This is a genomic window from Lelliottia sp. EB106-05-01-XG201 (genome assembly GCF_058791735.1).
Genome location: NZ_JBYTDV010000001.1, coordinates 3042922 through 3158264 on the forward strand (window position 1 = coordinate 3042922; position 115343 = coordinate 3158264).

Consider the following 115343-nt stretch of genomic DNA (forward strand, 5'->3'; position numbering starts at 1 on the left):
AGGGCGCTGGAAGAGGACGACGCGACTTGCTCAGAATCGTAGGTGATGCGTGACAGCAAGGTCCCGGTGGACTGCTTGTCAAAGAAGGAGACCGGCATGCCCATCATATGGCTGAACAGGCGGCGACGCATGGTCATGACCACTTTTCCCGATACCCAGGAAATGCAGTAGCTGGAGATATAGCTGGTGATGCCACGTAAGATCATCAGTCCGATAACCACCAGAGGCATCCATAGCAACACTGAGCGATCCGTTTTACCAAAACCGTCATCCAGTAACGGTTTGAGGAGCGACAGCATAAAGGTATCGCTTGCTGCGTTGAGGATTAACGCGACACCCGCCACGATCAGACCTGTTTTGAAGGGTGCAATCATCGGCCAGAGTCGGCGGAAGGTCTGCCACGTGGAGAGATCTTTGTCGTTATGCATTCATAAAACCAGCATTTGTTGAAATAGCCGCATATTCTACCCGTTATCTACGGGCGCGCCAAACCACTGATGGTACCAACGAGGTAAAATTTGATCTCGTAAGCGATGGATTTGCCAGCCTCGTGGCGAAAAACTGACTGAGATTTGCCCGGATTGCGGTGTATCGAACCAAGAATAGCCCTCCTTTTTATAGCGCCTGACGACTTTTACTGACGGAAAATGCCATGCGTTGTACCGCGCCGCAGAGGCTAAAGCGACCTTCCCTTCCACGCGCTGGACAAGCGGCAGTGAAGACGAGGTATTACTCCCATGATGCGGCACCTGGATAAGTGTAGACCTTAGCCACTGCCAGCGATGGCTTAACATCATTTGTTCCGCAGTCGCTTCGATATCCCCGGTGAGCAACACGCTGTGCTCGCCATCGTCAATTTTCACCACGCACGAATGGTTATTTCCCTGCGCCTGATATTCCTTTGGCGGCCAGTGGACCGTAAAGGTCAGGCCCTGCCACTGCCAGTGCTCGCCACGAAAACAGGGCTGATGCCCGGCCCAACCCAGCGGACTCCTTATCCACATCGCAGGCCAGGCATTAAGCAACGAGTTCAATCCGCCGATATGGTCCATGTGCTCGTGACTAATAATCACCCCTTCCGGCGTCAGATGATGCCAGCGCAGCCAGGGGATGATCTGCTGCTGCCCACTGTCGCCACCCGGCCAGGCTAACCCGGTATCGTATAAAATCGCCTTCCCCTGACGTTCAACGACCATCGCCAGGCCCTGTCCGATATCCAGCATATGAACCGTCCAGCCTTCTGTTTTGTGCGAGCGCCACAAAGGAAATGTCAGCAATACACTTCCCACGATGCACACGCCTGGGGCCGATCTCCAGGCACGTACACGCCAGACCATAATGGCAAGCCAGGGAAGAGAGGCCGCCGCCAGCCAGCGCTCATCAATATCGATCCAGCCATCCGGTAATGCCTTTAACAGTCGAAAGAGCAGATCCAGCGATTTGTTGGCCAGAAACCAGATCTTTGCTTCCAGCAAACCGAGTCCGCTCAGATGCAGCAGCATTCCGGCCAAAATCAGCGGCACGGAGATAAAGGTAACCAGTGGCACGGCAAAGAGATTGGCGACCAGAGAGGAAATGCTCATCCCGTGAAAAATACTGACCTGGAGCGGTAAGAGCAAAAACAGCATACCCAGTTGCAGATGCAGCAATGCCAGCAGCTGTTTTATCCACCGGGGTACCGGCCACTGAGGGAATGGCAGCCACTGATACCAGAAAATCAGCGCGGCGACGGCGAACGCTGACAGAGCCAGACTTTGCGAAAGCACGGCCAGCGGATCGATAAACAGAATTGCCGCCACACAGCACAGCCAGACCTGCCACGGCGACCACTGCCTTCCGCTCAGGCGCAGCGTAGCCAGCACCGCGATCGAGACGACCGTTCGCAATGCTGGCGGTTGCATCCCGGTGAGCCATGCATAAAACGCCGCGAAGCAAACGCCTGCCAGCAACGGCGTGCGCCAGTCTATCCACTGACACGGAAGTAAAAACTGGAGTCCACGCACGATAAGCCAGACGAGGGATGCCGCAAGAGCAATATGCAAACCTGAGATCGCCATCAGGTGCAATGTGCCGGTCTCACGCATTAGCTTTTTGACCTCTTGCGTGACCGCCAGTCGCTCGCCCATCCCCAACCCGAGAATAACGGCGCCCCACTGATAAGGTTTCAGCTCTACGGTGAGGGAGTTGAGATATCGTGCCCGCAAACTGCAGTTTGCCTCCAGCACTTCTGCGTGAGTGAATCTGCCGGTTAAAGGCTGATGTGAAGCTAGCGCGCTACGCTGCGAGTCGTATCCGCCGTCGTTGAGCTCACCGTGAACGGCGCGAAGGCGCAGTGTCATTGCCCACCGCTGTCCCGCACACGCGGGCTGCGGTAAGTAATTGCCGTATAGCATTACACCGGTCGTTGAACGCCAGGGCTTGCCGTTCAGGCGCTCAATCTGTCCCTGATGCGTGGTGGCCCCATCAGTGGCGGTAATCACCACTTCAGCCTGCTGTGACCCATCCGTTAGATGCTGCATCGGCCAGACGGCTTCCTGCGCCGCTAACACACCCCAGGCAAAAAACAGCAGCCATAAGCCGGTATAGCGCAGATAGATCAGACGCTGTGCAGCCAGCAGAATGCCAACGGCAATACATACCCAGATGACTGGCAGACCGGGCAGCGAAGGCAGCCACAGCAACGGTATTATCGCCATGATGAGACAAGCACTGATTGCAGGAACACCCATGAACACCTCCCTGTTTCGGGGCAGTGTGCATCAGGAATATCAGGGCGTCAGGGAGGAAAAAGTGAAATTACAGTCCTTGCCGAAGGGATTATTCCCGTTTGCAGCAATGATAAATATGAAATGCGTGGAGGCTTCCAGTTTGGGTTGTCGCCAATAAAAAAAGCACCCGAAGGTGCTTTCTTTAGATAACCCAGTTTCGCCCGCAGGCTAAACTCAGTTCCCGTAAATATTGGCGCGATCGCGCAGTTCTTTACCCGGCTTAAAGTGCGGAACGTATTTGCCTTCCAGGTCGACTTTATCGCCAGTCTTCGGGTTACGCCCGGTTCGTGGAGCACGATAATGCAGAGAGAAACTACCGAAACCGCGGATTTCAATGCGCTCGCCTTGTGCAAGAGTCGAGGCCATATGCTCTAGCATCTCTTTCACTGCATCTTCCACTGCTTTTGCGGGGATGTGCGATTGTTGACTGGCAAGTCTTTCAATCAATTCTGACTTGGTCATGATTCCTCCGGTTCCTTCAAACCAATTAGCTGAACAGCTTATTAAACAAGGGCGGCCGTAGCCGCCCTTTGTTATTGATTACAGAACGAATCCTGCAATCTGTCAAGTCTGCTCGTTATCCTTCGAGCGGTCACTACGTTAACTTCGCCTGCACACCCCAGTCACTTACTTAAGTAGGCTCCTGGGGTTCTCAGGCTCGTTGCCTTGTTACCGCTCAAATGACTTAGAGCTCTTGAATTACTCGCCTTTAGCTGCTTTGAAAGCTTCAGCCATTGCGTTGTTGGAGAAACCTGCATCTTCCTGTTTGTTAACAGTTGCGATGGCATCTTTCTCATCAGCTTCGTCTTTAGCACGAACAGACAGGCTGATTGCACGGTTCTTACGGTCAACGCCGGTGAATTTAGCTTCAACGTCATCGCCAACGCTCAGAACCAGAGTTGCATCTTCAACGCGGTCACGTGAAGCTTCAGAAGCGCGCAGGTAACCTTCAACGCCGTCAGCCAGTTCTACGGTTGCGCCTTTCGCGTCAACTGCAGTCACTTTACCGTTTACGATTGCGCCTTTCTTGTTCAGTGCAACCCAGTTGTTGAACGGATCTTCTGCGAGCTGTTTAACGCCCAGAGAGATACGCTCACGTTCTGCGTCAACCTGCAGAACAACTGCAGCGATTTCGTCGCCTTTTTTGTATTCACGTACTGCTTCTTCGCCTGCAACGTTCCAGGAGATGTCAGACAGGTGAACCAGGCCGTCGATGCCGCCGTCTAGGCCGATGAAGATACCGAAGTCAGTGATAGACTTGATTTTACCTTCAACACGGTCGCCCTTGTTGTGGGTTTCCGCGAACTGCTGCCATGGGTTGTTTTTGCACTGCTTCAGGCCCAGGGAGATACGACGACGTTCTTCGTCGATATCCAGAACCATCACTTCCACTACATCACCAACGTTAACAACTTTGGATGGGTGGATGTTTTTGTTGGTCCAGTCCATTTCGGAAACGTGCACCAGGCCTTCAACGCCTTCTTCGATTTCAACGAAGCAGCCGTAGTCGGTCAGGTTGGTAACGCGACCAGTCAGTTTAGTACCTTCTGGGTAACGTTTAGCGATAGCGACCCATGGATCTTCGCCCAGCTGTTTCAGGCCCAGAGATACACGAGTACGCTCGCGGTCGAACTTCAGCACTTTAACAGTGATTTCGTCGCCAACGTTCACGATTTCGCTTGGGTGTTTAACGCGTTTCCACGCCATGTCGGTGATGTGCAGCAGGCCATCAACGCCACCCAGATCAACGAATGCACCGTAGTCAGTGAGGTTCTTAACGATACCTTTAACTTCCATGCCTTCCTGCAGGTTTTCCAGCAGCTGATCGCGCTCTGCGCTGTTCTCGGATTCGATAACGGCACGACGGGAAACAACAACGTTGTTACGCTTCTGGTCAAGCTTGATAACTTTGAACTCAAGCTCTTTGCCTTCGAGGTGCAGAGTGTCGCGAACCGGACGAACGTCTACCAGAGAACCTGGCAGGAACGCGCGAATACCGTTCAGCTCAACAGTGAAGCCACCTTTAACTTTGCCGTTGATAACACCGACTACAGTTTCAGCTTCTTCGTAAGCTTTTTCCAGCGTGATCCAAGCTTCGTGACGTTTAGCTTTTTCACGGGACAGCAGAGTTTCACCGAAGCCGTCTTCTACTGCATCCAGTGCAACGTCAACTTCGTCACCTACCTGGATTTCCAGCTCGCCCTGGGCGTTTTTGAACTGCTCTGCCGGAATGGCAGACTCAGATTTCAGACCGGCGTCAACCAGTACGATATCTTTGTCGATAGCAACAACAACACCACGAACGATGGAACCCGGACGGGTTTCGATTGTTTTTAAGGATTCTTCAAATAGTTGAGCAAAAGATTCAGTCATGTTTAATCTTCAGGTTAATATAACGTCCACCTGGCTCCATGCCGGATGGGGTTGTTTCACATACCCGCCGTCAATCCATTGCAGCGGGGGTACTACAAATCTGTCGCGATTAAGCGAGTGCCAATTTCTGGCGCGCGTATTGTAACGCTTTTTCAATCACTTGCTCAATAGTTAAACGGGTAGAATCGAGCACTAAAGCATCGTCTGCCGGAACAAGTGGCGCTACAGCACGATTCCGATCGCGGTCATCGCGCTCTTTTATCTCGGATAAAAGGCGTTCAAAGTTAACACTAAAGCCATTTTCCTGCAACTGAAGCATACGACGTTGCGCGCGCTCTTCCGAAGAAGCGTCAAGGAAAATCTTCACAGGCGCATCAGGAAATACCACGGTTCCCATGTCACGACCGTCCGCTATCAGACCAGGCGCTTCTCGGAACGCACGCTGACGACGCAGCAGCGCCTCGCGAACGCGCGGGAACGCAGCCACCTGTGATGCAGCATTCGCCACTTCCTGGGTGCGGATCTCACCGCTGACGTCTTCCCCTTCAAGGATGACCTCAAGATTGCCATTCGTCGAGACGAAGCGGACGTCAAGATGTGCTGCCAGCGGGACTAGTGCTTCTTCAGAAGCCACATCCACATGATGATGCAGTGCCGCTAACGCCAGAACGCGATAGATTGCTCCTGAGTCTAAAAGATGCCATTGCAATGCTTCCGCCATCGCTTTGCACAAGGTGCCTTTACCTGCACCGCTTGGCCCATCAATGGTAATTACCGGGGCAATTGCTGTCATCGTTCTCTCCTTCATTAGAGGCGTCAGTTACATAAACGCCGCGCATTATACGCGCCATTGCCAGCAACCGTTAATGTTGCGTGTAAATAACGGAATGTTTGAAGGTGAGTGTAGAAGAAATAGACATTAAAGTACGGGCTGGTGTGAAACCAACCCGTAAGTCAAAGCGTTACTTCTTGTCTGCCGCAATACGATCGCGGATATGCTGGGCACGTTCAGCCGAAGGCGGATGTGAATCAAACAGGGATTTGGCATGAGCGCCGTCGAGCGCAGCCAGTTTGTCGAAGCTACTGGCTAAGCCCGCAGTACTGATTTTGCGTTTTTTGAGCAGATCATAAGAGAAATCATCGGCTTCTGATTCCTGACTACGCGAAAACGCAGAGTTTATTGCCCCTTCGGCAATATCACCTAACTGCGATTGCGTAAGCTGAGCCGCCACCCCGCTGGTTGCAGAGACGGCATCGCGAGCCGCTACGGTGGCATAAGCTGTCTGCATCGCTTTACGGGAATGACCTAACGCCACATGCCCTAGCTCATGACCCAGCACACCTTCAATTTCGTTGTCTGTCATCATATCCATCAGGCTGCTGTATACACGGACGCAACCATTTGCCATCGCCCAGGCATTGATATCGCTGGTCAAATACACCTTATAGTTGACGGGTGTGCCGTTAATATTATTGCCCAACGCCTTAGCTATTTTATTGATACGCTTAGTGTATTTGCTTGAAGCGCCAGCAATATCATTTTGGCTGTCCAGCTCCTTACAGCCGCCGTTGGCGATTGCTTTTGCATCAGCATCCGTGAGGGTAGCGGCCTGATAGGCGGACATCCCGGCGCTGGCGAGCCCATTTGCATCGACGCCGCCCATGTTTTTACAGCCAGAAAGCAGCGTGGCAGCAATCGCCAGCGATAAAAGCAGTTTACGATTATTCATATCTATCTTCCGTTGATTAACATATTGAAAAATTATGGGTTATCCCACAAAGTTCACGCGAAGATAGCACTCCTGTGGATCCTTAAAAAAGTTTGAAACGGGACCAAAAAAAAGCCGACTCATGGTCGGCTTTTTCATATCGGGCATGTGTACTCAGGCAAGCGTACTGATGCGCGCCAGCTGCTCGAAATAATCCGGGAAGGTTTTCGCGGTGCATTTCGGATCAAGAATAGTGACCGGTGTATCAGACAACGCCACCAGCGAGAAACACATCGCCATGCGGTGATCGTTGTAAGTACCAATTTCAGCGACCTGCAGGTTGGCCGGCGGTGTCACGCGAATATAGTCTTCGCCCTCTTCCACTTCGGCACCCACTTTACGCAGCTCCGTCGCCATCGCGAACAGGCGATCGGTCTCTTTCACACGCCAGTTGTAGATATTGCGCAGCGTAGTGGTGCCGTTGGCAAACAGCGCTGCCGTGGCAATAGTCATCGCCGCATCAGGGATATGGTTCATGTCCATATCGATCGCGTTCAGCTCACCGCGCGTGCAAGCGATAAAGTCATCACCCCAGGTGATTTCGGCACCCATTTTTTCCAGCACGTCGGCAAAGCGAATATCGCCCTGAACGCTGTTACGACCGATACCGGTGACTTTAACGGTGCCGCCCTTAATCGCGCCCGCCGCGAGGAAATAGGACGCAGATGACGCATCGCCTTCCACCAGGTAGTTGCCCGGCGACTGGTACTCCTGCCCACCGCGCACCACAAAGCGCTGATACGCCTGGTTTTCAACTTCAACGCCAAAGGTCTTCATCAGATGCAGGGTGATATCGATGTAAGGCTTAGAAACCAGCTCGCCTTTGATGGTAATCACCGTATCCTGCGGGGCCAGTGGAGCCGTCATCAGCAGCGCCGTCAGGAACTGGCTGGACACGCTACCATCCACAGCCACTTCACCGCCCGTAAATCCACCGCGCAGGCGCAGTGGCGGATAATTTTCCTGCTCCAGATAATCAATGTGCGCGCCGCCCTGACGCAGGGCATCCACCAGATGGCCAATCGGGCGCTCCTTCATGCGTGGCTCGCCGGTCAGCACAATATTGTTGCTACCCAGACACAGCGCGGCCGCCAGCGGACGCATCGCCGTACCTGCGTTACCGAGAAACAGCTCAAGTTCTTCGGTCGTTTGCAGCGCTCCGCCGTTGCCTGTCACTTCACAACGCGTACGATCGGCTGACAGTGTGTAGTGAACACCTAACGCTTTCAGCGCATTCAGCATGTGGCGAACGTCATCACTGTCCAGCAGATTGGTGAGGACGGTGGTGCCGTTTGCCAGAGCAGCCAGCAGCAGGGCGCGGTTCGAGACACTTTTTGAACCAGGCAGATTGATGGTGCCATCTACCCGCGCGATCGGTTGTAACGTCAGGGATTCCATGAAAACTTAACTCTCAAATCAACATAATAAAAACCCCGAAGTCGGGCTTCGGGGGTGAAAAACTCGCGCGATTAACCGTGGCGACGTTCGAAGTCGACCATAAAATCAGTCAGCGCTTTGACGCCTTCGAGCGGCATCGCGTTGTAGATGGAAGCACGCATGCCGCCCACCACGCGGTGGCCTTTCAGCGCGTGCAGACCCGCAGCGAAGGACTCTTCGAGGAACACTTTGTCGAGTTGGCTGTCGGCAAGCTGGAACGGCACGTTCATGCGGGAACGGTTCGCTTTGGCCACGTCATTGCGGTAGAAATCACTGCCGTCAATCACGCTGTACAGCAGAGTCGCTTTCTGCTGATTAATCTTGTCCATTTGCGCCACGCCGCCATTTTTCTTCAGCCATTTAAAGACCAGGCCAGAAAGATACCAGGCAAAGGTCGGCGGGGTGTTGAACATGGAGTCGTTATCGTTCAGGACGGTGTAGTCCAGAATCGATGGACAGGCCTGATGCGCTTTACCTAACAGGTCTTCACGAACGATGACCAGCGTCAGCCCGGCCGGGCCGATGTTTTTCTGCGCACCAGCATAAATCACGCCGTAGCGGCTGACATCCAGCGGGCCAGAGAGAATAGTGGAAGATAAATCAGCGGTCACGATGACGTTGTCGCCAAAGTTCGGCTCTTCGTGAATGGCGATCCCGTCGATGGTTTCGTTCGGGCAGTAGTGAAGGTACGCCGCATTGTCTGACAGCTGCCATTCACTCATCGGGGTGACGCCACGCAGACCATCGACGGTGATTTTCGCGTCGATAACATTCGGGGTGCAGTATTTTTTGGCTTCTTTCACCGCACTGGCGGCCCAATAACCGGCATCAACGTAATCCGCTGTCGTTTTATCACCCAGCAGGTTCAGTGGAATGCCCGCAAACTGACCGCGCCCGCCGCCGTGGCAGAACAATACTTTGTAGTTCGAGGGGATATTCAGCAGATCGCGAAAATCCTTTTCTGCCTCTTCAGCAACCTGGATAAACTCTTTTCCACGGTGGCTGATTTCCATCACCGATGTACCAAGACCCTGCCAGTCGCAAAGCTCCTGCTGAGCTTGTTTAAGCACATCCGCCGGTAGCATTGCCGGACCTGAACTGAAATTAAAGACCTGAGCCATTTACCCTCACCACGCTTAAATTCATAAGTTATTACTGTGGATATCGGTTTTATCATTCAGTGACACGCGCCGCAATGTCTAAAACCAAGACCTCAGAAAATGTGCCCCCGGTCACACAAAACAATCTGCCAGCACGTTGTCACAAAACCGACAAATTGGCTGTCAGGTGACGCGTTTCGCCCGACTCACCTTCGTCCATACTGGATTTGCACAGCGAGGGCAGAGTTGGTGATCGCCTGGCTGCATCGCAAGCACATGGCTGCAGCGTCGACAGGCATACTCTCCCGCTTCGGGAACGGTGGTAAATCGTTCAACGTATTCATCCGGCAAAATGCAGAGGCCTGGCTTGACGTCGGCGTCGTCGTAGTAATAGACACTGATCTGCCCGTTGGTTTCCATGATCGCCAGCCGCACCTGCCCCAGCTGATCCACGCTGTTTAAGCGCAGCTCCATGAAAAACTCAAATTCCGTCATATTCGCGCTGCGAACTTTCTCCCAAGCCAGTTGGCCCTCTTCGACAATCACCACCGGTTTCCCTTCCAGCAGATCCTCGATTTTTTCACTTTTCGACATCAGCCACATCACCAGGCGATAGAGCAAACCCAGAGTGACAAACACGATCAGCACCGGAATCATCGGCACGTCGTCATAAAAGGCCACGTCACCCGCCGCAGAACCGAGGGTGAGGATGATCAGCACCTCGAAGAGCGACATCTGCCGTACGCCGCGCCGTCCGGTGATTTTGAGAAACAGAAAGACCAGAATAAAGGTATAGAGACTGCGCAACGCCACTTCGCCTAAAAACTCCAGCGGCACTTTGTCGAACGCCATCCGGTGAAGATCGAACGCTTTCATTTTTATTTGCCTTAACAGTAAGTTACTGTTGATAAGCATAGCTGACTCTTTTATTTTCGCTGTTCTCCTCGCGAAGATAGCGCCTGTCACGCAAAACCCGTATCATTGCGCGCTTTACGTACGATAAAAGTGATCGCCATGACTCAAACATTTATCCCCGGCAAAGACGCCGCACTGGAAGATTCCATCGCTCGCTTCCAGCAAAAACTGACCGACCTGGGTTTTAATATCGAAGAAGCCTCCTGGCTCAACCCGGTTCCTCACGTCTGGTCTGTGCATATTCGCGACACCGACTGTGCGCTGTGCTTTACCAACGGTAAAGGCGCCACCAAAAAAGCGGCTCTCGCTTCTGCCCTGGGTGAGTATTTTGAGCGCCTGTCCACCAACTACTTCTTCGCCGATTTCTGGCTGGGCGATACCATCGCCAACGGCCCGTTCGTGCACTATCCGAACGAAAAATGGTTCCCGCTGACGGAAGATGACGAGCTGCCAGAAGGCATTCTCGACGCGCGTCTGCGCAAGTTCTACGATCCTGATAATGAACTGACCGCCGGCATGCTGGTGGATCTGCAGTCTGGCAACGACGAGCGTGGCATCTGCGCCCTGCCGTTCACCCGCCAGTCTGACGATCAGACCGTCTACATCCCGATGAACATCGTCGGCAACCTGTACGTCTCCAACGGCATGTCCGCCGGTAATACCCGCAACGAAGCCCGCGTGCAGGGTCTGTCCGAGGTGTTTGAGCGTCATATCAAAAACCGCATTATCGCTGAGTCCATCAGCCTGCCGGAGATCCCGAGCGAGGTGCTGGCGCGCTATCCGGGTGTGGTGGAATCCATCGCCAAACTGGAAGCAGAAGGTTTCCCAATCTTCGCCTACGACGGCTCTCTGGGCGGCAAATACCCGGTGATTTGTGTCGTTCTGTTTAACCCGGCGAATGGCACCTGCTTCGCGTCGTTTGGCGCACACCCGGACTTCGGCGTGGCGCTGGAACGTACCGTCACCGAGCTGCTGCAGGGCCGTAGCCTGAAAGATCTCGACGTCTTTACCCCGCCAACGTTTGATGACGAAGAAGTGGGCGAACACACCAACCTCGAAACCCACTTTATCGATTCCAGCGGTTTGATCTCCTGGGATATGTTCAAGCAGGACGCGGACTATCCGTTCGTGGACTGGAATTTCTCCGGCACCACAGAAGAAGAGTTCGCCACGCTGATGGCCATCTTCAAGGCGGAAGATAAAGAAGTGTACATCGCGGATTACGAGCACCTGAGCGTCTTCGCCTGCCGCATTATCGTTCCGGGCATGTCCGACATCTATCCGGCGGAAGATCTGTGGCTGGCGAACAACAGCATGGGCAGCCATCTGCGTGAAACGCTGCTGGCGCTGCCGGGTAGTGAGTGGGAAAAAGACGATTATCTGAACCTGATCGCCCAACTGGACGACGAAGGCCACGACGATCTCACCCGCGTACGTGAGCTGCTGGGTCTGGCAACCGGCAAAGACAACGGCTGGTACACCCTGCGTGTTGGCGAGCTGAAATCGATGCTGGCCCTGGCCGGTGGCGATCTGGATCAGGCCCTGGCCTGGACGGAATGGACTATCGAATACAACCAGTCGGTATTCAGCCCGGAGCGCGCCAATTATTACCGCTGCCTGCAAACGCTGCTGTTGCTCTCGCAGGAAGAAGATCGTCAGCCGCTGCAATATCTGAATGCCTTCGTGCGTATGTACGGCGCAGAGGCTGTCGAAGCGGCAAGCGCCGCGCTGAGCGGTGAAGCGCCGTTCTACGGCCTTCAGGCGGTTGATAAAGATCTGAAAGCCTTCCCGGCACATCAGTCGCTGCTGAAAGCTTATGAAAAACTGCAGCGTGCCAAAGCCGCTTACTGGTCAAAATAAGCGCATATAGTACTACTGGCAGTAGGCGTACTCACGCGTCTGGGCTATATTACGGGGCAATTTCATTGCCCCGTTTTTTTATTTCTTTTGCAATGAATATTGATTGTAATAATAAAGTTAAATACAGGTAAATATAATTATGTTTACCTGGGCTTTGCTGTTACTTTTTAGGGTAATTACTCCATTTTAATTAACTGCTTTGGGAGAGGTTTCAGGAAATTATTCAACTCTTTTCATAACTTTTAAAATTTATTTTTATACGGATAATCAACAACTTACTCCGCAATCGCTGCAAAACCATGCGCTTTGCGGGCCTATAAGCCAGGCGAGATATGATCTATATCAATTTCTCTTCTATAATGCTTTGTTAGTATCTCGTCGCCGACTTAATAAAGAGAGAGTTAGTGTGAAAGCTGACAACCCTTTTGATCTAATACTCCCAGCTGCGATGGCCAAAGTTGCCGAAGAAGCGGGTGTCTATAAAGCAACGAAGCACCCGATGACGACGTTCTATCTGGCGATCACCGCTGGTGTGTTCATCTCCATCGCTTTCGTCTTCTACATCACTGCTACCACCGGTACTGCTGCGATGCCTTTCGGTATTGCGAAACTGATTGGCGGTATCTGTTTCTCACTGGGCTTGATTCTGTGCGTCATCTGCGGCGCCGACCTCTTTACCTCAACGGTACTTATCGTGGTGGCTAAAGCGAGCGGAAGAATCACCTGGGGTCAGCTGGCGCGCAACTGGATTAATGTCTACGTTGGCAACCTGATTGGCTGTTTACTCTTTGTTCTGCTGATGTGGTTATCTGGCGAGTATATGACCGCCAACGGTGGCTGGGGACTGAACGTCCTGCAAACCGCTGACCACAAAATGCATCACACCTTTATCGAAGCCGTCGCTCTCGGCATCCTCGCAAACCTGATGGTCTGCCTGGCCGTCTGGATGAGCTACTCTGGCCGCAGCCTGATGGACAAAGCCATGATTATGGTTCTGCCGGTTGCGATGTTCGTTGCCAGCGGCTTTGAGCACAGTATCGCAAACATGTTTATGATCCCGATGGGTATTGTAATCCGTAACTTTGCGAGCCCGGAGTTCTGGACTGCTGTTGGTTCAACCCCGGAAAGTTTCTCTCACCTGACTATTATGAACTTCATCACAGATAACCTGATCCCTGTCACTATTGGGAACATTATCGGTGGGGGTCTGCTGGTTGGGTTGACATACTGGGTCATTTACCTGCGTGGCGACAATCATCATTGATGGTTTCTCAGGCAGTAAAGAAAAATCCACTTAAGAAGGTAGGTATCACATGTCCGAGCTTAATGAAAAGTTAGCCACAGCCTGGGAAGGTTTTGCGAAAGGTGACTGGCAGAAAGAAGTCAACGTACGCGACTTCATTCAGAAAAACTATACCCCATATGAAGGCGACGAGTCTTTCCTGGCTGGTGCAACTGACGCAACAACCAAGCTGTGGGACAATGTAATGGAAGGCGTCAAACTGGAAAACCGCACTCACGCGCCAGTTGACTTCGATACTTCCGTTGCTTCTACCATCACTTCTCACGACGCTGGCTACATCAACAAAGCGCTTGAGAAAATCGTTGGTCTGCAGACTGAAAAACCACTGAAACGTGCGATTATTCCGTTCGGTGGCATCAAAATGGTTGAAGGTTCCTGCAAAGCGTACGATCGCGAACTGGACCCAATGCTGAAAAAAATCTTCAGCGAATACCGCAAAACTCACAACCAGGGCGTGTTTGACGTTTACACCAAAGACATCCTGAACTGCCGTAAATCCGGTGTTCTGACCGGTCTGCCAGATGCGTATGGCCGTGGTCGTATCATCGGTGACTACCGTCGTGTTGCTCTGTACGGTATCGACTTCCTGCTGAAAGACAAATACGCACAGTTCCTGTCCCTGCAGTCTGACCTGGAAAACGGCGTAAACCTGGAAGCGACTATCCGTCTGCGCGAAGAGATCTCTGAACAGCACCGTGCGCTGGGTCAGATCAAAGAAATGGCCGCTAAATATGGCTGCGATATCTCTGGTCCGGCAACCAACGCTCAGGAAGCTATTCAGTGGACTTACTTCGGCTACCTGGCCGCGGTTAAATCTCAGAACGGCGCAGCAATGTCCTTCGGTCGCGTATCCACCTTCCTGGATGCTTACATCGAACGTGACATCAAAGCAGGCAAAATCACCGAGCAAGATGCACAGGAAATGATTGACCACCTGGTCATGAAACTGCGTATGGTTCGCTTCCTGCGTACCCCAGAATACGATGAGCTGTTCTCCGGTGACCCAATCTGGGCAACTGAATCTATCGGCGGTATGGGCGTTGACGGCCGTACTCTGGTAACCAAAAACAGCTTCCGTTTCCTGAACACCCTGTACACCATGGGCCCGTCTCCGGAACCGAACATCACTGTTCTGTGGTCTGAAAAACTGCCTCTGAACTTCAAGAAATTCGCGGCTAAAGTCTCCATCGATACCTCTTCTCTGCAGTACGAGAACGATGATCTGATGCGTCCTGACTTCAACAACGACGACTACGCTATCGCTTGCTGCGTAAGCCCAATGGTTGTTGGTAAGCAAATGCAGTTCTTCGGTGCGCGTGCTAACCTCGCGAAAACCATGCTGTATGCAATCAACGGCGGCGTGGACGAAAAACTGAAAATCCAGGTTGGTCCTAAATCTGAACCAATCAAAGGCGACGTTCTGAACTTCGACGAAGTCATGGACCGTATGGATCACTTCATGGACTGGCTGGCTAAGCAGTATGTCACCGCCCTGAACATCATCCACTACATGCACGACAAGTACAGCTACGAAGCGTCTCTGATGGCTCTGCACGACCGTGACGTGGTTCGCACCATGGCATGTGGTATCGCAGGTCTGTCCGTTGCAGCTGACTCCCTGTCTGCAATCAAATATGCGAAAGTTAAACCAATTCGTGACGAAGATGGTCTGGCGACTGACTTCGAAATCGAAGGCGAATACCCGCAGTTTGGTAACAACGACTCTCGCGTTGATGACATGGCCGTTGACCTGGTTGAACGTTTCATGAAGAAAATTCAGAAACTGACTACCTACCGCAACGCTATCCCGACTCAGTCTGTTCTGACCATCACTTCTAACGTTGTGTACGGTAAGAAAACCGGTAACACCCCAGACGGTCGTCGTGCTGGCGCGCCATTCGGTCCAGGTGCTAACCCAATGCACGGTCGTGACCAGAAAGGTGCTGTTGCCTCTCTGACCTCCGTTGCTAAACTGCCGTTTGCTTACGCGAAAGATGGTATCTCTTATACCTTCTCTATCGTTCCAAATGCGCTGGGTAAAGACGACGAAGTGCGTAAAACCAACCTGGCAGGTCTGATGGACGGTTACTTCCATCACGAATCTTCCATCGAAGGTGGTCAGCACTTGAACGTGAACGTGATGAACCGTGAAATGCTGCTCGACGCGATGGAAAACCCGGAAAAATATCCGCAGCTGACCATCCGCGTATCTGGCTACGCAGTACGTTTTAACTCCCTGACTAAAGAACAGCAGCAGGACGTTATCACCCGTACTTTCACTCAATCCATCTAACTGGAATTGACTGAAATCACGCAGTAAAAAGCGTACAATAAAGGCTCCACATCAGTGGGGCCTTTTTAACACCTTCTCCAAACCAGTCTCTTTTGGCCGCTGTCTATATACTTAATGGATAACAGCCAAAACAGACTCGACATAGCCGATGAGCTATGCACATAAACAGGCCCCGGACGGGCCGAATATGGAGATATCACCGCAATGTCAACTATTGGTCGCATTCACTCCTTTGAATCCTGTGGCACTGTCGATGGCCCAGGCATCCGCTTTATCACCTTCTTCCAGGGCTGCCTGATGCGCTGCCTGTACTGTCACAACCGCGACACCTGGGATACGCACGGCGGCAAAGAGGTCACCGTTGAAGAGCTCATGAAAGAAGTAGTGACCTATCGCCACTTTATGAATGCGTCCGGCGGCGGCGTCACGGCGTCAGGCGGCGAAGCCATCCTGCAGGCCGAGTTTGTCCGTGACTGGTTCCGCGCCTGTCGCAAAGAAGGTATCCACACCTGCCTCGATACCAACGGCTTTGTGCGTCGCTACGACCCGGTGATTGATGAACTGCTGGAAGTGACGGATCTGGTGATGCTCGATCTGAAACAGATGAACGACGAAATCCACCAGAACCTGGTCGGCGTATCGAACCATCGTACGCTGGAGTTTTGCCGCTACCTGGCCAACAAAAATATTAACGTCTGGATCCGCTATGTGGTTGTTCCGGGCTGGTCAGACGATGACGACTCTGCGCATCGCCTCGGTGAATTCACCCGCGACATGGGCAACGTCGAGAAAATCGAGCTCCTGCCCTACCACGAGCTGGGCAAACACAAATGGGTGGCGATGGGCGAAGAGTACAAGCTCGACGGCGTGAAGCCGCCGAAGAAAGAGACGATGGAACGCGTGAAAGGTATTCTCGAACAGTACGGTCACAAGGTGATGTACTAAAACAATAGCCCGGGCATCTGCACCGGGCTTTTTTGTATCAGGCGTGTGCCACTGGCGTCGGATGCTCGCCCGCTTTGCGCAGCAGCATCAGGAGATAGATAAACGACACGCTGGCGATCATGATAAACAGCAGATTATCGGAATAGCTTTGCATCAGCATCGCGGTAAACGTGGGGCCCAGCAGGCTGCCGATGGTGTAGCTCAGCAGCAGCGCCTGGTTCATCGCCACCAGCTGATGGTGCTCAACCTTCTCACAGGCCCAGGCCATCGCCACCGGATAGAGCGTAAAGCCCGCCGCACCGAGAATAAACAGCGCGGGCGCCATCGCCGCACTGCCAAGCATCGCCAGACAGCCCATGATTACCACAAAAACCTGCACGCGCAGCACCAGCAGACGGCCAAATTTATCGGCCAGCTTACCAATCGGCCACTGGCCCACAATACCCGCGCTGACCATCACCGCCATCCAGAAGCCAATGCTGGAATCACTCACCCCTTTATGGTTCAGATAGAGCGGCATCAGTCCGTACAGGGAACCCAACACAATCCCGGAGATGATGCAGCCGTTAATACCGAGGCGCGCATGGCGTAATCTGAGCATCGGCCAGACATGCGTCGCTTCCTGATGCTCACTGCTCTGGTTCACGATCCGGGTAAACAGCAGCGGCAGAATCGCTGCCAGCACCATGCCAGTCACCCACGGCAGGACGCTCATTAAATCGGTCGGCAGTTTGCTGATCATCAACTGACCCAGCACCGTCCCCACGTAATAGACCATCATGTACGCGGCCAGCAGGCGACCACGATTACGGGACGTGCCGCTGCACATCAGCGCGCTTTCCACCACCACCCAGATCATCGCGCAGCCAACGCCCGCGATAAAACGCCAGGTCATCCAGCTCCAGAACCCCATCATCACGCCCAGGCCAACACATCCGGCCGCAAAAATCAGCGAAGCCAGATAATAGCTGCGGTTGAAACCAAAGCGTTTGATTAATTTACCGGTCAGCAAAGTACCCAGCAGATTACCGGTAAAATAGGAGGAACTGACCATGCCCACTTGCCACGTCGGGAGGTTTTCATGGGCGAGCCAAAGCGGGACAAGGGTATTTAATACCGCTATCGCCAGGGTCAACAAAAGCAGGCCACAGAGCAAAAGGAGCACTGGGCGGGTATAGGTGGTCATGGGTAAAAACCGTGAGGAAGTAAAGATTTCGAGCGCATCATGCCACCGGCAAAAACAAAGTCAATCCATGCAGTTAGCGGCCTCGCACGATTTGTTCTCTCTCGATTTAAAAAATTCATCCTCCTTACGCATCCAATAGAATACGTAATAATTATCTGATTGTTTTTATTCATCTCTGAGGCAAATAAATACCTGCGCTCAGTAGAAAAATTTCATGATAGAAAATAAAAAAGCCGGAGCGTTTGCCCCGGCTCGATATAACGAAACGATTGATTAACTGGCGATAGCCATACCGACTGTCATATGCAGGCCGTAGAAGACACCGCGACCAATCAGCTCCCCTGCCAGCACCAGCACAAAGGCCAGTGACAGGAGCGGAACCGCAGGCTGATAACCTTTCACCTGCGGGATCACCCAGCAGGCCAGCGCCGCGACCAGCAGCCCGATACGCCAGGCCATCAGCGAACCGTAATCCGGTACCAGCGCAGAGGCTTGCTGAATAGAGCTATGGATAGCCGCCAGCTCAGCGCCCTGCATCAGCGCCACCATCGCACTGACCACCAGCGCCAGCAGCGATACCGCAGGCAGCAGGCGCATTGCCCAGCCATCAACGCCTGCCACACGCAACAGCAGGAAGCCCAGCAGCGGACCGCCAATGAACATGGTCAGGAAGAAGCTCATCGGCGTCCAGACGCTGTACCAGGTCGGAACGGTATCGATGGTGTTGTAAACGCGCACCATCATCCACACGAACACCACTCCGAGCACCATGGTCACAATCAACCACACACCGCGCAGCCCGGACGGCAGTTTCTTCAGTGCTGCCAGCAGCCAGCCAAGGCCACCGATAGCAAAGAAGATCGCCCCACTCGCGATTTCATTACTGAGCGAAGAGGCACCGATCCGGTTCAGGGAGTTAAAGGCGCGCAGCGGCGATCCCAGGTGCAGGGTCGAGGCGATAAAGCCAATCCCCATCAGCACCCACAACCCAAACATGCTCAGGATCAGACGCTGTTGCTGCTCAGCGCGTAAATCACCTTTGAGCAAAGCCAGCGCCAGGACGATAAACCCGCCCGCCACGCACTGTCCGAAGACGGTGAAAATCATTAACGGCCATTCATGCCATCCACTTCCCATCTCACACCTCCTTCGGATTAGCCAGGTAGCCGGTGGTATCACCCGTCGGACGGCTATTAGCATTCGGTTTAATGACGATACTTGGCTTGGTGAAGTGCGCAGACGGCAGCGGCGCGACAGCCGCGAGCTGACCGTGTTTCTGACGCAGTTCTTCAATAGGACCAAAATCGAGCGCACGCAGGGGACAGGACTCTACGCAGATCGGTTTTTTGCCATCCGCAACGCGCGTGTGGCAGCCGTCGCATTTGGTCATGTGACCTTTCGCCGCGTTGTACTGCGGCGCACCATAAGGACAGGCCATATGGCAGTAGCGACAGCCGATACAGACATCTTCGTCCACCACCACAAAACCGTCTTCACGCTTATGCATCGCGCCGCTCGGACAGACTTTGGTGCAGGCCGGATCTTCGCAGTGGTTACAGGCAATCGACAGGTAGTAGGCAAACACGTTCTGATTCCAGACGCCGTTGTCCTCCTGCCAGTCGCCGCCCGCGTATTCGTAAATACGACGGAAGCTGACGTCCGGGGTTAAGTCTTTGTAATCTTTACAAGCCAGCTCGCAGGTTTTGCAACCGGTGCAACGACTGGAATCAATGAAAAATCCATACTGGGTAGTCATCGGTTACTCCTTATACCTTTTCAACCTGAACGAGGTTCGTGTGGGACGGGTTACCTTTCGCCAGTGGCGACGGGCGCTGCGTGGTCAGCACGTTAATGCTGCCTGCCTGGTCGATGCGATTGGCATCCGGGTTGTACCAGGCCCCTTCCCCCAGCGCGACCACGCCAGGCATCATGCGAGGCGTCACTTTCGCTTCGATGTGCACTTCGCCGCGATCGTTGAAGATACGAATACGGTCACCGTTGGCGATGCCGCGCTTCTGCGCATCCATCGGGTTCATCCACATCTCCTGACGACAGGACGCTTTCAGAACGTCGACGTTACCGTAGGTGGAGTGAACGCGGGCTTTGTAGTGGAAACCGGTCAGCTGCAGCGGGTATTTCGCCGTCAGCGGATCGTTATAGTTTTCAAACCCTGGGGTGTAAATCGGCAGTGGATCGATCACGTCGCCTTCCGGCAATTCCCAGCTGGCGGCAATTTTTGCCAGCGCTTCGGAGTAGATCTCGATTTTGCCCGACGGGGTGGTCAGCGGGTTCGCCTGCGGATCTTCGCGGAAGGCTTTGTACGCCACATGGTGCCCTTCCGGATCGCGCTGCTTGAACATCCCCTGCTTGCGGAAGGTGTCAAAATCGGGCAGTTCTGGCATCGCCTTGCGGGAGAGTTCATGCAGATGACGCATCCACCCTTCCTGAGTGCGCCCTTCGGTGAACTGCTGCTCCACGCTAAGGCGTTTAGCCAGTTCCGTCGTCATCTCATAGATGGTTTTGCATTCGAAGCGCGGTTTGATCGCCTGGTCGGTGAAGATGACATAGGACATGTTTCCGCAGGAAGCATCCAGCGCGAAGTCCATCTGTTCGGAAGCGGTGCAGTCCGGCAGCAGGATATCGGCATATTTGGCCGAGGAGGTCATGTGGCAGTCGATCACCACAATCAGCTCGCATTTTTTGTCGTCCTGAAGGATGTCGTGGGTGCGGTTGATGTCCGAATGCTGGTTAATAATGCAGTTGCCCGCATAGTTCCAGATCATCTTGATCGGCACGTCCAGCTTGTCTTTCCCGCGCACACCGTCGCGCAGCGCCGTCATTTCCGGGCCGCGTTCAATCGCATCCGTCCACATAAACATGGAGATACTGGTCTGAACCGGGTTTTCCAGCGTCGGCATACGTTCGAACGGCACTTCATAAGAGCCTTCGCGCGCGCCGGAGTTGCCGCCGTGGATGCCGACGTTGCCGGTTAAAATGGAGAGCATCGAAATGGCGCGAGTGGCGATTTCACCGTTCGCGTGACGCTGCGGGCCCCAGCCCTGGCTGATGTAGGCCGGTTTCGCCGAGCCAATTTCTCGCGCCAGCTGCACGATGCGCTCGACAGGAATACCGGTGATAGTCGACGCCCATTGAGGGGTTTTCGCTACGCCATCACTGCCCTGTCCAAGGATGTATGCCTTGTAGTGACCATTGGCGGGTGCGCTGGCTGGCAGCGTTTTCTCGTCGTAACCGACGCAGTATTTATCGAGGAACGGCTGATCGACGAGGTTTTCGGTGATCATCACCCACGCCAGCGCATTCACCAGCGCGGCATCGGTCCCCGGACGAATCGGGATCCATTCGTCTTCACGTCCGGCACCAGTATCCGTGTAACGCGGATCGACGATGATCATTCGGGCGTTGGATTTTGCGCGCGCCTGTTCGAGGTAGTAGGTCACCCCGCCGCCGCTCATACGCGTTTCACCCGGGTTGTTACCAAACAGAACCACCAGTTTGCTGTTTTCGATATCTGACGGGCTGTTGCCGTCGGCCCAGCCGCCGTAGGTGTAGTTCAGACCCTCGGCAATCTGTGCGGAAGAGTAGTCACCGTAGTGATTGAGATAGCCGCCACAACAGTTCATCAGACGAGCGATCAGCGTTTTTCCCGGTGGCCATGAGCGCGTCATGGTGCCACCGAGGGTGCCGGTGCCGTAGTTCAGGTAGATGGACTCGTTGCCGTGCTCTTTGATCAGTCGCTGCATGTTCCCGGCGATGGTGTCAAAGGCCTCTTCCCAGCTGATTTTCTCAAACTTACCTTCACCCCGTTTACCCACGCGTTTCATTGGGTATTTAAGGCGGTCCGGGTTGTAAACGCGACGGCGCATCGAACGCCCGCGCAGGCAGGCGCGAACCTGATGTAACCCTTCGTAGTTATCATCCCCGGTGTTATCGGTTTCGACATATTTGATTTCGCCATCGACGACGTGCATACGCAGCGGGCAACGGCTACCACAGTTAACGGTACAGGCACTCCAGACCACTTTTTCCGGGGCGCTCATCGGCGCGATAGCTTCCGCCGCCGATGCCATACGTGAAAAAGGCAGAGAGAACGCGCTGCTGGCGACAGCGAGACCGCCAATCGCCGTGGTTTTCACTAACCCGCGACGACTCACCTCGGCAGCCAGTAGAGCATCAGGCGCTTTGATTTTCATAGAAACTCACTTTGGTTGCTCACAAAAAAATAAGATGCGGATGACACCGCTATATAGGTTTTTATATAACGAATTTCTTCGTTACTAGATTTTTATGCTAATAATAAGTGAGGTGAGTATTACTACTTTAGGGGGGTGAGTTATTGTCTGGCGTCAAAACGGAGGCATAAAAAAAGCGCCATCAGGCGCTTTTTTGTTTTACGGCAAATCAGCCGATGTACTGCTGGCCTTTCATGTAAGGGCGCAGCACTTCAGGGATCTCGATACGACCGTCGGCCTGCTGGTAGTTTTCCAGCACCGCAACCAGCGTACGACCCACAGCCAGACCAGAACCGTTCAGGGTATGAACCAGACGGGTTTTCTTGTCAGATTTGCTGCGGCAGCGAGCCTGCATACGGCGCGCCTGGAAATCCCAGACGTTAGAGCAGGAAGAGATCTCGCGGTAGGTATTCTGCGCCGGGACCCACACTTCCAGATCGTAGGTTTTGCATGCGCCGAAGCCCATATCACCAGAGCACAGCGCCATACGACGGTACGGCAGACCCAGCAGCTCCAGCACTTTCTCTGCATGGCCGGTCATCTCTTCCAGCGCATCCATTGATTCTTCCGGGCGAACAATCTGAACCATCTCGACTTTGTCGAACTGGTGCATACGGATCAGGCCACGGGTATCACGACCGTAGGAACCCGCTTCAGAGCGGAAGCACGGAGAGTGCGCGGTCAGTTTGATCGGCAGATCGTCTTCGTCGATGATTTCATCACGAACGAGGTTGGTCAGCGGCACTTCTGCAGTTGGGATCAACGCGTAGTTGCTGCTGTCTGCTTCTTCGTCCAGCGGACGGGTGTGGAACAGATCGCCGGCAAACTTCGGCAGCTGGCCTGTACCGTACAGCGTATCGTGGTTAACCAGATACGGAACGTAAGTTTCGCTGTAGCCGTGCTGTTCGGTGTGCAGATCCAGCATGAACTGTGCCAGCGCACGGTGCAGATGCGCGATCTGGCCTTTCATCACCACAAAGCGAGAACCGGTCAGCTTAACGGCGGCGGCAAAATCCAGGCCCGCATGCATCTCGCCCAGCGTGACGTGGTCGCGAACGTCGAAGTCGAATTCACGTGGGGTGCCCCAGCGCTTCACTTCCACGTTGTCGTTTTCGTCTTTACCGACAGGAACGCTATCGTCAGGAATGTTCGGGATCGCCAGGGCGATATCACGAATTTCGGTCTGAAGAACGTCGAGTTCAGCTTTCGCCTGATCCAGCTCTTCACCCAGTTTGTTCACTTCCAGACGCAATGGCTCAATGTCTTCCCCGCGTGCTTTCGCCTGGCCGATGGATTTCGATCGAGAGTTACGCTCAGCCTGCAGATTTTCAGTTTGTACCTGCAGAACTTTACGACGCTCTTCAAGAGCGCGCAGCTTATCTACATCCAGCTTAAAGCCCCGGCGTGCCAGTTTTTCAGCGACTGCGTCTGGCTCGTTACGCAGCAGATTGGGATCGAGCATGCTTATCCTGTGCTTATCGAATTAAAATGAGGAAAAGTGACCACAGCCTGCGGTCACAGGGATACATTGCCAACATTACCGCAACGATCGCGCTAACGGTAGCGTTTTATAGGGCTATTTTGATCCTGTCCGGTTAGCCAGGCGAGCTTTTCGCCAATCTTACCTTCAAGACCTCTGTTGGTCGGGCGATAATAGCGCGTTTGTGCCATTTCCTGCGGGAAATATTCCTCACCGGCGGCATAGGCATTCGGCTCATCGTGGGCGTAGCGATACTCCTGGCCGTAACCCATCTCTTTCATCAGTTTGGTCGGCGCATTGCGCAGGTGAACCGGCACGTCATAGTCAGGACGATCGCGCGCATCTGCCATCGCGGCTTTAAACGCGGTGTAGACGGCATTACTTTTCGGCGCGCAGGCCAGATAGACAATCGCCTGAGCAATCGCGCGCTCCCCTTCCGACGGCCCGACGCGGGTAAAACAGTCCCAGGCAGAGATCGCCACCTGCATCGCACGCGGATCGGCATTGCCGACATCTTCCGAGGCTATCGCCAGACAGCGCCGCGCGACGTACAGCGGATCGCCCCCGGCGGTAATAATGCGCGCATACCAGTAGAGCGCCGCATCAGGCGCACTGCCGCGAACGGATTTGTGGAACGCCGAAATGAGATCGTAAAAACGGTCGCCTTTGTTATCGAATCGCGCGCTGCGCTCACCGGCAATTTCAGTCAGCAGCTCCGCTTTCAATACGCGCTTGCCGGATCCGTCCAGCTCGGCCATATCAGCCATCATTTCCAGCGTGTTGAGTGCCCGGCGCGCATCGCCATTCACCAGCTCGGCAATCGCACGACGGGTGTCATCCGGCAGGACGATATCCTGCCCGCCGTAGCCGCGCGCGCTGTCTTCCATCGCCTGAGTGAGAACCTGCTCAATATCGTCGGTGGTGAGCGACTTCAGCAGATAGACACGGGCTCGCGAGAGCAACGCCGAGTTGAGTTCAAAAGAGGGGTTTTCGGTGGTGGCACCGATAAAGAAGATGGTCCCGTCTTCAATGTGCGGCAGGAACGCATCCTGCTGGCTCTTATTGAAACGATGGACTTCGTCAACAAAAAGAATGGTTCGACGACCGGCGTTGCGATTCTGACGGGCGCGCTCGATAGCTTCGCGGATCTCTTTCACGCCGGAGGTGACGGCAGAAAGTCGCTCGACGTCGGCATTAGCGTAGCGGGCTATCACTTCCGCCAGCGTGGTTTTGCCGGTACCCGGCGGTCCCCACAGGATCATCGAATGCAGATGCCCGGCTTCGATAGCGCGCGGCAAAGGTTTCCCGGCAGCCAGCAGATGCTGCTGACCAATGTACTGCGCTAAATTTTCTGGCCGCATACGGGCGGCCAGAGGTTGAAACGCATTATCAGAAAAATCGAGCGACAGGTTGCCCACTCACGCCTCTTACTTATTGCGTTGATCGTCCACCGTTACGCCCTGCGGCGGGGTAAAGGTGAACTTCGATGCGTCAATCGCGCCATTCTGCTGAGATTTGAGCTGGTAGCTGCTGCGCTGCTCATCTTGCTCAACGGCGCTGAACTGATTGATAGTCCCGTTGCTGCTCACATTAATAGTGAACTGCTTGAGGTTACCGTTAGTGCCTTTCGGCGTCAGCACAAAATCATCGCCATTCTGTTTGATGTTGTACTGCTGCCAGTCGCTGGACTGGTTGCGGGCAATCAGCATGAACGGCGTATTGCTGGTCGCGTCTTTCAGCAAGGTGGCGGTCGCCTGCTCCACAAACGGGTTGTAGAACCACAGGGTTTTCCCGTCAGAAACCAGAATGCTTTCATCCGGCTGCGTCATGTGCCAGTTGAACAGATTAGGACGTTTAACCCACAGATCGCCCTGACCTTCCTGCACCGCGTTGCCGCTGCCATCTGTCACTTTCTGCGTGAAGCTGGCGTGGAAGCTGCTGACTTTATCCAGGCGGCTTTTAAGGTCGCTTGCGGCATCGGCCCAGACGCTGCTGGCGACAAAGCTGGTCAGTAGTGCTCCGACAATGGCGATTTTTTTCATTATTGATCCTTAAAATTCGTCATCCCCAACCGGGGTCTGTCCTCTATTCTGGACCTGCCCGCAGGCAGGCGACAGAAGAAAATGCTTAATTTTTGCTGATTTACCCATCTTTGCAATCGGCGACAGATTACTCGAACGGCGGCGGTGCCAGCACTTCGCGGTTACCGTTATGCCCCTGCTCGCTCACAATGCCCTGCGCTTCCATCTGCTCGATGATACGCGCCGCGCGGTTGTAACCGATGCGGAACTGGCGCTGTACGCCAGAAATGGAAGCTTTGCGTTTTTCTGTGACGAAATTGACTGCCTGATCGAATAACGGATCCAGCTCTTCACCACCGTCAAAGCCACCACCGCCGCCCTCGCTTTCGCTTTCGGAGGTGATGCCGTCGACGTACTGCGGACGACCGCGCGCTTTCCAGTCCTGGACCACGGCGTGGACTTCCTGGTCACGAACAAAGGCACCGTGGACACGTACCGGCGTTGTGGAGTTAGGGCCAGAATAGAGCATATCCCCCATCCCCAGCAGCGACTCAGCGCCACCTTGATCGAGGATGGTACGGGAGTCGATTTTGCTCGATACGGTGAAGGCGATACGCGTCGGGATGTTCGCTTTAATCAGACCTGTGATGACATCCACGGACGGACGCTGCGTCGCCAGCACCAGGTGAATACCTGCCGCACGCGCTTTCTGCGCCAGTCGGGCGATCAGCTCTTCCACTTTCTTGCCAACGGTCATCATCAGGTCGGCGAATTCATCCACCAGCACCACGATATACGGCAGTTTTTCCAGCACCGGATGCTGGGCATCCATGCTGTCGCCCGGCTTCCAGTATGGGTCCGGAATCGGACGACCCATGCGCGCTGCTTCAGCAATTTTTTCGTTATAACCGGCAAGATTACGCACACCAAGAGCTGACATCAGCTTGTAACGGCGTTCCATCTCGTTGACGCTCCAGCGCAAGGCGTTGGCGGCGTCTTTCATGTCGGTCACCACTTCGGTGAGCAGATGCGGAATGCCTTCGTAGACCGACAGTTCCAGCATTTTCGGGTCGATCATGATGAAACGCACATCTTCCGGCTGCGCTTTGTAGAGCATGCTCAGGATCATGGCGTTCACACCGACGGATTTACCGGAACCGGTCGTACCGGCCACCAGCAGGTGCGGCATTTTCGCCAGATCGGCAACGACAGGCTCGCCCGCGATATCTTTGCCCAGCACCACGGTCAGCGGCGACGGGTTATCACGGAACTTGGCGTTATCCAGCACTTCGCGCAGATAAACGGTGTGGCGTTTCTTGTTCGGCAGTTCCAGGCCCACATATGGCTTGCCCGGAATCACCTCAACTACACGCACCGCGACGGTCGAAAGAGAACGCGCCAGGTCACGGGAGAGGTTAGAAATTCGCGCCGCTTTCACACCCGGCGCCAGGTTTAACTCAAAGCGAGTAATGACCGGGCCCGGAGAGTAGTTCACCACATCCGCTTTAATGCGGAAATCTGCCAGACGCGTTTCTACCAGGCGCGCCATTTGCTCGAGGGCAAAGGTATCGACCGGCTCAACTTCTGTTGGCGGAGAGGTTAAAAGATCAAGCGACGGCAGCGGCGTCGTCGGTCTTTGTACAGGACGGCTGTCGCCATTGCGCATCAGCAGCGGGTGAATCAAGCTTTCCTGCGGCTGTGCCACAGGCTGCTGCGGTTGTGCATACTGCGGTGGAGCTGCAACTGGCTGCTGTGGCTGCTGTGGCTGCGCATACTGCTGGGGAGCCACTGGCTGCGGCACATGCTGCGGTTGTGCAGGAGCATACTGCTGACGCGGTGGCTCCGCTTCTGGCATGACGCTCGGGGTAAATAGCGGCTCGCTCGGCGTGTCATCCACCAGATCTTTCATCGGTGAGAATTCGAAATCCGACAGGGAGAACGGATTCGCATTTTTTGGCTGTTCGCCAGAATAACGCTGTTCCTGCGAGGCGGCGAACTGACGCGCGAGCTCGGCTTCGGCGGCATCGTCTTCCTCTTCCTGCTGCTGATAAGCCTGCGTAGGATCCTGATACTCTTCGCCGTAGCGCTGATGCTGCTGGGCGGCAAACTGGCGAGCCAGCTCGTCCTGCTGCATTTCGTCGGCATCATCGAGGTCATCCGGATCGCGCGCTTTCTCCTCGGCCATACGCTGAGAAGGCAGTTTGATACCATAGGAAGCCAGCTCACGGCGGGTCGGGACGCGCACGCGGTTTGGTCGCGGTAATTGCGGGCCGATGCCCTCTTTCACCTGCGGACGCGGCGCGCCACCAGCGGCCAGGCTGAATACTGGCGCGGCTGCAGCAGCGGTCGCCGCCGCGGAGGCGGTCGCTTGCTTAATGCCAGCTGCAACAGGCGCCACGGCTGCCGTCGGGTCAGCATCCGGTGCGGTAAAGAACGGTGGCGTCACCGAAGGCGCGACAACGGGCTCGCTGACAGGTTCAGGCACGGGCTGATACCAGGCGGCAAGCTGCTCACGTTCGCGGGCGCGTTTCTCTTCCACTTCTTCGAAATAGTACATCGGTGGACGAGCAGGTTTGACCTCTTCCACCTCAATCTGCGGCTCTGGAACTGGCTCAGGGGTGTATTCCTGATACGGTTGTTCAGGCTCAGCGTACTGTGGTTCGTAAACCGGCTCAGGCTGATACGGCTGCTGCCATTGCTGATCCTGCGGCGGAACCGGCACATAGCTTTCAGGTTCTGGCGCAATCGTCGGTTCCGGCGTGTGAACGCCCGGCGCCGTTTGCCAGTCAACCACCGGCTGCTGCATCGCAGGCTCCGATGTCTGAACCGGAGCGGATGGCATCACGGCTTCTACAGGCGCGGCATACGCTTGCGCAGCCGTCGTCGCGATAGCGGCAGCGGCAACAGGTGCCGTGACGGAATGGCCGTTTAACAGCGGATCGTATTCGTCGAAATCGCCCGGCGTCGCGCGGCTGCCGGAGAACAGCACGTCGTCCGGATCGGCGGCAACACCGCCTGCGGTATAGGTCACATCCTCTTCATCATCCATGCGTTTGCCGGAGAAGAGTGCAGCATCGGTTTTACGCGCCAGAGGATTGGTGAATTTTTCAGCGACGCGTTTACGACGCGCCAGCGCCCCGCGCATAATGCGCGTGCGGCGAGATTCGGTTCGGTTGGCGGACGACGACTCTTCTTCATAGTCATCATCTTCGTATTCGTCTTCATCCACCCAGGTATCATCACGACGGGTGCGGTTGCTGGCGAAAGTCAGAATATTAAGGATAAAGCCGCCAAGTTTTTCGGCGATGCTGACCCACGACCAGCCGGTAAAGAGGGTCAACCCCGCGGCCCAGATGCAGAGCAGCGTGATAGTGCCGCCGCTGCTGTGAAGCATCGGCTTCAGCGCGGTGCTGAGCAGGCTGCCAATCACGCCACCGGAGGCAAAATACCAGATATCATCAGCGTTGATCGCCGCCAGCCCGCAGGAGGTCAGGATCAGCGCCAGCGCGCCAATCAGGCGGAGCGAAACGGCAAAGTAATCGATGTACTCTTCGTTCTGACGATGACGCCAGGCAAACCAGCATCCGCCGACAATAATGATCGGGATGGTGTAAGCCATTACGCCAAAGACGAAAAAGAGCGTGTCCGCCAGCCATGCGCCAGGCACCCCACCCAAATTATGGATAGGTTCATGCCATGCCGTTTGCGACCAGCTGGGATCGGAAGGATTGAAACTGAGTAAGGCGGCCATCAACCAGACGGCAAAAAGGGCAACAAGAATCAGTAACGCCTCAAGGAGTCGGCGCCCGCTGCTTAACTTCGTTAAAGTGACTTCTTTGTCTTCAGTATATTCCTGGCTCAAAAAAGGCTCTCCAGGTACCAGGCATTTCCTGCCTGTTTGCTAAAACGGACAACAGCGCCGGGATACCCGGCACTGTTGCTGTATGGATTAACAGGAGTGTAATCAAATTACGCTGATTTTGCACCTGTTCCGTATTAGCGCGTCTTAATAACCAGACGATTGCTCTGTTTGACCTCTTCCATCACCACGTAAGTACGGGTGTCATTCACGCCAGGCAGTCGCAGCAGGGTTTCACCCAGCAGTTTACGATAGGCTGACATGTCCGGTACGCGGGTCTTCAACAGGTAGTCGAAATCACCAGAGACCAGATGACATTCTTGAATTTCTTCAAGTTTTTGTACTGCGGTATTGAATTGCTCAAACACATCCGGTGCGCCACGATTCAGAGTAATCTCAACAAAAACCAGAAGTGAGGCATCCAGATAATGCGGGTTCAGCAGAGCCGTATAGCCCTGAATGAAACCCTGTCTTTCCAGTCGGCGCACACGCTCAAGGCATGGCGTCGGAGAAAGTCCCACACGTTTTGAAAGCTCGACGTTGGAAATACGCCCATCCTTTTGCAATTCATTCAGAATGTTACGATCGATACGGTCGAGATCTTTGCCAGGGCGCTTCTTGCTATCTACCATTATTATTGTCTCTCTGTATTCCTTCCCTACTCCTGCCTGGACCCTGTGCACATCACTGTTCAGAGCCTATACCCGGATCGTCACATCGCCTTTTATAGTGTGTATGCGATGCAGATTCGGGTTCTACGGTGAGAAGACCGTTGCCAAAAGGCTGTCACCGACATCACGCATGGCATCTGTCCACACCATGCGTAGATTTCACTGACCCGGTAAAAATGGCGTTTCCGTGCATGTCTATGCGACACACCGTTCGCGCGGCTTTTTTTTCTTCCTTCAATGTTTTCGCAAAAGCGCAGGGGATTGTCAAAGCAAAACATCGTTTTTTAGTACAACGTGCCAGTTATTCATGGCGGCCGGGTATTAATCCTCATTTTGTCGCCGTATAAACGACCGTTTTTAACGGATAGCCCCCTGTTATCGCCCCAGAATCCGGCCTCCCATCACCGCCGTCTATTGCACAAATCGTTTACAAAATTGCTGCGCTCTTTTTTTACGGCAACAAATTCCCTACAATCCGAGCAAATGTCTGCCAACAACAATGGGGATCTCATGGGCACGGCTAAACACAGTAAGCTGCTAATCCTTGGTTCTGGACCTGCGGGCTACACCGCAGCGGTCTATGCTGCACGCGCTAACCTGCACCCGGTATTAATCACCGGCATGGAAAAAGGCGGTCAGTTGACCACCACAACTGAAGTGGAAAACTGGCCAGGCGATCCAAACGACCTGACCGGGCCGCTGCTGATGGAGCGTATGCATGAGCATGCGGCCAAGTTCGAAACCGAAATTCTGTTCGACCACATCAACAAGGTTGATCTGCAGAACCGTCCGTTCCGTCTGACCGGCGACAGCGGGGAATACACCTGTGACGCGCTGATTATCGCAACCGGCGCTTCTGCACGTTATCTCGGTCTGCCGTCTGAAGAGGCGTTCAAAGGCCGCGGTGTGTCCGCCTGCGCAACCTGCGACGGTTTCTTCTACCGCAACCAGAAAGTCGCGGTGATCGGTGGCGGTAACACGGCGGTTGAAGAAGCGCTTTACCTGGCCAACATTGCCTCCGAAGTGCACCTGATCCACCGTCGCGACACCTTCCGCGCGGAAAAAATCCTCATCAAGCGTCTGATGGATAAAGTGGAAAGCGGCAACATCGTGCTGCACACCCACCGCACGCTGGAAGAAGTCACGGGCGATCAGATGGGCGTTTCCGGTCTGCGTCTGCGTGATACGCAGAACAGCGACAACATCGAATCGCTGGAAGTGGCAGGTCTGTTTGTCGCCATCGGCCACAGCCCGAACACCGCCATCTTCGACGGTCAGCTGGAGCTGGAAAACGGCTACATCAAAGTGCAATCCGGCATCCACGGCAACGCTACACAGACCAGCATCCCTGGCGTCTTCGCGGCGGGCGATGTGATGGACCATATTTACCGTCAGGCGATCACCTCTGCGGGCACCGGCTGTATGGCCGCGCTGGACGCTGAACGTTACCTCGACGGACTGGCTGAATTAAGTCAATAATCGTTACAAGTCAGTAACAAACGTAAATAAAGGCGGCCACAGGTCGCCTTTATTTTTTCCCACGTGTAACATGCGGTTGTCTAATTTCTTATAACTCACCTGCAAAGCGCGTAATGGAAAAAACCCGTCAACAAGAGTTAACTCGCTGGCTGAAACAGCAAAGCGTTATTTCCCGCCGCTGGCTGACTATTTCCCGTCTTTTGGGTCTTATCAGCGGTTTGTTGATTGTTGCCCAGGCATGGCTGCTGGCCCGCATTCTTAACCATATGATCATGGAGAACATTCCGCGCGAGGCAATATTATTGCCCTTTATCGTGCTGGTGTTGATCTTTGTGCTGCGCGCCTGGGTGGTCTGGCTGCGCGAACGCGTGGGCTTTTACGCCGGACAGCAGATTCGCTATGAAATCCGCCGTCAGGTCATGGACAGGCTCCAGGAAGCCGGTCCCGCCTGGATTCAGGGCAAACCTGCCGGAAGCTGGGCGACCCTGATCCTTGAGCAAATCGACGATATGCACGACTACTACGCCCGCTATCTGCCGCAGATGGCGCTGGCGGTCTGCGTTCCGTTGCTGATCGTACTGGCGATTTTCCCGTCTAACTGGGTAGCGGCGCTAATTCTGCTCGGCACCGCGCCGCTGATCCCGATGTTCATGGCGATGGTCGGCATGGGTGCGGCGGATGCAAACCGACGTAACTTCCTCGCGCTGGGCCGTCTGAGTGGGCATTTCCTCGACCGCCTGCGCGGCATGGAAACCCTGCGCGTCTTTGGTCGCGGCGAAGCGGAAATCGATAATATTCGCGTCGCGTCACAGGATTTCCGCCAGCGCACCATGGAAGTACTGCGCCTGGCGTTCCTCTCCTCCGGCGTGCTGGAGTTCTTCACCTCCCTGTCGATTGCGCTCGTCGCGGTTTACTTTGGATTCTCCTATCTTGGCGCGCTGGATTTCGGTCATTACGGCACAGCCGTAACGCTTTCCGCCGGTTTCCTGGCGCTGATCCTGGCCCCTGAATTTTTCCAGCCGCTGCGCGATCTGGGGACGTTCTATCACGCCAAAGCGCAGGCCGTGGGTGCTGCCGACAGCCTGAAAACCTTCCTCGAAACGCCGCTGGCAAACCCGGAGCGGGGTGATATCACGCTCAACAGCAAAGAGCCAATCGCCGTTCATGCGCAAGATTTCTCTGTGCTCTCGCCGGAAGGCAAAGTGCTGGCCGGGCCGCTCAACTTTACCCTCTCTGCGGGCCTGCGCGTGGTATTGGTCGGGATCAGCGGCTCGGGCAAAAGCTCGCTGCTGAATGCCTTATCCGGATTTATGGCGTACACCGGCTCGCTACAGATCAACGGCACCGAACTGCGCTCGCTGGAGCCTGACGCCTGGCGCAGACAACTCAGTTGGGTCGGGCAAAACCCTCAGCTACCGGCTGCCACGCTGCGCGAGAACGTGCTGCTGGCGCGCCCTGACGCCCGCGAAGACGAACTGCAATCAGTGCTGGACCGCGCCTGGGTCAGCGAGTTTCTGCCGATGCTGCCGAACGGCGTTGATACCGTCGTGGGCGATCAGGCGGCAGGATTGTCCGTCGGGCAGGCCCAGCGTATCGCTGTGGCGCGCGCATTGCTCAACCCCAGCCAGCTCATGCTGCTCGACGAACCCGCCGCCAGCCTGGACGCACACAGCGAACAACGTGTGATGCAGGCGCTGAACGAAGCTTCACGCCAGCAGACTACCCTGATGGTCACGCACCAGCTCGAAGGCATTGCCGACTGGGATCAGATCTGGGTGATGGAAAACGGACATATCGTCGAACAAGGCGATTACGCGACGCTCGCGGCCGCGCAGGGGCCGTTCGCCGCCCTGCTGGCTAACCGTCAGGAGGATATTTAATGCGCGCCTTACTGCCGTATCTCGCCCTGTATAAACGCCATAAATGGATGCTGACGCTGGGGATTGTGCTGGCGATTGTCACTCTGCTGGCCAGTATCGGCCTGCTGACGCTCTCCGGCTGGTTCCTCTCGGCCTCCGCCGTCGCAGGCGTTGCCGGGCTCTACAGTTTTAACTACATGCTGCCCGCTGCGGGCGTGCGTGGCACCGCGATTGCCCGTACCGCCGGGCGCTATTTCGAGCGTCTGGTCAGCCACGATGCAACCTTCCGCGTCCTGCAACATCTGCGCGTTTCCACCTTCAGCAAACTGCTGCCGCTCTCCCCTGCCGGGCTGGCGCGTTTTCGCCAGGGCGAACTGCTGAACCGCGTGGTGGCCGATGTCGATACGCTGGATCACCTCTATCTGCGCGTGATTTCCCCGCTGGTCGGGGCCTTTGTGGTGATTGTGACCGTCACGCTCGGCCTGTGCGTGCTCGACGTGCCTATCGCCCTGACGCTCGGCGGCATCATGCTGCTCACCCTTCTCCTGCTGCCACCGCTGTTTTATCGCGCGGGGAAATCGACCGGGGAAAGCCTGACGCGTCTGCGCGGTGACTATCGCCAGCAGCTGACCTCCTGGCTGCAGGGTCAGGCAGAGCTGACGATTTTCGGGGCCAGCCGCCGCTATCGCGCTCGCATGGAAAGCACCGAACTGAGCTGGCACGAAGCCCAGCGCCGACAGTCTGAGCTGACGGCCCTCTCCCAGGCGGTGATGATGCTGATCGGTGGGATTGCGGTGATCGCAATGCTGTGGATGGCATCCGGCGGCGTGGGTGATAACACCCAACCTGGCGCGCTGATTGCGCTGTTTGTCTTCTGTGCGCTGGCGGCATTTGAAGCTCTCGCCCCGGTCACCGGTGCTTTCCAGCATCTCGGCCAGGTGATTGCGTCTGCCGTGCGTATTACCCAGATTACCGAGCAACAACCGGAAGTGCAGTTCACCACGAAAGACGACACCGTTCCTGAGTCTGTGGCGGTGCATCTTCATAACGTGACCTTTGCCTACGACGGGCAGGCGCAAAACGCGCTGGATGGTATCAGACTGACCATTCCGGCAGGCAAACACGTCGCCGTTCTCGGCAGAACCGGCTGTGGCAAATCGACTCTGCTGCAACTGCTGACCCGCGCCTGGGACCCGCGCCAGGGTGAGATCCGCTTTAACGACACGCCGCTCGTGGAGTTTAGCGAGTCGACCCTGCGCAAATCCGTGAGCGTGGTGCCTCAGCGCGTGCATTTGTTCAGCGCCACCCTGCGCGACAACCTGCTGCTGGCGTCACCGAACGCCTCGGACAGCGAACTGAGCGCCGTGCTGGAGCAGGTCGGCCTGCAAAAACTGCTCGAAGGCGATGGCTTAAACGAGTGGCTCGGCGAAGGCGGTCGTCAACTTTCGGGCGGCGAGTTGCGTCGTCTGGCGGTCGCGCGTGCGCTGCTGCACGATGCACCGCTGATGTTGCTCGACGAACCGACGGAAGGGCTGGACGCGACCACCGAAAGCCAAATCCTTGATTTACTGGCGCAAGTGATGAAAAACAAAACCGTGCTGATGGTGACGCATCGCCTGCGCGGACTGGCGAATTTCGACCAAATAATTGTAATGGACAACGGACAAATTATTGAGCAAGGTAATCACGCAGAGCTGTTAGCAAAACAGGGTCGCTACTACCAGTTTAAACAACGTCTGTAGACTATATTTGAACCGATCCTAACTCGCGTATTGGAGTTTCGCAGTCATGCGCCTGGTCCAGCTTTCTCGTCATAATATTGCGTTCCCTTCGCCAGAGGGAGCGCTACGTGAACCCAATGGGCTGCTGGCGCTCGGGGGCGATTTAAGCCCCGCGCGACTGCTGATGGCCTATCATCGCGGTATTTTCCCCTGGTTTTCCCCCGGTGATCCCATTCTGTGGTGGTCGCCCGATCCTCGCGCGGTGCTGTTACCAGCAGAGTTTCATCTCAGCCGCAGCATGAAACGCTTCCATGCTAAATCGCCTTATCGCGTCACCCTCAATCATGCTTTCGGCGAGGTGATCGAAGGCTGCGCCAGCGATCGTCATGAAGGCACCTGGATCACCCATGATATCGTCAGGGCCTACCACCGATTGCATGAGCTGGGCCACGCCCACTCTATCGAAGTGTGGGAGAACGACGAGCTGGTTGGCGGCATGTACGGCGTGGCGCAAGGCACGCTGTTTTGCGGTGAGTCGATGTTCAGCCGCGCCGTGAATGCCTCTAAAACAGCTCTGCTGGTGTTCTGCCAGCAGTTCGCTCTGAGCGGTGGTCAACTGGTGGATTGCCAGGTGCTGAACGAACACACCGCGTCGCTCGGCGCCGTTGAAATATCGCGTCGTCACTACCTGGAAAAGCTGGATGCTATGCGTTTGCAGAAGCTGCCGCAGAACTTTTGGGTGCCCAGAACACTGTTTGTGCCTCAGCTCTAAATGTTTTCCGCCCATTTCTGATGAGGAGTGTTATAATTGGTGCCGCAGAGTAGGTTCAGCCTGTTGCCCCGCCGCCGTTTGGGAATCCTTCGCACCAGATAACGTCCTAGCGTTTATCCTGTCGCCTCCCCTTTACGAATGCGCTTCTCGTACGGTTATACCGTGACGACTGGGCAATACGCCGAAACTGTTTTGTTGCGTTTTAAACGCACAATTCTTTACTTAATTGATGAATTTCGGCATTATCTTGCCGGTTCAAAACTTGGTAGTGATACCCCAGAGGATTAGATGGCCAAAGAAGACAATATTGAAATGCAGGGTACCGTACTTGATACGTTGCCTAACACCATGTTCCGCGTAGAACTGGAAAACGGTCACGTGGTAACCGCGCACATCTCCGGTAAAATGCGCAAAAACTACATCCGTATCCTGACGGGCGACAAAGTGACTGTTGAGCTGACCCCGTACGACCTGAGCAAAGGCCGCATTGTCTTCCGTAGTCGCTAATTGTTATCGCCACTCAAAGGCGTAGAGATATTTAAAAGGTCGGGGAATCCCCGGCCTTTTTTATTTCCGCTATAAACCGGGCTGAGCGGGAAAATGTATTACCACCTGAGGCTGGAACGGCGCGACTAAATCCTCCGTCATCGCATGCGTTATATCGTGAAGCAGCCCCGTCAGATGCGGGAGCATATCGTGGTCAAAGTGTGAAACCAGCAAAACATGGTTTAACGCACGACAGTAATCGCATTTCATCTCCGTATCTTCCAGCAACCACTCTCTTTTTTTCGGCTCTTCCGCTTCTTCCTCCAAATCAACGACGTAAAAATCGCTCATCGATTCAGCCAGTTCTTGTTTTACGACACTAAGATAAGCGTCAAGACAGCGGCAGATAGGCTGTAGTTGCGGAAGTAAGTTGCAGCCGATAAGGATTTCGGTCAGGAGATTGCAGCGCTCGGCAAGCGCACGAAGATCTGGTTTGCAAGCCAGTTCGGTATAGAGGCTGGAGTTATTGCTTTCGATAGTCATCATTCATCCTTAATGTACGTGAAGTTATCCGCACACATTTTTCAGGACGCCAATCCTGGCACCTGATTTTGCAGGTGCGCCGCCATTTTATTACTGTGATTTTATCCAGCAATAACCCGATTTAAATTCTGGAAAACGCCTCGCAAAATTTCAGCGGCTCAAGATATTCATCTTGTGAAGGTATCGCTGCGAGGGCGGCGTCAGCACCAGAGCCGCATGTTCCCCCTCACCCTAACCCTCTCCCTCAAGGGAGAGGGGACCGATTGAGCAAACACTTTCACCCTGGAGATCATCCACACAGGCGGGGGACCGATTGAGCAAACACTTTCACCCTGGAGATCACCCACACAGACGGGGGACCGATCGAGCAAACACTTTCACCCTGGAGATCACCCACACAGACGGGGGACCGATTGAGCAAACACTTTCCCCCTGGAAATCACCCACACAGACAAGGGATCGATCGGGCCGAAAACAGGCATAAAAAAACCGGGCTTTCGCCCGGCTTTTACCAAAACAATCAAACTCAGTGAGCCGCTTCCGGCTTATGCTTCTGCGCACTCTGGAAGTCGTACGTCAACTCCCCTTTCGCCTGATCCAGCGCCACTGTCACCTGGCCGCCGTCTACCAGTGAACCGAACAGCAGCTCGTTGGCCAGCGGTTTTTTCAGGTTGTCCTGAATGGCTCGCGCCATCGGACGGGCACCCATTGCGCGGTCGTAGCCTTTCTCGGCCAGCCAGTTGCGGGCCTCCTGGCTCACTTCCAGCGACACGCCTTTCTGATCCAGCTGAACCTGCAGCTCGACAATGAACTTGTCCACCACCTGATGGATCACCTCGGTCGACAAGTGATCGAACCAGATAATGTTGTCCAGACGGTTGCGGAACTCTGGCGTAAAGATCTTCTTGATCTCTTCCATCGCGTCGGTGCTGTTATCCTGGTGGATCAGGCCGATCGATTTACGTTCCGTTTCACGCACACCGGCGTTGGTGGTCATCACCAGCACCACGTTGCGGAAGTCCGCTTTGCGCCCGTTGTTGTCGGTCAGCGTCCCGTTGTCCATCACCTGCAAGAGGATGTTGAACACGTCAGGGTGCGCTTTCTCGATTTCATCGAGCAGCAGTACCGCGTGCGGATGCTTGATCACCGCGTCGGTGAGCAGGCCGCCCTGGTCAAAGCCCACGTATCCCGGAGGCGCACCAATCAGACGACTGACGGTGTGGCGTTCCATGTACTCGGACATATCAAAACGCAGCAGCTCAATACCCAGCGCTTTCGACAGCTGCACCGTCACCTCAGTTTTCCCGACACCGGTTGGACCGGCGAACAGGAAGGAACCGACCGGCTTGTGCTCGTGTCCCAGCCCTGCACGGGCCATTTTGATGGCTTCGGTTAAGGCCTCAATGGCTTTATCCTGACCAAACACCAGCATTTTCAGGCGATCGCCGAGGTTTCTCAGGGTATCGCGGTCGCTCTGAGAAACACTCTTCTCAGGGATACGCGCGATGCGAGCCACGACAGATTCGATATCCGCCACGTTGACGGTTTTCTTGCGTTTGCTGACCGGCATCAGACGCGCACGCGCACCCGCTTCGTCGATCACGTCAATCGCTTTATCCGGCAGGTGACGGTCGTTGATGTATTTCACCGCCAGCTCCACCGCCGCACGCACCGCTTTGGCGGTGTAACGCACGTCGTGGTGCGCTTCGTACTTCGGTTTCAGGCCGTTGATGATCTGCACCGTTTCTTCAACGGATGGCTCAGTAATATCAATTTTCTGGAAGCGGCGCGCCAGCGCACGGTCTTTCTCGAAAATATTGCTGAACTCCTGATAGGTGGTCGAGCCCATCACCCGGATCTTGCCGCTGGAGAGCAGCGGTTTGATCAGGTTTGCCGCATCCACCTGGCCGCCAGACGCCGCGCCTGCCCCGATGATGGTATGAATCTCATCGATAAACAGGATGCTGCTGGTGTCTTGTTCCAGCTGTTTCAGCAGAGCTTTAAAGCGTTTTTCGAAATCGCCGCGGTATTTGGTGCCCGCCAGCAGAGAACCGATATCCAGCGAGTAGATGGTGCAATCGGCCATAATTTCCGGGACATCGCCCTGCACAATACGCCAGGCCAGCCCTTCGGCAATCGCGGTTTTACCGACGCCCGATTCCCCCACCAGCAGCGGGTTGTTCTTACGGCGGCGGCACAGCACCTGAATCGCGCGTTCCAGCTCTTTATCGCGGCCAATCAGCGGGTCGATTCCGCCGACGCGAGCAAGCTGGTTAAGATTGGTGGTGAAGTTTTCCATACGATCCTCCCCGCCTGCTTGCTCTTCATTATTATTGACCTGATTGCTGGAGTCCGAGGCCTGATTCGGCTCGTCTTTTCGCGTTCCGTGAGAGATAAAGTTCACCACGTCGAGTCGGCTGACTTCGTGTTTGCGCAGCAGGTACGCAGCTTGCGACTCCTGCTCGCTGAAGATGGCAACCAGCACATTCGCGCCGGTCACTTCGCTACGGCCAGAGGACTGGACGTGGAACACCGCACGCTGCAGAACACGCTGGAAGCTGAGCGTCGGCTGAGTGTCGCGCTCCTCTTCGCTGACGGGCAGCACCGGGGTGGTTTGTTCGATGAAGGCTTCGAGTTCCTGACGTAACGCCACCAGGTCCACGGAGCAGGCTTCCAGCGCTTCGCGGGCAGATGGGTTGCTGAGCAGTGCAAGCAGCAGGTGCTCAACGGTCATAAACTCATGACGGTGCTCACGCGCTCTGGCGAAAGCCATGTTTAAACTGAGTTCCAGTTCTTGATTGAGCATAGGCACCTCCCCCAATTTTATGCCTTTTCAGGCTTTTTCCAGCGTACACAGCAACGGATGCTCGTTCTCCCTTGCATACTCGTTCACCATCGCCACTTTCGTTTCGGCCACTTCGGCAGTAAAAATGCCGCAGATAGCTTTGCCTCGATAGTGAACGGTGAGCATCAGTTGCGTTGCACGTTCAACATCATAAGAAAAGAACTTTTGTAGCACGTCAATAACAAATTCCATCGGCGTGTAATCATCGTTCATTAACATCACTTTATACATAGATGGCGGTTTTAGCGCGTCGCGCACTTTGTCTTCCGCCAGCTGGTCAAAATCCAGCCAGTCGTTGCTCTTACCCATTGTCAGTCGTCATCATCGGTTACGTTTTCCGGCAGAACATTTTCGCTGACAGGCATTGATACCTATTCTGAATCTACCTCAGATATCAGATAACAAACATCTATTACTGCCATCCGCGATGTCTGTCACATTCCCGTCAATAGCGTTAACTGCTTCAAATTTTGGTTGATTATTGTCCCAACTCCAGCGCCTGACACTTGACGATAAGGCTGGTTTATCTAAATTGTACAGGCGTGAGTTGGCGAGGTTTTGAACAGCCCCCACTCCACCACCGGTTCATTCCATCTTACTTAATAAGATATACGAAGGATGTCGAAGCATGGAAATGGGTACTGTTAAGTGGTTCAACAACGCCAAAGGGTTCGGGTTCATCTGCCCTGAAGGCGGCGGCGAAGATATCTTCGCTCACTACTCCACCATTCAGATGGATGGTTACAGAACACTAAAAGCCGGACAGTCGGTTCGGTTTGATGTTCACCAGGGGCCAAAAGGCAATCATGCCAGCGTCATTGTGCCCATCGAAGCAGAAGCTGTCGCATAGCCCTCTGATTCATTGTGTACATCCTGTCGTCAAAATGCCAGCCCGATCGGCTGGCATTTTTATTTCCAGCGCGCGATGCCCGGCGGCGCTACGCTTGCACGGGCCTACAAAACCAATCACTTACTCGCGGGCCAGCGCATCCACCGGATCCAGCCGCGCCGCATTGCGCGCCGGTAACCAGCCAAACAATACGCCCGTTGCCGTCGAACACAAAAACGCCGTCAGCAGCGCAAAGGGTGAGAAACCAATTTCCCAGCCCGGTAAGAATAGCTGCAACGTAAAGGCAATCAGCATCGACAGCGTGATGCCAAACGCACCGCCCACCAGACAGACCAGCACCGCTTCAATCAAAAACTGTTGCAGCACATCGCTGGCGCGCGCGCCGACCGCCATGCGGATGCCGATCTCACGCGTGCGCTCCGTCACCGACACCAGCATGATATTCATCACCCCAATCCCGCCGACGACCAGCGAAATCACCGCCACCAGAGTCAGGAACATCTGAAGAGTACGTGTGGTCTTTTCCGCCGTTTTCAAGACGCCGTCCATATTCCAGGTGAAGAAATCTTTCTTCCCGTGGCGCAGGGTGAGAAGTCGCTCGATCTGCTGTTCGGCCTGGGTGCTGTCGTAGCCCTCCTTCACCCGCACGGTGATGGAGTTTAGCCACGACTGCCCCATAATGCGCCCGGAGATGGTGGTGTATGGCAGCCAGACGCGCAGGATTTTACTGCTGCCGAACATCGACTGTTTCTCTTCCGCCACGCCGATCACCGTCGCGGGCATGTTGCCCACCAGAATCACTTCCCCGACGACGTTAGTTTTATTGGGGAACAGCTGACGACGCGAATTATCATCCAGCACCACCACCTGCGCGCGGCCCGCGAGCTGCTCGGCGTTGAAAGTCGCGCCCTGGCTGAAGGTCATGCCGTAGACGTTAAAATAGTCCCCGCTCACGCCGTTGGCGCTGGCCGCGACGTCGATATTCCCGTAGCGCAGGCGCAGATTTTGCGACACCGCAGGGGTGGCAGAGTTAACCCACGGCTGTTTTTGCAGCGCCACCAGATCGTCATACTTCAGCGCCTGCTGGTTTTGCGGCTCGTCGTCACCGAAATCTTTCCCGGGATAAATATCAATGGTGTTGGTCCCGATGGCACGGATATCCGCCAGCACCAGCTGTTTCGCCGCATCGCCCACCACTACAATCGACACCACCGAGGCGATGCCGATGATGATGCCGAGCATCGTCAGTAAGGTGCGCATTTTGTTTGCCACCATTGCCAGCCAGGCCATGGTCAGCGCCTCGCGAAATCCGCTGACGAACTGTCCCCAGCCCGTTGATGGCGGCATGACTTCTCTCTGTACACCGACGTGGCTTTTCCTGGCGGGGGGATTGCTAACCAACTCCCCGTCGTGGATCTCGATGATCCTTTCCGCCTGCGCCGCCACCTGCGGATCGTGGGTGACGATAATCACCGTATGGCCCTGATCGCGCAGCTGGTGCAGGATCGCCATCACCTCTTCGCCGGAATAGCTGTCCAGCGCCCCGGTTGGTTCATCGGCCAGAATCACCTGTCCGCCGTTCATCAGGGCGCGGGCGATGCTCACACGCTGCTGCTGCCCGCCGGAAAGCTGCGACGGCTGATAATCCACGCGCTCGGCCAGACCCAGCCGCGTCAGCAGCGCCTGGGCGCGCTCAAGGCGCTTCTTGCGCTCAATCCCTGCGTACACCGCCGGGACTTCGACGTTTTGCGCCGCCGTCAGATGCGAAAGCAGATGGTAGCGCTGGAAGATAAACCCGAAGTGCTCCCGGCGCAGTTTCGCCAGCGCGTCGCTGTCGAGGGTAGAAATATCCGTTCCCGCCACGCGATAGGTGCCGCTGGTCGGTTTATCCAGACAGCCGAGAATGTTCATCAGGGTGGATTTCCCGGAGCCCGACGCCCCGACAATCGCCACCATCTCCCCGGCTTCGACGCGCAGGGTGATGCCCTTCAGCACCTCCACCGCGCCGTCCCCGGAAGGATAGCTGCGGCGGATATCGTTTAGCTCAAGCAGTGCCGTCATTGCGCGGCTCCGGGCAGGGTTTCGCTGGTCACCACCTCGTCGCCCTCTTCCAGACCTTTGACGATCACCACGTCCGTATCATTACGCTCGCCAATCTCGACTTCGCGTTCGCGGGTTTCGCCGTTGCGCAGGACTTTCACTTTATAGCGATTGTTGCCTGCCGGTTCGCCCAGCGCCGCCAGCGGAACGGTTAAGACATCTTTCACGCCCGTGAGCTGAATGTGGACCTGCGCGGTCATGTCCAGGCGCAGCACGCCTTTCGGGTTAGGCACTTCGAAGCGGGCATAGTAGAAAATGGCGTCGTTAACTTTTTCCGGCGTCGGCAGGATATCTTTCAGCACACCTTCATAACGCGTATTGGGATCGCCGAGCACCGTAAACCAGGCCTTCTGGCCGGGTTTCAGATGGATCACGTCGGCCTCGGAAACCTGGGCTTTCACCAGCATGGTGCCCATATCCGCCAGCGTCAGAATGTTCGGCGCCTGCTGCGCGGCGATCACCGTCTGGCCCTGCAGGGTGGTGATTTGCGTCACTTCCCCGGCCATGGGGGCCACGATGCGGGTGTAATCGAGGTTGGTTTTGGCCGTGTCGAGAGAGGCCTGATTGCGTTTGATTTGCGCATCAATGGTGCCAATCTGCGCCTGTTTCACCGCCAGTTCGGTAGTAGCCGTATCCAGGTCCTGACGAGAAACGGCCTGAGTTTTCGCCAGCGCCTGCTGACGCCCAAGCGTCACCTGCGCAAGCTTGCGTTCCGCTTCCGCCTGGCTGCGCTGAGCGCGTAATTCCATTAGCGTCGCTTCTACTTCGCGGATCTGGTTTTCCGCCTGCTCGGGGTCGATCACCCCCAGAAGCTGACCTTTTTTCACTTTGTCGCCAATCTCAACCGACAGCGTCTTTAACTGACCGCTGACCTGCGCGCCGACGTCAACTTTACGCAGGGCGTCCAGTTTGCCTGTCGCCAGCACGTTTTGCTGCAGCTCACCCGGACGCACAATCAGCGTCTGGTAGTGTGGCACAGGCGCGTTGAGGACCTGCCACAGCCAGAACCCGCCCACTAGCAGGACGACGGCTAACAGCAAAAACAGCTTCCTGCGTTTTCCCTTGAGATTCATAAATGTTCCAAATAAATGTTCTGGCAATTATAAACGTTGATTCTAACTAAACTGTTCCTCAACGAAACCCCCGTTTTTTGTCTCTCACCCCATTTGTTGACGAGATGTTGATTAAACCCCTGCTGAAATAGCGATCTCATCCAGAAGCCAGGAATAATCATGTCTTCCATCGCCGATATACCTTCTTCCCAACGTTCTCAGCCAAAATCGGGCTGGCAGCTTTTCCAGAGCCTTGCGTCCGGCGAATTAACGCCAGGGCTTGCGTGGCAAAACCCCGCTTATCGGCGTAAATTCATGCTGCGGACACTTGCGGCACCGTTCAGCACCGCGCGCCTGCTGGCAAGCCTGGCAAAACAGCCGCGGTTAATGCAAATGTTGAAAGTGCAGCCAGGACTGCCGTGCCGTCTGCATCGTCCCTGGCTTTCGGTGGACATGAGCCGTCAGAAAGCCCTCGAGGCGCTGAACTGGCACTACCAGACCATGAGCAAAACCCTTCCGGCAGCGCTGATGAACGGGTATTTATCAAAACAAGGTGTCACCTTGTTGACACTGACCGGCAAAGACGAACAGCAGTTTAGGATCCGTCTGTGCGCCGACGCATTCCTCGATAAAGAGGGCGAAGCGACGCTGGCGTTTTGCGATCATCAGAATACGGTGCTGGCTGAGATGACCTTCACCCTGTGTCAGCACGAAGGGAAAACCACCCTCTTTATCGGTGGCCTGCAAGGGGCGAAATCTTTTGTGCCGCACGAACTGATCCAGGGCGCAACCAAAGCCTGCCACGGCCTGTTCCCGAAACGTCTGCTGGTGGAAGCGGCGATGACGCTGGGCGCGGCGTTCCCGGTCGAGCAGATTATGGCGGTCAGCAACCATACGCATATCTATCGCAGCTGGCGCTACCGCAAGAAAAAAGAGGGCAAACTGCTGGCGGATTACGACAGCTTCTGGCTCTCGTTAGGTGGCGAAGCGCAGAAGAGCGGCCACTTCCAGCTGCCGCTGGCGATGGCGCGCAAACCAATGGAAGAGATCGCGAGCAAGAAACGCTCCGAGTATCGCCGCCGCTACGAACTGCTGGACAGCCTGATCGCTCAGGTCAATCAGGCAGCCCGCAGCTAATCGGCTTTCCCGCGTGCCAGCCACAGCACGCGGGAGAACATTTTTCGCAGCAACGTCGGCACCGCGTCCACTCCTCTTCTTCCCGCTTCCGCCGCCACTTCAATGGCCAGATCTGGCTTCGATGAACGATGAATCGCTTTGGCGATGACCCGTCGCATATTCATCGGCACGTCCGGCGAAATCATGGCGACGCGATGAAAGACATCGCTGAACCCCTGGCGATACATAAAGTGTTCCATATCCATCGCCGGTAATTCCGTGAGGTGCTCGCGCTCCTCTTCCCGGTTGTTGTTCAGCAAACCGCGCACGGTGCTAGCGTATTTTTTCCCGGCCTCGTCGCCATCCACCAGCACATGCCATTCGATGCCCATCCGGCGGGCAAATTTGATCAGCGGTTTTAATCCCGACTGGGCAAACTCAATGACTTTAATTCCTTCGGCGTCGAAATGGTGACCGCACTGGCGCGCCAGTTCGTTGATCACCCAGGTTTCAGTCTCCCCTTCGACCAGCAGCCAGCAGCGGGCAAACAGCGACGACGCGCGATTAAAGCGGATGTGAAACGCGATCCGCCGACCGTCTTCCGGGCTTAACCCCCCCGGTCCAAGACGAAACGCGGTAACGCGCGACGATTCGCGCACCAGGCGGCAGACATGTTCCACCGGCGTGAGGGAGAGCAGTTCGCCGGAATTGGTGGTGGTAATGCGCTGGAGCGGCAGCAGATTCAGGAGGTGCCACGCAACAGAGAGCATGATGGGATGCAGCCGCGTCTCCGGGTCTTCCACCAGCAGCAGCGGACGCGCATCGCGGTCCAGACGCACCGAGCCTTTCGCCTGCAGCAGCGTGGAGAACAGGCCCAGCAGGATCACCCGATGCGCCCGCCCGCCGGGCCGGTCGATCATGCGGTTGATGATATCCAGATAGCGCCAGCTGCGCTGCTCATCGTGGGAACGACGGCGCATCAGACGATTATGAGTTTGCGAAATACCTTGCTCAGAGAAGTAGTGCTCCAGCAGCTGAACCATCGCCGACAGCCCCTGGCGTATCTGCCCGTCGGTCAGATTTTGCGGTCGCGCCACCAGTTCGCGCGCCAGGTAATCCAGCTCGCGGGCGGTGACTTCCACTTCAGGCAGATTCGGCACCGCCCCGTTGCGGATCCTGCGCATAAAGCGCGCATCCCGCAGGCGCAGCACCGGCATCAGGCGCACAAGATGTCCGGCCAGGGCGTCGATGTCATCGAGAATAATTGGCTGCCCGCGGGCATCCATAAACCCGCGCAGGGTCAGGACGCTGTTGTCTTCCGCCAGCTCGCCTTCCAGACGGTAAAAAATGCGCTGATAGCCATCATCCGAGGGCGTCCAGCAGGGGGAAAGCGGTCGGTAACGGCGCACGCGATGGCGGCCAGGTTCAAGCTCGCGAAAGGTCAGAATGATATGCAGGTGGTGCTCGCGCCCGAGAATATCCCCCGGCGGAAACCAAAAGTCCTCCCGAACGAAGCTGTAAAGCTCAGCGCCAGGCGAAAGCAGCAGGGTTAAGGCATCCAGCAGGCTGGATTTACCCCAGGCGTTTTCGCCGATCAGCACGTTGTTCTGTTCCAGCATCAGCGATATGCGATTAATGCCGCGAAACCCGACGATCTCCACACGTTCGAGAAACATACATCCCCCTTGAAACGCTCACTTTTTCCTTCAAGTTATCAGCAGTATAGCGGGAGGTGTGGCGACAGGACACATTAACCTTTACCGAATATGTCGGGGCTGGCGGTAAAAATCAGAATTTGCTTCTCGACTTTCGTTTGAAACATATTAGCCCGCATAAGATACTTCGCATTCCGAATTGGACTATGCTTTAAATCCATCCAGTTCGAACAAGGATTAACATCACATTGCCATAAATCAAATTAAGCAGATTTATTTAACTGGCGAAGGGGTGTTGTTGGTTTTTAAAATAATGGCTCTTTGAGTCGTCATCCCTTTAGGCGATTTAGTAGCCCGCGCGCAGGACAGCACGCGGAAATTAACGAGGTGGTTATGTTTAGAAAATTAGCGGCAGAATGCTTTGGTACATTCTGGCTGGTGTTTGGTGGTTGCGGTAGCGCCGTTCTGGCCGCTGCATTCCCGGAATTAGGTATTGGTTTCGCGGGCGTGGCATTAGCCTTTGGCTTAACCGTATTAACGATGGCATTTGCTGTCGGCCATATTTCCGGCGGCCATTTTAACCCGGCGGTGACATTAGGTCTGTGGGCCGGCGGTCGTTTCCCGGCGAAAGACGTGATTGGCTATATTATTGCGCAGGTGGTTGGCGGCATTATTGCGGCAGCGGTTCTGTACGTGGTGGCCAGCGGTAAAGCGGGCTTCGACGCAGCAGCCAGCGGCTTTGCCTCTAACGGCTACGGCGAGCACTCGCCGGGCGGCTTCTCTATGCTCTCTGCGATTGTAATTGAAATCGTGCTGACCGCAGGCTTCCTGCTGGTAATCCACGGTGCCACTGACAAACACGCTCCCGCCGGTTTCGCACCGATTGCGATCGGCCTGGCGCTGACCCTGATTCACCTGATCAGCATTCCCGTGACCAACACCTCCGTGAACCCTGCGCGCAGCACCGCAGTGGCGATCTTCCAGGGTGGCTGGGCGCTGCAGCAGCTGTGGTTGTTCTGGGTGATGCCGATTGTCGGCGGTATCCTCGGCGGACTGCTGTACCGTACTCTGCTGGAAAAACGCGACTGATAGATTGTGTACGCTGTGGTGTCGGGTGGCGGCTTACGCCTTACCCGACCTACAAGAGCGTGATCGAGTCAAAAAGTAGGCCGGGTAAGGCGTAAGCCGCCACCCGGCTTTTCTTTTGCACTTTGACTGCGCAGCCGGAATTGGGTAGTGTCACAGGCGCTCTTCGGACATTCAAAAAAGGACCCGGCTGTTCATGTTTTCAGGACTCTTAATCATTCTGCTGCCGCTGGTAGTGGGCTACCTTATTCCCCTTCGTCATGAGTCGGCATTAAAACTCATTAATCGCTTTCTCAGCTGGATTGTCTACGTCATCCTGTTTTTCATGGGAATAAGCCTTGCGTTCCTGGATAACCTGGCCGCCAATTTACTCTCTATTCTCCATTATTCTGTTGTGACGATTGTGGTTATTCTGGCGTGCAATATTGCCGCGCTATTCTGGCTTGAGCGCTCGCTGCCATGGATTAATCACCACCAGCAGGAAAAATTACCCTCGCGAATTGCGATGGCGCTGGAATCATTAAAATTATGCGGCGTGGTCGTTCTCGGCTTTTTACTTGGCCTGACCGGTTTAGCCTTTTTACAACACGCCACCGAAGCCAGCGAATATACCCTGATTTTCCTTTTATTCCTGATCGGCATTCAGTTACGCAATAACGGCATGACGCTAAAACAGATTGTGCTTAATCGACGCGGAATGATCGTTGCGGTTGTGGTTGTCGGCAGCTCGCTTGTCGGCGGCGTCATTAATGCCTTTATTCTCGACCTGCCGCTGAAAACCGGGCTGGCGATGGCCTCCGGTTTTGGCTGGTATTCTCTGTCCGGTATTCTGATGACAGAATCCTTTGGCCCGGTGATTGGCAGCGCCTCCTTCTTTAACGATCTGGGCCGCGAGCTTATCGCCATCATGCTCATTCCTGGCCTGGTGCGAAAAAGCCGCTCTACGGCGCTCGGCCTGTGCGGTGCGACCTCAATGGACTTTACCCTGCCCGTCCTGCAGCGCTCCGGTGGCCTGGAGCTGGTCCCGGCGGCCATCGTCCACGGTTTTATCCTGAGCCTGCTGGTGCCGATTCTGATGGCTCTCTTCTCCGCATAATACCTCTCTGGCGGTAGGTCTCTGCCGCCAAAATTGCGTTAAATCAATCTCCCTTTACTTTGTAGCAGAAAGACCTTTTCTCCGTCCGACCACAGGCATAACCTTAAACATGTATATCAAATATAACTTTAACAGGTGTGATTATGTTTTGTGTGCAATGTGAACAAACCATCCGTACCCCAGCCGGCAACGGCTGCTCCTACGCGCAGGGCATGTGCGGGAAAACCGCCGAAACGTCTGACCTGCAAGATCTGCTGATTGCCGCCCTGCAAGGCCTCTCCGCCTGGGCGGCAAAAGCGCGTGAATACGGCATTGTCGATCACTACATCGACAACTTCGCCCCGCGCGCCTTCTTCTCGACTCTCACTAACGTTAACTTCGACTCCCCACGCATCGTGGGCTACGCGCGTGAAGCCATCGCCCTGCGCGAAGCGCTGAAAGCGCAAAGCCTGCAAGCCGACGCCAGCGCTGCGGTCGACAACCCAATGGCCGGCCTGCAACTGGTCAGCGACGATCTGGGCGAGCTGCAGCGTCAGGCAGCGGAATTCACCCCGAATAAAGACAAAGCGGCGATTGGCGAGAACATTCTCGGCCTGCGCCTGCTGTGCCTGTACGGCCTAAAAGGGGCGGCAGCCTACATGGAACACGCCCACGTTCTCGGCCAGTACGACAACGATATCTACGCCCAGTACCACAAAATCATGGCGTGGCTCGGCACCTGGCCTTCCGATATGAACGCTCTGCTGGAGTGCTCTATGGAAATCGGGCAGATGAACTTCAAAGTAATGAGCATTCTGGACGCGGGCGAAACCAGCACCTACGGTCACCCGACGCCCACTCAGGTCAACGTCAAAGCCACCGCCGGGAAATGTATTCTGATTTCCGGTCACGACCTGAAAGATCTCTACAACCTGCTGCAACAGACCGAAGGCACGGGTGTGAACGTCTACACCCACGGCGAAATGCTGCCTGCCCACGGCTACCCGGAGCTGCGTAAATTCAAACATCTGGTCGGGAACTACGGCAGCGGCTGGCAGAACCAGCAGGTGGAGTTCGCCCGCTTCCCTGGCCCAATCGTCATGACCTCCAACTGCATCATCGATCCAACCGTCGGCTCCTATGACGATCGCATCTGGACCCGCAGCATCGTCGGCTGGCCGGGCGTGAGCCACCTTGAGGGCGATGATTTCGGCCCAGTGATCACCCAGTCGCAGCAGATGGCGGGCTTCCCGTTCAGCGAAATCGAACACCTGATCACCGTCGGCTTTGGCCGTGAAACCCTGCTCGGTGCGGCAGATTCTCTGATCGACCTGGTGAGCCGTGAAAAACTGCGCCACATCTTCCTGGTCGGCGGCTGCGACGGCGCGCGCGGGGAACGTAACTACTTCACCGATTTTGCAACCAGCGTTCCGCAGGACTGCCTGATCCTGACCCTGGCGTGCGGCAAATACCGTTTCAACAAACTGGACTTCGGCGATATCGAAGGCCTGCCGCGCCTGATCGATGCCGGTCAGTGTAACGACGCCTACTCGGCGATCATTCTGGCGGTGACGCTGGCCGAGAAACTGGGCTGCGGCGTGAACGATCTGCCGCTGTCGCTGGTGCTTTCGTGGTTCGAGCAGAAAGCGATTGTGATCCTGCTGACCCTGCTGTCGCTCGGCGTGACCAACATCGTGACGGGCCCGACGGCTCCAGGCTTCCTGACCCCGGATCTGCTGGCGGTGCTGAACGAGAAATTTGGTCTGCGTTCTGTGACCACCGTTGAAGAAGACATGCAGCAACTGCTGAGCGCGTAAGGAGTTTTTCATGACGATGCCAACCTCACAATGCCCGTGGCGGATGCAGGTTCATCACATCCATCAGGAGACGCCGGATGTGTGGACGCTGTCGCTGCTGTGCCATGATTTTTACCCGTATCGCGCCGGTCAGTATGCGCTGGTGAGTGTCCGCAACTCGGCGGATACTCTGCGCGCCTACACTCTCTCCTCGACGCCGGGCGTGAGTGAGTACATCACGCTCACCGTGCGGCGGATCGATGACGGGGCGGGTTCCCAATGGCTGACCAACGAAGTGAAGCGCGGGGATTATCTGTGGCTTTCCGACGCGCAGGGGGATTTCGTCTGCGACGACAAAGCCGACGATAAATTCCTGATGCTGGCGGCAGGCTGCGGCGTAACGCCGGTGATGTCGATGCGTCGCTGGCTGGCGAAAAACCGTCCGCAGGCTGACGTGCAGGTGATCTTCAGCGTGCGCTCGCCGGAGGATGTGATTTTCGCCAACGAGTGGCGCAATTATCCGGTGACGCTGGTGGCAGAAAACAACGCCACCCACGGTTTTGTTGCGGGTCGCCTGAGCCGCGAACTGCTGCAAAGCGTGCCGGATATCGCCTCACGTACCGTGATGACCTGCGGCCCCGCGCCCTATATGGAGATCGTGGAGAAAGAGGTGAAAGCGCTCGGCGTGACTCGCTTCTTCAAGGAGCAGTTCTTTACGCCCGTCGCCGACGCGGCTACCAGCGGGGTGAAATTCACCAAACTGCAGCCAGCCCAGACCTTCTTCGGACGCGTCGGCACCACGCTGCTGGAAGCGCTGGAAAGCAACAAGGTTCCGGTGGTCGCCGCCTGTCGTGCGGGCGTGTGCGGGTGTTGTAAAACGAAAGTGGTTTCCGGTGAGTATTCTGTCAGCAGCACCATGACGCTGACGGATGCGGAAATCGCCGAGGGTTACGTGCTGGCGTGCTCCTGTCATCCGCAGGGTGATTTGGTTCTGGCGTAATTCTTTTCGAACTGCGCCGGGTGGCGCTGACGCTTACCCGGCCTACGATATCCTATACACCTGTAGGCCGGGTAAGGCGTAGCCACCACCCGGCTTTTTTTATCTCAACGCCACGCCGGATCCCGCGCCAGCGCATACCGCCCTGCCCCCATAAACGCCACGGCCAGCGCGCCAATGAAGAAATAGACCAGGCTTTCAATCGCCCAGGCCCCGACAGCATCCAGCGCGAAAGTTTTGCCCGTGCCGACCATCAGCCACGCGACGATCATGGTAAACGCCAGCACCAGCGCCGCCGGACGCGTCAGGATCCCGAGCACAATCAGAACCGGTGCCACCACTTCACCAATCAACACGCCATAGGCGATAAACCCCGGCAGCCCTTTTGCCACCAGCATGCCACTGATAAAGCCCACGCCGCCAAACAGCTTGTGCAGACCGTGAAACAGCATCAGCCCGCCGACCGCCAGACGTAATAACAGCTTGCCAAAATCGTCGTGCGTTAGCGTTCTATTAACAGCAATTAACAATGATTTAACCATCTGAAATGATTCCTGTTTTCACCCTGCGTCCCAGCAGAATATGACGAAATGTTGCACAAAGAAAGTCACTATTAATCGGGGGCATTAAACGGGCATAACGCTCAGTTTCTTCTAAGCTTGTAAGCGTTATCACAAAACGGAGAAGGACAACCATGAAACAGACCGTAGCGGCCTACGTAGCAAAAACCCTGGAACAGGCGGGCGTCAAACGCATCTGGGGCGTCACCGGCGATTCCCTCAACGGCTTAAGCGACAGCCTCAACCGAATGGGCACCATCGACTGGATGCCGACGCGTCACGAAGAGGTGGCGGCCTTTGCCGCAGGCGCAGAAGCGCAGCTGACAGGCGAGCTGGCGGTGTGCGCAGGATCGTGCGGGCCGGGCAACCTGCATCTGATTAACGGTCTCTTCGACTGTCATCGCAACCACGTTCCGGTACTGGCGATAGCGGCGCATATTCCGTCGAGCGAAATCGGCAGCGGCTATTTTCAGGAGACGCATCCCCAGGAGCTGTTCCGTGAATGTAGCCACTACTGCGAGCTGGTCTCCACGCCGGAGCAGATCCCGCAGGTGATGGCGATCGCCATGCGCAAAGCGATCCTCAACCGCGGCGTATCGGTGGTGGTCCTGCCGGGCGACGTGGCGCTCAAAGCCGCGCCAGAAGGGGCGAGTACGCACTGGTATCAGGCTCCGCAGCCGGTCGTCACACCGGCGGAAGAGGAGCTGAAAAAACTGGCGCAACTCCTGCGCTACTCCAGCAATATCGCCCTGCTGTGCGGCAGCGGCTGTGCGGGGGCGCATAAAGAGTTAGTCGAATTTGCCGGAAAAATTAAAGCGCCGATTGTTCACGCCCTGCGTGGCAAAGAGCATGTGGAATACGACAATCCTTACGATGTCGGCATGACCGGCCTGATTGGCTTCTCGTCCGGGTTCCACACCATGATGAACGCCGACACCCTGGTGCTGCTCGGCACTCAGTTCCCCTATCGCGCGTTCTATCCAAATGATGCCAAAATCATCCAAATCGATATCAATCCCGGCAGCATCGGCGCGCACAGCAAGGTCGATATGGCGCTGATCGGGGACATCAAATCGACGCTGGCCGCCCTGCTCCCGCATCTGGAGGAGAAAACCGATCGCAAGTTCCTCGACAAAGCCCTCAGCGACTATCGAGACGCGCGCAAAGGGCTGGACGATCTCGCCAAACCGAGCGAAAAAGCCATTCACCCGCAGTACCTTGCGCAGCAGATCAGCCATTTCGCCTCTGAGGACGCCATCTTTACCTGCGATGTCGGTACGCCGACCGTCTGGGCGGCGCGCTATCTGAAAATGAACGGCAAACGCCGCCTGATTGGCTCCTTCAACCACGGCTCGATGGCCAACGCCATGCCGCAGGCGCTGGGTGCGCAAGCCACCGCGCCGGAGCGTCAGGTGGTGGCGATGTGTGGTGACGGCGGGTTCAGCATGCTGATGGGCGATTTCCTGTCGGTAGTGCAGATGAAACTCCCGCTCAAAATCGTGGTGTTTAACAACAGCGTGTTAGGTTTTGTGGCGATGGAGATGAAAGCCGGGGGCTATCTGACGGACGGCACCGAACTGCACGACACCAACTTTGCGAAGATCGCCGAAGCCTGCGGGATCACCGGTATCCGTGTGGAAAAAGCCTCTGAGGTCGACGAAGCGCTGCAGCGCGCCTTCTCCATCGACGGCCCGGTGCTGGTGGACGTGGTGGTCGCCAAAGAGGAGCTGGCTATTCCGCCGCAGATCAAACTGGAGCAGGCGAAAGGCTTTAGCCTGTATATGCTGCGCGCCATTATCAGCGGGCGCGGCGACGAGGTTATCGATCTGGCAAAAACCAACTGGCTCAGGTAAAACAGTCGGCATTGCCTTTTAAAACACAGGGAAATGCCATGATTGATTTACGCAGTGATACCGTTACCCGTCCGAGTCGCGCCATGCTCGAAGAGATGATGGCCGCCCCGGTCGGGGATGACGTTTACGGTGACGATCCCACCGTCAATGAACTTCAGCGCTACGCCGCCGAATTAAGCGGCAAAGAGGCGGCGCTGTTCCTGCCGACCGGCACTCAGGCTAACCTGGTGGCGCTGCTCAGCCACTGCGAGCGCGGCGAAGAGTATATCGTCGGCCAGGGCGCGCATAACTATTTGTACGAAGCCGGTGGCGCGGCGGTGCTCGGCAGCATTCAGCCGCAGCCTATCGACGCCGCCGCTGACGGCTCCCTGCCGCTCGATAAAGTGGCGGCCAAAATCAAAGCCGACGATATCCACTTTGCCCGCACCAAACTCCTGAGTCTGGAAAATACCCACAACGGCAAAGTGCTGCCGCGCGAGTATCTCAAAGCCGCGTGGGAATTCACCCGCGAGCGCAAACTGGGCCTGCACGTCGACGGCGCGCGCATCTTTAACGCCGTGGTGGAGTATGGCTGCGAGCTGAAAGATATCACTCAGTACTGCGACTCGTTCACCATCTGCCTGTCGAAAGGGCTGGGGACGCCGGTCGGCTCCCTGCTGGTCGGGAACGCGGATTACATCAAGCGCGCCAACCGCTGGCGTAAAATGACCGGCGGCGGAATGCGTCAGGCCGGGATTCTGGCGGCGGCCGGGCTGTACGCCCTGAAAAATAACGTTGCTCGTCTGAAAGAAGATCACGACAACGCCGCCTGGATGGCGACCCAGCTGCGCGAGATCGGCGCGGATGTGATGCGTCACGACACCAATATGCTGTTCGTTCGCGTCGGCGAAGAAAATGCAGCGGCGCTGGGCAAGTATATGAAAGCCCACGGCGTGCTGATGAACGCCTCACCGATTGTGCGTCTGGTAATGCACCTCGACGTGAGCCGCGAGCAGCTGGCGGAAGTGGTCAAACACTGGCAGGCCTTTTTACAGCGTTAAGGAGCATGACGTGTCGCAACGAATTCTGGTGCTCGGCGCCAGCGGGTATATCGGTCAACATCTGACGACGGCGCTCAGCCAGCACGGTCATCAGGTGCTGGCGGCGGCACGTAATGTGGAACGCCTGCAAAAACTCAATCTGCCCAACGTCACCTGCCACGCGGTGGATCTCAACTGGCCGAAGGAGCTGCCCGCGCTGCTGGAAGGCGTCGATACGCTCTATTATCTGGTGCACAGCATGGGCGAAGGCGGAGACTTTATCGCCCATGAGCGCCAGGTGGCGCTGAACGTGCGCGATGCGCTGCTCCAGACGCCGGTGAAGCAGATTATTTTCCTCAGCTCACTCCAGGCGCCAGAAAACGAACAGTCCGACCATCTGCGCGCCCGTCAGCTGACGGGCGAAATGCTGCGCAGCGCGGAGATCCCGTTGACGGAACTGCGGGCGGGCATTATCGTCGGCGCCGGTTCCGCGGCCTTCGAAGTGATGCGCGATATGGTCTACAACCTGCCGGTGCTCACGCCGCCGCGCTGGGTGCGCTCGCGCACCACGCCGATTGCGCTGGAAAACCTGCTGCACTATCTGGTCGAGCTGCTAAATCATCCCACACAAACCCATCGTGTGCTGGAAGCGGCCGGGCCGGAAGTTCTCAGCTATCAGGAGCAGTTCGAACACTTCATGACCGTCAGCGGCCGTCGTCGCTGGCTGGTACCGATCCCCTTCCCCACCAGCTGGATTTCGGTGTGGTTCCTGAACGTGATCACTTCGGTTCCGCCGACCACCGCCAAGGCGCTGATCCAGGGGCTGAAACACGATCTGCTGGCCGACGACCGCGAACTGCGGGCGCTGATCCCGCAGGATCTGATCCGCTTTGACGACGCGGTACGCCACACCCTCAAAGAGGAAGAGGAGCTGATGAACTCCAGCGACTGGGGGTACGACGCCCAGGCCTTTGCCCGCTGGCGACCGGAGTATGGCTACTACCCGAAGCAGGCCGGTTGCACGGTGAAAACCACCGCCAGCCTCGCCGCGCTGTGGGAAGTCATTAACCAGATCGGCGGCAAAGAGCGCTATTTCTTCGGCAACATTCTCTGGGACACGCGCGGAATGATGGATCTGCTGGTCGGGCATAAGCTGGCAAAAGGCCGCCCTGCGCACCCGTATTTACAGACCGGTGACGCCGTCGACAGCTGGAAGGTGATCATCGTCGAGCCGGAAAAACAGCTGGCGCTGCTGTTCGGCATGAAAGCCCCCGGCCTGGGTCGTCTATGCTTTACGTTGAAGGACAAAGGCGATCACCGCGAGCTGGACGTTCGCGCCTGGTGGCACCCGCACGGCATGCCGGGGCTGTTCTACTGGCTGTTTATGATCCCGGCGCATCTGTTCATCTTCCGGGGTATGGCGAAGCGTATTGCGCATCTTGCAGAAGGAATGACGGAAAAAGTCTGATTAATCCTCTGATTCTTTCACCTTTCCCATTGCAACATGACGTAATTCACGGAAGAATGCGCACGAAATTCTTTTCAACACAGTGGATAGATATGAAGGTACTGGTTACCGGCGCCACCAGCGGCTTAGGTCGAAATGCGGTCGAGTTTTTGCGTCAGAAAGGCATTAGCGTCAGAGCTACCGGTCGTAACGAAGCGATGGGTAAACTCCTGCAAAAAATGGGCGCGGAATTTATCCACGCCGATCTGACGGAGCTGGTTTCCTCGCAAGCCAAAGCCATGCTCGCCGGTATCGACACACTGTGGCACTGCTCCAGTTTTACCTCGCCGTGGGGAACGCAGCAGGCGTTCGACCTGGCTAACGTTCGCGCTACCCGCCGTCTCGGCGAATGGGCCGTGGCCTGGGGCGTGCGCAACTTCGTGCATATCTCCTCCCCGTCGCTCTATTTTGACTATCACCACCATCGCGATATTCAGGAAGATTTCCGCCCGGCGCGTTTCGCCTGTGAGTTCGCGCGCAGCAAAGCGGCCAGCGAAGAGGTGATCGATCTGCTCGCGCAGTCCAACCCGCACACCCGCTTTACCGTTCTGCGTCCGCAGAGCCTGTTTGGGCCACACGACAAAGTGTTTATCCCGCGCCTGGCGCAGATGATGCACCACTACGGCAGCGTGCTGTTGCCGCGCGGCGGCGATGCGCTGGTGGATATGACCTACTACGAAAACGCGGTGCACGCGATGTGGCTGGCGAGCCAGACCGAGTGCGATCACCTGGTCTCCGGTCGCGCCTACAACATCACCAACGGCGAACCGCAAACGTTGCGCAGTATCGTCCAGCGCCTGATTGATGAGCTGAACATCCACTGCCGCATTCGTTCTGTGCCCTACCCGATGCTGGATATGATCGCCCGCAGCATGGAACGTTTTGGCAATAAATCGGCGAAAGAACCGGCCCTGACGCACTACGGCGTGTCAAAGCTGAACTTCGATTTTACGCTGGACACCACGCGCGCCGAGACCGAGCTGGGCTATCAGCCGATCGTTACTCTCGATGAAGGGATCGTGCGCACGGCGGCGTGGCTGCGGGATCACGGCAAACTGCACCGCTAATTACCCCTGCCCGTACTTCTCTAATAATGCTTCGGCAATCGCCAGCGTTTCAGCATCGGCAATACCGTTCCAGAGCTCGGGACGGTAGTGCATCTGGAAGACCATAATCACCCGCTTTTGCTGCGCCGCGGTGCTGTTATCCGGCACTTCGTAGCCGTAGCGCGTCAGCAGATCGAGCAGCGCTGCCGTGTCGACGGGCTCATACTTCGACTTTCCATTGAGATAAAAGGTCACGCGCGCGGGATCGGGCCAGGCACCGATGCCCTGCTGGGCCAGCCTCTGCCACGGGAACAGCGGGCCGGGATCGTCTTTGCGCTGGGGGGCGATATCCGAATGGGCCACCACGTTCTCGGGCTTGATGTTGTAGCGGGCGATAATGTCTTTGGCGAGAGGGATCAGCGCCGCGATTTGCGCCGGTTCAAAGGGCGTAAAGGTTTTCTCGCCGTTCGATTTTTGCCAGCCGCGGTTTTCCAGCTCAATGCCAATCGAGGTATCGTTGATGCGGTTGGTCCCGCGCCAGAAACTGATCCCCGCATGCCAGGCTAACTCTTTCTCCGGCACCAGCTGCCAGATGCGCGGTTTGCCCGATGGCTGAGGGGGATTCGCGGGGATGAGATAGTGGGAGCTGACGTTTTTGTCCGTGAGCGTCGCCAGCGAGCTGTCAAAATCATCGGCGGTGTAGTGGATCACCAGCACTTTGATACGCGGATACGCGGCCTGCGCCTGATGGCGGGTGTCCAGCTCATAGGCCCCTTTATCGATAATCCCTTTCTCCGCACAGCCTGCCAGCAACAGCGCCAGCAGGAGTGTCGATAATACGCGTTTCATCGGCGCGTTTTCACCGCCGTCCCGCTGACGCTCACCATCAGCATGCTGGCGTCTTTCCCGACGGTTTCGTAATCGATATCAATGCCAACGACCGCATCCGCGCCCAGCGCTTTGGCCTGCTCGCCCAGCTCTTTAAAAGCGATTTCACGCGCCTTGCGCAACTCTTTCTCATAGGCACCGGAACGACCGCCGACGATATCGCGGATCCCGGCGAAAAAGTCGCGGAAAATATTCGCGCCAAGAATGGCTTCACCGGTCACGACGCCGCAATACTCGACAATCGGTTGTCCTTCCAGCGTCGGGGTTGTGGAAAATTGCATCATTTATCTCCCTCTTTAGCGTTCAATGCCTTAGGCGGCTAACTCAACAGCATTATCGGTTCGTTACGCTATTATTGAAAGGATAGTTAATCATTAAGGAAATCAACATGCGCTATTCTGCTTTGACGCTTTTAGTGCCGTGCGCGCTGCTGCTCAGCGCCTGCACCACCACGGTTACCCCTGCTTTTAAGGATATCGGGACACGCAGCGGTCCGTGCATTGACGGCGGCCCGGACACCGTGGCTCAACAGTTCTACGATTACCGTATTTCCCACAAGAGCAGCGATCTCACCGCCCTGCGCCCGTACCTGAGTGACAATCTGGCGAAACTGCTGAACGACGCTGCACGCGATCCGCAGCACAACGCCCTGCTCAAATCCGATCCGTTCTCCAGCCGTACCACGCTGCCTGACAGCGCCGAGGTTTCCAGCGCTTCCACCATCCCGAACACCGACGCACGCAACATTCCGCTGCGGGTCAAACTGACTCAGGGCAGCCAGACCTGGCAGGATGAAGTGCTGATGATCCGCGAGGGCCAGTGCTGGGCCATCGACGACGTGCGTTACATCGGCGGCAGCGTCCACGCCCCGGCCGGAACGCTTCGCCAGTCGATCGAGAATCGTTAGTTCAGAATGGTTTCCCCCGTAAAATGTGCGGCATTTCGTGAGGAATGCCGACATTTATACTCGCGCCCATAGCCGTACGCGATTTTGTGCTATGTTTAAACCTGAATACGGTTTATATTTAACTTTTAACGCATAAATATTGCATAACTATTCTGTCAACGGTACTATCTGCGGCCTCAATTGCTATAGATTGCCTGGATGAGTAAAGACTGCCCCGATGAGTATTCAACTAAACGGCATTAACTGCTTCTACGGCGCACACCAGGCGCTGTTCGACATCACGCTGAACTGCCCAGAGGGCGAAACGCTGGTTTTGCTTGGCCCAAGCGGCGCAGGTAAAAGCTCACTGCTGCGCGTCCTCAATCTGCTTGAAATGCCACGTTCCGGCCAGCTCGATATTGCCGGGAATCATTTCGATTTCACCAAAGCCCCTTCCGATAAAGCGATTCGCTCTCTTCGTCAGAACGTCGGCATGGTGTTTCAGCAATACAATCTCTGGCCGCACCTCACCGTGCAGCAAAACCTGATCGAAGCGCCCTGCCGCGTGCTGGGGTTAAGCAAAGAAAGGGCCTTCGCCCGTGCGGAAAAACTGCTCGAACGTCTGCGCTTAAAACCCTACAGCGATCGCTATCCGCTGCACCTCTCCGGCGGTCAGCAGCAGCGTGTTGCCATTGCCCGCGCGCTGATGATGGAGCCGCAGGTACTGCTGTTCGATGAGCCGACCGCCGCGCTGGACCCGGAAATTACCGCCCAGATCGTCAGCATCATCCGCGAGCTGGCCGAAACCAATATCACCCAGGTGATCGTCACCCATGAAGTGGAAGTGGCGCGCAAAACCGCCAGCCGCGTGGTGTACATGGAAAACGGTCATATTGTTGAACAAGGTGATGCGAGCTGCTTTACCGCCCCGCAAACCGACGCCTTTAAAAACTATTTATCTCACTGATGTGTTAGGGAAAATGACAATGAAAAAAGTACTGATAGCCGCCCTGCTTGCTAGCGTCAGCCTTTCCGCTACCGCCGCACAGACCATTCGTTTCGCCATGGAAGCCTCGTATCCTCCGTTTGAATCCATGGACGCCAGCAATAAGATCGTCGGCTTCGACGTGGATCTGGCCAACGCCCTGTGTAAAGAGATCGACGCCACCTGCACCTTCACCAACCAGGCGTTCGACAGCCTGATCCCAAGCCTGAAGTTCCGTCGTTTCGACGCGGTGATTTCCGGTATGGACATCACCCCTGAGCGTGAAAAGCAGGTTCTGTTCACCCAGCCATACTATGAAAACTCTGCCCTGTTCGTCGGCCAGAAAGGCAAAATTGCCGATATCGCCGCGTTGAAAGGCAAAAAAGTCGGGATGCAGAACGGCTCCACGCACCAGAAATTCATCACCGATAAGCACCCGGAAATCACCGTTGTGCCTTACGACAGCTACATGAACGCCAAGCTGGATATGCAGAATGGCCGTATTGATGCCGTATTCGGTGACACTGCCGTGGTGACCGAGTGGCTGAAAGCGGAGCCGAAACTGGCCGCTATCGGCGATAAAGTGACGGACAAAGATTACTTCGGTACGGGTCTTGGCATCGCCGTTCGTCAGGGCAACACCGACCTGCAGCAGAAACTCAATACTGCGCTGGATAAAGTGAAAAAAGACGGTACTTACCAGACCATCTATTCCAAATGGTTCCAGAAGTAAGATCTGATGAACGAACTTTTTCCATTAGCAAGCGCCGCCGGGATGACCGTCGGCCTTGCCGTTTGCGCACTCATTATCGGCCTGGTGCTGGCGATGTTCTTTGCGGTGTGGGAGTCAGCCAAATGGCGCCCGGTCGCATGGGCGGGCTCAGGGCTGGTGACCATTCTGCGCGGGCTGCCGGAAATCCTGGTGGTCCTGTTTATCTATTTCGGCTCCTCACAGCTGCTGCTGATGCTGTCGGATGGCTTCACGATTAATCTCGGCTTTGCGCAGATCCCGGTGCAGATGCAGATCGAGAACTTCGACGTCAGCCCGTTCCTGTGCGGCGTGATCGCCCTTTCCCTGCTCTATTCCGCCTATGCGTCCCAGACGCTGCGCGGCGCGCTGAAAGCGGTGCCGGTCGGTCAGTGGGAATCCGGCCAGGCGCTGGGGTTATCGAAAGCGGCGATTTTCTTCCGCCTGGTGATGCCGCAGATGTGGCGTCATGCCCTGCCAGGGCTGGGCAATCAGTGGCTGGTGCTGCTGAAAGATACCGCGCTGGTCAGCCTGATTAGCGTCAACGATTTAATGCTGCAAACCAAAAGCATCGCCACCCGCACCCAGGAGCCTTTCACCTGGTATATCGTTGCGGCGGCTATCTACCTGGTGATCACGTTGCTGAGCCAGTACGTTCTTAAACGTATTGACTTGCGCGCAACGCGTTTTGAACGGAGACCTGGCTGATGCTTGAGTATTTACCGGAGCTGATGAAAGGGCTGCACACCAGCCTGACGCTGACTGTGGCGTCCATCGTGGTGGCTCTGATTCTGGCACTCTTTTTCACCATCGTTCTGACGCTGAAAACGCCGGTGCTGGTATGGGTGGTTCGCGCCTATATCACCCTGTTTACCGGCACGCCGCTGCTGGTGCAGATCTTCCTGATTTACTACGGACCGGGCCAGTTCCCGTCGCTGCAGGAGTATCCGGTCATCTGGCATTTGCTGTCTGAGCCGTGGCTGTGCGCCCTGATTGCGCTCTCCCTGAACAGCGCCGCGTATACCACTCAGCTGTTCTATGGTGCGATTCGCGCCATTCCGGAAGGACAATGGCAGTCCTGCGGTGCGCTGGGGATGAGCAAGAAAGACACTCTGGCGATCCTGCTGCCGTATGCGTTCAAACGCGCGCTCTCTTCGTATTCCAACGAAGTGGTGCTGGTGTTTAAAAGTACCTCTCTGGCCTACACCATCACGCTGATGGAAGTGATGGGCCACGGGCAGCTGCTCTACGGACGCACCTATGACGTGATGGTCTTTGGCGCCGCGGGTCTGGTTTATCTGGTGGTGAACGGCTTGCTGACCCTGCTGATGCGCCTCATTGAGAGCAAAGCGCTGGCCTTCGAACGTCGTAACTAACTGCATAATAACTGCATCACGAAAACGGGTAAGTCTAACGACTGCCCGTTTTTTTTATCTTAATAAAAATACTTAATCATATTTATTGCATACAAATTCATTAACTGGCATTGTACGTCCATGCCGCAGACACGGCGCATAATGACAAGATTGACAGACGGGAGCATTAAAATGAAAAAGTTAGTTCTGGCTGCATTACTGGCAACCTTCGCCGCAGGCGCATCGGCCGCTGATAAAATCAATTTCGGCGTTTCAGCCACTTATCCACCGTTCGAATCGCTGGATGCCAGCAACCAGATCGTCGGTTTTGATATCGATCTCGCCAAAGCGCTGTGCAAACAGATGCAGGCCGACTGTACCTTCACCAACCACGCGTTCGACAGCCTGATCCCGTCTCTGAAATTCAAAAAATACGACGCGGTGATTTCCGGAATGGACATCACGCCGGAGCGTAGCAAGCAGGTCTCCTTTACCGACCCGTACTACGCCAACTCGGCGGTGGTGATTGCGAAGAAAGGGGCGTTCACCTCTTTTGACCAGTTGAAAGGCAAACGCATCGGGATGGAAAACGGCACGACGCACCAGAAATACCTGCAGGACAAGCATCCGGAAGTGAAAACCGTGGCGTATGACAGCTACCAGAACGCGATCATCGACCTGAAAAATGGCCGTATCGATGGCGTGTTTGGCGACACGGCGGTGGTGAACGAGTGGCTGAAAACCAATCCGCAGCTGGGTACCGCGACGGAGAAAGTGACCGATGCACAATATTTCGGCACCGGTCTGGGCATCGCGGTTCGTCCGGATAATAAAGTGTTGCTGGAAAAACTGAACGGCGCGCTGAAAGCGATTAAAACTGACGGGACGTATCAGAAAATTAGCGACCAGTGGTTCCCGCAGTAATTGTGCGAGTTTTTGCCGGGTGGCGGCTACGCCTTACCCGGCCTACGGGATCGGGGGTTTTTGTAGGCCGGGTAAGCGTAAGCGCCACCCGGCATTTCATACAACGGCACATAAAACCGTCATTGAGGTTTATGTAGGCCGGGTAAGGCGCAGCCGCCATCCGGCATTTCATACAACGGCACATAAACCGTCATTGAGGTTTTTGTAGGCCGGGTAAGGCGCAGCCGCCACCCGGCACCTCTTACAGCGGAACGTAGAATCTAAACTTCGCCCCCGGTTCAAAATCCTGCAAAGCTATCCCGCCCCCATGCAGCTCCAGCATCCGTTTCACAATCAACAACCCCAGCCCGCCGCGATTCTCACGCGATGCCTGCGGGTTTAACGCCGATGGCCGCTGGAACAGATCCTCTCGTAACGACTCGTCAATCCCCGGCCCGCTGTCGGTCACTTCCACCTGCAGTTGCTCATTCTCCTGCCACACAGACAGCCTGATATCCCCGCCCGACGGTGTATGACGCACCGCGTTATCCAGCAGATTGGTCACCACCCGCTCGATCATCGACACATCAGCAAACACCAGCGGCAGCGGCCCCGGCACGTCGATATGCAGCCGCAGCTGGCGCGTCTGGGCGGTCAGCTCGAATTTCTGCGCCACGTCGGAGATCAGCTCCGCCATCGCAAAACGCTCGCGCTGCGGCTTGATGCCGCCGTGCTCCAGCCGGGCCAGCTCAAACAGCTGCTGCGAAAGATGACGCACTTTCTGCCCCTGGCGCAGGGCCGTCGCCAGATACTGCTGATGCTGCTCCGCGCTCAGGGTGGCGGATTTCAGCGACAGAGTTTCCAGATAGCCCAGCAATGACGTCAGCGGCGTGCGTAAATCGTGAGAGATATTGGCGATAAACTCCCGGCGCTGGCGGTCGCTGTCGGCCAGTTTGTCCCACTGAGCGGTGATCTGCCGCGCCAGCTCGATAAAGGTATTGCGCAGCTGCGTGACCTCATCCGCCGTACCCGGTTCCGGCGTTTGCGCTGCGAGCTGTTTAATGGCGCTGATGCTGTCCTGCTCCAGCCCGGAAACCTCCGCCGTCAGCCGCTTCACCGGCCGCGTCACCCAGAACCAGACCAGCCCTCCCGCCAGCAGGGAAAACATCGCCGCCACCAGCAGGGACCACATCGCCGTACTCCACAGCGTCTTGTGCCACGCCATGTCCGCCAGGGCGTTAAACTCCTCGCCCTGCAGGATGATATACAGATACCCGCGCAGCTCCCCGCCCTGCCTCAGCGGCGTCACGCTGAACACTTTCTGTTTATCGAGGCTCCTGGGATCGTCGCCATACACCGGCCAACTGGTGCCGCTGAGAAACGTTTGCACCGGTGCCATCGCGATTTTTTGGCGCTGGATATGCCCCGGCGGCGCGGCGTCCGCCAGCAGATCGCCGTCGGGAGAGATCACGTACAGCTCCACGCTCGGGTTAAAGGTCATCAGCCGATCAAACAGCGGTTTCAGGCGGCTGCGATCGACCTGCCCCTGCGCGTCCAGCACCGGCTCGCGCTGGACAATCTGCTGCGCCAGGCCGCTGGACAGGCGCTGCACCATCGCGTTGCCGTACTGCATGCTGGCGTAAAGTTGCACCACGCAGGCGACGGAAGCGCAGAGGATCAGCAGCAGGATAAACAGCAGCGTCAGCCGCTGGCTGAGGCTAAGACGTCGCATCATGGTTCAGTTCCGCAAATTTGTAGCCTTTGCCCCAGACGGTGCGAATGATTTCCGGCTCGGCGGCGTCTTTTTCGATTTTGATCCGCAGGCGGTTGATGTGGGTGTTAACGGTGTGCTCGTAGCCTTCGTGCTGATAGCCCCAGACCTGCTCCAGCAGCGCGAGGCGCGAGAAGACTTCGCCCGGATGACGGGCAAAAAACCAGAGCAGTTCGAATTCGCGCGGGGTGAGATCCACCTCTTTGCCGTGCAGGCGCACGCTGCGCGAGAGCGGATCGAGGGTCAGGCCGTGGGCTGAAATGGTGTCATTGGCCTGCGCCTGCCCCATCGCCTGCTGGCGGCGGAACAGGGCTTTGATGCGCGCGATCAGCTCCTGCACGGAGAAGGGTTTTGCCAGGTAGTCGTCGGCACCGGTTTCGAGGCCGGTGATGCGGTCGGTTTCACTGCTGCGGGCGCTGATGATGATGATTGGCAGATAGCGGGTGAGCTGGCGAATGCGGCGGCAGATCTCCAGTCCGTCGACGTTCGGGAGCATCAGATCGAGGATCACCGCGTCCCAGTGGGCCTGGTCGATTCGTTCCAGCGCCCGCGCGCCGTCCGCTTCGTGCGTGATCGCATAGCCTTCGTCTTCGAGATTTAATCGCAAAAGAGATGCGATATCGCTGTCGTCTTCCACCAGCAGGATCTGCTTCATCGGTAAGCCTTAATTCATCTTGAATAGCTAAAGCTTACCTGATTTTGGGCGGCGAAAGAGTTCACATTTTGTTGAAGATTGTGCGGGGGGGTTGTGTCGGGTGGCGCTGCGCTTACCCGACCTACAAAAACCATTGGACCTGTAGGCCGGGTAAGGCGCAGCCGCCACCCGGCATTAACTACAAACGCACCAGCAGCGTCAACACTTCATAGTGCGCCGTATGCGGGAACATATCGAAAAGCTGCACCCGCTCGACGCGATAGCCCGAAAGCATCGCGATATCTTTCGCCATGGTCTGGGCATTACAGCTGGAGTAGATAATCGTCTTCGGTGCCATCTGGCTCAGATATTCGCAGAGGGCTTTGCCGATGCCGCGACGCGGCGGGTTGACCAGCACCAGGTCAGGAACGCTGCCCTGGCCGGTGGCAAACTGTGTCGAATCCAGCGCCTGAAAATGCAGATCCTTCAGACCCAGTTCGGCGGCAGACTGCTTCGCGCAGGCGATGGCCTCGGAGGAGATCTCGATCCCGGTCAGCTTCATGTTCGGCGTGGCGCAGTGCAGGCCAAAGCCCCCCACTCCGCAGAACAGATCCCACATATGATCGATATCTAGCGCCCGCACCCAGTCGCGCGCCGTGGCGTACAGCCGACTGGCGACCACCGGGTTGGTCTGGAAGAAACTTTGCGGGCGGATCCACAGCGGCACGCCGTTGAAATTCTCGGCCAGCGCCTGCTGTTCGGTGAGGAAAATCTCTTTCTCCCCCTCCATGATCGCCATATGCACCGGCTGAATATTGGCAGTGATCAGCTTCAACTGCGGCAACTGCTGTTGCAGCCATGGCAGGGCCGCGCGCAGCTGTTCGAGCTTGGTTTCAGAGCGCAGCACGAAGCGCAGCATCATTCCGCCGTCGAGCTGGCTTTCGGTCAGGAGGAGATATTTCAGCTCACCACGCTGGCGGGCGACGTTGTAAGGCGTCAGACCGGCGCGAGCGATAAAGGGTTTCAGCGCGGCGAAGACCGGCTCAAAGGACGCGGGATAGAGCGGGCAATCCGTGAGATCTTCCGGCATGCCGTCGCGATGCAGCATGCCGAGCAGCGGTCGTTCGACGCTGCCGCTGACCACCATTTTGGCTTTATTACGAAAGCCCTGCTCCGGACCGCTGACAGGCGCGCACCACTCCGCCACCGGATGCTCCGCCAATAGCTGCTGGAGATCGGCCATTTTGGCGGCGAGTTGTTGGGAAACCGGCTGTTCTATCCACTGACAGGAGCGGCAGCGACCGGCGTCATAGAGTGCGCACTGCATAGGAAAACCTCATTGTTCGCGAGGGCAGCGATTATACACATTATTGCAGGCGGAAGAACCTCCGGCTGGACGCCGGAACAAACAGCAGGAACAGCACCAGCAGGTCCGGCAATTTCTGCATCACCAGCGAGCGGAAAATCTCCCGCTTCGACTCCCCGGCAATGCTGAACAGTTCAGGATAGCCGTAACCAATCGAGGCGGCCCACAGATAGCCCGTGGCAATCACCTGCGTCAGGAGATAGACCCAGCGCGCCCAGTTGCGCCCTTTCGCCAGGGAAAACGCGCAGTAAATCTCGACGAACACCAGCACCAGGCTCGCGAAAAAGACCAGCGTCAGATTCCATGTCTGCACGCTGCGATGGATAAACTCGCCCACGCCTTTCACGCCGAGCATGTTAAACACCATCAGCAGATCAAGGCAGCGAATCAGAATAATGGCGAGCGCAGCCACCTGCACCAGAGCAGGAACGTTGAGGCGCGCATGCGAATGTCGTGATTTGCTAAAAAATCCCAATGTTTTTACTTCCCTGAAAAACAGTGCCGCGACAGGCGCGGCACTTCACTGAGAATTTTAAATGCTTCAGCCGCGTCTTGCACGCTGGATATCACGTACACGCTGTTTTTCAGCCCGCGCCATCAGATACCAGGCGATAAAACCGACAACCCCGACCACGCCGAGGATGATCGACGCCAGGGCGTTGATCTCCGGGTTCACGCCCATGCGTACGCTGGAGAAGACCAGCATCGGCAGCGTAGTCGCTCCTGGTCCGGAGACGAAGCTGGCGATCACCAGATCGTCGAGCGACAGGGTAAACGCCAGCAGCCAGCCGGAGATCACCGCAGGCATGATCATCGGCAGCGTGATGATGAAGAAGACCTTCAGCGGCGTGGCACCGAGATCCATCGCCGCCTCTTCAATGGAGTGATCCAGTTCGCGCAGGCGCGACGAAATCACCACCGCCACGTAGGCGGTACAAAACGTCACGTGCGCCAGCCAGATGGTCAGCATCCCGCGATCCGCCGGCCAGCCGATGGCGTGCGCCAGGGCGACAAACAGCAGCAGCAGCGACAGACCGGTGATCACATCGGGCATCACCAGCGGCGCGGTGATCATAAAGGCAAAACCGTTCGAACCGCGGAAACGGCCAAAACGCACCATCACCATCGCCGCAATAGTGCCGAGCACCGACGCCATGGTGGCCGCACAGGCGGCAATCGTCAGGCTCAGTCCCACGGCGCTCATCATCGCGTCGTCGCGGAACAGCTCGCCGTACCAGCGCGTCGACCAGCCCGCCCAGACCGTCACCAGTTTTGAGCTGTTAAACGAGTAAATGACCAACATCAGCATCGGCGCATAGAGGAAGGTAAAGCCGAGCACCAGAATCAGGATTCGCCACGGGGAGCGCACGACCGGTAAGTTGTTCATCCGTGATCTCCCATCTGTTTTTGCTGATGTTTATGGAACCACATGATCGGCACGATCAGCAGGAGCAGCATCACAATCGCCACCGCCGACGCCACTGGCCAGTCACGGTTATTGAAGAACTCCTGCCACAGCACGCGACCAATCATGATGCTGTCCGGGCCGCCGAGCAGTTCCGGGATCACGAACTCGCCCACCGCCGGGATAAAGACCAGCATCGAACCGGCAATAATCCCGCCCTTGGTCAGCGGCACGATCACCTGGAAAAAGGTTTTCAGCGGGCGCGCGCCGAGATCCAACGAAGCTTCCACCAGCGAGTAGTCAATCCGCGTCAGGGCCGTGTAAATCGGCAGCACCATAAACGGCAGATAGGCGTACACAATCCCGATATAAACCGCCAGGTTGGTGTGCAAAATCGTCAGCGGCTGATCGATAACGCCGAGCCACATCAGGAAATTATTCAGCACGCCGTTGTTTTTTAATATTCCCATCCAGGCGTAAACGCGGATCAGGAATGAGGTCCACGACGGCAAAATCACCAGCAGCAGCAGAATGTTGCGTGTCGAAGGTTTGCTGTGCGCCACCGCCCAGGCGAGCGGATAGCCCATCGCCAGGCAGCAGATCGTCGAGATCGCCGCCACCTGCAAAGACTGCAGATACGCTTCGAAATAGAGCGGATCGTCCGTGAGCTGCAGGAAATTGCCGAGATTAAGCGTGATCGACAGCTGCCCGTCGGCCCACTCCATCAGATTGGTGTACGGCGGGATCGCTCGCGCCATCTCCGCGAGGCTGATTTTGAAGACGATCAAAAACGGCAGCAGGAACAGCAGGATCAGCCACACGTACGGCATGGCAATCACCAGCTTGCGCCCATGCGCCATCTGCATGCGCGTCAGCCACTGCGCAAAACCGCCCGGTTTTTGCACGCGGGCCGGTGGTTCAAGTGTATTCATGGCCACTCCTTATACCGTCAGCACGACGCAACTGTCCGCATCCCAGCACAGGCGCACTTCGTCGCCCCAGGTCGGCAGTCCCTTCCGATAGCGGTGTTCGTTCTGCAGCTGGGCGCTGATCATCTGCCCGCTTTTGAGGCGCACGTGATAGATCGAGAGATCGCCGAGATAGGCAATATGGACCACTTCGCCGACGGCAAAGTTATAGCCATCGGCTGGCGGCTCGTCGCAGAGCATGATTTTTTCCGGGCGCAGCGCCACGTAAACCGGAACGTTATCGACTATCGACGCATCCGGATCGACCTTGAGCGGATGCACCAGCCCCGGCGAGTCAATCACCAGGCCGTCCTCCTGTCGGTCTTTCAGCAGCCCTTCGAAGACGTTCACCGAGCCGATAAACTCGGCGCTGTAGCGTGTGGTCGGATGCTCATAAATCTCTTCCGGCTCGCCGATTTGCACGAACTTGCCGCGATTCATGATCGCGATACGCCCGGCCATGGTCATCGCCTCTTCCTGGTCGTGAGTCACCATCACGCAGGTCGCGCCGACGCGCTCGAGGATATCCACCACTTCGAGCTGCATCCGGTCGCGCAGTTTTTTATCCAGCGCCCCCATCGGCTCGTCGAGCAGCAAAAGTTTTGGCCGTTTTGCCAGGCTTCGCGCCAGTGCCACACGCTGACGCTGGCCGCCGGAGAGCTGATGCGGTTTACGTTTCGCAAACTCCTGCATGTGGACCAGGCTCAGCATTTCCGCGACGCGGGCGGCGATTTCTGCTTTTGGCAGCTTGTCCTGCTTGAGACCAAAGGCAATGTTCTGCTCCACCGTCATATGGGGAAAAAGCGCGTAGGACTGGAACATCATATTGATCGGGCGCTCGTACGGCGGAACGCGGGAGAGATCGACCCCATCCAGCATAATTTGTCCGGCCGTAGGCGGTTCAAACCCGGCCAGCATGCGCAGCAGCGTGGATTTTCCACAGCCGGAAGCGCCCAGCAGCGCAAAAATTTCGCCTTTATAGATCGTCAGGCTGACGTCATCCACGGCGTGCTGGCCGTCGAAGGATTTGGTCAGATTACGGACTTCGAGGAGCGGAGTCAGCGCTTTACGGGTTTTCGCCTGCGGGCGTGGGAGGGTTTCGTTCACGGGGTGCTCTCCGGCAGAAATCTAAACGGGTGCAGGCGCACCGAAAAGGTGCGCCTGTTGCCGGGCGATGTCGCGCATGCCCGGCCTGGATAACGGTTTATTTACCGCTTTTCACCTTCGTCCACGCGCGAGTACGGACGCGGTCGATTTTCGGATCCTGAACTTTCAGGGTAAACATTTTGGCGCGCACGTCAGCCGGCGGGTAGATACCCGGATTGTCGCGCACTTCCGCGCTCACCAGCGGCGTCGCTTCTTTGTTGGCGTTAGCGTAGAAGACGTGGTCAGAGATGTGCGCAATCACGTCCGGACGCAGGAGATAGTTCAGGAACTGATAGGCTTCGTCTTTGTTTTTCGCATCCGCAGGCATCGCAAAGACGTCGAAGAACGCCATCGCTCCCTCTTTCGGAATCGAATAGGAGATATTCACGCCGTTTTTGGCTTCTTTCGCACGGTTAGCGGCCTGCCAGACGTCACCCGCCCAGCCGATGGCTACGCAGATGTCGCCGTTCGCCAGATCGTTGATGTACTGGGAGGAGTGGAAGTAGCGAATATTCGGACGCAGCTTCAGCAGCAGATCCGTCGCCGGGCCGGTGTAGTCGTCGGCTTTGGTGCTGTTCGGATCTTTGCCGAGGTAGTTCAGCACGGTGGCAAATACCTCTTCCGGCGCATCAAGGAAGGAGACGCCGCAGCTTTTCAGTTTTTCGAGGTTTTCCGGTTTCAGCACCAGATCCCAGCTGTTCACCGGCGCGTCTGCACCCAGCGCTTTTTTCACTTTATCGACGTTATAGCCGATACCCGTGGTCGCCCACATGTACGGCATGGCGAATTTGTTTTCCGGGTCGTGTTTGGAGATGAGCTTCAGCAGCTCAGGATCGAGGTTTTTCCAGTTCGGCAGTTTGCTTTTATCCAGCGGCTGGAACACACCGGCGGTGAGCTGGCGCTCAAGGAAGCTGGCTGACGGCACAACCAGGTCGAAACCGGTGCTGCCCGCCATCAGTTTGCCTTCCAGCACTTCGTTGGAGTCGAAGACGTCGTAGACCACTTTAATCCCGGTCTCTTTTTCGAAATTCGCGACCGTGTCCGGGGCGATATAGTCAGACCAGTTATAGATGTGCAGCGTTTTTTGTTCCGCAGCGAGCGTACCGGCAGAGACAGCCATCAGAGCACCCGCAACCAGACCCGATAACCATTTTTTATGTAAGGCGATCATAGCGTTATTCCTTATGAAAGCTCGTTAACAGTTGTTAACAAACGAACTCAAACCATGCAATTGGTGATATGCAAGAATCGTGCATATTTTGTCGCTGTGCCTGACGCAAAAGAAAAAATCTTTTGGCAGTTTCTGCTCGCTTTTTTAAGCTCCGCAAGAATAACTGTAGCCCGTGCCCCAGGCTATAGCCCAGATTAAAAAACGCCTTTTATCAATTTTTTATGCAGGATCTGTCTATGGGATAAGCCGAAATGGCCTGCGGGTAAGTGAATAATTCTTTAAAGAAAGATTACAGCCAGAGGAAAATTTTGTGATACGCAGCCGCCATGGAAGCGACTGCGTGAGGTCTGGAAGGCTTAGTGCAGGAACGAGTCCCGTGAATCGTTATTTTCCATATCCTCTTCGGTGGTAAAGAGTAAATGGTGCGCGCTGGCTTCCAGCATCACCATGGAGATCTGCTCTTCGCTCTGGCGCATAAACCAGGCAAACTGCTTAAACGACACACCGGGTCCGGCGAATAAAGACTGGCAAACCACCAGTTTCGGCAGATTATCATCCTGTATGTCGAGAAATGCTTTCACCGTCAAAGAACCAGCATTTATGGCCGATAAATCAGACGCCAGGGCCAGCAATGCCGAGGGCTTGACCTCCGCCAGCGCCGAGAAAAGCACCACGTCGTTGATCAGATCGATTTTGGCATCAAACACGCCGTCGAAATTTTGCATATGCGGCAGGTGCAACGCCTGACAGGAATCACACTCAAAATAGGTGATGCCTGCATCGTCGAGCCATTGACGTAACGTATCCAGTGTTGGAACGACCTGTAAATCCATAGCAGTGCAGCCTCTTAAGTAAAAACTTCGCCTAGATTACGCAAAAAATGCAGCCCTAACCACCCGTTTTCAGGCAAAAGCCCGGCGTGGCGTGGCGCTCGATCCATGAGATCATTTTCCCTGCGATATCGATCCCGGTGGTTTTTTCAATGCCTTCAAGGCCGGGTGACGCATTCACTTCCATCACCAGCGGACCACGGTTCGCGCGCAGAATATCGACGCCCGCGATATCCAGCCCCAGAGTTTGCGCCGCCTTGATGGCAATTTCGCGTTCGCGGTCGCTGATCGTGGCGATGCGCGCCACGCCGCCGCGATGCAGGTTCGATCGGAAATCGCCGTCTTTGGCCTGACGCTCAATGGCGGCCACCACTTCGTCGCCGACGACCAGGCAGCGGATGTCGCGCCCCTTCGCCTCTTCGATATACTCCTGCACCAGAATGTGCGCATTCAGACCGCGGAAAGCATCGATGACGCTTTCAGCCGCCTGGCGCGTTTCGGCCAGCACCACGCCAATGCCCTGCGTGCCTTCCACCAGTTTCACCACCAGCGGCGCGCCGCCGACCATGTCAATCAGATCGCTGGTGTCATCCGGGGAGTGAGCGATGCCGGTAATCGGCAGATCGATCCCCTGACGGGCAAGCAGCTGCAGGGAGCGCAGCTTGTCGCGCGCACGGGTAATGGCGACGGATTCATTCAGGGGATAGCTGCCAAGCATCTCAAACTGGCGCAGCGCGGCGGTGCCGTAGAAGGTAATTTGCGAGCCGATGCGAGGGATCACCGCATCAAAGTGCGGCAGATGGCGGCCTTTATAGTGAATCGAGGACGCCGCCGGGCTGATGTTCATATAGCACGACAGCGGATCGAGGATCTCAACCAGATGACCACGCTTATTGGCTGCCTCAAGCAGACGTTTACACGAATAGAGCGTTCCATCCCGGGACAAAATGGCAATTTTCACCCTGCACCTCTCTAAAGACTCGATAAAAGCCTGCGTATCATACACGCAGGCTGGCACAGGATGAATGGACTTATCGCACAGCCCAGCCCTGTTTATGCAAATAGTCGAGAATAAACGGACGGTTTTCTTTGATGATGGTGCGACGGATGTGATCGCTCCAGGTATCGCGGCGATTATTGCTTCCGCGTGACAGATAGTAGCTGGCGAGCTCTTCGTCGTATTGGGCGAGAACCTGCGCATCCACCGGTTGGTAGTGATTCTCGTGCATGATCATTGCCGCAGGCAGGCGCGGCTTGAGATCCGGATTATCCGCCGGCCAGCCGAGGCACAGGCCAAACAGCGGTAACACGTGTTTTGGCAACTTCAGCAGTTCGGTCACGGCTTCAATATTGTTGCGCAGGCCGCCGATGTAAACGCCGCCTAATCCAAGGGATTCCGCCGCCGTCAGCGCGTTCTGTGCCATCATCGCTGTATCCACGACGCCGAGCAGAAGCTGTTCCGCCAGGCCCAGTTGCGCGTCAGGGCAGATTTGCAGATGACGGTTGAAGTCGGCGCAAAACACCCAGAACTCCGCCGCCTGCGCCACGTGCGGTTGCCCGCCGGTGAGCGTCACCAGCTGTTCACGCATCGCGCGGTCGGTGATGCGAATAATCGACGTACATTGCAAAAAGCTGGAGCTGGAGGTCGCGCGCGCGCTGTCCACAATCGCCTCACGCTCGGCGTCGCTAATCGGCTTATCGGTAAAATGGCGGATGGAACGGTGGGCGCGAATCACATCAATCGTCGGCGTCATGAGGTCTCTCTTTTCTCTGTCTGTACGCGGAATGACAGCCAGTATAGGCAAAGAAAAGTGTGATGTAATTGGCGAAACATAGCCTGTAAGTATTAAAGCGACAGGTAAAACCTGCTTTCCATGAGCAACGGTTGTCGGGCACACTAAGCGCATTCGCCGTTGGGCTTACGTTTTGAGGAGAGAGATATGTTTGCAGTGATTTTTGGACGTCCGGGATGCCCTTACTGCGTCCGCGCTAAAGAACTGGCAGAAAAACTGACCGCTGAGCGCGATGACTTTAACTTCCGCTACGTGGACATCCACGCGGAAGGCATCAGCAAAGCCGATCTGGAAAAAACCGTGGGTAAACCTGTTGAGACTGTACCGCAGATTTTCCTCGACCAGACGCACATCGGCGGCTTTACCGATTTCGAAGCCTACGCGAAAGAAAATCTGGGGCTGTTTGCCGCCCAGTAACGCGTTAACGCCCTCTCAGGAGGGCGTTTTTATTTGTGTCGCCAGCGATGAACGAGGCTGCGCGCAAACATAAAACAGAGCGCGCCCAGCGCACACCAGAATATCCCGCTCATCAGCCACGCCAGCTCCTGCCACAGCGAACGCGGCGAGGCAAAAACGAGGCGTAACAGCACCAGACACAGCGGTGCCGCCAGCATCGCGCCGATCAGCGGTTTCACCACTTCTCCCCCGCGGGAAATAAAGCTTGCGATCACGCCGGGTAAAATGAAAAAGAGCAAACCCAGCTCAGGATGGCCTGAGGCTCTGAATGCGCCTTTGACGTGGAATGCTAAAGAGAGGCAAACCGCGATAAACAGTAGAAAGCAGCAGACGACGCCTGCCCAGTTCCGCTTGATGTTCAAAAATCCTCCTGACTCCATCACTATCGAATACACAATCGTCCAACGGACGCCCAGTCAGATAATGCAATGTGGCATTCCTTGCCAAAGCTCATACATTGTTACGCGATCTTTTCTGGCCCTGGATATCTAATACGATTAGACTATCGGCCAGTTATTGTTCTGTGGGATATATTCTGTGTGGGCGAAAGGGAAAATCCCTGCACTCACATGGGATAAAACAGTAGCCTAAATCCCCCATCCTTTCAACAGCTTAACGGTAAACAAGAAGTTAGCCTCCGTGAATATAAACGTCGCAGATTTGTTAAATGGGAATTACATCCTGTTATTATTTGTTGTACTGGCACTGGGACTGTGTCTGGGTAAATTACGCCTGGGTTCAGTTCAACTTGGTAATTCCATTGGCGTTTTAGTGGTCTCATTATTATTAGGCCAGCAGCATTTCAGCATTAACACGGATGCACTGAATCTCGGTTTTATGCTGTTTATTTTTTGCGTGGGTGTGGAAGCCGGGCCGAACTTTTTTTCAATTTTCTTCCGCGACGGCAAAAATTATCTGATGCTGGCGCTGGTGATGGTCGGCAGCGCGCTGGTGATCGCGTTAGGGCTGGGTAAACTGTTTGGCTGGGATATCGGGTTGACCGCGGGGATGCTCGCCGGTTCGATGACCTCAACGCCGGTGCTGGTCGGTGCGGGTGATACGCTGCGCCACTCCGGCATGGCGGGAAGTCAGCTCTCGCTGGCACTCGATCATCTGAGTCTGGGCTATGCCCTGACCTACCTGATTGGTCTGGTGAGCCTGATTGTCGCCGCCCGGTATCTGCCGAAACTCCAGCACCAGGATCTCCAGACCAGCGCCCAGCAGATTGCTCGCGAGCGTGGCCTGGACACCGACACCAAACGCAAAGTCTATCTGCCCGTCATTCGCGCCTATCGCGTCGGGCCGGAGCTGGTCGCCTGGGCCGACGGTAAAAACCTGCGCGAGCTGGGCATCTATCGCCAGACCGGCTGTTACATCGAACGTATCCGCCGCAACGGCATACTGGCGAACCCGGACGGGGATGCCGTACTGCAGATGGGCGATGATATCGCGCTGGTCGGCTACCCGGACGCGCACGCGCGACTCGACCCGAGCTTCCGTAACGGTAAAGAGGTCTTCGACCGCGACCTGCTCGACATGCGCATCGTCACGGAAGAGATTGTGGTGAAAAACCACAACGCCGTTGGCCGCCGTCTGGCGCAGCTCAAGCTGACCGACCACGGCTGCTTCCTGAACCGCGTGATCCGCAGCCAGATCGAAATGCCGATTGACGATAACGTTGTGCTAAACAAAGGCGACGTTCTGCAGGTGAGCGGCGACGCACGCCGCGTCAAAACCGTCGCCGACCGCATCGGCTTTATCTCCATCCACAGCCAGGTGACCGACCTGCTGGCCTTCTGCGCCTTCTTTATTGTCGGCCTGATGATTGGGATGATCACCTTCCAGTTCAGCAACTTTAGCTTCGGCGTGGGTAACGCCGCCGGTCTGCTGTTCGCCGGGATCATGCTCGGCTTCCTGCGAGCCAACCACCCGACCTTCGGCTATATCCCGCAGGGCGCGCTGAACATGGTGAAAGAGTTCGGTCTGATGGTGTTTATGGCGGGCGTGGGTTTGAGCGCAGGCAGCGGCATTGGCCACAGCCTGGGCGCTGTCGGCTGGCAGATGCTGGTCGCCGGTTTGATCGTCAGCCTGCTGCCGGTGGTGATCTGCTTCCTGTTCGGCGCCTACGTCCTGCGCATGAACCGCGCAATGCTGTTTGGCGCAATGATGGGCGCGCGCACCTGCGCCCCGGCGATGGAAATCATCAGCGACACCGCGCGCAGCAACATCCCGGCGCTGGGCTACGCAGGCACATACGCCATCGCCAACGTCCTGCTGACCCTCGCCGGTACGCTGATCATCGTCATCTGGCCCGCGCTCGGATAACTCTGAAGAATGCGCATCGCGCAAATTTTTTTGCGATGCGCAGAACTTTTCGTATATGAGGCAGTCATAACTATTGCCACTGCTTTTCTTTGATGTCCCCCAATTTGTGGAGCCCATCAACCCCGCCACTTTGGTTCAAGGTTGATGGGTTTTTTGTTGCCTGGAATTTGGCACTTATCAAATCAACCACTTACATAACCACTTTCCCATGCATGGCGACAAAGTGGCGACAGCGCTTTTGCTATGGCGACAACATGCAATAAAAAACCCGCAAGCAGCGAGTCAAGTTGTTCCATCATTCCTTTCTAATGCGGCGGTGCGGCGCTGAATATTTGCGGACGGCATACGGGCCTCACAAGAGTTTTGTGCGTCACGAACGTATGCCTGCATCCGTTGCTGAACCAACAGGCATTCTGCTTCAGGAGCCGTCGCTGAGTGCGACTTGGCTTTGGATGCTAACTGGTTTGTGCAGTACAGGATGACCACGCAGCCGTATGAGTTGACCAAAGGCAGCATTTTTCTCCTGATGGAGCCGGATTTGAACTAGGAGGACATGAACAACACCCCCAGGCGATGAAAAGCGCTAAGGAGCCGGGCAATTTCCACAACCTGTTTATGTATTCCCCCAACGGTAAAAAGGACGTTATGCAGACCCCCCCTGTCAGAGGCGGCGGCAAAAGATGAATTTTTTAATATTAAGAACGTGAGCCTAGATGACATGATGGCAGCTCACCGCGTTCCGCCGCAGGTGATGGGGATTATGCCGAGTAGTGTTGGGGGTATGGGGATTTGGAGAAGGCCAGTAGTGTATTTGTTCGTAATGAATTAATACCTTTTTAAAAAAATTCAATGAATTGAATGAGTGGTTAGAGAAGATGTTAAAAGTTTTGAAAATTACGAAATAAAAGAGAAAAACACAATACATTACCAACGCTATTAAAAAAGGGGAGTACCCTCCCCTTCTTTGAAAACTAATTAAACATTATCGTAAAGCTCTTGTATTTTATTTGGGTTCGCAAAAAATCGTGCTGGGTAAGCATTTGGGTATTCCCTCTCAATATACTCCTCCGTGCGTTCCACGATACTTAGTAACTGCTCTCGAATAAATCGTTCATCAGGAGACATAATTTCTGTTATACGTTCAAGCCCCTGAACATTGCCAAGCACAACAGATGAAAAAAACCTATTACCATGAGTCGCTATTAAATACTTGCGACTTTGACTTGCTTTATCAATATTACCCATAATATCGCTTATCAAGCGTTCAATCACTCTAAAGTGAGTCACAGTATTTATTACCCTCACCCCACTCACTCTTGGGTTAAATACTGCACGGTAAAGTGATCCTTCAAAGTTGTCAAAAAACCTGCCTCGATTAGATTTTAAAGTTGCAATAATTGAATTGTTTTTTGTTGCACACGCCAAAGCATTCAATGCTTCATCTAAATCTATAACTTTAGAGTTACTTTGCGTGAAATCTTCGTCTGTTCGTAGTAACTGATAACTATACCCTTCAAGTATCATTTCACGAGATAAACGGTGCTGATCTGGCTGCTGTGAAGCGAAATCACGCCCTAAGACTCTATTTTGGAAGTTATTAGCTTTAGTTATCGAATTAGCAATAACATCATCATTATCATTATCCAATGCAATGAAGCGAGCAGAGACCTTTAATGTTGATATATTATCCCCGAGTGCATCTACTATCGCCCCTATACTACTTACAGTCTGTGCCCCATTGATAATGCTAACATCGTTAAAATCAAAAACACCTCTTTCCTGTCCTAAGGCTGCATTTCTCCTGTGGGGAACAATTTCTTTGACCAAAAGAGTTATGCCATTATTGTAGAACCAAAACATATTTGGGTTTTGCAACGCACTCTTCTTAATCTCTTCATTAACATCTGTTTTCCCGAGAATATTTCTAATGTTTTTAGTAAAAAGTCTTTGACTGTAAGAACGCCACCACTCAGCAATTTGATCACCACTAACAATGCCATAGAATGCTTTATGAGGCGTATCAATAAAACCATACCGTTCAATTTCGACAGATTTCAAGTCTACTTGATTTCTAGAACCAGCCTGAAGCCAATGCAGCAAATCCTCTGACGATACCAAATGGACCTGAAAAGCCCACTCCTCTTTAGGGGTATCTGCAGGAGTAAAAGCAGCTGCATTTAACTGTTCTTGCCACTCTTGCATATCTCGGAGGACAATTTCTGAAGCACCTTTTTTACCCGTATGAGTCATGGAAAAAATAAACTTATAATCAAATGAGTTTATTGCCCTATTGATATCTACACTTTTATTTTGAAGAATTTCATCAAAAAGTTCATATCTTTCCTCTTGTAATTTTTCACAAGAATCTTTGAAGGCAAGAAAGTCATTCCTTGTCCAGGTTCCATTTCCTGCTTGATTAAATTTAGATTGAACAACAACAACTGTTTTGTCATTGTGATTTACACATATTCCGTCTATTCCACCGTCATGGCTACTGTCACAAACGGACTCTGCTGCATCTTTATCGTCGATCCCGCCAAGCTGAAACATTGTGAAGGCAGCTAAAGCTCGGCTAGCCATTTTTACATCATAATCTGCTTGTCCTGGCTGGCATTCACGCTTATGGATATCGCCTTCGTATCTAGCTCTCAATGCACTGCCCAATCTCTGGGAAATAACTTGAGCTGTTGCCGGTGCTGCAGAGGCGTTATCTTCCACCCTTAAATCGCTTACAAAAGCCATATAGTTTCCTTAATATATCTTCTAATACATGGTCCTAGAGGCTTACATTGCCAATTTTCAGCTAAAAATTCTACCTGTTGATTTGTATATACTGCGCGCGCTCTTATCCACGTCACGCCTGCCCGCTTTGTGTAGTGGTTTTCATGCACGTGCATAACGGGCCGGAAAGCGCGCCAGTTCGGAGGCACCTACCCGTTGCGATCCTTTTTGGATCATGCGAATCCATGCACCATAGACATGCGGGCGGGAGTTTCCCACAATGCGAAATCACTAATGCGTACTCTCATCCTGCCCTATTCAGTATTCATTTAGCCTGGTAACCAAGTAGCTCGTCAGCTGTGACTGCCACGAGATCGCAACCTCCTTGTCGTTATCGCTACAATCTGAGCTGGCGACCAACCGGGATATAAGTTCTATCCGCTGCAGTGCAAGTGACTCAATGAATAATTCGTTCACAACTTACTCCCCACATCACTGATTATATATACAGTTCATCAGGTGTAATTAAAGCTGAAATACTTTTACTCAGCTAACCATTTGATTACTAGATAACCTCATTTCTGACTTTTTCAGTACCACTGACGCAATTTGTCTTCCTCCTGTAGCCGCTGGTTTCGATAGAACAGGCGCAGCTCAGCTCCAGGTGTCAGACTGCCGCTACGAAGAAGTAGATCCGCTTCCGTTTCACTGGCGTCACCCCCCCCTGAACCTCAACTCCGCATCGTGCTGCAGGCGATGGTGACCCGAAATTTCCTGTTTGTACCCTTTTCGGCGCTTCGGATTGACCAGCCGCAGCCTTGCGGTCAGCTCCAGTCCTTTCACACAGGCCATCATTTCATTGCGACGGTGCGCTGGGTTGCTGCTGCTGGCGTTCACCACGTCTTTCCTATCCAGCGTGTCACCGTCGGTATTGATCAGCTCGTGCGACTGGAAACACTCCAGCGATTTGCGGCGCAATTATCGAAAGTCAGGCGGAATAACATTAAGACGCATGGGTCTTTTGTTCCCTGAAATTATCTCCCCCGTCATATCGCCCCCTTACCTGCATCCCCAACAAACTCTGATAGAATAATCCCCCACGCTCAACCGGAGGCACCTCTCATCATGGCAACAAAACGATTAAAAAAAGAAGAACGCAGGCAGCAGCTTCTGGACGTGGCCCGGGCGATTATTCGTGATGAGGGAACCGAAATGTTGACACTGGGCTACCTCGCAGAGAAAGCCGGGGTGACAAAGCCCATCACCTACGATCATTTTGGCGACCGGAAGGGTCTACTGATAACCCTGTATGAGTCATTTAATGAGCAGCAAATTGCCAATTTCCAACATGCCCTCACGAGTGCCACCACCAGCCTTGAGCAGGCCGTCCGACTCTACAGCACCGCTTATGTCAACTGCGTCATCAGCACCGGAACCGAGATTACTCAGATCATTGCCGCACTTTCGGGCTCTGAAGCGCTAATGGACTCTCTCGATAAAGGACGCAAAGCCTGCGCGGACAGCCTTATCGAGGCGCTGCAACCTTATATCAACTTGCAGAGCCCTCTCGGTGAAAGTGTGATTGCCACGCAACTCGGGGCTGCAGACGCCATATCCGCTCTGGCAAGCCGGGGGACTATTTCTGCCGAGGACGCCATCAGGATTTTGACAGGGACAATGCTTGGGAGTCTTAAAGCGTACCAGGAAATCTAGAAAGCACAATTTGGCTTGCCTTACCTAAGTTACCAACAGTAACATGCTGTGAAATTCACAGGAGGCTGCTATGTCTAATCCCCAGGTTATTAAAAAAGTTCTTATTATTACCGCTCATCCGGTTGAGGATTCGCTGACGCGTTCCCTTGCCGTTAGAATTGCAGAACAATATTCCCGCCAGGGAATCAGTGTTGATATGAATAATCTCGACAGTGATTCTTTTCAACCCGATATGACGAATGCCGATCTGGCCGTTTACCACGGTAAACAAGCCTTACCGGACGATATTCAGGCAGAGCAAGCGCGCGTGGAAAATGCTGATATGCTGGTCTTTGTTTTCCCTGTTTACTGGTGGTCCGTGCCGGCGATTCTTAAAGGCTGGTTTGATCGTGTGCTGACCATTGGCTGGGCCTATAAAACGGCAGAGGATGGCCGTATCGTCGGGATCATGAAAAATATCCCGGTTCGTCTGGTCGCTGTCGCCGGAAGTGATAAAAGCGGATTTGATCGCCACGGATATACCACCGCAATTAACACGCAGATTGTCGAGGGTGTATTTGGATTCTGCGGACTCAAGGATATTACACTTGATTATCTCTATGAAGCCGATACCGCTAATAGCGACCAAATTGATGATTTCCTGAAAAATGCCGGTCATTCTTTAAAGCTTAACGCTCAATGAAATAACGAGACAAACGGGAAATTAAACTCATTTTAATTTCCCGCTCCTCACTCGCTTGCTCCCGCCCCATTTTCAACCATAATTATCATCGCCCCCTTAAACCGGGAGAGGATGATGAAAAACAAAACCGCCGTCATTTTCGGTGGCAGTGGTGCCATCGGCAGCGAAACCGCCAGAACTCTGGCACGCGAAGGGGCGCATGTTTACCTTGCCGCGCGGCATCAGGACAAGCTCGATCGCATCGCGAATGAAATCCGCGCAGCCGGTGGGACAGTAGATACCTGGGTCATCGATGCCCTCGATGAGCAATCCATCCATGAGCAAACCGCAAAGCTGGCCCAACAAGCTGGCGGCATTGATATTGTCGTTAACGCGACGGGGTTTATGCACAATCAGGGCAAATCGCTTGCTGAACTTTCTCTAGCCGAGTTCAAACAAGGAATCGATCCGTTTCTCACCGCCCTCTTCAACATCTCAAAAGCCATCTCCCCTTACATGGGCGGCGATCGTGCGGGTGTGATGATTACGGTCGTTGCCCCAGCGGCGACGATGGCGATGCCAAACCATCTGGGTCATATCATCGGCTGCGCGGGTATTGAGGCGTTCGTCCGGGCGCTCGCCAGTGAACTGGGGCCGAAGAATATTCGTGTCGTCGGCGTGCGGTCTCATGCCATTACCGGCGCGGTTGAGGCGGGTTCGTATACCGGGGAGTTGTTTACGATAAAAGCGCAGTCGATGGGGTTAACGGTTGATCAGTTTCTGGAGGGCGCCGCGCAGAGCACGATGCTGAAGCGGCTGCCGACGCTCGCACAAGTGGCCGAGCTGGTGACTTTCCTCGCCTCCGAACATGCCGGGGCGATGACCGGAACAGTAGTCAACGTGACCGCCGGGGCGACGCATTAAAGCCCCGCGATCCGCCCCACCATCGCCCGGATCTCTTCCCGGGATAGCGGTTCGCGATCGGTGACAAAATGCAGCGTCATGCCCTCAATAAAAGCATCCAGCGCACGGGTGGTCACCGGATCAAACCACTGCTCAAGGGTGCTCTGGCTGGTCTGCATCCAGTCCTGCATCACTTTTTTCAGCGCCGGTTTACGGTTCATCAGCGCATAGAGCTGGTACATCAGCTCCATATTGTGCGGCGTGGTGACCTCTGAGCTGTGGATCAGCGTAGTGATAGCTTCACAGGCCATCTCCGGTCCGGTTACACCGGCAAAAAACTCTCGGTATTGTCGGGACATATCGCGGGTAAATCCGGTGAATGCCTCTTCGAGCAGCGAGTCGATACCGTCGAAATAATAGGTCATCGACCCCAGCGGCACGCCCGCGCAGGTGGCGATTTTACGGTGCGTGACCGCGTTAATCCCATGCTCTGCGATGGACTCCAGCGTGGCCTGCAGGATGCGCTCCCGCCGCTGCGGATCGTTTGGTCTTCTGCTCATATTTTCCCCTTTCGGTTTGTGTACAAATGTACACAAACTTGCTAGTGTTGTCGCTATTGTTGTACTTCCGGTGCTCCTCAATGACGTTGATTTCTCCTCGTAAAGCCCTGCAGCGACGCCTGTGGGCTCTGTTTATGTTCTTCTTTATTCCCGGACTCCTGATGGCGTCCTGGGCGACGCGTACCCCTGCGATCCGCGATATTTTGTCGGTGTCGACGGCAGAAATGGGCATCGTACTGTTCGGTCTGTCGATCGGATCGATGAGCGGCATTCTCTGTTCGGCATGGCTGGTGAAGCGTTTTGGCACGCGGAAAGTGATCCGCACCACCATGTGCAGCGCCGTGGTTGGCATGTTTTTCCTGAGCGCCGCCCTGTGGTTCGCGTCGCCGGTGATGTTTGCCTTTGGTCTGATGGTCTTTGGCGGGAGCTTTGGCGCGGCGGAAGTGGCGATTAACGTCGAAGGCGCAGCGGTTGAGCGCGAGCTGAACAAGACCGTTTTGCCAATGATGCACGGCTTTTACAGCCTCGGTACGCTCGCTGGCGCCGGTGTCGGCATGGCGCTGACGGCCTTTGGCACCGCCGCCAGTCTGCATATTTTGCTGGCCGCGCTGGTGTGCATTCTGCCGATCCTGACCGGCATCACCTTTATTCCTGACGGCACCAGCAAAAACAGCGCGGAAGAGCAAAAAACGACCGAGAAAGGGTTACCTTTCTATCGCGATATGCAGCTGATGCTGATCGGCGTGGTGGTCCTGGCGATGGCGTTTGCCGAAGGCTCCGCCAACGACTGGCTGCCGCTACTGATGGTCGACGGTCACGGGTTTAGCCCGACCTCCGGCTCGCTGATTTACGCCGGGTTTACCCTCGGAATGACCGTCGGGCGTTTCACCGGCGGCTGGTTTATCGACCGCTACAGCCGTGTCGCGGTGGTGCGCGCCAGTGCAATGATGGGCGCGCTGGGTATCGCGCTGATTATTTTTGTCGACGTGGACTGGATCGCCGGTGTCTCGGTTATCCTGTGGGGTGCGGGCGCATCGCTCGGTTTCCCGCTGACCATTTCGGCGGCCAGCGATACAGGCCCGGACGCCCCGACGCGCGTCAGCGTGGTTGCGACCACCGGCTATCTCGCCTTCCTGGTCGGCCCGCCGCTGCTTGGTTTCCTCGGCGAACATTACGGGCTGCGCAGCGCGATGCTGGTGGTGTTAGCCCTGGTCATTGTCGCCGCGCTGGTCGCAAAAGCCGTGGCAAAACCTGTTATGCAACATTCAGCAATGGAGAAGGGATATGAGCGTTAAGTTAATCGCTGTCGACATGGATGGAACCTTCCTGAGCGACGCCAAGACCTACAACCGCGAGCGCTTTCTGGCGCAGTATGCACGCATGAAGGAGCAGGATATTCGCTTCGTGGTCGCCAGCGGGAATCAGTATTACCAGCTGATCTCCTTCTTCCCGGAGATTGCCGATGAGATCGCCTTTGTCGCGGAAAACGGCGGCTGGGTGGTGAATGCCCGCGAAGATGTGTTTAACGGTGAGCTGACCAAAGCCCAGTTTGATACGGTGGCACGTTTTCTCTGCGCACTGCCGGAAGTGGAAGTGATTGCCTGCGGGAAAAGCAGCGCCTATACCCTGAAAGCCTATGACGACAGCCTGAAAGAGATGGCGGCGAAGTATTACCATCGCCTGGAAATGGTCGATAACTTTGACCATCTGGATGACATCTTCTTTAAATTCGGGCTGAATCTGCCGGACAGCGATATTCCGCGCGTGCAGGAGATGATCCACGCCGAGCTGAGCGACATCATGGTTCCGGTGACTACCGGGCATGGCAATATCGATCTGATCATTCCAGGCGTGCACAAGGCGAACGGTCTGCGGATTTTGCAGCAGCACTGGGGCATTGCCGATAGCGAAGTCTTGGCGTTTGGTGACAGCGGGAATGACGTGGAGATGCTGCGCCAGGCGGGCTTTAGTTTCGCGATGGCCAACGCCAAACCGCACATCAAAGCGGTCGCACGTTTTGAAGCGCCGCATAACAACGATGAAGGCGTGCTGGATGTGATTGAGAAAGCGTTGAACGGGGAAGCACCGTTTAACTAGTGCCCGGTGACACTACGCTTACCGGGCCTACAAAAGCGACAAACACGAGATGTAGGCCGGGTAAGGCGCAGCCGCCACCCGGCAAAACTTACTGCAACGCGCTGCCGACGCGCTTATCTTTCAGGAACACCACCATCAGTCCCAGCCACAGCACGCCATTGGCGAGGTTAAACAGGCTGAACAGCCCGTTACCGCCAAAGCTGTAGGCGTGTTTGCTGACTTCGATTCCGACGGTGAAAATCAGCATCTGCAGCATCCCCATCGCGGCGGAGACCGTGCCTTTACTCATTTCACTGGCGAACAGCGTCAGCCGCACCAGACCAGCGTTTGCCAGGCCGATACCGAAGGCATAAATACTCAGCCCGGCCGTCATCCACAGGTAAGCATGTGAAGAGGCGACGGTGGCCACAGCCGCGACCACCAGCCCGGCGACAATCGGCCAGCCGCCCATGATGATCAGCGACCGCACGGAACGACGCGACGTGAGGCGCGCCAGCACCAGGTTGCCGATAATCAGCGCGCCAAAAATCGGCACCTGGAGCAGACCATATTCGTAGCTGCTGAGCTTCTCGCCGCTGATGATGATCACCGGCGACTGGGCAATCCATGCCAGCAGTGGCAGGCTCACAAAACCGGTCGCCAGCGCGCCCGCCACAAAGCGGCCATTTCTCAGCACTTCTTTATAGTCGCGCCCCAGCTCTTTCAGGGACAGCTTTTCGCCCAGACGGGTGGCGGTCTCCGGCATCGCGCGATGCAAACCGAAGAATGAGATTGCCGCCAGGAGCGCGAACAGCACAAACATCCCCTCCCACGGCGCAACGTGTACCCAGGCCGCGCCCACCAGCGGGCCGAGCAGCGGCGCAATCAGCGCCACGTTCGCCATCAGGGCGGTGATTTTGATACACACCGCCTCCTCAAAGGACTCCTGAATGGCGGCATACCCCACCGCGCCGATAAAGCACAGGCTCACCCCCTGCAAAAAGCGCAGGATCGTAAATTGTTCAATGGTTTGCGCCAGCAGAATGGCGAGGCAGGTGACGATAAACCACACCACGCCGGTGAGCATGACCGGGCGACGGCCAATACGGTCTGACAGCGGCCCGAGCAGCCACTGTAAAAACATGCCGCCAGCCAGATAGGCGGTCATGGAGGTTGGAACCCACTCGATCCCGGCGTTGAACTGCTCCACCACCGCCAGCATACCCGGCTGGATCATATCGTTGCCGATATAGGTAGAGAATTCGTAAAGCACCAGACACAGAGGGAAAAGTAACGCCTGACGACCCAGACGATTACCGGAAGAAGAACGGTTTAACATGCGGTCTCTTTTTGATGTAAAAATCGCGATGAGTGTAATGAAATGACGGGTCGCGAGATAGTAAATTATCGAAGATAAACAGAAATAAAGCACATATCGTCGCCGTTTAAGGTTTCCTTAAGTTGACACCTTTATGATGCTCCTATTTCCCGTCAACGAACGTCATTTATGGCCCACAATACTGCCCCATCAGATTTATCTAAGTCGCCGACAACTAAGACAAAACCCCTTTACCGTTTACCGGCCCGCTTTTATGGTTATCAGCTTTTCGTGCTGATTGTTCTGGCGGTGCTGTTTACCTGGCTTTCGCGCGATGAAACGCTGGATCGGTGGATAACGGGTTTCTGGTATGACGCCGCCACTCACCATTTCCCGCTCCAGCAAAATCATCTGCTGGATCTGCTGAACCACCGGCTGGCGAAGTACATCGCCATTGCGCTGGCGGCAGTCGCGCTGATTTATGGCGCATTCCGCCGCAATATGCCGCTGGTGACGGGCGCACTGTTGATGGGGCTCGGAACGCTGGTGGTGGGCGTGCTGAAAAGCATCAGCCACCACAGCTGCCCGTGGGATCTGCTGGAGTACGGCGGCAAGGCGGTGTCGTATCCGCTGTTTGGCAGCGCGCCTGAGGGTAGCGGTCCCGGTCGCTGTTTCCCCGGTGGGCACGCTTCGAGCGGCTTTATGATCATGGGGCTGTTTTTCGCCTTCTGGCGTGAGCGTCCTCGTCTGGCGTGGTGCTTCGTCGCCCTGGGCGCAGCGGTCGGGCTGGCGATGGGCTTCGGTCAGGTGATGCGCGGTGCGCATTTCTTCTCTCACAACCTGTGGGCAGGTTGGTGGGTGTGGTTTTCTCAGGTCGTGGCTTACGGCCTTGTATCTGCCTGGTTTGCAAAAGAGTGATGATGGAATGTTAGAGAATCTCAATTACGGACTGTTTTATCTGATTAATGCCACCCCGGCGTCACCGGAGTGGATGATTATCTTTGCCAAATTTGTCGCCAAAGATCTGATTAACATCGTGCCCCTGCTCATCGCGATCCTCTGGCTGTGGGGTCCGCGCACGCAGGTCAGCGCCCAGCGCCAGCTGGTGATTAAGATTGCGATGGCCCTGGCGGTGAGCATGACCGCCTCCTGGACGCTGGGACATCTGTTCCCGCACGACCGTCCGTTTGTCGACCATATCGGTTCAAACTTCCTGCACCACGCGGCAGATGACTCCTTCCCAAGCGATCACGGCACGGTGATTTTCACCTTCGCGCTGGCGTTCCTGTTCTGGCATCGCGTCTGGTCGGGCGTGGTGTTGATGGTTATCGCCCTTGGCATCGCCTGGTCGCGCGTTTACCTCGGCGTCCACTGGCCGCTGGATATGCTGGGCGGATTGCTGGTTGGTTTTATGGGCTGTCTGACGGCGCAAATCCTGTGGAATATCATGGGCCAGCAGATTTATCGCGGGCTGCAGCGGGTTTACCGCGTCTGCTTCGCCCTGCCCATCCGCAAGGGCTGGATACGTGACTAATCCCGGTCCGACAGGTTACACTTGAACCCCCACATTGTGGGGGTTCACTTTTTCGCCCCGAGGATCTATGGAAACACGACGCGACGACCGCATCTCCCAGCTGCTGCACGCCCTGAAGCGCAGCGATAAGCTGCATCTCAAAGAAGCCGCCACCCTGCTCGGCGTTTCCGAGATGACCATCCGTCGCGACCTGAACAGCGAAAGTGCCCCGGTAGTGCTGCTCGGCGGTTATATCGTGCTGGAGCCGCGCAGCGGCAGCCATTATCTGCTGAGCGATCAAAAAACCCGCCTGGTCGAGGAGAAACGCAAAGCCGCGCGGCTGGCCGCTTCCCTTGTGCAACCGCATCAGACCCTGTTTTTCGACTGCGGGACGACCACGCCGTGGATTATCGAAGCCATCGATAACACGCTGCCGTTCACAGCGGTGTGCTACTCCCTGAATACTTTTCTGGCGCTTCAGGAGAAACCTGAGTGTCGGGTGATCCTCTGCGGCGGCGAGTTTCACGCCAGCAACGCCATTTTCAAACCGTTGAATTTGCAGGATACGCTCAGCAATCTGTGTCCGGATATCGCCTTTTACTCGGCAGCGGGCGTGAGCGTGCGTCAGGGTGCGACCTGTTTTAATCTCGAAGAGTTGACGGTGAAGCACTGGGCGATGAACGCCGCGCAGTATCATGTGCTGGTGGTGGATCACAGCAAGTTTGGCAAAGTCCGTCCGGCACGGATGGGTGAGCTGGCGCGTTTTGACACGATTGTGAGCGACTGTAAGCCGGATGACGAGCTGGTCGCCCATGCGAAAGCGCAGCAGATTAAGTTGATGTATTGAGTGCGGTTTTGCCGGGTGGCGCTCACGCTTACCCGGCCTACGAAACCGGATTCAATTGATGCAATGTGCACGGGTTTTGCCGGGTGGCGCTTACGCTTACCCGGCCTACGAAACCGGATTACATTGATGCAATGTGCGCGGGTTTTGCCGGGTGGCGGCTACGCCTTACCCGGCCTACAAAACCGGATTTAAATTGATGCAATGTGCGCGGGTTTTGTAGGCCCGTGCAAGCGAAGCGCCGCCGGGCATGGCAGACGGCGCTGAAATCACTTAAAACCAACCGCCAAACCACGAGTGGAATTTCATCATCACGAAGTCCCACATCCGGCTAAAGAACCCGCCCTCTTCTATCGCTTCCATCACGATCAGCGGGCGCTGCTCGATGGATTTGCCGTTCAGCTGGAAATCAATCGTCCCGACAACCTGGCCCTTTTTCAGCGGCGCGGTGAGCTGCGGATCGGTCAGCGTGTAGCTCGCTTTCAGGTTTTTCAGCTGTCCGCGCGGAATCGTTACAGAACCGGCTTCACCCGCGCCCAGATTCACTTCGCTCTTATCGCCAAACCAGACGCGCTGGCTGATGAAGGTCGCATCAGGCTTAATCGGCGTCACCGTTTCAAAGAAGCGGAAGCCCCAGGTCAGCAGTTTTTCAGATTCGTTAAAGCGGATACGGTCAGTTTTGGTCCCCAGCACCACGGAGATCAGACGCATATCGCCCTGGGTCGCAGAAGCCACCAGGTTATAGCCCGCGCCCGCGGTGGTCCCGGTTTTCATCCCGTCCACGTTCACGTTGCTGCTCCACAGCAGACGGTTGCGGTTCGGCTGGCGGATCTTGTTGAAAGTAAACTCTTTCTCTTTGTGAATAGCGTACTCATCCGGCACGTCGTGGATCAGCGCTTTGCCCAGCAGCGCCATATCGCGCGCGGTACTGAACTGCCCCGGCGCGTCCAGGCCGTGAACGGTTTTGAAGGTGGTTTTGGTCAGACCCAGCTTTTGCGCGTAGCCATTCATCAGGCCGATAAAGGAGTCCTGGCTCCCGGCGACATAATCCGCCAGCGCGATACAGGCATCATTACCCGACTGAATAATCACCCCTTTATTCAGATCCGATACGGAAACCTGGTCCCCCGGTTTCAGGAACATCACGGAAGATCCGCGCAGCGCCGGGTTGCCGGTGGCCCAGGCGTCTTTGCCGATGGTCACCATATCGTCGAGCTTAATTTTGTTGGCTTTGAGCGCCTGCCCGACCACGTAGCTGGTCATGATCTTGGTCAGACTCGCTGGATCGAGCTGTTCGTCGGCGTTGCCTTCGGCCAGCACTTTGCCGCTGGCGTAATCCATCAGGATCCACGCGCGCGCGTCGACCGGCGGCGCTTCAGGGGCCGCGGCTTCCGCTGCATACAGGGTTGGAGAAAACAGGAAAAGCAGTGCGGAGCCTGCTGCGAGGCTTCGCAGAGAAGAAGTTTTATGCGTCATAAATGCCACCCGAGTGTCCTTTCTAAAAAATCACGTCACATCACCGTGTCGCAAGAAGCGATGAGTAATAACGTACTAATGAGTCTAAAGAAACCTAAACCAGGTAAAGTTTTTAAAGTTTACGCAATAACGGGCCGGGGCGCTGTTCCTGATGCGATTTTTTTGTCTTCTGTTGCGTAAATGTTAGGTTTATCTCACCATGTGAAACCGCAGGCTTTGATTCACCACTCAGGTTATTTCACTCATTCAGGAGTCAATATGATTACGCTGTGGGGCAGGAACAATTCAACCAACGTCAAGAAAGTGCTGTGGACGCTGGAAGAGCTGGATTTACCGTTTAACCAGATCATGGCCGGTCTGCAGTTTGGCGTGAACAAAGACGCCGAGTATCTGGCGATGAACCCGAACGGACTGGTGCCGCTGTTACGCGACGATGAAACCGATTTAACCCTGTGGGAATCCAACGCCATCGTGCGTTATCTGGCGGCGCAGTACGGGCAAAATCGCCTGTGGGTGGATAATCCTGCCCGTCGCGCCGAAGGGGAAAAATGGATGGACTGGGCGAACCAGACGCTTTCTGTGGCACACCGTCCGATCCTGATGGGACTGGTCAGAACCCCGGAAGCCGAGCGCGATTACGCCGCCATCAACGCCGGGAAAGAGGCCTGCGAGAAAATGTTTGCGCTGCTGGGCGATGCCCTGGCGAATCAGCCGTGGCTCTCGGGCAGCGCGTTTGGTGTGGGCGATATCGCCGTCGGACCATTTATCTGGAACCTGACCAACGTCGGGCTGGAGTGGCAATCGCATCCGAACCTGGAGCGCTGGGTCGCGCAGCTTAAAGAGCGCCCGGCCTTCCAGAAAGCGGTGATGATCCCGGTCAGCTAATCAGGCCCCGGACGGGCTGACTTTTAGCAGTTGCCCGTCCGATTCGTCGGTCAGCACGTACAGATAACCATCCGGCCCGACGCGCACATCGCGAACGCGGTTGCCTCTATCCCCCAGAATCCGCCCGTCCTCCGTCACCTTATCGCCGTTCACGCTCAGGACAATCACGTCCTTCTCTTTCAGCGCGCCGACAAACAGTTTGTTTTTCCACTGCGGGAAAACGTCGCTGTTGTAGAACGCCATCCCGCTCACCGCGGGCGAGACTTTCCAGACGAACAGCGGCGGCTCGGTGCCTTCGACGTGCTCGCCTTTGGCTTCCGGAATTTTCAGGCCGCTGTAGTTGATGCCGTGCGTCGCCAGCGGCCAGCCGTAGTTTTTGCCTTTTTCAGGAATGTTGATCTCATCCCCGCCGCGCGGGCCGTGCTCGTTGAGCCATAGCACGTCGGTCCAGGGGTTCATCGCCATGCCCTGCGGATTGCGAATGCCGTAAGACCAGATTTCCGGGCGCGCGCCCGCTTTATCGACGAACGGATTGTCCGCCGGAACTTTGCCCTGATCCGTCAGGCGCACCACTTTGCCCTGGAGTTTATCCAGATCCTGCGCCGTCGGGCGCTGGTTGTTCTCACCCAGCCCGATAAAGAGATAGCCTTTACCGTCAAAGACCAGCCGTCCGCCGAAGTGATTGCCCGTTGAGAGTTTCGGCATCTGGCGGAACACCACCTGGAAGGCTTCGACGCGCGACAGATCGTCGCTCAGGCGGCCATATCCCACCGCAGTGCCCGCTTTCCCGTCATTGCCGACTTCGGCGTAGCTCAGCCAGATGCGGCGCGATTTTTCAAAATCCGGGGCCAGCACCACGTCAAACAGCCCGCCCTGTCCGCTGTCCCAGACTTTCGGGATGCCGACAATCGGATCCGACAGCCCTTTCCCCGCCTGCCAGTGCTTGAGCTGCCCACCCCGCAGCGTTATCAGCATCCCCTGGTTATCTGGCAAAAAGGCCAGCGACCAGGGGTGATCGAGTTTGGTTTGCAGCACATCGACCTTAACGGCTGCGGGCGCGGCCATCACCGAAGCAGAGAGGAATACAAGCGAGAGAGGAATCAGCGAAGATCGGCGCATTACGCACTCCTTTTTTCGACGTTTGGCATAAAGAGTAGCCAGGTCGTTCGGGCGCGTGAGCACTTTTACAAAAGCTTAAGCAGAAGGGGGAGTCGCCTCCCCCGAGATTTAGTGCTGATGGAGCGCGGCATGCTCTTTCAGGCACATAATGCAGAGAGTCAGTGTCGTCAGGCAGTGTTCGAGTTTCTCTGCGCTGACGGCGACAAACGTTGGACAATCATGGTGTCCGGTCATCAGGCATACGGCAGCTTTGGACAACGCGTCAGCCGCGCGTTGCAGGACAAGCTGTTCATCAGCGTCGTAGTGATCCCGCAGGATCGGCGCTTTTTCACGCATGTAGTCACACAGTTCAAAACAATTATCACGCAGATGGTCGCTTTCGCTGACTGACATGTACCCTTTTGCCATCCTTAACTGCAGGTATGCCGCAAGGTCAATCCGGGCATTGATCAGCTTGTTCAGAAGATCGCGTTTCAGTCTGTCAACGGACATGCTATTTCCTCCCTTGTCAGCCATTGTGCAGGATCAGAATAAGCTCATTTTTTGTACAGAATAATGCGGCAGGTCAATAAATCGAAACTAATTAACATCATTTACAATGTAACAACTTTCCTGGCGCCAGGGCCGTAGGCCGGGTAAGGCGCAGCCGCCACCCGGCACTTTCCGCGACATTATCCCTTAATCTTCGGATCCAGCGCGTCGCGCAAACCATCCCCTAACAGGTTAAACGCCAGCACCGTGAAGAAGATCGCCAGGCTCGGGAAGATTGCTACGTGCGGCGCAATCACCATATCGGCCCGTGCTTCGTTGAGCATCGCGCCCCATTCCGGTGTGGGCGGCTGTGCGCCTAATCCCAGAAACGACAGGCTCGCCGCCGAGATGATCGACACGCCGATACGCATGGTGAAATAGACCACAATCGAGGAGACCGTGCCGGGCAGAATATGGTTGAACAGGATGGTCGCATCGCTGGCACCGATACTGCGCGCCGACTCGATAAACGTCTGCTGTTTCAGCACCAGCGTATTGCCGCGCACCAGGCGGGCAAACGCCGGAATGGAAAACACCGCCACGGCGATAATCACGTTCGCCATCCCGCTGCCCATGATCGCCACCACCGCGATCGCCAGCAAAATACCAGGAAAGGCAAACAGCACGTCGCAGATGCGCATGATAATGCGGTCCCACCAGCCTTCGTAAAAACCGGCCAGCAATCCTAGCACCGTGCCAATCGCTGCGCCGATCAGCACCGCGAACACGCCCGCCGCCAGCGAGATTTGTGCGCCCACCAGTACGCGGCTAAAGATATCGCGTCCCAGGGAATCCACGCCAAACCAGTGCATCATCGACGGGCCATCGTTCAGCCGGTCGTAGTCGAAGTAATTCTCGGCATCGAACGGCGTGATCCACGGCGCCAGAATCGCCACCAGGATCAGCAGCAGAACGAACAATCCGGCGGTCATTGCCACCGGCTGACGGCGGAACCGACGCCAGAACTCCAGCCACGGCGTGCGGATATGGTCCGGTTTTAACCCCGGCATGGCCTGCAAAATGGCCTGACGACGCCAGTTAAACAATCGCATCTTACTTGTACCTGATAGCCGGGTTAATGGCGGCGTAGAGCACATCCACCACTAAGTTGATAAGAATAAACTCCAGTGAAAACAGCAGCACTTCTGCCTGAATCACCGGATAGTCGCGCATGTCGACGGAGTCGACCAGCAGACGACCGAGCCCCGGCCAGTTAAAGACCTTCTCCACCACAATCGAACCGCCGAGCAAAAAACCAAACTGCAGGCCCATCATCGTGACGACCGGAATCATCGAGTTGCGCAGGCCGTGTTTGAGGATCACCCACTTCTCGCTCACCCCTTTGGCCCGCGCGGTACGCATGTAGTCTTCACTCAGCACATCGACGAACGACGCGCGGGTAAAGCGCGCCATCACCGCAGCCACCGCCGCGCCTAAGGTCAGCGACGGCAGGATGTAGTGCTTCCAGGTATCCGCCCCCACCGTCGGCAGCCAGCCCAGTTCGACGGAGAAAATCTGCATCAGCAGCATCCCCAGTGCAAAGGCCGGGAACGAAATCCCGGTGACGGCCAGCGCCATGCCCAGCTTATCCGGCCAGCGATTGCGCCAGACGGCGGCGATAATCCCCGCCGCCAGCCCGAAGATCATTGCCCAGCACATACTGGCAATCGTCAGCCAGAAGGTCGGCATAAAGCGGCTGGCGATCTCCTCGGAGACCGGACGGCGCGACACCATCGAAATACCGAAATCGCCCTGCAACACGTTGGTGATGTAGTGCCAGAACTGCACATACAGCGGCCGGTCGAGACCCAGTTGCTTGCGCACCATCTCAATGACCGTCGAATCCGCCTCCGGCCCGGCGATGAGCCGCGCCGGATCGCCGGGGAGCATATGGACAAACAAAAACACCAGCACCGCCACAATCAGCAGCGTGGGGATTAAGCCCAGCAGGCGTTTAAAAACATAATTCAGCATGCCTTTCCCTCTCATCCCGCAGACCATCGCCCGCGGGAATGAGTTCTGTTATTTCAAATCCGCGTCATCGAAGCTGAAGCCCGTATCCGGCATGATGTAGAACCCGGTCAGCGCCTTGTTATGTGCGGAGACCAGTTTTTCGACCACCAGCGGTACCCACGGCGACTCTTTCCACAGGGTATCCTGCGCATCCTTGTACAGACGCTCTTTCTCGTCGGTTTTGGTGGTTTTCAGGGCGTCCGTCAGATCTTTGTCCACCTGCGGATTGCTGTAGAACGCGGTGTTGAACTGCGTCGGCGGCCAGTTCTGCGAGGCAAACAGCGGCGACAGCGCCCAGTCGGCTTCACCCGTCGAGGCGGTCCAGCCGGTGTAGAACATTCTCACGCCGCTCTCTTTCTGCCCTTTGCCTTCGACTTCGGCGGCGCGCTGGCCGGCGTCCATCGCCGTCAGTTGCACTTTGATGCCCACCTGCGCCAGCTGCTGCTGGGTGAACTGCAGCACTTTCTGCGCGGTGCTGTGATTGTGCGAAGACCAGAGCGTGGTGCTAAAGCCGTTCGGGAAGCCCGCCTCTTTCAGCAATTCGCGCGCTTTCGCGGGATCATAAGGCCACGGCTTGTAGGTCTGGGCGTAGGCAATTGACGGCGGGACGATACCCGTCGCCGGAGTCGCGTAGCCCGCAAAGGCCACCTTCACCAGCGCCTGACGGTTAATAGCGTAGTTGATCGCCTCACGCACTTTCGGGTTATCAAACGGCTTTTGCGTGACGTTCATGCTGATGTAGCGCTGCATGATCGACGGGCTGGCGACCAGCTCCAGCTTGCTGTTTTTTTCCAGAATCGCGGCCTGCTCGTAAGGGATCGGGAAGGCAAACTGCGCTTCGCCGGTTTGCAGCATCGCCGCGCGGGAGTTGTTATCGACCACCGGACGCCAGGTGATGGTGTCCAGCTTCGGCAACCCTTTCTGCCAGTAACCGGCGAATTTCTTCACCTTCACAAAATCGGTCTGATTCCAGGTCACCAGCTCGTACGGCCCGGTGCCGACCGGGTGGAAGCCAATCTCTTTGCCGTATTTTTTCAGCGCTTCCGGGGAGATCATCGCCGTCGCCGGGTGCGCCAGAATATTGATAAACGCCGAGAACGGCTCTTTCAGGGTGATTTTCACCGTGGTCGGATCGACCGCTTCGGTGCTGGCGATGTTTTTATACAGGTTATAGCGCTTGAGGCTGTTTTCTTTATCGCTGGCGCGATCGAGGTTCACCTTCACCGCCTCGGCGTTGAAATCGGTCCCGTCCTGGAACTTGACGCCGCTGCGCAGTTTGATGGTGTAGACCAGGCCGTCATCGGAGACGGTATAGCTTTCGGCAAGCACGTTTTTCAGCTTCATCTCTTTATCAAGGCCGAACAGCCCCTGATAGAAGGATTTCGCCACCGCCTGCGACAGCGTGTCGTTGGCGTCATACGGGTCCAGCGTGGTGAAGTTGGACGCCACGGCGACCACCACATCTTTGGCCGCAAACGCGGGCGTTGCAGCCAGCGCGGCCGTCACGCTCGCGGCTAACAGCCATGAATGAGCAACAAATTTTGTCATTGTATTCTCCTGTTGTTCCCTGTCTGTCAAAGGCTATAAGCGTGAAAATGCATTGTGTTGATGCGGCGGGGCCACAAAGTGACCGGGGCCGACTTCGCGCAGAACCACACGCTCCGTCGCTTCGCCGCGTTTACGGATATTGCCCGGCATCTCATCCTGCAACAGCACGCGCTGGCCGTGGCGATGCGCGGGATCGGCCACCGGAACGGCGGCCATCAGCTTGCGGGTATACGGATGCTGCGGGTTTTCAAACACCGCGCGACGCGGGCCGATCTCGACGATCTGCCCCATGTACATCACCGCCACACGATGGCTGATGCGCTCGACCACCGCCATGTCGTGGGAGATAAACAAAAACGCGATGCCCAGCTCGCGCTGAAGATCGAGCAGTAAGTTGATGATTTGCGCGCGGATGGAGACATCCAGCGCCGAGACGGATTCGTCGGCGATCACCACTTTCGGGTTGAGGGCCAGCGCGCGGGCAATGCAGATGCGCTGACGCTGCCCGCCGGAAAACTCGTGCGGATAACGCCAGGCATGTTCCGGCTTCAACCCCACGCGTTCCAGTAACCAGGCGACGCGCCGCTGCCCCTCTTCGCCTTTCAGCAGGCCATGCACCCGCAATGGCTCCATGATCGAGTAACCGACCGTCTGGCGCGGATCGAGAGACGCATACGGGTCCTGGAAGATAAACTGAATATCCCGGCGCAGGGGCTGCAATTTACTGACGGGCAAGGTGTCGATGCGCTCGCCGTTAAAGGTAATGCTTCCCTCCTGGGACTCCACCAGCCTGAGCAGCGCCCGCCCGGTGGTCGATTTTCCGCAGCCGGATTCGCCCACCAGCGCCAGGGTTTCGCCCGGCCAGAGATCAAAACTGACGTTTTCAACGGCGTGCACTTCGCGCTTCACGCGGTTGAGCAGCCCGCCGCGCAGCGGGAATCGGGTGACCAGATCGCGCACCTTAAGAATCGGCTCGCCCGGTACCACTGTATCCTGTTCGGTTTCCGCACTTTGCGCCACGCCTGGCGAAATCAGCGGGAAACGGCGCGGCAAATCGGTGCCGTTCATCGCACCTAATCGCGGAACCGCCGCCAGCAGCGCTTTGGTGTAAGGGTGTTCCGGGGCGTGGAAAATCTGCTCCACGCTGCCGGTTTCAACGGCTTCGCCCTGATACATCACCAGCACCCGATCGGCAATATCGGCGACCACACCCATATCGTGGGTGATAAAAATCACCCCCATCTCCATCTCCTGCTGCAGCACTTTGATGAGCTGGAGGATCTGCGCCTGAATGGTCACATCCAGCGCGGTGGTCGGTTCGTCGGCAATCAGCACCGCCGGGCGGCACGACAGCGCCATGGCGATCATCACCCGCTGGCGCATCCCGCCCGAAAGTTGATGCGGATAGCGCCCGAGGATGGTCTGGGCTTCAGGAATGCGCACCAGTTCCAGCATGCGTTTGGCTTCCGCCAGCGCCTGCTCGCGGTTGAGCCCCTGATGCAGTCGGATGGATTCGGCGATCTGCTCGCCCACCGGGAACACCGGATTGAGCGAGGTCATCGGCTCCTGGAAAATCATCGCCATGTCCGCGCCGCGCACGCTCTGCATTTGCGACTGACTCAGTTCGGTAAGATCGATCACCTGCCGGTTGCGACGGCGCAACAGCAGGCTGTCGCAGTCGATGATCCCGCCCGCCTGTTCCAGCAGACGCATCAGCGACAGAGCGGTGACGGATTTCCCGGAGCCGGACTCACCGACAATCGCCAGCGTTTCGCCTCGCTTGAGAGAGAACGAAAGCTGTTTTACCGCCGGGACAGGCCGCCGCTCTTCCTGAAACGCGATGTTCAGGTTGTGGACGGCCAGAACTTCCCGGCTGTCCAGTTCGTTACTGTGCGGCACGCATAAACCCCTTATTCACGATAAATTCCCGTCGATGGCGCATCGCCGGCATAACCCCAGGCGCGATACATCCCTTCACTGTTAAACGGCAAGGCAACGTTGCCCTCGCGATCGACGGCAATCAGCCCGCCGCTGCCGCCGAGCGCCGGGAGTTTTTCCATCACCACGCGCTCGCAGGCCTCGGCGAGGCTTAAGTTGCCGTAATCCATCAATGCGGCGATGTCATACGCGGCGAGCGTGCGGATAAAGACTTCGCCGGTGCCGGTACAAGAGACCGCCACGCTGGCGTTATTGGCATAGCATCCCGCGCCCGGCAGAGGGCTGTCCCCTACCCGGCCCGGTAATTTGTTGGTCATACCGCCGGTCGAGGTGGCTGCCGCGAGGTTGCCCTCTTTATCCAGCGCCACCGCCCCGACGGTGCCCATTTTGGTGCTCTCATCCAGCGGTGCCGCGTGATCGAGCTGGGTGATCCCCGCGTCGCGCGCTTCCAATAATTGCTGATAACGCTCGGGCGTGGAGAACGTCTCCGCTGGGACTAATTCCATGCCGTGCTCCGCGGCAAACTGCTCCGCGCCTGCGCCCGTCATCAGGACGTGCGGGCTTTGCTCCATCACCAGCCGCGCCGCCAGAATCGGATTGCGCAGATGGCTGACACCCGCCACTGCGCCCGCTTTCAGGGTGTTGCCATCCATCACGCAGGCGTCCAGCTCGTGGGTTTCGTCGCGGGTAAAGACCGAACCAATGCCCGCGTTAAACAGCGGGCACTCCTCGAGCAAACGTACCGCCTCGGTGACGACATCCAGCGCGCTCTCGCCCGCCTCCAGCATCCGCTGGCCCGCTTCGACAATGGCAGATAGCGCGTCAACATAGCGAATTTCCTGCTCCGGACTCAGCTTCGCCCGGGTAATCGCCCCTGCGCCGCCGTGAATTGCGATTACCGCATTACCCATTTCATCACCTGTCAGCGTAAAGGCGCTGCTTTTCCTATAAATATCATTATCGTGGTCAGATCTTTCAGATGAATTTTGAATATAGAAAGACGCAGAGGTGATGTAAAGACTACACCCTCCGTGTCATACAGTTAGAGGCACTTTTCTGTCATAATGCCCGCTTTCGTAGCTCACCCGCAGGAGTAACCCATGGATTTTACCGCCGGACTGATGCCGCTTGAAACGGCACTCGCACAGATGCTCGACCGAATCACCCCGCTGAAAGAGCATGAAACGCTACCTTTGCTGCGCGGCTTTGGGCGCGTTCTGGCGCGCGACGTGGTCTCTCCGCTGAACGTGCCGGGGTTTGATAACTCGGCGATGGACGGTTACGCGGTGCGCCTGGCGGATATTCAGGCGGGAAATGCCTTACCGGTTGCCGGAAAAGCTTTCGCCGGTCAGCCTTTCGCTGGCGAGTGGCCGCAGGGTTCGTGCATTCGCATCATGACCGGTGCGCCGGTGCCTGACGGGTGCGACGCGGTGGTGATGCAGGAAGAGACCGAACAGACCGACGCAGGCGTGCGCTTTACCGCCAGCGTCAAAGCAAATCAGAACATCCGCCGCGCCGGGGAAGATATCGCCCAGGGCGCGACCGTCTTCGCCGCCGGAACCAAATTGACGGTGGCGGAGCTGCCGGTGCTGGCATCGCTCGGCATTCCTGACATCGACGTTGTGCGCAAAGTGCGCGTCGCGGTCTTCTCCACCGGGGATGAACTGCAGCTGCCGGGCGAGGCGTTGCAGGCGGGGCAAATCTACGACACGAACCGTCTGGCCGTGCATCTGATGCTGGAGCAGGTGGGCTGCGAGATGATCAACCTTGGCATTATCCCGGACGATCCAGAAAAACTGCGCGCGGCCTTTATCGAAGCGGACAAATCCGCCGACGTGGTGGTCAGCTCCGGCGGCGTCTCCGTCGGCGAGGCGGACTACACCAAAACCATTCTCGACGAGCTGGGCGAAATTGGCTTCTGGAAGCTGGCGATCAAACCGGGCAAACCATTTGCCTTTGGCAAACTGGAACACAGCTGGTTCTGCGGCCTGCCGGGCAATCCGGTCTCGGCGGCTTTGACTTTTTATCAGCTGGTGCAGCCGCTGCTGGCGAAACTCTCCGGTGATAAAGCGTCGGGCCTGCCGGTGCGTCAGCGTGTGCGCGCTGCAACAAGGCTGAAGAAATCGCCGGGGCGCCTGGATTTCCAGCGCGGCATTCTGGCGCGTAACGCCGACGGCGAGCTGGAAGTGAGCACCACCGGGCATCAGGGTTCGCATATCTTTAGCTCGTTCAGCCAGGGCAACTGTTTCATCGTCCTGGAGCGTGAGCGCGGGAACGTCGAAGCCGGTGAGTGGGTTGAGGTTGAAGCCTTTAACCATCTGTTCGGAGGCTAAGATGGCGGTGGAGCTGAGCGACAAGGAGATGCTGCGCTATAACCGGCAGATCGTCCTGCGCGGGTTTGATTTCGACGGGCAGGAGGCGCTGAAAGCGGCGCACGTGCTGGTCGTCGGACTGGGTGGTTTAGGCTGCGCGGCGGCGCAATACCTGGCAGCGGCGGGCGTCGGCAATATGACGCTGCTGGATTTTGATACCGTGTCGGTGTCGAACTTACAGCGTCAGACGCTGCACAGTGACGCGACCGTCGGCGAGCCGAAAGTGGTTTCAGCGCGCGACGCGCTGGCGCGCATTAACCCCAACGTTCACTTTACCCTGATCGACGCGATGCTGGATGAGGCGGCGCTGTCCGCGCACATCGCGCAGCATGATATCGTGCTCGACTGCACCGACAACGTGACCGTGCGCAATCAGCTCAACGCGGGCTGTTTTGCCCATAAAACGCCGCTGATTTCCGGAGCGGCGATTCGTATGGAAGGACAGATCTCTGTCTTTACCTATGCGGACGGCGAGCCGTGCTATCGCTGTTTAAGCCGCTTGTTCGGCGAGAATGCCCTCACCTGCGTCGAAGCGGGTGTGATGGCGCCACTCGTGGGGGTGATCGGTTCATTGCAGGCGATGGAGGCGATTAAAGTGCTGACGCATTACGGCACGCCGGCCGCCGGGAAAATCGTGATGTACGACGCGATGACCTGTCAGTTTCGGGAGATGAAGTTGATGCGCAATTCGGGGTGCGATGTCTGTCATTCATAAAAAAAGCCGGGTGGCGGCTTCGCCTTACCCGGCCTACAAAAACTTTCGGACCCGTAGGCCGGATAAGCGTTAGCGCCATCCGGCCAACAAAAACCTTCGGCCCCGTAGGCCGGATAAGCGTTAGCGCCATCCGGCCAACAAAAACCTTCGGGCCCGTAGGCCGGATAAGCGTTAGCGCCATCCAACCAACAAAAACCTTCGGACCCGTAGGCCGGATAAGCGTTAGCGCCATCCGGCCAACAAAAACCTTCGGACCCGTAGGCCGGATAAGCGTTAGCGCCATCCGGCCAACAAAAACCTTCGGACCCGTAGGCCGGATAAGCGTTAGCGCCATCCGGCCAATAAAAACCTTCGGACCCGTAGGCCGGATAAGCGTTAGCGCCATCCGGCCTACAAAAACCTTCGGACCCGCAGGCCGGATAAGCATTAGCGCCATCCGGCCAACAAAAACCTTCGGACCCGTAGGCCGGATAAGCGTTAGCGCCATCCGGCTTATTTGCATCAAATCGACGTACGTCCAAACGCACTCTGCCAGTCCTGCTCAAACTTCACTACCGCCGCATCCACCGCCGGAGAGGTAATAAACTGCTGCGCCACGTCCAGCGGCAGGGTGATCGACTCGCAACCCGCCAGCATACAGTCCAGCGCCTGACGCGGGGTTTTGAAGCTCGCGGCCAGCACTTTGGCGTGCGGCGCGTGCAGCGTTAACAGCTGCTGAAGTTCCACCACGGTCTGAATTCCATCTCCACCCTGCGCATCCAGACGATTGACGTACGGCGCGACATAATCTGCCCCCGCCAGTGCCGACAACATCCCCTGCGCCGCGCTATACACCGCCGTTCCCAGCGTCGGAATCCCTTCCGCTTTCAACATTTTGATCGCCGCCAGCCCTTCCGCCGTGACCGGCACTTTCACCACCAGATCGTTAATGATGGCGCGAAGCTTACGGGCCTCTTCCACCATGCCTTCTGCGGTGGTCGCCATCACCTGCGCGAACAGACGCCCTTTTCCGCCGAGCGCGTCATGCAGCTCTGGCAGCAACACGTCCAGCGGCTTTTTACCCGCGGCGACGATGCTCGGATTGGTCGTTACGCCCGCTAACGGGAAAATGCGTGCCAGTTTTTTGACTGCGGCTACGTCAGATGTGTCGAGATAGAATTCCATGATGTCACCCTCAAAATTAACCTGCCGTAACACTACCACGTAAAAACCTTCCTCAGAGTTGACGCACATCAAAATAACTTTCATTCGAAAGTTATTTAATCTTCATACGCAACAAGAGGCGAAAATATGATCTTCAATATTCAGCGTTACTCCACCCACGACGGCCCAGGTATTCGTACCGTGGTGTTCCTCAAGGGCTGCTCCCTCGGCTGCCGCTGGTGTCAGAACCCGGAGAGCCGCTCCCGCACGCGGGATGTGCTGTTTGATGCGCGTCTGTGCCTCGAAGGCTGCGACCTGTGCCAGCAGGCTGCGCCGGGGATTATTGACCGTGCGCTGAACGGACTGATCATCCATCGCGAAAAACTCAACGAAACCCATCTCGACGCCCTCACCGAATGCTGCCCGACCCAGGCGCTGACGGTCTGCGGCGAGGAAAAACAGGTGGCCGACATTATGGCGACCGTCCTGCGCGACAAACCCTTTTACGATCGCAGCGGCGGCGGCATTACCCTCTCCGGCGGCGAACCTTTTATGAGCCCGGGCCTGGCCCATTCGCTGTTTAAAGCCAGCCACGAACAAGGGATTCATACGGCGGTCGAAACCTGTCTGCACGTACCGTGGCATTACATCGAACCGGCTTTGCCGTATGTCGATCTGTTCCTCGCGGACCTGAAACACGTCGATGCTGAGGTGTTTAAACAGTGGACTGACGGCTCGGCAAAACGAGTGCTGGAAAATTTAAAACGCCTGGCCGCGGCCGGAAAAGAGTTGACCATCCGCGTGCCGCTGATTCAGGGCTTTAACGCCGATGAAGCCTCGATTAAAGCCATCACCCGTTTCGCCGCCGACGAACTGAATGTCCGCGATATCCATTTTTTGCCGTACCACACCCTTGGCATGAACAAATACACCCTGCTCGGCCTTCCCTACTCTGCCCCTGACAAACCGCTCGATAACCCTGAGTTACTGGATTTTGCCCAACAGTTTGCGGCCCAGAATGGGTTAACGGCGACCTTACGAGGATAATGTTATGACACAGCTGAATCTGAACACCCTGACAGACCGCATTAAGGCGCACAAAACCGCTCTGGTGCATATCGTCAAACCGCCGGTCTGTACCGAGCGTGCACAGCATTACACCGAAATGTACCAGCAGCACATGGACAAACCGATCCCGGTACGTCGCGCGCTGGCGCTGGCCCATCATCTGGCGAAACGAACCATCTGGATCAAACACGACGAACTGATTATCGGCAACCAGGCAAGCGAAGTGCGCGCCGCGCCGATCTTCCCGGAATACACCGTCTCGTGGATTGAAAAAGAGATCGACGATCTGGCCGACCGTCCGGGCGCAGGCTTCGCGGTGAGCGAAGAGAACAAGCGCGTGCTGCACGACGTCTGCCCGTGGTGGCGCGGCCAGACGGTGCAGGATCGCTGCTACGGCATGTTTACCGACGAGCAAAAAGGGCTGCTGGAAACCGGCATCATTAAAGCCGAAGGCAACATGACCTCCGGCGACGCGCACCTGGCGGTTAACTTCCCGCTGCTGCTGGAAAAAGGCCTCGACGGGATGCGCGCCAAAGTGGCGGAGCGCCGGACCCGCATCAACCTGACCGTGCTGGAAGACTTGCATGGCGATCAGTTCCTGAAAGCCATTGATATCGTGCTTGAAGCGGTCACCCTGCACATCCAGCGCTTTGCCGCCCTGGCGCGTGAGATGGCGAGCAATGAGATCCGCGAAAGCCGCCGCGACGAGCTGCTGGCGATGGCGGAAAACTGCGACGTGATTGCCCACGAGCCGCCAAAAACTTTCTGGCAGGCGCTGCAGCTGTGCTATTTCATCCAGCTGATCCTGCAAATTGAATCCAACGGTCACTCGGTTTCGTTTGCCCGTATGGACCAGTATCTCTATCCGTACTACCGCCGCGACGTGGAGCTGAATAACACGCTGGGGCGTGAACAGGCGATTGAACTGCTGCACAGCTGCTGGCTGAAACTGCTGGAGGTGAACAAGATTCGCTCCGGCTCGCACTCGAAAGCCTCGGCGGGCAGCCCGCTGTATCAGAACGTCACCATTGGCGGGCAGAAACTGGTGAACGGCGAGGCGATGGATGCGGTCAACCCGCTCTCCTACGCGATTCTGGAATCCTGCGGTCGTCTGCGCTCCACCCAGCCAAACCTCAGCGTGCGTTATCACGCGGGGATGAGCAACGATTTCCTCGACGCCTGCGTGCAGGTGATCCGCTGCGGCTTCGGCATGCCAGCGTTTAACAACGATGAAATCGTGATCTCTGAGTTCATCAAACTCGGCGTCGAAAAAGAGGACGCCTACGACTACGCGGCAATCGGCTGCATCGAAACCGCCGTCGGCGGCAAGTGGGGCTATCGCTGCACCGGCATGAGCTTTATCAACTTCGCCCGCGTGATGCTGGCGGCGATGGAAGGTGGCCGCGACGCCACCAGCGGCAAGGTGTTCCTGCCGCAGGACAAAGCGCTGTCGGCGGGTAACTTCGACAACTTCGACGAGGTGATGGCCGCCTGGGATAACCAGATCCGCTACTACACCCGCAAATCGATCGAAATTGAGTGCGTGGTCGATACCATGCTGGAGGAGAACGTCCACGATATTCTCTGCTCGGCGCTGGTGGATGACTGCATCGAACGCGCGAAAAGCATCAAAGAAGGTGGCGCGAAATATGACTGGGTGTCGGGTTTGCAGGTTGGTATCGCCAACCTCGGCAACAGCCTGGCGGCGGTGAAAAAGCTGGTGTTCGAACAGGGCACTATCGGTCAGCAGCAGCTGGCGAAGGCACTGGCAGAGGACTACGACGGTCTGACGCACGAGCAGCTGCGCCAGCGTTTGATCAACGGCGCGCCGAAGTACGGCAACGACGATGACAGCGTGGATCTCCTGCTTACCCGTGCGTACGAAACCTATATCGAAGAGCTGAAGCAGTATCACAACCCGCGCTACGGTCGCGGTCCGATTGGCGGGAACTACTACGCGGGTACCTCGTCCATCTCCGCGAACGTGCCGTTTGGCGCAGCAACGATGGCGACACCGGACGGGCGTAAAGCCCATACCCCGCTGGCGGAAGGCGCGAGCCCGGCTTCCGGTACCGACCACCTCGGCCCAACGGCGGTGATTGGTTCCGTCGGCAAGCTGCCAACGGAGGCGATTCTCGGCGGCGTGCTGCTGAACCAGAAGCTGAACCCAACGACGCTGGAAAACGATTCGGACCGCCAGAAGCTGATGGTGCTCCTGCGCACCTTCTTCGAGGTGCATAAAGGCTGGCACATTCAGTACAACATCGTGTCGCGCGAGACGCTGCTGGAAGCGAAGAAACATCCTGACCAGTATCGTGACCTGGTGGTGCGCGTCGCGGGCTACTCCGCGTTCTTCACCGCCCTGTCGCCGGATGCGCAGGACGATATTATCGCCCGGACTGAGCATACGCTTTAACCTTCACGCCCGGTGGCGCTGCGCTTACCGGGCCTACTTGCTTCTCCCCGTAGGCCGGGTAAGGCGCAGCCGCCACCCGGCGCTTTTACTTTCATTCGAAATAAATTTGTGGTTCGGGTCACATTGTTATTAGAATGTTGCTGGTCGCAGTAATATTCTGGAGAGCAATGTATGACCGTAAAAGTTATCGTCACCGATATGGACGGAACTTTCCTTGATGACGCCAAGCAGTACGATCGTGACCGCTTTTTGGCGCAATTTCAGCAGCTTCAGGCCCGCGACATCGAGTTCGTGGTCGCCAGCGGGAATCAGTATTACCAGCTCATCTCCTTCTTCCCGGAACTGAAAGAACAGATCTCCTTCGTGGCGGAAAATGGCGCCCTGGTCTTCGATCACGGCGAGCAAATTTTCCACGGCGAACTGACGCGTCACGAATCACAGATCGTGATCGGCGAATTACTGAAAGACAAACAGCTCAACTTCGTCGCCTGCGGGCTGGAGAGCGCTTACGTCAGCAAAAACGCGCCGGACGAGTTCGTGGCGCTGATGTCCAAACACTACCACCGCTTACAGCGCATCAGCGACTATCAGGAGATCGACGACGTGCTGTTTAAGTTCTCCCTGAACCTGCCGGACAGCGATATTCCTGACCTCATCGACAAACTGCATGTCTCGTTAGACGGCATCATGAAACCGGTGACCAGCGGCTTTGGCTTTGTTGATTTGATCATCCCTGGCCTGCACAAAGCCAACGGCATCAGCCGCCTGCTGAAACGCTGGAATGTCTCTCCTCAGGAGTGCGTGGCAATTGGTGACAGCGGCAACGACGCGGAGATGCTCAAGCTGGTGAAATACTCGTTCGCCATGGGCAATGCGGCGGAAAGCATCAAAACCATCAGCAAATTCAGCACCGATGACAATAACCATCAGGGCGCGCTGAACGTCATTCAGGCCGTGCTCGACCATACCGCTCCGTTTTAACCTCTGATTCCTCCCCTGCCGGGGCGACGCTCCGGCATCTCACTCTTTTTTTCATCCTGTGCTGCCCGTCAAGTTTTTAAACTTGCATTAACTTATTTTTAACTTAAAGTATCACTTGTAGATACTTTTACTTTCGAATGAAAGATAGCGAGGCAGTTATGACCTTCTCCAGTGAAATTTTGCCTGCGGACCACAAGGCCGCCATTCGCCAGTTAAAACGCGAGTTACGTGCCCAAATCGGTGACGTTCAGGGCGTTTTTGACCAGCTCAGCGATAAAATTGCCACCCGCGTGGCGGAAATCAACGCCCTGAAAAGCAAGGGTGAAAGCGTCTGGCCAGTTATTCCGTTTGAAGATGTGAAGAACGGGAAGATCACGGCGGCACAGCGCGAGGCGGTGAAACGCCGTGGCTGCGCGGTGATCAAAGGTCATTTCCCGCGCGAGCAGGCGCTGGCGTGGGATAACTCGATGCTCGACTATCTCGATCTCAACCAGTTTGACGAGGTGTACAAAGGGCCGGGGGATAACTTTTTTGGCACCTTAACCGCTTCGCGCCCGGAGATTTTCCCGATCTACTGGTCGCAGGCGCAGATGCAGGCGCGTCAGAGTGAAGAGATGGCGCAGGTGCAATCGTTCCTGAACCGTTTATGGACATTCGAGAGCAACGGCAAACAGTGGTTCAACCCGGACGTCAGCGTGATCTACCCGGATCGCATCCGCCGCCGCCCGCCGGGCACCACCTCGAAAGGTCTGGGCGCGCATACGGACTCCGGTGCGCTGGAACGCTGGCTGCTCCCGGCCTATCAGCAGGTGTTTGCCCGCGTGTTTGACGGGAATGTCGATCAGTACGATCCGTGGAATGCGGCGCACCGCACCGAAGTGGAAGAGTACACCGTGGATAACACCACCAAATGCTCGGTGTTCCGTACCTTCCAGGGCTGGACCGCACTGTCGGATATGATCCCGAATCAGGGTCTGCTGCACGTGGTGCCGATCCCGGAGGCGATGGCCTACATTCTACTGCGTCCGCTGCTGGACGATGTGCCGGAAGATGAACTCTGTGGCGTTGCGCCAGGCCGCGTGCTGCCGGTCTCCGAGAAGTGGCATCCGCTGCTCATCGAAGCTCTGACCAGCATTCCGGCGCTGGAGGCGGGCGATTCCGTGTGGTGGCACTGCGACGTGATCCACTCGGTCGCGCCGGTGGAGAATCAGCAGGGCTGGGGCAACGTGATGTACATTCCTGCCGCGCCGATGTGCGAGAAAAACCTCGCCTACGCGCAGAAAGTCAAAGCGGCGCTGGAAACCGGGGCGTCACCGGGCGATTTCCCGCGCGAAGATTATGAGAAAACCTGGCAGGACCGCTTTACCCTGAACGATCTCAATATCCACGGGAAACGCGCGCTGGGCATGGCCTAAGCGTCGTACAACCCTTCCCGCTCCACGGCGGTGCGTCGTTTTCCCTGACGTATCCGCCGTACCGACTCCCGCACCGCCAGCGTGCCGTTCAGCAACAGCGTCCCGACCGGCGCGTCCGGGCGCATCAGCCTTTGCTGGAGCATATGCACCGCTTCGGTTCCCAGCTCGTCGCGCGGAACATGCACCGCCGTTAAGGGCACATCCTGAATGGCGGCCAGATTAAAGCCGTCGATACTCATTACCGACACATCCTGCGGGACGCGCAGGCCGTGCTTTTGCAGGGCGCGAATCGTGCCCTCTGCCATGAAATCCCCGCCGACTAAAAAGGCCGTCGGCAGCGTTTTTTCCGCCATCAGGCTCAGCCATTCGCTCACCTGCTGCTCGGTCTCTTTGGCGCTGAAACTCGGCACCACCAGCAGATCGCGTTTGTCGTTGAACTTGAGATTATGCCCGCGCCACGCATCGCGAATGCCCGCCAGACGCAGCTCCATGGTGTAGCGGCGCAGGCACAGGACGTTCATCACCTCGCGATGGCCCATCTCAAACAGATACTCCGCCGCCCGTTCGCCAATCGCGCGATGATCGGGTGCCACGGCAGGCAGGCGCATCCGCTGGTCCCGGCAGTTAATCAGCATGCAGGGCTTGCCGATATCGACGGCCAGATCGTGAATATGCGGATCGTCGATGCCGAGCAAAATGGCCGCCTGGGTGTCGGGTTCGTTCATGCGCGCGAGAAACAGCTGCGCATCGCTGTCGTTCTCCTCCAGGGCGCAGTAGCGCAGCCGGACTTCGTGGGAGGCCAGCCCTTTGCTGACGCTCTGGATCACGCGGTAGTAAAAGATGTCGGACCGCTCGTCAAACGCGCGCTGCGGAGCAAAGACCACCAGACTGTTGAGCAGCAAGCGCCCGGCGGCCATGCCGTCCATCACCCCCAGCTCGCGCGCGCAGGCCAGCACTTTGGTGCGCGCCTTTTCACTGGTGTTCGACTTCCCCGCCAGCACGCGGGAAACAGTGCTGATGGAAAGCTGCGTCCGGGCGGCGATTTCGGCGATTTTAAGTCTTTTATCCATTTTGTGATCTCGCTCCATTTGCCAAATGAAAAAATTTTCATAGCGTGAGATTGCGGTAACAGCAGGCTTTAACGGCATCATGCCAAAATAAGCCGCACAGTTATGAGAAAGCTTGCACAAAATCCACTATTTCCCGCTCATTTTCTCCCTTAAGGTGAACTTGTCACACCACTTCCATACTAGTTGTATAGCAACTTGAAGTCATAAAACAGATAACTATCAAAGGCATAAAAACCGGTGTGACACCCGATACGTTCATCCCCTTACCGTCCGTCTTGTGGAGAGAAAAATGAGTCAGGACATTAATACCCCTGTCGTGGCAAGCAAAGCCCGCCGCGTCATCAAGAATCTGCGCTGGTACGTGCTGGTGCTGTTTTTACTGGGCGTCACCGTTAACTACATCACCCGTAACTCGTTAGGCATTCTGGCCCCTGAACTGAAAGAGAGCATGGGGATCACCACCGAGCAGTACTCCTGGATCGTCGGTGCATTCCAGATTGCTTATACCCTGTTCCAGCCCCTGTGCGGCTGGCTGATTGACGTGATTGGCCTGAAGATTGGCTTTATGGTCTGCGCCGGGATCTGGGCGCTGATGTGTATTTTCCACGCCGGAGCCAGCAGCTGGCTGCATCTGGCGGTTCTGCGCTTCTTCATGGGGGCATCGGAAGCGGCTGCGACACCGGCGAATGCCAAAACCATCGGCGAGTGGTTCCCGAAATCTGAGCGTCCGGTGGCCGCTGGTTGGGCCGGCGTCGGCTTCTCGATTGGGGCGATGCTGGCTCCACCTATCATCTACTTCGCTCACGCCTCCTTCGGCTGGCAGGGCGCGTTTATGTTTACCGGCGTGCTGGCGCTGCTGTGGGTGATCCTGTGGTGGGCCTTCTACCATAACCCGGAGCAGCACCCGAATCTCGGCAAGGACGAACTGGCGTTTATCAAGCAGGATAACGAACCGCCAGCCGTCAGAATGCCGTTCCTGACCGCCCTGAAAACCGTCTCCAAAAACAAACGCTTCTACGGGATCGCTATTCCGGCCTTTATGGCGGAACCGGCCTGGGCGGTACTGAGCTTCTGGGTGCCGCTGTATCTGGCGAAAGAGCACGGCATGGATCTGAAACAGATTGCGATGTTCGCCTGGCTGCCGTTCCTCGCCGCCGATCTGGGCAGCGTGGTCAGCGGCTACCTCACCCGCCTCTACACCCGCTGGTTCGGCTGTACTCGCGTGAACTCCGTCGTGGCGAGCTCCGTCACCGGTGCCTTCCTGATGATCTCCCTGGCGGCGGTCGCCATCACTCGTGACCCCTATATCACCATCGTGCTGATCTCCATCGGCGGTTTCGGCCATCAGATCATCTCCTGCATGTTAAGCGCCCTGGTGGTGGAGTCGTTCGACAAAGGCCAGATGGCCACCGTCAACGGTATGCGCGGCTCGGCGGCGTGGATCGCCAGCTTCCTGTTCTCTCTTTTAATTGGTGTGACCGCCGACAAAATCGGCTTCAACCCGCTCTTCATTGCCATGGGTTTCTTTGACCTGATTGGCGCTGTTTTCCTGGTGGCATTTATTGCTGAACGTCGCGCCAAGCGCGCCTGATAGTGGATGTATTGCATATGAAAACCCTGAAAAACTGGACCTTACTTGAACAGTCCGCGAACCATCTGGAACTGTTGGTCGATAGCCAGCACCGTCTGTGCCTGTATGTGCTGGAACAGAATCTGTTCCGCGTGCTGATCAAACGCAAAGGCGAGCTGTCGCTGAATAAAACCTGGAGCATCGCGCCGGACAAGGATGTGCCGTGGGAAGGTCGTCAGCGCGACGATCTGAGCGGATTCACCTGCCCGACGTGGACGCTGACCCAGCAGGACGACACTCTTACGCTCGCCACCGAGCAGCTGCGCGTTACCGTCCATCAGCCTCTGTGGCTGGAGTGGCACTACCGCAATGAGGCCGGTGAGTGGCTGGAGCTGGCGCACGATCGCCCGACCAGCGCCTACCTGCTGAACGCCCACGGCGACGGCGCGGCGCACTATCTCAGCCGTCGTAAGGAAGAGCGTTTTTACGGTCTGGGCGAAAAAGCGGGCGATTTGCAGCGCAACGGCAAACGCTACGAGATGCGTAACCTCGACGCGATGGGCTATAACGCGGTCAGCACCGACCCGCTGTACAAGCATATTCCGTTCACCATCACCCGCCGCGACGACGTGAGCTACGGTCTTTTCTACGACAACCTGAGCAGCTGCTGGCTGGATCTGGGCAACGAAATCGACAACTACCACACGGCGTATCGCCGCTGGCAGGCCGAAGCGGGCGATATCGATTACTACATCTTCACCGGCAAACGCGTGCTGGACGTGACCAAAGCCTTTGTTCGTCTGACCGGGAAAACCCTGTTCGGTCCGAAATGGAGCCTCGGCTACAGCGGCTCGACTATGCACTACACCGACGCGCCGGACGCGCAGAACCAGCTGATGAACTTTATCCGCCTGTGCGAAGAGCACGCGATTCCGTGCGATTCGTTCCAGCTGTCGTCCGGGTATACCTCGATCAACGGCAAGCGTTACGTCTTCAACTGGAACTACGACAAAGTGCCGCAGCCGAAGGTGATGAGCCAGGCGTTCCACGACGCGGGGCTGAAGCTGGCGGCGAACATCAAGCCGTGCCTGCTGCAGGATCATCCACGCTATAACGAAGTGGCAGAGCGCGGGTTGTTTATCCGTGATTCAGAAACGGATGCGCCAGAACGTTCCAGCTTCTGGGATGACGAAGGGTCGCACCTCGACTTTACCCATCCTCAGACCATTCAGTGGTGGCAGGAAGGCGTGACCACCCAGCTGCTGGAGATGGGAATCGACTCCACCTGGAACGATAACAACGAGTTTGAAGTCTGGGACGGGGAAGCGCGCTGCCACGGGTTTGGTCAGGAGATTGCCATCAAGCATATCCGCCCGGTGATGCCGCTGCTGATGATGCGCGCCTCGATGGAAGCTCAGCAGCGTTTTGCCCCGGACAAACGTCCGTACCTGATCTCCCGCTCCGGCTGCGCCGGGATGCAGCGCTACGTCCAGACCTGGAGCGGCGATAACCGCACCAACTGGGACACCCTGCGCTACAACACCCGCATGGGGCTGGGCATGAGCCTCTCCGGGCTGTTTAACGTCGGGCACGATGTCGGTGGTTTCTCCGGCGATAAACCGGACGCCGAGCTGTTTGTACGCTGGGTTCAAAACGGCGTGATGCACCCGCGCTTCACCATTCACTCGTGGAATGACGACCATACGGTGAATGAGCCGTGGATGTATCCGGGCGTGACGCCTGCCATTCGCGGTGCGATTGAGCTGCGCTATCGTCTGCTGCCGTATCTCTACACCCTGCTGTGGCAGGCCCATGCGGATGACGAGCCGATGCTGCGTCCGACCTTCCTCGATCACGAGCATGACGCGCAGACGTTCGAAGAGTGCGACGATTTCCTGCTGGGTCGCGATGTGCTGGTCGCCAGCGTCGTCGAACAAGGCCAGCGCGAGCGCCGCCTCTGGCTGCCGGAGAACGAAACCGGCTGGTACGATTTTTACACTCACGAGTGGTTCTCCGGCGGGCAGTGGATCGTCCGCGACGCACCGCTGGAAAAACTGCCGCTGCTGGTGCGTGCCGGTGCGGGTCTCCCGCTCAGCGAACGCATTACCCATGTGTCTGCTGCGAAAGATGATACGCGCGAGCTGAAATTGTTCCCGCTGAAAGGCGTGGGCACGACGTCAGGCATGCTGTTTGAGGACGACGGCGAGAGCTGGGGTTATCAGAAAGGCAATGCCCTGTGGCTGGAGTGGGAGATGGTGTGTGAAGGGTCGACTATCAACCTGAACGTGACGGCGCACGGGGATTATCGCCCGGCGTGGAAAGCGTTGAAGGTGTCGTTGCCGGTGGGTGAGAAACGTAAGTTGCTGGTGAACGGTATCGAGCAGAGTGAGTGGGCTTTGTAGCCGTTGATTGCCGGGTGGCGGCTTCGCCTTACCCGGCCTACGGGTTCAGAACCATAAAAAACGGCAACCCTTGGGTTGCCGTTTTGCATTGACCTTGTAGGCCGGGTAAGCGTCAGCGCCACCCGGCATTTTGCATTAATTATCAATGCCTTTACTGCGCAGGTAATCTTCGTAATTACCGGTGAAGTCCACGATGCGCTCCGGCGTAATCTCAATCACGCGGGTCGCCAGGGAGCTCACAAACTCACGGTCGTGGGAGACGAAGATCAGAGTGCCCTGATACATCTCCAGCGCCATGTTCAGGGATTCGATCGATTCCATATCCAGGTGGTTGGTCGGTTCGTCCATGATCAGGATGTTTGGTTTTTCCATCATCAGCTTACCGAACAGCATGCGGCCCTTTTCACCACCGGACAGCACTTTAGCAGGCTTCTTGATGTCGTCCTGGCTGAACAGCAGACGGCCCAGAATGCCGCGAACCGCTTGTTCGTCGTCGCCTTCCTGCTTCCACTGGCTCATCCAGTCGAAGACAGTCAGATCGTTTTCGAACTCGTATTCGTGGTCCTGCGCGTAGTAACCGAGCTGGGCGTTTTCAGACCACTTCACGGTACCGTGGTCAGGCTGAAGTTCGCCGACCAGGGTTTTCAGCAGGGTTGATTTACCCACGCCGTTCGCGCCCAGTACCGCAATCTTCTCGCCCACTTCCAGCAGCAGGTTGAATTTTTTGAACAGCGGGCCGTTATCAAACCCTTTCGCCAGCGCTTCCACTTCCAGCGCGTTACGGAACAGTTTCTTGTCCTGCTCGAAGCGGATGAACGGGTTCTGACGGCTGGACGCTTTCACTTCGTCCAGCTTAATTTTATCAATCTGACGGGCACGAGACGTCGCCTGACGAGATTTAGAGGCGTTGGCGCTAAAGCGGCTAACGAAGGATTGCAGGTCAGCAATCTGCGCTTTTTTCTTGGCGTTATCCGCCAGCAGACGTTCGCGCGCCTGGGTGGCCGCGGTCATGTACTCGTCGTAGTTGCCCGGATAAACGCGCAGCTCGCCGTAGTCCAGATCGGCCATGTGGGTGCAGACCATGTTCAGGAAGTG

98 protein-coding genes and 2 pseudogenes (2 of these 100 only partly in view) are annotated in these 115343 nt (G+C 56.2%); 46 read left to right on the plus strand and 54 right to left on the minus strand.

The genetic code is table 11. The features are described 5' to 3' along the window. Both msbA and AC3WS9_RS14345 read right to left on the minus strand, forming a co-directional pair. A protein-coding gene (gene msbA / locus AC3WS9_RS14340; RefSeq protein ID WP_282492375.1) for a lipid A ABC transporter ATP-binding protein/permease MsbA crosses the window boundary here: on the minus strand, positions 1-428 show its 5' end (the start). Its footprint begins 1321 nt before the window's first position; only the first 428 of its 1749 coding nucleotides appear in the window; its start codon is at positions 426-428; the stop codon falls past the left edge of the window. A 36-nt stretch (positions 429-464) separates the two neighbouring features. Next, entirely contained in the window at positions 465-2729 is a 2265-nt protein-coding gene (locus tag AC3WS9_RS14345) for a ComEC family protein (protein WP_492488987.1), read from the minus strand. On the opposite strand from AC3WS9_RS14345, the gene AC3WS9_RS14350 reads away from it, so the two are divergent. Continuing rightward, positions 2728-2886, plus strand: coding sequence for a hypothetical protein (locus tag AC3WS9_RS14350; protein WP_324724031.1), 159 nt, complete (start codon positions 2728-2730; stop codon positions 2884-2886). The genes AC3WS9_RS14345 and AC3WS9_RS14350 overlap by 2 nt on opposite strands. A 56-nt stretch (positions 2887-2942) precedes the next feature. Here the strand turns inward: AC3WS9_RS14350 and ihfB are convergent, their stop codons facing one another. The 7 genes from ihfB to AC3WS9_RS14385 all read right to left on the minus strand — a co-directional run bounded on the left by ihfB (position 2943) and on the right by AC3WS9_RS14385 (position 10323). Next, on the minus strand, positions 2943-3230 hold the full coding sequence (gene ihfB / locus AC3WS9_RS14355; protein WP_012016828.1) for an integration host factor subunit beta: 288 nt from the start codon (positions 3228-3230) through the stop codon (positions 2943-2945). Positions 3231-3467: 237 nt separating this feature from the next. Continuing rightward, positions 3468-5141 carry a 30S ribosomal protein S1 gene (rpsA, locus tag AC3WS9_RS14360; RefSeq protein WP_100776997.1) on the minus strand — a complete coding sequence of 558 codons (1674 nt, stop codon included), beginning with the start codon at positions 5139-5141 and terminating at the stop codon, positions 3468-3470. Between the two features lie 109 nt (positions 5142-5250). Continuing rightward, a complete protein-coding gene (cmk, locus tag AC3WS9_RS14365) occupies positions 5251-5934 on the minus strand; it encodes a (d)CMP kinase (RefSeq protein ID WP_282492372.1) in 684 nt (227 codons plus the stop codon). Between the two features lie 169 nt (positions 5935-6103). Continuing rightward, the gene (loiP, locus tag AC3WS9_RS14370) at positions 6104-6871 is read right to left on the minus strand and encodes a metalloprotease LoiP (protein WP_285149147.1); all 768 of its coding nucleotides are present in this window, start codon (positions 6869-6871) and stop codon (positions 6104-6106) included. Positions 6872-7024: 153 nt separating this feature from the next. Further along, complete coding sequence (gene aroA, locus AC3WS9_RS14375; RefSeq protein ID WP_285149146.1) at positions 7025-8308, minus strand: 3-phosphoshikimate 1-carboxyvinyltransferase; 1284 nt, start codon at positions 8306-8308, stop codon at positions 7025-7027. Between the two features lie 71 nt (positions 8309-8379). Next, on the minus strand, positions 8380-9468 hold the full coding sequence (gene serC, locus AC3WS9_RS14380) for a 3-phosphoserine/phosphohydroxythreonine transaminase (protein WP_285149145.1): 1089 nt from the start codon (positions 9466-9468) through the stop codon (positions 8380-8382). A gap of 162 nt (positions 9469-9630) precedes the next feature. Further along, positions 9631-10323 carry a DUF421 domain-containing protein gene (locus AC3WS9_RS14385; protein ID WP_492488991.1) on the minus strand — a complete coding sequence of 231 codons (693 nt, stop codon included), beginning with the start codon at positions 10321-10323 and terminating at the stop codon, positions 9631-9633. 138 nt (positions 10324-10461) lie between these two features. Here AC3WS9_RS14385 and ycaO point away from each other — a divergent pair, with 138 nt between their 5' ends. The 4 genes from ycaO to pflA all read left to right on the plus strand — a co-directional run bounded on the left by ycaO (position 10462) and on the right by pflA (position 16763). After that, positions 10462-12222, plus strand: a complete 1761-nt coding sequence (ycaO, locus tag AC3WS9_RS14390; protein ID WP_492488993.1) for a 30S ribosomal protein S12 methylthiotransferase accessory factor YcaO — start codon at positions 10462-10464, stop codon at positions 12220-12222. A 406-nt stretch (positions 12223-12628) separates the two neighbouring features. Further along, the gene (gene focA / locus AC3WS9_RS14395) at positions 12629-13486 is read left to right on the plus strand and encodes a formate transporter FocA (protein WP_133159644.1); all 858 of its coding nucleotides are present in this window, start codon (positions 12629-12631) and stop codon (positions 13484-13486) included. A 49-nt stretch (positions 13487-13535) separates the two neighbouring features. Next, the gene (pflB, locus tag AC3WS9_RS14400) at positions 13536-15818 is read left to right on the plus strand and encodes a formate C-acetyltransferase (protein WP_282492366.1); all 2283 of its coding nucleotides are present in this window, start codon (positions 13536-13538) and stop codon (positions 15816-15818) included. A 204-nt stretch (positions 15819-16022) separates the two neighbouring features. Further along, positions 16023-16763: a pyruvate formate lyase 1-activating protein gene (gene pflA, locus AC3WS9_RS14405; RefSeq protein WP_095281433.1), complete on the plus strand. Its 741-nt coding sequence runs from the start codon at positions 16023-16025 to the stop codon at positions 16761-16763. A gap of 37 nt (positions 16764-16800) precedes the next feature. On the opposite strand, the gene AC3WS9_RS14410 is transcribed toward pflA, so the two are convergent. The 9 genes from AC3WS9_RS14410 to lrp form a co-directional block, all read right to left on the minus strand. Next, on the minus strand, positions 16801-17949 hold the full coding sequence (locus tag AC3WS9_RS14410) for an MFS transporter (RefSeq protein ID WP_095281432.1): 1149 nt from the start codon (positions 17947-17949) through the stop codon (positions 16801-16803). Between the two features lie 273 nt (positions 17950-18222). Continuing rightward, positions 18223-19086, minus strand: coding sequence for a dimethyl sulfoxide reductase anchor subunit family protein (locus AC3WS9_RS14415; RefSeq protein WP_285149142.1), 864 nt, complete (start codon positions 19084-19086; stop codon positions 18223-18225). 1 nt (position 19087) lies between these two features. Beyond that, a complete protein-coding gene (locus tag AC3WS9_RS14420) occupies positions 19088-19705 on the minus strand; it encodes a DMSO/selenate family reductase complex B subunit (protein ID WP_282492364.1) in 618 nt (205 codons plus the stop codon). 10 nt (positions 19706-19715) lie between these two features. Further along, positions 19716-22160: a dimethylsulfoxide reductase subunit A gene (gene dmsA / locus AC3WS9_RS14425; RefSeq protein ID WP_492488996.1), complete on the minus strand. Its 2445-nt coding sequence runs from the start codon at positions 22158-22160 to the stop codon at positions 19716-19718. A 208-nt stretch (positions 22161-22368) separates the two neighbouring features. Then, positions 22369-23661 carry a serine--tRNA ligase gene (gene serS / locus AC3WS9_RS14430; protein ID WP_100777011.1) on the minus strand — a complete coding sequence of 431 codons (1293 nt, stop codon included), beginning with the start codon at positions 23659-23661 and terminating at the stop codon, positions 22369-22371. A 92-nt stretch (positions 23662-23753) separates the two neighbouring features. Continuing rightward, a complete protein-coding gene (gene rarA / locus AC3WS9_RS14435) occupies positions 23754-25097 on the minus strand; it encodes a replication-associated recombination protein RarA (RefSeq protein ID WP_282492361.1) in 1344 nt (447 codons plus the stop codon). A gap of 9 nt (positions 25098-25106) precedes the next feature. After that, complete coding sequence (gene lolA, locus AC3WS9_RS14440; RefSeq protein WP_282492360.1) at positions 25107-25721, minus strand: outer membrane lipoprotein periplasmic chaperone LolA; 615 nt, start codon at positions 25719-25721, stop codon at positions 25107-25109. A gap of 127 nt (positions 25722-25848) precedes the next feature. Then, positions 25849-29562 (minus strand): DNA translocase FtsK 4TM domain-containing protein, encoded by a 3714-nt coding sequence (locus AC3WS9_RS14445; RefSeq protein WP_492488998.1) that lies wholly within the window; start codon positions 29560-29562, stop codon positions 25849-25851. Between the two features lie 134 nt (positions 29563-29696). Then, entirely contained in the window at positions 29697-30191 is a 495-nt protein-coding gene (gene lrp, locus AC3WS9_RS14450; RefSeq protein WP_000228473.1) for a leucine-responsive transcriptional regulator Lrp, read from the minus strand. Between the two features lie 549 nt (positions 30192-30740). On the opposite strand from lrp, the gene trxB reads away from it, so the two are divergent. The 5 genes from trxB to infA all read left to right on the plus strand — a co-directional run bounded on the left by trxB (position 30741) and on the right by infA (position 36568). Beyond that, positions 30741-31709, plus strand: coding sequence for a thioredoxin-disulfide reductase (trxB, locus tag AC3WS9_RS14455; RefSeq protein ID WP_282492358.1), 969 nt, complete (start codon positions 30741-30743; stop codon positions 31707-31709). Positions 31710-31822: 113 nt separating this feature from the next. Continuing rightward, positions 31823-33589: a heme ABC transporter permease/ATP-binding protein CydD gene (gene cydD / locus AC3WS9_RS14460; RefSeq protein WP_324724020.1), complete on the plus strand. Its 1767-nt coding sequence runs from the start codon at positions 31823-31825 to the stop codon at positions 33587-33589. Continuing rightward, complete coding sequence (cydC, locus tag AC3WS9_RS14465; protein ID WP_492489005.1) at positions 33589-35310, plus strand: heme ABC transporter ATP-binding protein/permease CydC; 1722 nt, start codon at positions 33589-33591, stop codon at positions 35308-35310. The genes cydD and cydC overlap by 1 nt, the downstream gene beginning before the upstream one ends. A 46-nt stretch (positions 35311-35356) precedes the next feature. Then, the gene (gene aat / locus AC3WS9_RS14470) at positions 35357-36061 is read left to right on the plus strand and encodes a leucyl/phenylalanyl-tRNA--protein transferase (protein WP_492489007.1); all 705 of its coding nucleotides are present in this window, start codon (positions 35357-35359) and stop codon (positions 36059-36061) included. Between the two features lie 288 nt (positions 36062-36349). Further along, positions 36350-36568 (plus strand): translation initiation factor IF-1, encoded by a 219-nt coding sequence (gene infA / locus AC3WS9_RS14475; RefSeq protein WP_002211347.1) that lies wholly within the window; start codon positions 36350-36352, stop codon positions 36566-36568. 69 nt (positions 36569-36637) lie between these two features. Here the strand turns inward: infA and AC3WS9_RS14480 are convergent, their stop codons facing one another. From AC3WS9_RS14480 to clpS, 3 genes are all read right to left on the minus strand, one after another. After that, positions 36638-37090, minus strand: a complete 453-nt coding sequence (locus AC3WS9_RS14480) for a hypothetical protein (RefSeq protein WP_492490336.1) — start codon at positions 37088-37090, stop codon at positions 36638-36640. A gap of 526 nt (positions 37091-37616) precedes the next feature. After that, the gene (gene clpA / locus AC3WS9_RS14485) at positions 37617-39896 is read right to left on the minus strand and encodes an ATP-dependent Clp protease ATP-binding subunit ClpA (RefSeq protein WP_282492352.1); all 2280 of its coding nucleotides are present in this window, start codon (positions 39894-39896) and stop codon (positions 37617-37619) included. A 27-nt stretch (positions 39897-39923) separates the two neighbouring features. Next, positions 39924-40244, minus strand: coding sequence for an ATP-dependent Clp protease adapter ClpS (clpS, locus tag AC3WS9_RS14490; protein ID WP_282492351.1), 321 nt, complete (start codon positions 40242-40244; stop codon positions 39924-39926). A 319-nt stretch (positions 40245-40563) separates the two neighbouring features. On the opposite strand from clpS, the gene cspD reads away from it, so the two are divergent. After that, positions 40564-40785 carry a cold shock-like protein CspD gene (gene cspD / locus AC3WS9_RS14495; RefSeq protein WP_100777020.1) on the plus strand — a complete coding sequence of 74 codons (222 nt, stop codon included), beginning with the start codon at positions 40564-40566 and terminating at the stop codon, positions 40783-40785. 120 nt (positions 40786-40905) lie between these two features. On the opposite strand, the gene macB is transcribed toward cspD, so the two are convergent. Together macB and macA are read right to left on the minus strand one after the other, a co-directional pair. Continuing rightward, positions 40906-42846: a macrolide ABC transporter ATP-binding protein/permease MacB gene (gene macB, locus AC3WS9_RS14500; RefSeq protein WP_492489011.1), complete on the minus strand. Its 1941-nt coding sequence runs from the start codon at positions 42844-42846 to the stop codon at positions 40906-40908. Then, positions 42843-43958 carry a macrolide transporter subunit MacA gene (gene macA, locus AC3WS9_RS14505; RefSeq protein WP_492489013.1) on the minus strand — a complete coding sequence of 372 codons (1116 nt, stop codon included), beginning with the start codon at positions 43956-43958 and terminating at the stop codon, positions 42843-42845. The genes macB and macA overlap by 4 nt, the downstream gene beginning before the upstream one ends. A 159-nt stretch (positions 43959-44117) precedes the next feature. Here macA and AC3WS9_RS14510 point away from each other — a divergent pair, with 159 nt between their 5' ends. Next, a complete protein-coding gene (locus AC3WS9_RS14510) occupies positions 44118-45074 on the plus strand; it encodes a VirK/YbjX family protein (protein ID WP_492489015.1) in 957 nt (318 codons plus the stop codon). Here AC3WS9_RS14510 and AC3WS9_RS14515 read toward each other — a convergent pair. Further along, a complete protein-coding gene (locus AC3WS9_RS14515) occupies positions 45071-46729 on the minus strand; it encodes an ATP-dependent endonuclease (RefSeq protein ID WP_282492346.1) in 1659 nt (552 codons plus the stop codon). The genes AC3WS9_RS14510 and AC3WS9_RS14515 overlap by 4 nt on opposite strands. A gap of 366 nt (positions 46730-47095) precedes the next feature. Here AC3WS9_RS14515 and aqpZ point away from each other — a divergent pair, with 366 nt between their 5' ends. From aqpZ to hcr, 4 genes are all read left to right on the plus strand, one after another. Further along, positions 47096-47797 carry an aquaporin Z gene (gene aqpZ, locus AC3WS9_RS14520; RefSeq protein WP_255411544.1) on the plus strand — a complete coding sequence of 234 codons (702 nt, stop codon included), beginning with the start codon at positions 47096-47098 and terminating at the stop codon, positions 47795-47797. A gap of 193 nt (positions 47798-47990) precedes the next feature. Next, complete coding sequence (locus AC3WS9_RS14525) at positions 47991-48890, plus strand: LysO family transporter (protein ID WP_285149127.1); 900 nt, start codon at positions 47991-47993, stop codon at positions 48888-48890. Between the two features lie 143 nt (positions 48891-49033). Continuing rightward, positions 49034-50686, plus strand: coding sequence for a hydroxylamine reductase (gene hcp / locus AC3WS9_RS14530; RefSeq protein ID WP_492489018.1), 1653 nt, complete (start codon positions 49034-49036; stop codon positions 50684-50686). 10 nt (positions 50687-50696) lie between these two features. Then, a complete protein-coding gene (gene hcr, locus AC3WS9_RS14535; RefSeq protein ID WP_492489019.1) occupies positions 50697-51665 on the plus strand; it encodes an NADH oxidoreductase in 969 nt (322 codons plus the stop codon). 104 nt (positions 51666-51769) lie between these two features. Here hcr and AC3WS9_RS14540 read toward each other — a convergent pair whose 3' ends face one another. Beyond that, positions 51770-52204, minus strand: coding sequence for a DoxX family protein (locus tag AC3WS9_RS14540; RefSeq protein ID WP_285145455.1), 435 nt, complete (start codon positions 52202-52204; stop codon positions 51770-51772). 152 nt (positions 52205-52356) lie between these two features. Between AC3WS9_RS14540 and poxB the strand changes: the two genes are divergently transcribed. The 4 genes from poxB (at position 52357) to AC3WS9_RS14560 (ending at position 57668) form a co-directional block, all read left to right on the plus strand. Continuing rightward, positions 52357-54075, plus strand: a complete 1719-nt coding sequence (gene poxB, locus AC3WS9_RS14545; protein ID WP_492489021.1) for a ubiquinone-dependent pyruvate dehydrogenase — start codon at positions 52357-52359, stop codon at positions 54073-54075. A 38-nt stretch (positions 54076-54113) separates the two neighbouring features. Beyond that, on the plus strand, positions 54114-55115 hold the full coding sequence (ltaE, locus tag AC3WS9_RS14550) for a low-specificity L-threonine aldolase (RefSeq protein ID WP_492489023.1): 1002 nt from the start codon (positions 54114-54116) through the stop codon (positions 55113-55115). 10 nt (positions 55116-55125) lie between these two features. Beyond that, a complete protein-coding gene (locus AC3WS9_RS14555) occupies positions 55126-56562 on the plus strand; it encodes an SDR family oxidoreductase (protein ID WP_492489025.1) in 1437 nt (478 codons plus the stop codon). A 92-nt stretch (positions 56563-56654) separates the two neighbouring features. Next, a complete protein-coding gene (locus tag AC3WS9_RS14560) occupies positions 56655-57668 on the plus strand; it encodes a 3-beta-hydroxysteroid dehydrogenase (protein ID WP_095284225.1) in 1014 nt (337 codons plus the stop codon). On the opposite strand, the gene AC3WS9_RS14565 is transcribed toward AC3WS9_RS14560, so the two are convergent. Both AC3WS9_RS14565 and AC3WS9_RS14570 read right to left on the minus strand, forming a co-directional pair. Next, the gene (locus tag AC3WS9_RS14565) at positions 57669-58496 is read right to left on the minus strand and encodes an N-acetylmuramoyl-L-alanine amidase (RefSeq protein WP_492489027.1); all 828 of its coding nucleotides are present in this window, start codon (positions 58494-58496) and stop codon (positions 57669-57671) included. Then, positions 58493-58816, minus strand: a complete 324-nt coding sequence (locus AC3WS9_RS14570) for a heavy metal-binding domain-containing protein (protein WP_012016782.1) — start codon at positions 58814-58816, stop codon at positions 58493-58495. The genes AC3WS9_RS14565 and AC3WS9_RS14570 overlap by 4 nt, the downstream gene beginning before the upstream one ends. A 107-nt stretch (positions 58817-58923) precedes the next feature. On the opposite strand from AC3WS9_RS14570, the gene AC3WS9_RS14575 reads away from it, so the two are divergent. The 6 genes from AC3WS9_RS14575 (at position 58924) to artJ (ending at position 63433) form a co-directional block, all read left to right on the plus strand. Continuing rightward, entirely contained in the window at positions 58924-59442 is a 519-nt protein-coding gene (locus tag AC3WS9_RS14575) for a lipoprotein (RefSeq protein ID WP_492489029.1), read from the plus strand. A 217-nt stretch (positions 59443-59659) separates the two neighbouring features. Continuing rightward, on the plus strand, positions 59660-60388 hold the full coding sequence (artP, locus tag AC3WS9_RS14580) for an arginine ABC transporter ATP-binding protein ArtP (RefSeq protein WP_492489031.1): 729 nt from the start codon (positions 59660-59662) through the stop codon (positions 60386-60388). A 19-nt stretch (positions 60389-60407) separates the two neighbouring features. Continuing rightward, positions 60408-61139, plus strand: a complete 732-nt coding sequence (artI, locus tag AC3WS9_RS14585; protein WP_095281402.1) for an arginine ABC transporter substrate-binding protein ArtI — start codon at positions 60408-60410, stop codon at positions 61137-61139. Between the two features lie 6 nt (positions 61140-61145). Further along, a complete protein-coding gene (gene artQ / locus AC3WS9_RS14590) occupies positions 61146-61862 on the plus strand; it encodes an arginine ABC transporter permease ArtQ (protein WP_282492334.1) in 717 nt (238 codons plus the stop codon). After that, positions 61862-62530, plus strand: coding sequence for an arginine ABC transporter permease ArtM (gene artM / locus AC3WS9_RS14595; RefSeq protein WP_492489033.1), 669 nt, complete (start codon positions 61862-61864; stop codon positions 62528-62530). Before artQ ends, artM begins: the two co-directional genes overlap by 1 nt. 171 nt (positions 62531-62701) lie before the next feature. Continuing rightward, positions 62702-63433, plus strand: coding sequence for an arginine ABC transporter substrate-binding protein ArtJ (gene artJ / locus AC3WS9_RS14600; protein WP_492489034.1), 732 nt, complete (start codon positions 62702-62704; stop codon positions 63431-63433). A 241-nt stretch (positions 63434-63674) separates the two neighbouring features. Here artJ and AC3WS9_RS14605 read toward each other — a convergent pair whose 3' ends face one another. The 11 genes from AC3WS9_RS14605 to nfsA form a co-directional block, all read right to left on the minus strand. Beyond that, positions 63675-65147: a sensor histidine kinase gene (locus tag AC3WS9_RS14605; protein ID WP_492489036.1), complete on the minus strand. Its 1473-nt coding sequence runs from the start codon at positions 65145-65147 to the stop codon at positions 63675-63677. Further along, a complete protein-coding gene (locus AC3WS9_RS14610; protein ID WP_285149117.1) occupies positions 65131-65838 on the minus strand; it encodes a response regulator in 708 nt (235 codons plus the stop codon). The genes AC3WS9_RS14605 and AC3WS9_RS14610 overlap by 17 nt, the downstream gene beginning before the upstream one ends. Before the next feature lie 178 nt (positions 65839-66016). Beyond that, complete coding sequence (gene rlmC, locus AC3WS9_RS14615; protein ID WP_492489038.1) at positions 66017-67144, minus strand: 23S rRNA (uracil(747)-C(5))-methyltransferase RlmC; 1128 nt, start codon at positions 67142-67144, stop codon at positions 66017-66019. Positions 67145-67184: 40 nt separating this feature from the next. Continuing rightward, positions 67185-67682 (minus strand): YbjO family protein, encoded by a 498-nt coding sequence (locus AC3WS9_RS14620; protein WP_390888426.1) that lies wholly within the window; start codon positions 67680-67682, stop codon positions 67185-67187. Between the two features lie 42 nt (positions 67683-67724). Further along, positions 67725-68570 (minus strand): putrescine ABC transporter permease PotI, encoded by an 846-nt coding sequence (gene potI / locus AC3WS9_RS14625; protein ID WP_095281394.1) that lies wholly within the window; start codon positions 68568-68570, stop codon positions 67725-67727. After that, positions 68567-69520 carry a putrescine ABC transporter permease PotH gene (potH, locus tag AC3WS9_RS14630; protein ID WP_282492327.1) on the minus strand — a complete coding sequence of 318 codons (954 nt, stop codon included), beginning with the start codon at positions 69518-69520 and terminating at the stop codon, positions 68567-68569. Before potH ends, potI begins: the two co-directional genes overlap by 4 nt. Before the next feature lie 9 nt (positions 69521-69529). Next, complete coding sequence (gene potG / locus AC3WS9_RS14635; RefSeq protein WP_285145468.1) at positions 69530-70663, minus strand: putrescine ABC transporter ATP-binding subunit PotG; 1134 nt, start codon at positions 70661-70663, stop codon at positions 69530-69532. A gap of 97 nt (positions 70664-70760) precedes the next feature. After that, positions 70761-71873, minus strand: a complete 1113-nt coding sequence (gene potF / locus AC3WS9_RS14640) for a spermidine/putrescine ABC transporter substrate-binding protein PotF (protein ID WP_282492325.1) — start codon at positions 71871-71873, stop codon at positions 70761-70763. Between the two features lie 356 nt (positions 71874-72229). Further along, on the minus strand, positions 72230-72706 hold the full coding sequence (locus AC3WS9_RS14645) for a YbjN domain-containing protein (RefSeq protein WP_282492324.1): 477 nt from the start codon (positions 72704-72706) through the stop codon (positions 72230-72232). A 55-nt stretch (positions 72707-72761) separates the two neighbouring features. After that, entirely contained in the window at positions 72762-73664 is a 903-nt protein-coding gene (gene rimK / locus AC3WS9_RS14650; RefSeq protein WP_282492323.1) for a 30S ribosomal protein S6--L-glutamate ligase, read from the minus strand. 70 nt (positions 73665-73734) lie between these two features. Then, on the minus strand, positions 73735-74457 hold the full coding sequence (nfsA, locus tag AC3WS9_RS14655) for a nitroreductase NfsA (protein WP_282492322.1): 723 nt from the start codon (positions 74455-74457) through the stop codon (positions 73735-73737). Positions 74458-74643: 186 nt separating this feature from the next. Between nfsA and AC3WS9_RS14660 the strand changes: the two genes are divergently transcribed. After that, positions 74644-74913: a GrxA family glutaredoxin gene (locus AC3WS9_RS14660; RefSeq protein ID WP_095281388.1), complete on the plus strand. Its 270-nt coding sequence runs from the start codon at positions 74644-74646 to the stop codon at positions 74911-74913. A 29-nt stretch (positions 74914-74942) separates the two neighbouring features. On the opposite strand, the gene AC3WS9_RS14665 is transcribed toward AC3WS9_RS14660, so the two are convergent. Beyond that, a complete protein-coding gene (locus AC3WS9_RS14665; RefSeq protein WP_285145470.1) occupies positions 74943-75314 on the minus strand; it encodes an inner membrane protein YbjM in 372 nt (123 codons plus the stop codon). Positions 75315-75591: 277 nt separating this feature from the next. On the opposite strand from AC3WS9_RS14665, the gene AC3WS9_RS14670 reads away from it, so the two are divergent. Both AC3WS9_RS14670 and AC3WS9_RS14675 read left to right on the plus strand, forming a co-directional pair. Beyond that, positions 75592-77277, plus strand: coding sequence for an aspartate:alanine antiporter (locus AC3WS9_RS14670; protein WP_282492320.1), 1686 nt, complete (start codon positions 75592-75594; stop codon positions 77275-77277). Positions 77278-77725: 448 nt separating this feature from the next. Further along, a pseudogene (locus AC3WS9_RS14675) lies at positions 77726-78217 on the plus strand (phage portal protein); the annotation flags it as partial. 35 nt (positions 78218-78252) lie between these two features. Here AC3WS9_RS14675 and AC3WS9_RS14680 read toward each other — a convergent pair. Continuing rightward, entirely contained in the window at positions 78253-80019 is a 1767-nt protein-coding gene (locus AC3WS9_RS14680; RefSeq protein WP_282492319.1) for an AIPR family protein, read from the minus strand. 789 nt (positions 80020-80808) lie between these two features. After that, positions 80809-80973, minus strand: a pseudogene (locus AC3WS9_RS14685) (replication endonuclease); the annotation flags it as partial. A gap of 150 nt (positions 80974-81123) precedes the next feature. Here AC3WS9_RS14685 and AC3WS9_RS14690 point away from each other — a divergent pair. From AC3WS9_RS14690 to AC3WS9_RS14700, 3 genes are all read left to right on the plus strand, one after another. Then, positions 81124-81711, plus strand: coding sequence for a TetR/AcrR family transcriptional regulator (locus AC3WS9_RS14690; RefSeq protein WP_492489041.1), 588 nt, complete (start codon positions 81124-81126; stop codon positions 81709-81711). A 70-nt stretch (positions 81712-81781) separates the two neighbouring features. Then, the gene (locus tag AC3WS9_RS14695) at positions 81782-82393 is read left to right on the plus strand and encodes an NAD(P)H-dependent oxidoreductase (protein WP_492489043.1); all 612 of its coding nucleotides are present in this window, start codon (positions 81782-81784) and stop codon (positions 82391-82393) included. A 111-nt stretch (positions 82394-82504) separates the two neighbouring features. Beyond that, positions 82505-83296, plus strand: a complete 792-nt coding sequence (locus AC3WS9_RS14700) for an SDR family NAD(P)-dependent oxidoreductase (protein WP_492489044.1) — start codon at positions 82505-82507, stop codon at positions 83294-83296. Here AC3WS9_RS14700 and AC3WS9_RS14705 read toward each other — a convergent pair. Beyond that, positions 83293-83835, minus strand: a complete 543-nt coding sequence (locus AC3WS9_RS14705; protein WP_285145473.1) for a TetR/AcrR family transcriptional regulator — start codon at positions 83833-83835, stop codon at positions 83293-83295. The two genes, AC3WS9_RS14700 and AC3WS9_RS14705, sit on opposite strands and share 4 nt — an antisense overlap. Positions 83836-83915: 80 nt before the next feature. On the opposite strand from AC3WS9_RS14705, the gene AC3WS9_RS14710 reads away from it, so the two are divergent. Together AC3WS9_RS14710 and AC3WS9_RS14715 are read left to right on the plus strand one after the other, a co-directional pair. Further along, positions 83916-85130 carry an MFS transporter gene (locus AC3WS9_RS14710; RefSeq protein WP_492489046.1) on the plus strand — a complete coding sequence of 405 codons (1215 nt, stop codon included), beginning with the start codon at positions 83916-83918 and terminating at the stop codon, positions 85128-85130. Then, the gene (locus AC3WS9_RS14715; RefSeq protein WP_492489048.1) at positions 85120-85932 is read left to right on the plus strand and encodes a Cof-type HAD-IIB family hydrolase; all 813 of its coding nucleotides are present in this window, start codon (positions 85120-85122) and stop codon (positions 85930-85932) included. Before AC3WS9_RS14710 ends, AC3WS9_RS14715 begins: the two co-directional genes overlap by 11 nt. A gap of 88 nt (positions 85933-86020) precedes the next feature. Here the strand turns inward: AC3WS9_RS14715 and AC3WS9_RS14720 are convergent, their stop codons facing one another. Continuing rightward, on the minus strand, positions 86021-87250 hold the full coding sequence (locus AC3WS9_RS14720; RefSeq protein WP_282492310.1) for an MFS transporter: 1230 nt from the start codon (positions 87248-87250) through the stop codon (positions 86021-86023). A gap of 168 nt (positions 87251-87418) precedes the next feature. Between AC3WS9_RS14720 and AC3WS9_RS14725 the strand changes: the two genes are divergently transcribed. The 3 genes from AC3WS9_RS14725 to deoR all read left to right on the plus strand — a co-directional run bounded on the left by AC3WS9_RS14725 (position 87419) and on the right by deoR (position 89589). Next, complete coding sequence (locus AC3WS9_RS14725) at positions 87419-88147, plus strand: phosphatase PAP2 family protein (protein ID WP_492489051.1); 729 nt, start codon at positions 87419-87421, stop codon at positions 88145-88147. A gap of 7 nt (positions 88148-88154) precedes the next feature. Further along, the gene (gene ybjG / locus AC3WS9_RS14730) at positions 88155-88763 is read left to right on the plus strand and encodes an undecaprenyl-diphosphate phosphatase (RefSeq protein WP_282492308.1); all 609 of its coding nucleotides are present in this window, start codon (positions 88155-88157) and stop codon (positions 88761-88763) included. 67 nt (positions 88764-88830) lie between these two features. Continuing rightward, positions 88831-89589, plus strand: coding sequence for a DNA-binding transcriptional repressor DeoR (deoR, locus tag AC3WS9_RS14735; RefSeq protein ID WP_492489053.1), 759 nt, complete (start codon positions 88831-88833; stop codon positions 89587-89589). Between the two features lie 270 nt (positions 89590-89859). On the opposite strand, the gene dacC is transcribed toward deoR, so the two are convergent. Then, positions 89860-91062: a serine-type D-Ala-D-Ala carboxypeptidase gene (dacC, locus tag AC3WS9_RS14740; RefSeq protein WP_095284222.1), complete on the minus strand. Its 1203-nt coding sequence runs from the start codon at positions 91060-91062 to the stop codon at positions 89860-89862. A 258-nt stretch (positions 91063-91320) separates the two neighbouring features. On the opposite strand from dacC, the gene AC3WS9_RS14745 reads away from it, so the two are divergent. Then, on the plus strand, positions 91321-91947 hold the full coding sequence (locus AC3WS9_RS14745) for a glutathione S-transferase family protein (protein WP_492489055.1): 627 nt from the start codon (positions 91321-91323) through the stop codon (positions 91945-91947). On the opposite strand, the gene AC3WS9_RS14750 is transcribed toward AC3WS9_RS14745, so the two are convergent. From AC3WS9_RS14750 to iaaA, 7 genes are all read right to left on the minus strand, one after another. Next, positions 91948-93066, minus strand: a complete 1119-nt coding sequence (locus tag AC3WS9_RS14750; RefSeq protein WP_285145478.1) for a PQQ-dependent sugar dehydrogenase — start codon at positions 93064-93066, stop codon at positions 91948-91950. It lies immediately after the preceding gene. A gap of 108 nt (positions 93067-93174) precedes the next feature. Further along, complete coding sequence (gene bssR / locus AC3WS9_RS14755) at positions 93175-93558, minus strand: biofilm formation regulator BssR (protein ID WP_095281373.1); 384 nt, start codon at positions 93556-93558, stop codon at positions 93175-93177. A gap of 179 nt (positions 93559-93737) precedes the next feature. After that, positions 93738-94649: a glutathione ABC transporter permease GsiD gene (gene gsiD / locus AC3WS9_RS14760; RefSeq protein ID WP_282492303.1), complete on the minus strand. Its 912-nt coding sequence runs from the start codon at positions 94647-94649 to the stop codon at positions 93738-93740. 1 nt (position 94650) lies between these two features. After that, the gene (gene gsiC / locus AC3WS9_RS14765; protein WP_285155604.1) at positions 94651-95571 is read right to left on the minus strand and encodes a glutathione ABC transporter permease GsiC; all 921 of its coding nucleotides are present in this window, start codon (positions 95569-95571) and stop codon (positions 94651-94653) included. A gap of 48 nt (positions 95572-95619) precedes the next feature. After that, positions 95620-97158: a glutathione ABC transporter substrate-binding protein GsiB gene (gene gsiB / locus AC3WS9_RS14770; RefSeq protein ID WP_285155603.1), complete on the minus strand. Its 1539-nt coding sequence runs from the start codon at positions 97156-97158 to the stop codon at positions 95620-95622. Positions 97159-97191: 33 nt separating this feature from the next. Continuing rightward, a complete protein-coding gene (gsiA, locus tag AC3WS9_RS14775; protein WP_492489058.1) occupies positions 97192-99057 on the minus strand; it encodes a glutathione ABC transporter ATP-binding protein GsiA in 1866 nt (621 codons plus the stop codon). Positions 99058-99068: 11 nt separating this feature from the next. Beyond that, entirely contained in the window at positions 99069-100007 is a 939-nt protein-coding gene (gene iaaA, locus AC3WS9_RS14780) for a beta-aspartyl-peptidase (RefSeq protein ID WP_282492300.1), read from the minus strand. Between the two features lie 189 nt (positions 100008-100196). On the opposite strand from iaaA, the gene moeA reads away from it, so the two are divergent. Further along, entirely contained in the window at positions 100197-101429 is a 1233-nt protein-coding gene (gene moeA, locus AC3WS9_RS14785) for a molybdopterin molybdotransferase MoeA (protein ID WP_492489060.1), read from the plus strand. A gap of 1 nt (position 101430) precedes the next feature. Beyond that, positions 101431-102183, plus strand: a complete 753-nt coding sequence (gene moeB / locus AC3WS9_RS14790; protein ID WP_492489062.1) for a molybdopterin-synthase adenylyltransferase MoeB — start codon at positions 101431-101433, stop codon at positions 102181-102183. 501 nt (positions 102184-102684) lie between these two features. Here moeB and fsa read toward each other — a convergent pair. Beyond that, positions 102685-103347, minus strand: coding sequence for a fructose-6-phosphate aldolase (fsa, locus tag AC3WS9_RS14795; RefSeq protein WP_285155185.1), 663 nt, complete (start codon positions 103345-103347; stop codon positions 102685-102687). Positions 103348-103473: 126 nt separating this feature from the next. Here fsa and AC3WS9_RS14800 point away from each other — a divergent pair, with 126 nt between their 5' ends. The 4 genes from AC3WS9_RS14800 to AC3WS9_RS14815 all read left to right on the plus strand — a co-directional run bounded on the left by AC3WS9_RS14800 (position 103474) and on the right by AC3WS9_RS14815 (position 109206). Continuing rightward, positions 103474-104373, plus strand: coding sequence for a glycyl-radical enzyme activating protein (locus AC3WS9_RS14800; protein ID WP_492489064.1), 900 nt, complete (start codon positions 103474-103476; stop codon positions 104371-104373). A 4-nt stretch (positions 104374-104377) separates the two neighbouring features. Then, a complete protein-coding gene (locus AC3WS9_RS14805; protein WP_492489066.1) occupies positions 104378-106810 on the plus strand; it encodes a formate C-acetyltransferase/glycerol dehydratase family glycyl radical enzyme in 2433 nt (810 codons plus the stop codon). Positions 106811-106981: 171 nt separating this feature from the next. Further along, on the plus strand, positions 106982-107791 hold the full coding sequence (locus AC3WS9_RS14810) for a Cof-type HAD-IIB family hydrolase (RefSeq protein WP_492489068.1): 810 nt from the start codon (positions 106982-106984) through the stop codon (positions 107789-107791). A 158-nt stretch (positions 107792-107949) separates the two neighbouring features. Next, positions 107950-109206: a DUF1479 domain-containing protein gene (locus tag AC3WS9_RS14815; RefSeq protein ID WP_492489070.1), complete on the plus strand. Its 1257-nt coding sequence runs from the start codon at positions 107950-107952 to the stop codon at positions 109204-109206. Here AC3WS9_RS14815 and AC3WS9_RS14820 read toward each other — a convergent pair. Further along, positions 109203-110276, minus strand: a complete 1074-nt coding sequence (locus AC3WS9_RS14820) for a LacI family DNA-binding transcriptional regulator (RefSeq protein ID WP_492489072.1) — start codon at positions 110274-110276, stop codon at positions 109203-109205. The two genes, AC3WS9_RS14815 and AC3WS9_RS14820, sit on opposite strands and share 4 nt — an antisense overlap. 289 nt (positions 110277-110565) lie before the next feature. Here AC3WS9_RS14820 and AC3WS9_RS14825 point away from each other — a divergent pair, with 289 nt between their 5' ends. Then, positions 110566-111867 carry an MFS transporter gene (locus AC3WS9_RS14825; RefSeq protein WP_285145490.1) on the plus strand — a complete coding sequence of 434 codons (1302 nt, stop codon included), beginning with the start codon at positions 110566-110568 and terminating at the stop codon, positions 111865-111867. A gap of 17 nt (positions 111868-111884) precedes the next feature. Next, positions 111885-114248 (plus strand): glycoside hydrolase family 31 protein, encoded by a 2364-nt coding sequence (locus AC3WS9_RS14830; protein WP_492489074.1) that lies wholly within the window; start codon positions 111885-111887, stop codon positions 114246-114248. Between the two features lie 135 nt (positions 114249-114383). On the opposite strand, the gene AC3WS9_RS14835 is transcribed toward AC3WS9_RS14830, so the two are convergent. Beyond that, positions 114384-115343, minus strand: the 3' portion of a protein-coding gene (locus tag AC3WS9_RS14835; RefSeq protein WP_492489076.1) for an ABC-F family ATPase. The gene runs 636 nt beyond the window's last position; only the last 960 of its 1596 coding nucleotides appear in the window; the start codon falls outside the window, past its right edge — the gene reads right to left on this strand; its stop codon occupies positions 114384-114386.

Excerpts from the sequence above, each read along its gene's own strand:
- AC3WS9_RS14350 (WP_324724031.1), top strand. The coding sequence starts at position 2,728 with ATGAACACCTCCCTGTTTCGGGGCAGTGTGCATCAGGAATATCAGGGC.
- AC3WS9_RS14345 (WP_492488987.1), bottom strand. The coding sequence starts at position 2,729 with ATGGGTGTTCCTGCAATCAGTGCTTGTCTCATCATGGCGATAATACCG.
- ihfB (WP_012016828.1), bottom strand. The coding sequence starts at position 3,230 with ATGACCAAGTCAGAATTGATTGAAAGACTTGCCAGTCAACAATCGCAC.
- rpsA (WP_100776997.1), bottom strand. The coding sequence starts at position 5,141 with ATGACTGAATCTTTTGCTCAACTATTTGAAGAATCCTTAAAAACAATC.
- cmk (WP_282492372.1), bottom strand. The coding sequence starts at position 5,934 with ATGACAGCAATTGCCCCGGTAATTACCATTGATGGGCCAAGCGGTGCA.
- loiP (WP_285149147.1), bottom strand. The coding sequence starts at position 6,871 with ATGAATAATCGTAAACTGCTTTTATCGCTGGCGATTGCTGCCACGCTG.
- aroA (WP_285149146.1), bottom strand. The coding sequence starts at position 8,308 with ATGGAATCCCTGACGTTACAACCGATCGCGCGGGTAGATGGCACCATC.
- serC (WP_285149145.1), bottom strand. The coding sequence starts at position 9,468 with ATGGCTCAGGTCTTTAATTTCAGTTCAGGTCCGGCAATGCTACCGGCG.
- AC3WS9_RS14385 (WP_492488991.1), bottom strand. The coding sequence starts at position 10,323 with ATGAAAGCGTTCGATCTTCACCGGATGGCGTTCGACAAAGTGCCGCTG.
- ycaO (WP_492488993.1), top strand. The coding sequence starts at position 10,462 with ATGACTCAAACATTTATCCCCGGCAAAGACGCCGCACTGGAAGATTCC.
- pflB (WP_282492366.1), top strand. The coding sequence starts at position 13,536 with ATGTCCGAGCTTAATGAAAAGTTAGCCACAGCCTGGGAAGGTTTTGCG.
- pflA (WP_095281433.1), top strand. The coding sequence starts at position 16,023 with ATGTCAACTATTGGTCGCATTCACTCCTTTGAATCCTGTGGCACTGTC.
- AC3WS9_RS14410 (WP_095281432.1), bottom strand. The coding sequence starts at position 17,949 with ATGACCACCTATACCCGCCCAGTGCTCCTTTTGCTCTGTGGCCTGCTT.
- AC3WS9_RS14415 (WP_285149142.1), bottom strand. The coding sequence starts at position 19,086 with ATGGGAAGTGGATGGCATGAATGGCCGTTAATGATTTTCACCGTCTTC.
- AC3WS9_RS14420 (WP_282492364.1), bottom strand. The coding sequence starts at position 19,705 with ATGACTACCCAGTATGGATTTTTCATTGATTCCAGTCGTTGCACCGGT.
- dmsA (WP_492488996.1), bottom strand. The coding sequence starts at position 22,160 with ATGAAAATCAAAGCGCCTGATGCTCTACTGGCTGCCGAGGTGAGTCGT.
- serS (WP_100777011.1), bottom strand. The coding sequence starts at position 23,661 with ATGCTCGATCCCAATCTGCTGCGTAACGAGCCAGACGCAGTCGCTGAA.
- lolA (WP_282492360.1), bottom strand. The coding sequence starts at position 25,721 with ATGAAAAAAATCGCCATTGTCGGAGCACTACTGACCAGCTTTGTCGCC.
- lrp (WP_000228473.1), bottom strand. The coding sequence starts at position 30,191 with ATGGTAGATAGCAAGAAGCGCCCTGGCAAAGATCTCGACCGTATCGAT.
- trxB (WP_282492358.1), top strand. The coding sequence starts at position 30,741 with ATGGGCACGGCTAAACACAGTAAGCTGCTAATCCTTGGTTCTGGACCT.
- cydD (WP_324724020.1), top strand. The coding sequence starts at position 31,823 with ATGGAAAAAACCCGTCAACAAGAGTTAACTCGCTGGCTGAAACAGCAA.
- cydC (WP_492489005.1), top strand. The coding sequence starts at position 33,589 with ATGCGCGCCTTACTGCCGTATCTCGCCCTGTATAAACGCCATAAATGG.
- aat (WP_492489007.1), top strand. The coding sequence starts at position 35,357 with ATGCGCCTGGTCCAGCTTTCTCGTCATAATATTGCGTTCCCTTCGCCA.
- infA (WP_002211347.1), top strand. The coding sequence starts at position 36,350 with ATGGCCAAAGAAGACAATATTGAAATGCAGGGTACCGTACTTGATACG.
- AC3WS9_RS14480 (WP_492490336.1), bottom strand. The coding sequence starts at position 37,090 with ATGACTATCGAAAGCAATAACTCCAGCCTCTATACCGAACTGGCTTGC.
- clpA (WP_282492352.1), bottom strand. The coding sequence starts at position 39,896 with ATGCTCAATCAAGAACTGGAACTCAGTTTAAACATGGCTTTCGCCAGA.
- clpS (WP_282492351.1), bottom strand. The coding sequence starts at position 40,244 with ATGGGTAAGAGCAACGACTGGCTGGATTTTGACCAGCTGGCGGAAGAC.
- cspD (WP_100777020.1), top strand. The coding sequence starts at position 40,564 with ATGGAAATGGGTACTGTTAAGTGGTTCAACAACGCCAAAGGGTTCGGG.
- macB (WP_492489011.1), bottom strand. The coding sequence starts at position 42,846 with ATGACGGCACTGCTTGAGCTAAACGATATCCGCCGCAGCTATCCTTCC.
- macA (WP_492489013.1), bottom strand. The coding sequence starts at position 43,958 with ATGAATCTCAAGGGAAAACGCAGGAAGCTGTTTTTGCTGTTAGCCGTC.
- AC3WS9_RS14510 (WP_492489015.1), top strand. The coding sequence starts at position 44,118 with ATGTCTTCCATCGCCGATATACCTTCTTCCCAACGTTCTCAGCCAAAA.
- AC3WS9_RS14515 (WP_282492346.1), bottom strand. The coding sequence starts at position 46,729 with ATGTTTCTCGAACGTGTGGAGATCGTCGGGTTTCGCGGCATTAATCGC.
- AC3WS9_RS14525 (WP_285149127.1), top strand. The coding sequence starts at position 47,991 with ATGTTTTCAGGACTCTTAATCATTCTGCTGCCGCTGGTAGTGGGCTAC.
- hcp (WP_492489018.1), top strand. The coding sequence starts at position 49,034 with ATGTTTTGTGTGCAATGTGAACAAACCATCCGTACCCCAGCCGGCAAC.
- hcr (WP_492489019.1), top strand. The coding sequence starts at position 50,697 with ATGACGATGCCAACCTCACAATGCCCGTGGCGGATGCAGGTTCATCAC.
- AC3WS9_RS14540 (WP_285145455.1), bottom strand. The coding sequence starts at position 52,204 with ATGGTTAAATCATTGTTAATTGCTGTTAATAGAACGCTAACGCACGAC.
- poxB (WP_492489021.1), top strand. The coding sequence starts at position 52,357 with ATGAAACAGACCGTAGCGGCCTACGTAGCAAAAACCCTGGAACAGGCG.
- ltaE (WP_492489023.1), top strand. The coding sequence starts at position 54,114 with ATGATTGATTTACGCAGTGATACCGTTACCCGTCCGAGTCGCGCCATG.
- AC3WS9_RS14560 (WP_095284225.1), top strand. The coding sequence starts at position 56,655 with ATGAAGGTACTGGTTACCGGCGCCACCAGCGGCTTAGGTCGAAATGCG.
- AC3WS9_RS14565 (WP_492489027.1), bottom strand. The coding sequence starts at position 58,496 with ATGAAACGCGTATTATCGACACTCCTGCTGGCGCTGTTGCTGGCAGGC.
- AC3WS9_RS14570 (WP_012016782.1), bottom strand. The coding sequence starts at position 58,816 with ATGCAATTTTCCACAACCCCGACGCTGGAAGGACAACCGATTGTCGAG.
- AC3WS9_RS14575 (WP_492489029.1), top strand. The coding sequence starts at position 58,924 with ATGCGCTATTCTGCTTTGACGCTTTTAGTGCCGTGCGCGCTGCTGCTC.
- artP (WP_492489031.1), top strand. The coding sequence starts at position 59,660 with ATGAGTATTCAACTAAACGGCATTAACTGCTTCTACGGCGCACACCAG.
- artI (WP_095281402.1), top strand. The coding sequence starts at position 60,408 with ATGAAAAAAGTACTGATAGCCGCCCTGCTTGCTAGCGTCAGCCTTTCC.
- artQ (WP_282492334.1), top strand. The coding sequence starts at position 61,146 with ATGAACGAACTTTTTCCATTAGCAAGCGCCGCCGGGATGACCGTCGGC.
- artM (WP_492489033.1), top strand. The coding sequence starts at position 61,862 with ATGCTTGAGTATTTACCGGAGCTGATGAAAGGGCTGCACACCAGCCTG.
- artJ (WP_492489034.1), top strand. The coding sequence starts at position 62,702 with ATGAAAAAGTTAGTTCTGGCTGCATTACTGGCAACCTTCGCCGCAGGC.
- AC3WS9_RS14605 (WP_492489036.1), bottom strand. The coding sequence starts at position 65,147 with ATGATGCGACGTCTTAGCCTCAGCCAGCGGCTGACGCTGCTGTTTATC.
- AC3WS9_RS14610 (WP_285149117.1), bottom strand. The coding sequence starts at position 65,838 with ATGAAGCAGATCCTGCTGGTGGAAGACGACAGCGATATCGCATCTCTT.
- rlmC (WP_492489038.1), bottom strand. The coding sequence starts at position 67,144 with ATGCAGTGCGCACTCTATGACGCCGGTCGCTGCCGCTCCTGTCAGTGG.
- potI (WP_095281394.1), bottom strand. The coding sequence starts at position 68,570 with ATGAACAACTTACCGGTCGTGCGCTCCCCGTGGCGAATCCTGATTCTG.
- potH (WP_282492327.1), bottom strand. The coding sequence starts at position 69,520 with ATGAATACACTTGAACCACCGGCCCGCGTGCAAAAACCGGGCGGTTTT.
- potF (WP_282492325.1), bottom strand. The coding sequence starts at position 71,873 with ATGATCGCCTTACATAAAAAATGGTTATCGGGTCTGGTTGCGGGTGCT.
- AC3WS9_RS14645 (WP_282492324.1), bottom strand. The coding sequence starts at position 72,706 with ATGGATTTACAGGTCGTTCCAACACTGGATACGTTACGTCAATGGCTC.
- nfsA (WP_282492322.1), bottom strand. The coding sequence starts at position 74,457 with ATGACGCCGACGATTGATGTGATTCGCGCCCACCGTTCCATCCGCCAT.
- AC3WS9_RS14660 (WP_095281388.1), top strand. The coding sequence starts at position 74,644 with ATGTTTGCAGTGATTTTTGGACGTCCGGGATGCCCTTACTGCGTCCGC.
- AC3WS9_RS14680 (WP_282492319.1), bottom strand. The coding sequence starts at position 80,019 with ATGGCTTTTGTAAGCGATTTAAGGGTGGAAGATAACGCCTCTGCAGCA.
- AC3WS9_RS14690 (WP_492489041.1), top strand. The coding sequence starts at position 81,124 with ATGGCAACAAAACGATTAAAAAAAGAAGAACGCAGGCAGCAGCTTCTG.
- AC3WS9_RS14695 (WP_492489043.1), top strand. The coding sequence starts at position 81,782 with ATGTCTAATCCCCAGGTTATTAAAAAAGTTCTTATTATTACCGCTCAT.
- AC3WS9_RS14700 (WP_492489044.1), top strand. The coding sequence starts at position 82,505 with ATGATGAAAAACAAAACCGCCGTCATTTTCGGTGGCAGTGGTGCCATC.
- AC3WS9_RS14705 (WP_285145473.1), bottom strand. The coding sequence starts at position 83,835 with ATGAGCAGAAGACCAAACGATCCGCAGCGGCGGGAGCGCATCCTGCAG.
- AC3WS9_RS14710 (WP_492489046.1), top strand. The coding sequence starts at position 83,916 with ATGACGTTGATTTCTCCTCGTAAAGCCCTGCAGCGACGCCTGTGGGCT.
- AC3WS9_RS14715 (WP_492489048.1), top strand. The coding sequence starts at position 85,120 with ATGAGCGTTAAGTTAATCGCTGTCGACATGGATGGAACCTTCCTGAGC.
- AC3WS9_RS14720 (WP_282492310.1), bottom strand. The coding sequence starts at position 87,250 with ATGTTAAACCGTTCTTCTTCCGGTAATCGTCTGGGTCGTCAGGCGTTA.
- AC3WS9_RS14725 (WP_492489051.1), top strand. The coding sequence starts at position 87,419 with ATGGCCCACAATACTGCCCCATCAGATTTATCTAAGTCGCCGACAACT.
- ybjG (WP_282492308.1), top strand. The coding sequence starts at position 88,155 with ATGTTAGAGAATCTCAATTACGGACTGTTTTATCTGATTAATGCCACC.
- deoR (WP_492489053.1), top strand. The coding sequence starts at position 88,831 with ATGGAAACACGACGCGACGACCGCATCTCCCAGCTGCTGCACGCCCTG.
- dacC (WP_095284222.1), bottom strand. The coding sequence starts at position 91,062 with ATGACGCATAAAACTTCTTCTCTGCGAAGCCTCGCAGCAGGCTCCGCA.
- AC3WS9_RS14745 (WP_492489055.1), top strand. The coding sequence starts at position 91,321 with ATGATTACGCTGTGGGGCAGGAACAATTCAACCAACGTCAAGAAAGTG.
- AC3WS9_RS14750 (WP_285145478.1), bottom strand. The coding sequence starts at position 93,066 with ATGCGCCGATCTTCGCTGATTCCTCTCTCGCTTGTATTCCTCTCTGCT.
- bssR (WP_095281373.1), bottom strand. The coding sequence starts at position 93,558 with ATGTCCGTTGACAGACTGAAACGCGATCTTCTGAACAAGCTGATCAAT.
- gsiD (WP_282492303.1), bottom strand. The coding sequence starts at position 94,649 with ATGCGATTGTTTAACTGGCGTCGTCAGGCCATTTTGCAGGCCATGCCG.
- gsiC (WP_285155604.1), bottom strand. The coding sequence starts at position 95,571 with ATGCTGAATTATGTTTTTAAACGCCTGCTGGGCTTAATCCCCACGCTG.
- gsiB (WP_285155603.1), bottom strand. The coding sequence starts at position 97,158 with ATGACAAAATTTGTTGCTCATTCATGGCTGTTAGCCGCGAGCGTGACG.
- iaaA (WP_282492300.1), bottom strand. The coding sequence starts at position 100,007 with ATGGGTAATGCGGTAATCGCAATTCACGGCGGCGCAGGGGCGATTACC.
- moeA (WP_492489060.1), top strand. The coding sequence starts at position 100,197 with ATGGATTTTACCGCCGGACTGATGCCGCTTGAAACGGCACTCGCACAG.
- moeB (WP_492489062.1), top strand. The coding sequence starts at position 101,431 with ATGGCGGTGGAGCTGAGCGACAAGGAGATGCTGCGCTATAACCGGCAG.
- fsa (WP_285155185.1), bottom strand. The coding sequence starts at position 103,347 with ATGGAATTCTATCTCGACACATCTGACGTAGCCGCAGTCAAAAAACTG.
- AC3WS9_RS14800 (WP_492489064.1), top strand. The coding sequence starts at position 103,474 with ATGATCTTCAATATTCAGCGTTACTCCACCCACGACGGCCCAGGTATT.
- AC3WS9_RS14805 (WP_492489066.1), top strand. The coding sequence starts at position 104,378 with ATGACACAGCTGAATCTGAACACCCTGACAGACCGCATTAAGGCGCAC.
- AC3WS9_RS14810 (WP_492489068.1), top strand. The coding sequence starts at position 106,982 with ATGACCGTAAAAGTTATCGTCACCGATATGGACGGAACTTTCCTTGAT.
- AC3WS9_RS14815 (WP_492489070.1), top strand. The coding sequence starts at position 107,950 with ATGACCTTCTCCAGTGAAATTTTGCCTGCGGACCACAAGGCCGCCATT.
- AC3WS9_RS14820 (WP_492489072.1), bottom strand. The coding sequence starts at position 110,276 with ATGGATAAAAGACTTAAAATCGCCGAAATCGCCGCCCGGACGCAGCTT.
- AC3WS9_RS14825 (WP_285145490.1), top strand. The coding sequence starts at position 110,566 with ATGAGTCAGGACATTAATACCCCTGTCGTGGCAAGCAAAGCCCGCCGC.
- AC3WS9_RS14830 (WP_492489074.1), top strand. The coding sequence starts at position 111,885 with ATGAAAACCCTGAAAAACTGGACCTTACTTGAACAGTCCGCGAACCAT.